The 112,630-nt window shown below is 63.9% G+C and carries 114 protein-coding genes (2 of these 114 cut by a window edge); 74 read left to right on the plus strand and 40 right to left on the minus strand.

Annotated elements, in window-relative coordinates; translation table 11 throughout:
• Both SKP52_RS24515 and SKP52_RS07100 read right to left on the minus strand, forming a co-directional pair.
• Positions 1-231 carry the 5' end (the start) of a DUF4328 domain-containing protein gene (locus SKP52_RS24515; protein WP_052207937.1) on the minus strand. 426 nt of this gene lie to the left of the window's left edge, so 231 of the gene's 657 nt are visible here — the first part of the coding sequence; it begins with the start codon at positions 229-231; its stop codon lies off the left edge, out of view.
• Between the two features lie 67 nt (positions 232-298).
• Positions 299-1,201, minus strand: coding sequence for an SDR family oxidoreductase (locus tag SKP52_RS07100; RefSeq protein WP_039573299.1), 903 nt, complete (start codon positions 1,199-1,201; stop codon positions 299-301).
• Positions 1,202-1,403: 202 nt separating this feature from the next.
• Here SKP52_RS07100 and SKP52_RS07105 point away from each other — a divergent pair, with 202 nt between their 5' ends.
• On the plus strand, positions 1,404-2,768 hold the full coding sequence (locus tag SKP52_RS07105; protein ID WP_039573302.1) for an OprO/OprP family phosphate-selective porin: 1,365 nt from the start codon (positions 1,404-1,406) through the stop codon (positions 2,766-2,768).
• A 226-nt stretch (positions 2,769-2,994) separates the two neighbouring features.
• On the opposite strand, the gene phoB is transcribed toward SKP52_RS07105, so the two are convergent.
• The 8 genes from phoB to SKP52_RS25200 form a co-directional block, all read right to left on the minus strand.
• Positions 2,995-3,693 (minus strand): phosphate regulon transcriptional regulator PhoB, encoded by a 699-nt coding sequence (gene phoB / locus SKP52_RS07110; RefSeq protein ID WP_039573305.1) that lies wholly within the window; start codon positions 3,691-3,693, stop codon positions 2,995-2,997.
• Positions 3,693-4,412 carry a phosphate signaling complex protein PhoU gene (gene phoU / locus SKP52_RS07115; RefSeq protein WP_039573309.1) on the minus strand — a complete coding sequence of 240 codons (720 nt, stop codon included), beginning with the start codon at positions 4,410-4,412 and terminating at the stop codon, positions 3,693-3,695. Before phoU ends, phoB begins: the two co-directional genes overlap by 1 nt.
• Positions 4,413-4,440: 28 nt before the next feature.
• Positions 4,441-5,223, minus strand: a complete 783-nt coding sequence (gene pstB, locus SKP52_RS07120; protein ID WP_039573312.1) for a phosphate ABC transporter ATP-binding protein PstB — start codon at positions 5,221-5,223, stop codon at positions 4,441-4,443.
• Positions 5,224-5,225: 2 nt separating this feature from the next.
• A complete protein-coding gene (pstA, locus tag SKP52_RS07125; RefSeq protein WP_039573316.1) occupies positions 5,226-6,482 on the minus strand; it encodes a phosphate ABC transporter permease PstA in 1,257 nt (418 codons plus the stop codon).
• A complete protein-coding gene (gene pstC / locus SKP52_RS07130) occupies positions 6,475-7,791 on the minus strand; it encodes a phosphate ABC transporter permease subunit PstC (RefSeq protein WP_407695103.1) in 1,317 nt (438 codons plus the stop codon). Before pstC ends, pstA begins: the two co-directional genes overlap by 8 nt.
• Positions 7,792-8,013: 222 nt before the next feature.
• Complete coding sequence (locus SKP52_RS07135) at positions 8,014-9,063, minus strand: substrate-binding domain-containing protein (RefSeq protein WP_039573323.1); 1,050 nt, start codon at positions 9,061-9,063, stop codon at positions 8,014-8,016.
• Positions 9,064-9,187: 124 nt separating this feature from the next.
• Positions 9,188-9,856, minus strand: a complete 669-nt coding sequence (locus SKP52_RS25195; protein ID WP_081997243.1) for an RloB family protein — start codon at positions 9,854-9,856, stop codon at positions 9,188-9,190.
• Positions 9,853-11,148, minus strand: coding sequence for an AAA family ATPase (locus SKP52_RS25200; protein ID WP_160292371.1), 1,296 nt, complete (start codon positions 11,146-11,148; stop codon positions 9,853-9,855). Before SKP52_RS25200 ends, SKP52_RS25195 begins: the two co-directional genes overlap by 4 nt.
• Before the next feature lie 75 nt (positions 11,149-11,223).
• Between SKP52_RS25200 and SKP52_RS07140 the strand changes: the two genes are divergently transcribed.
• The gene (locus tag SKP52_RS07140) at positions 11,224-11,532 is read left to right on the plus strand and encodes a putative quinol monooxygenase (RefSeq protein WP_039573327.1); all 309 of its coding nucleotides are present in this window, start codon (positions 11,224-11,226) and stop codon (positions 11,530-11,532) included.
• A 131-nt stretch (positions 11,533-11,663) separates the two neighbouring features.
• Here SKP52_RS07140 and uvrA read toward each other — a convergent pair whose 3' ends face one another.
• On the minus strand, positions 11,664-14,558 hold the full coding sequence (gene uvrA, locus SKP52_RS07145; protein WP_039573330.1) for an excinuclease ABC subunit UvrA: 2,895 nt from the start codon (positions 14,556-14,558) through the stop codon (positions 11,664-11,666).
• A gap of 241 nt (positions 14,559-14,799) precedes the next feature.
• On the opposite strand from uvrA, the gene SKP52_RS07150 reads away from it, so the two are divergent.
• Positions 14,800-16,869 carry a M13 family metallopeptidase gene (locus SKP52_RS07150; RefSeq protein ID WP_039573333.1) on the plus strand — a complete coding sequence of 690 codons (2,070 nt, stop codon included), beginning with the start codon at positions 14,800-14,802 and terminating at the stop codon, positions 16,867-16,869.
• Positions 16,870-16,885: 16 nt separating this feature from the next.
• On the opposite strand, the gene SKP52_RS07155 is transcribed toward SKP52_RS07150, so the two are convergent.
• On the minus strand, positions 16,886-18,361 hold the full coding sequence (locus tag SKP52_RS07155; RefSeq protein WP_267128042.1) for a BCCT family transporter: 1,476 nt from the start codon (positions 18,359-18,361) through the stop codon (positions 16,886-16,888).
• Between the two features lie 190 nt (positions 18,362-18,551).
• On the opposite strand from SKP52_RS07155, the gene SKP52_RS07160 reads away from it, so the two are divergent.
• Complete coding sequence (locus SKP52_RS07160; protein ID WP_039573337.1) at positions 18,552-18,950, plus strand: hypothetical protein; 399 nt, start codon at positions 18,552-18,554, stop codon at positions 18,948-18,950.
• Positions 18,951-18,954: 4 nt separating this feature from the next.
• Here the strand turns inward: SKP52_RS07160 and SKP52_RS07165 are convergent, their stop codons facing one another.
• Entirely contained in the window at positions 18,955-19,440 is a 486-nt protein-coding gene (locus SKP52_RS07165; RefSeq protein WP_148309047.1) for a hypothetical protein, read from the minus strand.
• A 243-nt stretch (positions 19,441-19,683) separates the two neighbouring features.
• Here SKP52_RS07165 and SKP52_RS07170 point away from each other — a divergent pair, with 243 nt between their 5' ends.
• Positions 19,684-20,034, plus strand: coding sequence for a UrcA family protein (locus SKP52_RS07170; RefSeq protein WP_039573342.1), 351 nt, complete (start codon positions 19,684-19,686; stop codon positions 20,032-20,034).
• A gap of 68 nt (positions 20,035-20,102) precedes the next feature.
• On the opposite strand, the gene SKP52_RS07175 is transcribed toward SKP52_RS07170, so the two are convergent.
• The 5 genes from SKP52_RS07175 to SKP52_RS07195 form a co-directional block, all read right to left on the minus strand.
• The gene (locus tag SKP52_RS07175) at positions 20,103-20,834 is read right to left on the minus strand and encodes a LytR/AlgR family response regulator transcription factor (protein WP_039573344.1); all 732 of its coding nucleotides are present in this window, start codon (positions 20,832-20,834) and stop codon (positions 20,103-20,105) included.
• A 3-nt stretch (positions 20,835-20,837) separates the two neighbouring features.
• Entirely contained in the window at positions 20,838-22,010 is a 1,173-nt protein-coding gene (locus SKP52_RS07180; RefSeq protein ID WP_039580178.1) for a sensor histidine kinase, read from the minus strand.
• A 95-nt stretch (positions 22,011-22,105) separates the two neighbouring features.
• Positions 22,106-23,566 carry an MATE family efflux transporter gene (locus tag SKP52_RS07185; RefSeq protein WP_228383854.1) on the minus strand — a complete coding sequence of 487 codons (1,461 nt, stop codon included), beginning with the start codon at positions 23,564-23,566 and terminating at the stop codon, positions 22,106-22,108.
• Positions 23,563-26,316, minus strand: coding sequence for a valine--tRNA ligase (locus SKP52_RS07190; RefSeq protein WP_039573348.1), 2,754 nt, complete (start codon positions 26,314-26,316; stop codon positions 23,563-23,565). Before SKP52_RS07190 ends, SKP52_RS07185 begins: the two co-directional genes overlap by 4 nt.
• Before the next feature lie 158 nt (positions 26,317-26,474).
• The gene (locus SKP52_RS07195) at positions 26,475-28,544 is read right to left on the minus strand and encodes a S9 family peptidase (protein WP_039573351.1); all 2,070 of its coding nucleotides are present in this window, start codon (positions 28,542-28,544) and stop codon (positions 26,475-26,477) included.
• A gap of 139 nt (positions 28,545-28,683) precedes the next feature.
• On the opposite strand from SKP52_RS07195, the gene SKP52_RS07200 reads away from it, so the two are divergent.
• The gene (locus SKP52_RS07200) at positions 28,684-29,385 is read left to right on the plus strand and encodes an HPP family protein (protein WP_039573353.1); all 702 of its coding nucleotides are present in this window, start codon (positions 28,684-28,686) and stop codon (positions 29,383-29,385) included.
• Here the strand turns inward: SKP52_RS07200 and SKP52_RS07205 are convergent.
• Both SKP52_RS07205 and ypfJ read right to left on the minus strand, forming a co-directional pair.
• Positions 29,382-30,665, minus strand: a complete 1,284-nt coding sequence (locus tag SKP52_RS07205) for a metal-dependent hydrolase family protein (RefSeq protein ID WP_039573355.1) — start codon at positions 30,663-30,665, stop codon at positions 29,382-29,384. The genes SKP52_RS07200 and SKP52_RS07205 overlap by 4 nt on opposite strands.
• A complete protein-coding gene (gene ypfJ / locus SKP52_RS07210; RefSeq protein ID WP_039573356.1) occupies positions 30,638-31,543 on the minus strand; it encodes a KPN_02809 family neutral zinc metallopeptidase in 906 nt (301 codons plus the stop codon). Before ypfJ ends, SKP52_RS07205 begins: the two co-directional genes overlap by 28 nt.
• A gap of 152 nt (positions 31,544-31,695) precedes the next feature.
• On the opposite strand from ypfJ, the gene SKP52_RS07215 reads away from it, so the two are divergent.
• The 5 genes from SKP52_RS07215 (at position 31,696) to SKP52_RS24520 (ending at position 36,678) form a co-directional block, all read left to right on the plus strand.
• The gene (locus SKP52_RS07215; protein ID WP_039573358.1) at positions 31,696-32,853 is read left to right on the plus strand and encodes a patatin-like phospholipase family protein; all 1,158 of its coding nucleotides are present in this window, start codon (positions 31,696-31,698) and stop codon (positions 32,851-32,853) included.
• Positions 32,854-32,881: 28 nt separating this feature from the next.
• Positions 32,882-33,667, plus strand: a complete 786-nt coding sequence (locus tag SKP52_RS07220) for a 3-hydroxybutyrate dehydrogenase (RefSeq protein WP_039573360.1) — start codon at positions 32,882-32,884, stop codon at positions 33,665-33,667.
• A gap of 75 nt (positions 33,668-33,742) precedes the next feature.
• Positions 33,743-34,387, plus strand: a complete 645-nt coding sequence (locus tag SKP52_RS07225; RefSeq protein WP_039573362.1) for a DUF4893 domain-containing protein — start codon at positions 33,743-33,745, stop codon at positions 34,385-34,387.
• A gap of 36 nt (positions 34,388-34,423) precedes the next feature.
• The gene (locus tag SKP52_RS07230) at positions 34,424-35,737 is read left to right on the plus strand and encodes an amidohydrolase (RefSeq protein ID WP_039573364.1); all 1,314 of its coding nucleotides are present in this window, start codon (positions 34,424-34,426) and stop codon (positions 35,735-35,737) included.
• Positions 35,738-35,853: 116 nt separating this feature from the next.
• A complete protein-coding gene (locus SKP52_RS24520; RefSeq protein WP_228383855.1) occupies positions 35,854-36,678 on the plus strand; it encodes a helix-turn-helix domain-containing protein in 825 nt (274 codons plus the stop codon).
• A 72-nt stretch (positions 36,679-36,750) separates the two neighbouring features.
• Here SKP52_RS24520 and SKP52_RS07240 read toward each other — a convergent pair whose 3' ends face one another.
• Entirely contained in the window at positions 36,751-37,041 is a 291-nt protein-coding gene (locus tag SKP52_RS07240; protein WP_039573367.1) for an enoyl-CoA hydratase-related protein, read from the minus strand.
• Between the two features lie 245 nt (positions 37,042-37,286).
• Between SKP52_RS07240 and SKP52_RS07245 the strand changes: the two genes are divergently transcribed.
• Together SKP52_RS07245 and SKP52_RS07250 are read left to right on the plus strand one after the other, a co-directional pair.
• A complete protein-coding gene (locus SKP52_RS07245; RefSeq protein WP_039573369.1) occupies positions 37,287-37,481 on the plus strand; it encodes a DUF465 domain-containing protein in 195 nt (64 codons plus the stop codon).
• A gap of 68 nt (positions 37,482-37,549) precedes the next feature.
• Positions 37,550-38,536, plus strand: a complete 987-nt coding sequence (locus SKP52_RS07250; RefSeq protein ID WP_039573373.1) for a TerC family protein — start codon at positions 37,550-37,552, stop codon at positions 38,534-38,536.
• A 148-nt stretch (positions 38,537-38,684) separates the two neighbouring features.
• On the opposite strand, the gene SKP52_RS07255 is transcribed toward SKP52_RS07250, so the two are convergent.
• The gene (locus SKP52_RS07255) at positions 38,685-40,277 is read right to left on the minus strand and encodes an isocitrate lyase (protein ID WP_039580186.1); all 1,593 of its coding nucleotides are present in this window, start codon (positions 40,275-40,277) and stop codon (positions 38,685-38,687) included.
• 137 nt (positions 40,278-40,414) lie between these two features.
• On the opposite strand from SKP52_RS07255, the gene SKP52_RS07260 reads away from it, so the two are divergent.
• The 3 genes from SKP52_RS07260 to SKP52_RS07270 all read left to right on the plus strand — a co-directional run bounded on the left by SKP52_RS07260 (position 40,415) and on the right by SKP52_RS07270 (position 44,404).
• Positions 40,415-41,803, plus strand: a complete 1,389-nt coding sequence (locus tag SKP52_RS07260; RefSeq protein ID WP_039573376.1) for a helix-turn-helix domain-containing protein — start codon at positions 40,415-40,417, stop codon at positions 41,801-41,803.
• 95 nt (positions 41,804-41,898) lie between these two features.
• Positions 41,899-43,242, plus strand: a complete 1,344-nt coding sequence (locus SKP52_RS07265; protein ID WP_148309049.1) for an HD-GYP domain-containing protein — start codon at positions 41,899-41,901, stop codon at positions 43,240-43,242.
• 97 nt (positions 43,243-43,339) lie between these two features.
• Positions 43,340-44,404: a L,D-transpeptidase family protein gene (locus tag SKP52_RS07270; protein ID WP_039573379.1), complete on the plus strand. Its 1,065-nt coding sequence runs from the start codon at positions 43,340-43,342 to the stop codon at positions 44,402-44,404.
• Here SKP52_RS07270 and SKP52_RS07275 read toward each other — a convergent pair.
• Entirely contained in the window at positions 44,401-46,224 is a 1,824-nt protein-coding gene (locus SKP52_RS07275) for a DUF885 domain-containing protein (RefSeq protein WP_039573382.1), read from the minus strand. The genes SKP52_RS07270 and SKP52_RS07275 overlap by 4 nt on opposite strands.
• A gap of 187 nt (positions 46,225-46,411) precedes the next feature.
• Between SKP52_RS07275 and SKP52_RS07280 the strand changes: the two genes are divergently transcribed.
• The 4 genes from SKP52_RS07280 to SKP52_RS07295 are packed head-to-tail and all read left to right on the plus strand — an operon-like array spanning position 46,412 to position 53,141.
• Positions 46,412-47,800, plus strand: coding sequence for a TIGR03013 family XrtA/PEP-CTERM system glycosyltransferase (locus SKP52_RS07280; RefSeq protein ID WP_039573385.1), 1,389 nt, complete (start codon positions 46,412-46,414; stop codon positions 47,798-47,800).
• A gap of 2 nt (positions 47,801-47,802) precedes the next feature.
• The gene (gene prsK / locus SKP52_RS07285; RefSeq protein ID WP_039573387.1) at positions 47,803-49,917 is read left to right on the plus strand and encodes an XrtA/PEP-CTERM system histidine kinase PrsK; all 2,115 of its coding nucleotides are present in this window, start codon (positions 47,803-47,805) and stop codon (positions 49,915-49,917) included.
• Positions 49,917-51,293: a PEP-CTERM-box response regulator transcription factor gene (gene prsR, locus SKP52_RS07290; RefSeq protein WP_039573390.1), complete on the plus strand. Its 1,377-nt coding sequence runs from the start codon at positions 49,917-49,919 to the stop codon at positions 51,291-51,293. Before prsK ends, prsR begins: the two co-directional genes overlap by 1 nt.
• Complete coding sequence (locus tag SKP52_RS07295) at positions 51,294-53,141, plus strand: tetratricopeptide repeat protein (protein ID WP_039573392.1); 1,848 nt, start codon at positions 51,294-51,296, stop codon at positions 53,139-53,141.
• A gap of 170 nt (positions 53,142-53,311) precedes the next feature.
• Here the strand turns inward: SKP52_RS07295 and SKP52_RS07300 are convergent, their stop codons facing one another.
• Both SKP52_RS07300 and SKP52_RS07305 read right to left on the minus strand, forming a co-directional pair.
• Positions 53,312-53,659: a GntR family transcriptional regulator gene (locus SKP52_RS07300; RefSeq protein WP_039573396.1), complete on the minus strand. Its 348-nt coding sequence runs from the start codon at positions 53,657-53,659 to the stop codon at positions 53,312-53,314.
• Between the two features lie 71 nt (positions 53,660-53,730).
• Positions 53,731-54,312, minus strand: a complete 582-nt coding sequence (locus tag SKP52_RS07305) for a nitroreductase family protein (RefSeq protein ID WP_039573399.1) — start codon at positions 54,310-54,312, stop codon at positions 53,731-53,733.
• Positions 54,313-54,495: 183 nt separating this feature from the next.
• Between SKP52_RS07305 and SKP52_RS07310 the strand changes: the two genes are divergently transcribed.
• From SKP52_RS07310 to SKP52_RS07330, 5 genes are all read left to right on the plus strand, one after another.
• Complete coding sequence (locus tag SKP52_RS07310; protein ID WP_039573402.1) at positions 54,496-56,079, plus strand: peptide MFS transporter; 1,584 nt, start codon at positions 54,496-54,498, stop codon at positions 56,077-56,079.
• A 3-nt stretch (positions 56,080-56,082) separates the two neighbouring features.
• On the plus strand, positions 56,083-57,486 hold the full coding sequence (locus tag SKP52_RS07315) for an amidohydrolase (RefSeq protein ID WP_039573405.1): 1,404 nt from the start codon (positions 56,083-56,085) through the stop codon (positions 57,484-57,486).
• Positions 57,483-58,784: an amidohydrolase family protein gene (locus SKP52_RS07320; RefSeq protein ID WP_187337288.1), complete on the plus strand. Its 1,302-nt coding sequence runs from the start codon at positions 57,483-57,485 to the stop codon at positions 58,782-58,784. The genes SKP52_RS07315 and SKP52_RS07320 overlap by 4 nt, the downstream gene beginning before the upstream one ends.
• 126 nt (positions 58,785-58,910) lie before the next feature.
• Complete coding sequence (locus tag SKP52_RS07325) at positions 58,911-59,603, plus strand: NnrU family protein (protein ID WP_321164074.1); 693 nt, start codon at positions 58,911-58,913, stop codon at positions 59,601-59,603.
• Between the two features lie 4 nt (positions 59,604-59,607).
• Positions 59,608-60,144 (plus strand): DUF1003 domain-containing protein, encoded by a 537-nt coding sequence (locus SKP52_RS07330; RefSeq protein ID WP_039573411.1) that lies wholly within the window; start codon positions 59,608-59,610, stop codon positions 60,142-60,144.
• Positions 60,145-60,359: 215 nt separating this feature from the next.
• Here the strand turns inward: SKP52_RS07330 and SKP52_RS07335 are convergent, their stop codons facing one another.
• Together SKP52_RS07335 and SKP52_RS07340 are read right to left on the minus strand one after the other, a co-directional pair.
• Positions 60,360-61,355 (minus strand): aldo/keto reductase, encoded by a 996-nt coding sequence (locus tag SKP52_RS07335; RefSeq protein ID WP_039573414.1) that lies wholly within the window; start codon positions 61,353-61,355, stop codon positions 60,360-60,362.
• Complete coding sequence (locus SKP52_RS07340; RefSeq protein ID WP_039573416.1) at positions 61,352-62,599, minus strand: dicarboxylate/amino acid:cation symporter; 1,248 nt, start codon at positions 62,597-62,599, stop codon at positions 61,352-61,354. The genes SKP52_RS07335 and SKP52_RS07340 overlap by 4 nt, the downstream gene beginning before the upstream one ends.
• A 173-nt stretch (positions 62,600-62,772) precedes the next feature.
• Here SKP52_RS07340 and glmM point away from each other — a divergent pair, with 173 nt between their 5' ends.
• The 8 genes from glmM to SKP52_RS07380 all read left to right on the plus strand — a co-directional run bounded on the left by glmM (position 62,773) and on the right by SKP52_RS07380 (position 69,985).
• Positions 62,773-64,110, plus strand: coding sequence for a phosphoglucosamine mutase (gene glmM, locus SKP52_RS07345; protein ID WP_039573418.1), 1,338 nt, complete (start codon positions 62,773-62,775; stop codon positions 64,108-64,110).
• Between the two features lie 34 nt (positions 64,111-64,144).
• On the plus strand, positions 64,145-64,369 hold the full coding sequence (locus SKP52_RS07350) for a DUF1272 domain-containing protein (protein WP_039573423.1): 225 nt from the start codon (positions 64,145-64,147) through the stop codon (positions 64,367-64,369).
• Positions 64,366-65,523, plus strand: a complete 1,158-nt coding sequence (gene thiD / locus SKP52_RS07355) for a bifunctional hydroxymethylpyrimidine kinase/phosphomethylpyrimidine kinase (protein ID WP_039573426.1) — start codon at positions 64,366-64,368, stop codon at positions 65,521-65,523. Before SKP52_RS07350 ends, thiD begins: the two co-directional genes overlap by 4 nt.
• Complete coding sequence (locus tag SKP52_RS07360; RefSeq protein ID WP_039573428.1) at positions 65,520-66,074, plus strand: ribonuclease HII; 555 nt, start codon at positions 65,520-65,522, stop codon at positions 66,072-66,074. The genes thiD and SKP52_RS07360 overlap by 4 nt, the downstream gene beginning before the upstream one ends.
• Positions 66,075-66,102: 28 nt before the next feature.
• On the plus strand, positions 66,103-66,999 hold the full coding sequence (locus tag SKP52_RS07365) for an oxidoreductase (RefSeq protein WP_039573431.1): 897 nt from the start codon (positions 66,103-66,105) through the stop codon (positions 66,997-66,999).
• 257 nt (positions 67,000-67,256) lie between these two features.
• Positions 67,257-68,396 (plus strand): site-specific DNA-methyltransferase, encoded by a 1,140-nt coding sequence (locus tag SKP52_RS07370; protein ID WP_039573434.1) that lies wholly within the window; start codon positions 67,257-67,259, stop codon positions 68,394-68,396.
• Positions 68,396-69,526 carry a dihydropteroate synthase gene (gene folP / locus SKP52_RS07375; protein WP_039573436.1) on the plus strand — a complete coding sequence of 377 codons (1,131 nt, stop codon included), beginning with the start codon at positions 68,396-68,398 and terminating at the stop codon, positions 69,524-69,526. Before SKP52_RS07370 ends, folP begins: the two co-directional genes overlap by 1 nt.
• Before the next feature lie 75 nt (positions 69,527-69,601).
• The gene (locus SKP52_RS07380; protein ID WP_039573438.1) at positions 69,602-69,985 is read left to right on the plus strand and encodes a host attachment family protein; all 384 of its coding nucleotides are present in this window, start codon (positions 69,602-69,604) and stop codon (positions 69,983-69,985) included.
• A gap of 28 nt (positions 69,986-70,013) precedes the next feature.
• On the opposite strand, the gene SKP52_RS07385 is transcribed toward SKP52_RS07380, so the two are convergent.
• Entirely contained in the window at positions 70,014-71,447 is a 1,434-nt protein-coding gene (locus SKP52_RS07385; RefSeq protein WP_039573440.1) for a sigma-54-dependent transcriptional regulator, read from the minus strand.
• 247 nt (positions 71,448-71,694) lie between these two features.
• Here SKP52_RS07385 and SKP52_RS07390 point away from each other — a divergent pair, with 247 nt between their 5' ends.
• The 8 genes from SKP52_RS07390 (at position 71,695) to SKP52_RS07425 (ending at position 77,416) form a co-directional block, all read left to right on the plus strand.
• The gene (locus tag SKP52_RS07390; protein WP_039573443.1) at positions 71,695-71,817 is read left to right on the plus strand and encodes an aa3-type cytochrome c oxidase subunit IV; all 123 of its coding nucleotides are present in this window, start codon (positions 71,695-71,697) and stop codon (positions 71,815-71,817) included.
• Positions 71,818-71,827: 10 nt separating this feature from the next.
• Positions 71,828-72,949, plus strand: coding sequence for an NAD(P) transhydrogenase subunit alpha (locus SKP52_RS07395; RefSeq protein WP_039573446.1), 1,122 nt, complete (start codon positions 71,828-71,830; stop codon positions 72,947-72,949).
• Between the two features lie 3 nt (positions 72,950-72,952).
• On the plus strand, positions 72,953-73,318 hold the full coding sequence (locus tag SKP52_RS07400) for a PH domain-containing protein (protein WP_039573449.1): 366 nt from the start codon (positions 72,953-72,955) through the stop codon (positions 73,316-73,318).
• A 107-nt stretch (positions 73,319-73,425) separates the two neighbouring features.
• Positions 73,426-74,031: a fasciclin domain-containing protein gene (locus SKP52_RS07405; protein WP_039573451.1), complete on the plus strand. Its 606-nt coding sequence runs from the start codon at positions 73,426-73,428 to the stop codon at positions 74,029-74,031.
• A 37-nt stretch (positions 74,032-74,068) separates the two neighbouring features.
• Complete coding sequence (locus tag SKP52_RS07410) at positions 74,069-74,668, plus strand: fasciclin domain-containing protein (RefSeq protein WP_039573453.1); 600 nt, start codon at positions 74,069-74,071, stop codon at positions 74,666-74,668.
• Between the two features lie 159 nt (positions 74,669-74,827).
• Positions 74,828-75,109 carry a proton-translocating transhydrogenase family protein gene (locus tag SKP52_RS07415; RefSeq protein ID WP_039573456.1) on the plus strand — a complete coding sequence of 94 codons (282 nt, stop codon included), beginning with the start codon at positions 74,828-74,830 and terminating at the stop codon, positions 75,107-75,109.
• Position 75,110: 1 nt separating this feature from the next.
• Positions 75,111-76,592: an NAD(P)(+) transhydrogenase (Re/Si-specific) subunit beta gene (locus SKP52_RS07420; protein ID WP_052207943.1), complete on the plus strand. Its 1,482-nt coding sequence runs from the start codon at positions 75,111-75,113 to the stop codon at positions 76,590-76,592.
• Positions 76,593-76,720: 128 nt separating this feature from the next.
• Positions 76,721-77,416 (plus strand): aspartate/glutamate racemase family protein, encoded by a 696-nt coding sequence (locus tag SKP52_RS07425; protein ID WP_039573459.1) that lies wholly within the window; start codon positions 76,721-76,723, stop codon positions 77,414-77,416.
• A 142-nt stretch (positions 77,417-77,558) separates the two neighbouring features.
• Here SKP52_RS07425 and SKP52_RS07430 read toward each other — a convergent pair whose 3' ends face one another.
• Positions 77,559-77,972, minus strand: coding sequence for a DUF2147 domain-containing protein (locus SKP52_RS07430; protein ID WP_039573462.1), 414 nt, complete (start codon positions 77,970-77,972; stop codon positions 77,559-77,561).
• 96 nt (positions 77,973-78,068) lie between these two features.
• Between SKP52_RS07430 and SKP52_RS07435 the strand changes: the two genes are divergently transcribed.
• From SKP52_RS07435 to SKP52_RS07470, 8 genes are all read left to right on the plus strand, one after another.
• Positions 78,069-79,283 (plus strand): parallel beta-helix domain-containing protein, encoded by a 1,215-nt coding sequence (locus tag SKP52_RS07435; RefSeq protein ID WP_039573464.1) that lies wholly within the window; start codon positions 78,069-78,071, stop codon positions 79,281-79,283.
• Positions 79,280-80,308 carry an SO2930 family diheme c-type cytochrome gene (locus SKP52_RS07440; protein ID WP_039573467.1) on the plus strand — a complete coding sequence of 343 codons (1,029 nt, stop codon included), beginning with the start codon at positions 79,280-79,282 and terminating at the stop codon, positions 80,306-80,308. Before SKP52_RS07435 ends, SKP52_RS07440 begins: the two co-directional genes overlap by 4 nt.
• A gap of 8 nt (positions 80,309-80,316) precedes the next feature.
• Positions 80,317-80,961 (plus strand): maleylacetoacetate isomerase, encoded by a 645-nt coding sequence (gene maiA, locus SKP52_RS07445; RefSeq protein WP_039573470.1) that lies wholly within the window; start codon positions 80,317-80,319, stop codon positions 80,959-80,961.
• A complete protein-coding gene (locus SKP52_RS07450) occupies positions 80,958-83,048 on the plus strand; it encodes a TonB-dependent receptor (protein WP_039573472.1) in 2,091 nt (696 codons plus the stop codon). Before maiA ends, SKP52_RS07450 begins: the two co-directional genes overlap by 4 nt.
• 82 nt (positions 83,049-83,130) lie before the next feature.
• The gene (locus SKP52_RS07455; protein WP_039573474.1) at positions 83,131-83,577 is read left to right on the plus strand and encodes a MarR family winged helix-turn-helix transcriptional regulator; all 447 of its coding nucleotides are present in this window, start codon (positions 83,131-83,133) and stop codon (positions 83,575-83,577) included.
• Positions 83,570-83,851: an HPr-rel-A system PqqD family peptide chaperone gene (locus tag SKP52_RS07460; protein WP_039573478.1), complete on the plus strand. Its 282-nt coding sequence runs from the start codon at positions 83,570-83,572 to the stop codon at positions 83,849-83,851. Before SKP52_RS07455 ends, SKP52_RS07460 begins: the two co-directional genes overlap by 8 nt.
• The gene (locus SKP52_RS07465) at positions 83,848-84,714 is read left to right on the plus strand and encodes an HprK-related kinase A (RefSeq protein WP_039573482.1); all 867 of its coding nucleotides are present in this window, start codon (positions 83,848-83,850) and stop codon (positions 84,712-84,714) included. The genes SKP52_RS07460 and SKP52_RS07465 overlap by 4 nt, the downstream gene beginning before the upstream one ends.
• The gene (locus SKP52_RS07470; protein WP_081997249.1) at positions 84,711-85,724 is read left to right on the plus strand and encodes a nucleotidyltransferase domain-containing protein; all 1,014 of its coding nucleotides are present in this window, start codon (positions 84,711-84,713) and stop codon (positions 85,722-85,724) included. Before SKP52_RS07465 ends, SKP52_RS07470 begins: the two co-directional genes overlap by 4 nt.
• On the opposite strand, the gene SKP52_RS07475 is transcribed toward SKP52_RS07470, so the two are convergent.
• Complete coding sequence (locus SKP52_RS07475) at positions 85,721-86,383, minus strand: HAD-IA family hydrolase (protein ID WP_039573485.1); 663 nt, start codon at positions 86,381-86,383, stop codon at positions 85,721-85,723. The genes SKP52_RS07470 and SKP52_RS07475 overlap by 4 nt on opposite strands.
• 59 nt (positions 86,384-86,442) lie before the next feature.
• Between SKP52_RS07475 and glmU the strand changes: the two genes are divergently transcribed.
• The 8 genes from glmU to SKP52_RS07515 are packed head-to-tail and all read left to right on the plus strand — an operon-like array spanning position 86,443 to position 92,659.
• Positions 86,443-87,789, plus strand: a complete 1,347-nt coding sequence (gene glmU, locus SKP52_RS07480; RefSeq protein WP_228383856.1) for a bifunctional UDP-N-acetylglucosamine diphosphorylase/glucosamine-1-phosphate N-acetyltransferase GlmU — start codon at positions 86,443-86,445, stop codon at positions 87,787-87,789.
• 5 nt (positions 87,790-87,794) lie between these two features.
• Positions 87,795-88,334: a GNAT family N-acetyltransferase gene (locus SKP52_RS07485; RefSeq protein WP_039573490.1), complete on the plus strand. Its 540-nt coding sequence runs from the start codon at positions 87,795-87,797 to the stop codon at positions 88,332-88,334.
• Positions 88,331-88,645 carry a hypothetical protein gene (locus tag SKP52_RS07490; RefSeq protein ID WP_039580206.1) on the plus strand — a complete coding sequence of 105 codons (315 nt, stop codon included), beginning with the start codon at positions 88,331-88,333 and terminating at the stop codon, positions 88,643-88,645. The genes SKP52_RS07485 and SKP52_RS07490 overlap by 4 nt, the downstream gene beginning before the upstream one ends.
• A 31-nt stretch (positions 88,646-88,676) precedes the next feature.
• Positions 88,677-89,051: a ribbon-helix-helix domain-containing protein gene (locus SKP52_RS07495; RefSeq protein ID WP_039573492.1), complete on the plus strand. Its 375-nt coding sequence runs from the start codon at positions 88,677-88,679 to the stop codon at positions 89,049-89,051.
• Positions 89,048-89,428 carry a PIN domain-containing protein gene (locus tag SKP52_RS07500; protein WP_039573494.1) on the plus strand — a complete coding sequence of 127 codons (381 nt, stop codon included), beginning with the start codon at positions 89,048-89,050 and terminating at the stop codon, positions 89,426-89,428. Before SKP52_RS07495 ends, SKP52_RS07500 begins: the two co-directional genes overlap by 4 nt.
• Positions 89,429-89,446: 18 nt before the next feature.
• Positions 89,447-91,270, plus strand: a complete 1,824-nt coding sequence (glmS, locus tag SKP52_RS07505) for a glutamine--fructose-6-phosphate transaminase (isomerizing) (protein WP_039573497.1) — start codon at positions 89,447-89,449, stop codon at positions 91,268-91,270.
• A gap of 22 nt (positions 91,271-91,292) precedes the next feature.
• Positions 91,293-92,249, plus strand: coding sequence for a cobaltochelatase CobT-related protein (locus tag SKP52_RS24525; protein ID WP_052207947.1), 957 nt, complete (start codon positions 91,293-91,295; stop codon positions 92,247-92,249).
• The gene (locus SKP52_RS07515) at positions 92,246-92,659 is read left to right on the plus strand and encodes a GFA family protein (protein ID WP_039573500.1); all 414 of its coding nucleotides are present in this window, start codon (positions 92,246-92,248) and stop codon (positions 92,657-92,659) included. The genes SKP52_RS24525 and SKP52_RS07515 overlap by 4 nt, the downstream gene beginning before the upstream one ends.
• 19 nt (positions 92,660-92,678) lie before the next feature.
• On the opposite strand, the gene SKP52_RS07520 is transcribed toward SKP52_RS07515, so the two are convergent.
• A complete protein-coding gene (locus SKP52_RS07520; RefSeq protein ID WP_039573504.1) occupies positions 92,679-92,867 on the minus strand; it encodes a hypothetical protein in 189 nt (62 codons plus the stop codon).
• Positions 92,868-92,926: 59 nt separating this feature from the next.
• Here SKP52_RS07520 and SKP52_RS07525 point away from each other — a divergent pair, with 59 nt between their 5' ends.
• Positions 92,927-93,598 carry an HAD family hydrolase gene (locus tag SKP52_RS07525; RefSeq protein ID WP_039573507.1) on the plus strand — a complete coding sequence of 224 codons (672 nt, stop codon included), beginning with the start codon at positions 92,927-92,929 and terminating at the stop codon, positions 93,596-93,598.
• Between the two features lie 282 nt (positions 93,599-93,880).
• The gene (locus SKP52_RS07530) at positions 93,881-94,753 is read left to right on the plus strand and encodes a dienelactone hydrolase family protein (RefSeq protein WP_039573509.1); all 873 of its coding nucleotides are present in this window, start codon (positions 93,881-93,883) and stop codon (positions 94,751-94,753) included.
• Between the two features lie 15 nt (positions 94,754-94,768).
• Here SKP52_RS07530 and SKP52_RS07535 read toward each other — a convergent pair whose 3' ends face one another.
• Positions 94,769-95,236, minus strand: coding sequence for a DUF411 domain-containing protein (locus tag SKP52_RS07535; protein WP_039573511.1), 468 nt, complete (start codon positions 95,234-95,236; stop codon positions 94,769-94,771).
• A gap of 47 nt (positions 95,237-95,283) precedes the next feature.
• On the opposite strand from SKP52_RS07535, the gene SKP52_RS07540 reads away from it, so the two are divergent.
• Complete coding sequence (locus tag SKP52_RS07540; protein ID WP_039573514.1) at positions 95,284-95,853, plus strand: hypothetical protein; 570 nt, start codon at positions 95,284-95,286, stop codon at positions 95,851-95,853.
• Here the strand turns inward: SKP52_RS07540 and SKP52_RS07545 are convergent.
• Together SKP52_RS07545 and SKP52_RS07550 are read right to left on the minus strand one after the other, a co-directional pair.
• The gene (locus SKP52_RS07545; RefSeq protein WP_267128043.1) at positions 95,838-96,803 is read right to left on the minus strand and encodes an aldo/keto reductase; all 966 of its coding nucleotides are present in this window, start codon (positions 96,801-96,803) and stop codon (positions 95,838-95,840) included. The two genes, SKP52_RS07540 and SKP52_RS07545, sit on opposite strands and share 16 nt — an antisense overlap.
• Before the next feature lie 114 nt (positions 96,804-96,917).
• On the minus strand, positions 96,918-97,520 hold the full coding sequence (locus SKP52_RS07550) for a LysE family translocator (protein ID WP_228383857.1): 603 nt from the start codon (positions 97,518-97,520) through the stop codon (positions 96,918-96,920).
• A gap of 62 nt (positions 97,521-97,582) precedes the next feature.
• Between SKP52_RS07550 and SKP52_RS07555 the strand changes: the two genes are divergently transcribed.
• The 8 genes from SKP52_RS07555 to queE all read left to right on the plus strand — a co-directional run bounded on the left by SKP52_RS07555 (position 97,583) and on the right by queE (position 104,299).
• A complete protein-coding gene (locus tag SKP52_RS07555) occupies positions 97,583-98,035 on the plus strand; it encodes an Lrp/AsnC family transcriptional regulator (protein ID WP_037553927.1) in 453 nt (150 codons plus the stop codon).
• A gap of 67 nt (positions 98,036-98,102) precedes the next feature.
• Positions 98,103-99,089 (plus strand): LLM class flavin-dependent oxidoreductase, encoded by a 987-nt coding sequence (locus SKP52_RS07560; protein WP_039573520.1) that lies wholly within the window; start codon positions 98,103-98,105, stop codon positions 99,087-99,089.
• 113 nt (positions 99,090-99,202) lie between these two features.
• Positions 99,203-100,390, plus strand: a complete 1,188-nt coding sequence (locus SKP52_RS07565) for an aspartate aminotransferase family protein (protein WP_039573523.1) — start codon at positions 99,203-99,205, stop codon at positions 100,388-100,390.
• 50 nt (positions 100,391-100,440) lie between these two features.
• On the plus strand, positions 100,441-101,313 hold the full coding sequence (gene argF, locus SKP52_RS07570) for an ornithine carbamoyltransferase (RefSeq protein ID WP_052208890.1): 873 nt from the start codon (positions 100,441-100,443) through the stop codon (positions 101,311-101,313).
• Between the two features lie 10 nt (positions 101,314-101,323).
• On the plus strand, positions 101,324-102,247 hold the full coding sequence (gene hslO, locus SKP52_RS07575; RefSeq protein WP_228383858.1) for an Hsp33 family molecular chaperone HslO: 924 nt from the start codon (positions 101,324-101,326) through the stop codon (positions 102,245-102,247).
• Positions 102,248-102,411: 164 nt separating this feature from the next.
• Positions 102,412-102,789 carry a hypothetical protein gene (locus SKP52_RS07580; RefSeq protein WP_052207948.1) on the plus strand — a complete coding sequence of 126 codons (378 nt, stop codon included), beginning with the start codon at positions 102,412-102,414 and terminating at the stop codon, positions 102,787-102,789.
• A 175-nt stretch (positions 102,790-102,964) separates the two neighbouring features.
• Entirely contained in the window at positions 102,965-103,648 is a 684-nt protein-coding gene (gene queC, locus SKP52_RS07585; protein WP_039573530.1) for a 7-cyano-7-deazaguanine synthase QueC, read from the plus strand.
• A gap of 18 nt (positions 103,649-103,666) precedes the next feature.
• A complete protein-coding gene (queE, locus tag SKP52_RS07590; protein ID WP_039573533.1) occupies positions 103,667-104,299 on the plus strand; it encodes a 7-carboxy-7-deazaguanine synthase in 633 nt (210 codons plus the stop codon).
• Positions 104,300-104,303: 4 nt separating this feature from the next.
• Here queE and SKP52_RS07595 read toward each other — a convergent pair whose 3' ends face one another.
• Both SKP52_RS07595 and lipB read right to left on the minus strand, forming a co-directional pair.
• The gene (locus SKP52_RS07595) at positions 104,304-104,648 is read right to left on the minus strand and encodes a hypothetical protein (protein WP_039573536.1); all 345 of its coding nucleotides are present in this window, start codon (positions 104,646-104,648) and stop codon (positions 104,304-104,306) included.
• Positions 104,649-104,657: 9 nt separating this feature from the next.
• Entirely contained in the window at positions 104,658-105,311 is a 654-nt protein-coding gene (lipB, locus tag SKP52_RS07600; protein WP_039573539.1) for a lipoyl(octanoyl) transferase LipB, read from the minus strand.
• A 132-nt stretch (positions 105,312-105,443) separates the two neighbouring features.
• Between lipB and SKP52_RS07605 the strand changes: the two genes are divergently transcribed.
• Both SKP52_RS07605 and SKP52_RS07610 read left to right on the plus strand, forming a co-directional pair.
• Positions 105,444-106,190 carry a glycerophosphoryl diester phosphodiesterase membrane domain-containing protein gene (locus tag SKP52_RS07605; RefSeq protein WP_039573541.1) on the plus strand — a complete coding sequence of 249 codons (747 nt, stop codon included), beginning with the start codon at positions 105,444-105,446 and terminating at the stop codon, positions 106,188-106,190.
• Between the two features lie 110 nt (positions 106,191-106,300).
• Positions 106,301-107,182: a hypothetical protein gene (locus SKP52_RS07610; protein ID WP_039573543.1), complete on the plus strand. Its 882-nt coding sequence runs from the start codon at positions 106,301-106,303 to the stop codon at positions 107,180-107,182.
• Between the two features lie 59 nt (positions 107,183-107,241).
• On the opposite strand, the gene hemF is transcribed toward SKP52_RS07610, so the two are convergent.
• Together hemF and SKP52_RS07620 are read right to left on the minus strand one after the other, a co-directional pair.
• On the minus strand, positions 107,242-108,102 hold the full coding sequence (hemF, locus tag SKP52_RS07615) for an oxygen-dependent coproporphyrinogen oxidase (protein ID WP_039573546.1): 861 nt from the start codon (positions 108,100-108,102) through the stop codon (positions 107,242-107,244).
• Positions 108,099-108,557: a tRNA (cytidine(34)-2'-O)-methyltransferase gene (locus SKP52_RS07620; protein ID WP_039580218.1), complete on the minus strand. Its 459-nt coding sequence runs from the start codon at positions 108,555-108,557 to the stop codon at positions 108,099-108,101. The genes hemF and SKP52_RS07620 overlap by 4 nt, the downstream gene beginning before the upstream one ends.
• Positions 108,558-108,780: 223 nt before the next feature.
• Between SKP52_RS07620 and petA the strand changes: the two genes are divergently transcribed.
• The 4 genes from petA to SKP52_RS07640 are packed head-to-tail and all read left to right on the plus strand — an operon-like array spanning position 108,781 to position 112,060.
• On the plus strand, positions 108,781-109,338 hold the full coding sequence (petA, locus tag SKP52_RS07625) for a ubiquinol-cytochrome c reductase iron-sulfur subunit (protein WP_039573548.1): 558 nt from the start codon (positions 108,781-108,783) through the stop codon (positions 109,336-109,338).
• Positions 109,339-109,351: 13 nt separating this feature from the next.
• Positions 109,352-110,638, plus strand: a complete 1,287-nt coding sequence (locus SKP52_RS07630; protein ID WP_039573551.1) for a cytochrome b — start codon at positions 109,352-109,354, stop codon at positions 110,636-110,638.
• A gap of 31 nt (positions 110,639-110,669) precedes the next feature.
• Positions 110,670-111,482: a cytochrome c1 gene (locus SKP52_RS07635; RefSeq protein ID WP_039573554.1), complete on the plus strand. Its 813-nt coding sequence runs from the start codon at positions 110,670-110,672 to the stop codon at positions 111,480-111,482.
• A 23-nt stretch (positions 111,483-111,505) separates the two neighbouring features.
• Positions 111,506-112,060: an adenine phosphoribosyltransferase gene (locus SKP52_RS07640; protein ID WP_039573557.1), complete on the plus strand. Its 555-nt coding sequence runs from the start codon at positions 111,506-111,508 to the stop codon at positions 112,058-112,060.
• On the opposite strand, the gene SKP52_RS07645 is transcribed toward SKP52_RS07640, so the two are convergent.
• Positions 112,057-112,434, minus strand: a complete 378-nt coding sequence (locus SKP52_RS07645) for a RidA family protein (protein ID WP_039573559.1) — start codon at positions 112,432-112,434, stop codon at positions 112,057-112,059. The two genes, SKP52_RS07640 and SKP52_RS07645, sit on opposite strands and share 4 nt — an antisense overlap.
• Before the next feature lie 103 nt (positions 112,435-112,537).
• Positions 112,538-112,630, minus strand: partial view of a DUF1134 domain-containing protein gene (locus SKP52_RS07650; RefSeq protein ID WP_039580221.1) — the end only. The gene runs 672 nt beyond the window's last position; only the last 93 of its 765 coding nucleotides appear in the window; its start codon lies off the right edge, out of view; its stop codon occupies positions 112,538-112,540.

Raw genomic sequence — 112,630 nt, forward strand, 5'->3', positions numbered from 1 at the left:
CACGGTGGTGACGAGTTCGACCAAAAGGTCGGCCGCCGTCACACCGAGGTAAAGCGCGTTGAACCCTTCGATCGGTGCGTTGTCGGCTAGCGACACCAGCCCGTTCAGTTCGGCGACCTCGCCGACGAGGACCAGCGCGACCAGAATGAAACCCGCGACGAGCAGGGCTTTGACGAGCCTGCCGCGCCGTTGGAGGAGGGCGATGCCTTCGCCCAGGTTCATGTCGGTCATAAGCAGCACCCCCGCGACCGGCGTTGCCCGCCCCGGGCCTCGCCGATACGCGGAACATCTACCCGCCTCACCCCAGCGCCATCAACGCCTTCATGACGTTCATCGACTGTTCGCTGCCCGACTGCGGGACGATCTCGCCATTGCGGTCGATGATCTTCTCCCATGCCGCGGCGACGCCTTCGGGGGTGCGTTCGCCCTCGGGCAGCGCGACGCCGGGGGTCATGGTGACATAGGCGGCGTGGAACGCGCCCGCGCCCGCGCCGATAATCATGTTGGTCGGCGCATCCTCGCTGACGAGGTAGAGCGCCGCGGGGACGACATTCTCGGGCGTGAACTTTTCGAACAGTTCGGCGGGGAAGATATCCTCGGTCATGCGCGTGCCGGCGACCGGCGCGATCGTGTTGCAGCGAATATTATATTTCGCGCCTTCGAGGTGGAGCGTCTTGGTCAGCCCGGCAAGGCCGAGTTTCGCCGCGCCATAATTGGCTTGGCCGAAATTGCCGTAGAGGCCGGTCGACGAGGCGGTCATCAGGATGCGGCCATAGGCCTGTTCGCGCATCAGGTCCCAGCACGCCTTGGTGACATTGGCGCTGCCGCTGACATGCACCTTCAGCACCAGGTCGAAATCGGCGGGCTCCATCTTGGCGAAGCTCTTGTCGCGCAGGATGCCGGCGTTGTTGATCAGGACGTGGACGCCGCCCCATTCTTCCTTCGCCTTGGCGACCATTTCGACCATCTGCTCATATTCAGTGACGCTGCCCCCGTTCGACATCGCGGTGCCGCCCGCAGCGCGGATTTCCTCGACAACCTGCAGCGCGGCGTCCGAATGGCCGGTGCCGTCGCGCGATCCGCCGAGGTCGTTGACGACGACTTTCGCGCCGCGCCGCGCGAGTTCGAGCGCGTAGGCGCGGCCAAGGCCGCCGCCGGCGCCCGTAACAATAGCAACACGGCCGTCAAATTTGATCGTCATGATGGTCTCCCGGAAGGGGCCGCCCTTGCAGAAAGGTAGCCCGAAAAAACTGGACCGTCCTTAGCCGTTCATGCCCCGCTGGCAAGAGGGAGCGAAAACGCCGACTGCAACGGAAGTGTCATCTTAAAGACGTGCAACTGTCACATATCGGTCATAACAGCGCCCACAGATTGTCACTTTTTCGCAACGGAGCAGATCCCTCATGCGTCACGCCCTGACCGCCGCCCTGCTGGCGACGTCGATGTTCAGCCTGCCGACCGCCGTCCACGCGCAGGCGATGACGGCCGAGGAGGCGGCACAACTGCGCGCCGAACTCGCGGCGCTTAAGTCGCAGGTGCAGACGCTCGAAACCCGGCTCGACGCCGCGACCGCGCAGCCGGCGCCCGCTCCCGCGCCGGTATCGACGCCGGCACCGCCGTCGGTTACTGCCAAGCCGGCGACCGAGATTAGCTGGAAGGGCGCGCCCGAGGTCAAGACCGCCGACGGCTGGAGCTTCAAGCCGCGCGGGCGTATGCAGGTCGACCTGGCGGGCGTCGACACCCCCGCCGGGGTCACCGGGGCGCGCGGCGGCCTGAAGACCGAATTCCGCCGCGTCTACCTTGGCGTTGACGGCAAGATTCCGGGCGGTTTCGCCTATCGCGTCGAGGCCGACATCGCGAATAATTCGGTCGAGCTGACCGACGTCTATCTCACTTACGGCACCGGGCCGCTGTCGGTCACCGCCGGGCAGATCAAACCCTTCTGGTCGCTCGACGAAATGACGAGCGACCTGTTTACCAGCTTCATGGAGCGCGCCGCCTTTGCACAGGCATTCGGCTTTGAACGCCGCCTCGGCCTGTCGGCGCAGTATAAGGGCAAGGATATACTGCTCCAGGGCGGCGTGTTCGGCGACAATGTCAACGACTTGCTCGACGACAGCAACAATGCACTCAGCATCGACGGGCGCGTGGTATGGATGCCCAAGCTGGGCGATACCCAGCTGCACCTCGCGGCGTCGGGGCATTATCGCGATCCCAACGATCCCGCCGCAACTGGCCGTTACCGTGCTCGGCCATTCGCCCACACGACCGACGTGCGGCTGGTCGATACCGGCCTGCTCGGTGTGTCGAGCGAACGCGGCCTTGGCCTCGAAGGCGCGGTGATCGCGGGGCCGTTCCACGCGGCGGGCGAAGGTTTCTGGCAGACCGTCAAGCGCACGGGTTCGGCCGATCCGACCTTTTTCGGCGGCTATGCCGAGGTCGGCATGGTGCTGACCCCCGGCGACGCGCGCGGATATAAGGATGGTGCGTTCGATCGGCTGAAGCCGTCGAAGCCGATCACCGCTGGCGGGATCGGCGCGATCGAACTCAACGCGCGCTACGATCATCTCGACCTCAACGACGGCGGAATTATCGGCGGACAGCAAAGGGGGGCGCTGATCGGGCTCGTCTGGGCGCCGATCGACTATATCCGCATCACCGCCAATTACGGCAGGCTGTGGATCGATGACGCGCGCATCGCGACCGCGACGGGCGACCGCAGCTATTCGGCGGACACCTTCGGGCTGCGCACGCAGGTCGATTTCTGATTATCGGAACGTCGGCTTTGGCGTGGTGAGCTGACGTTCACCCTCTCCCGTCGGGAGAGGGATATGCAGGCTTGGTTGCGCAGCAACCTAGCCGAAGTTGGGTGAGGGGATCACCCGTCAACTGCGCAGACGAACCTCAGACACCCTCACCCAACCCTCTCCCAAAGGGAGGGCTTTATGGCCGCTTCCGGTCGTTAGCGGCCGGTCACGCCCGTGCGATGAGGCTTCAGACGCTCTTCCCCGAATCCAGCGCATAACCCGCCGACCGCACCGTCCGGATGATATCCGTCGTGCCGGGCAGGTTGATCGCCTTGCGCAGGCGGCGGATATGGACGTCGACGGTGCGCAGTTCGATGTCGCTGTCCTGGCCCCAGACGCTGTCGAGCAATTGCCCGCGCGAAAAGACGCGGCCCGGATGCTCCATGAAATGGCGCAGCAGGCGAAATTCGGTCGGCCCCATCGCGACGATCTGGCTGTTGCGCACGACCTTGTGCGCGACCGAATCCAGCTCGATGTCGGCATAGGTCAGCATCTCGCCGGCCAGCGCTGGGCGCAGGCGGCGCAGCACCGCCGACACGCGCGCAACCAGTTCGCGCGGGCTGAACGGCTTGGTGACATAATCGTCGGCGCCGGTCTCAAGCCCGCGGATGCGATCCTCTTCCTCGCCGCGCGCGGTTAGCATGATGATCGGGACGTTCGCCGATTTTGGGTTGCGGCGCAGGCGCCGGCAAACCTCGATGCCCGGCAGGCTTTCGATCATCCAGTCGAGCAGGACGATGTCGGGGACGCGTTCCTCGACGAGGACGAGCGCCTGCTCGCCGTCGGGGGTCTGACGGACCGAAAAACCTTCGCGTGCGAAATGCCAGACGATGAGCTCGGCGATTGCCTCATCATCCTCGATCAGTAGCAGGTCGGGCTGCGGCATCAGCCTTGCTCCTGTTCCGCGGCGCCATCTTCGGGCTGTTCGCCGCGCTCGCGTTCCTCCATTCGTTCGCCGGTGACGACATAATAGACCATCTCGGCGATGTTGGTCGCATGGTCGCCCATGCGCTCGAGGTTCTTGGCGACAAACAGCAGATGCGCGCTTTCCGAAATATATTTCGGATTTTCCATCATGAAGGTGACGAGCGTGCGAAAGATGCTGTTGTAGAAATCGTCGACATTCTTGTCGCGGACCGTCACGCGCACCGCGAGTTCGGCGTCGCGCGCCGCAAAGCTGTCGAGCGCGTCGTGGATCAACTCGGCGACGATGCTCGACATCGACATCAAAAGCGGGATCGCCTCGATCGACCGCGTCTGGTCCATCAGCGCGACGCGCTTGGCGATATTCTTCGCATAATCGCCGATGCGCTCGACAACCGACACGATCTTGAGCGCCGCGATCATTTCGCGGAGATCGTCGGCCATCGGGGCACGGAGCGCGATCGTCTGGACCGCGAGCTGTTCGACTTCGCTTTCGAGCGCGTCGATCTTCTTGTCGTCGCGCACCACCTGTGCAGCGAGGTCGAGGTCGCCATTGTTGAGCGCGGTCATCGCCTGAAGCAGCGCCTGTTCGGCGCGGCCGCCCATGTCGCTGATCAATCCGCGGAGGCGGTTGAGGTCTTCGTCGAAAGCCTTGACGGTGTGATCGTTGACTACTGCCATCTACTTCGTCCTTTTGCGGTCGCTGGGCTTATCCGTAGCGGCCGGTGATATAATCCTTGGTCCGTTCCTGCTTCGGGTTGGTGAAGATGTCGGTCGTCTTCCCATATTCGACTAACGTCCCGAGGTGGAAAAAGGCGGTGCGCTGCGACACGCGGGCCGCCTGCTGCATATTGTGCGTGACGATGACGATGGCATATTTGCCGCGCAGCTCGTGGATCAGCTCCTCGATCTTCGCGGTCGCGATCGGGTCGAGCGCCGAACAGGGCTCGTCCATCAATATGACTTCGGGATCGACCGCGATCGCGCGCGCGATGCACAGGCGCTGCTGCTGCCCGCCCGACAAGGCAGTGCCGCTTTCGAGCAGGCGATCCTTGACTTCGTCCCACAGGCCGGCACGCACCAGCGCGCGTTCGACGATGACATCGAGGTCGGCCTTGTTCGGCGCGAGCCCGTGGATGCGCGGACCATAGCCGACATTGTCATAGATCGACTTGGGGAAGGGGTTCGGTTTCTGGAACACCATGCCGACGCGGGCGCGCAGCTGCACGACGTCCATCGATGGCGCATAGATATCCTCGCCGTCGAGCTCGATCTGTCCCGTAACGCGCGCGCTGGCGACGGTGTCGTTCATGCGATTGAGCGAGCGCAGAAAGGTCGACTTGCCGCAGCCCGACGGGCCGATGAAAGCGGTGACCAGGTCGGTGCCGACGTCGATCGACACGTCGTTGATCGCCTGTTTGTCGCCATAGAAGACGTTGACGCCGTGCGCCTTCATCTTCGGGTCGATAATGGTCAGGTCTTCTTGGGTCATGTTCACCAGCGTTTTTCGAATTTGTTGCGAAGATAGATCGCAAAGGCGTTCATCGACAGCAGCACGATAAGCAGCACGATGATCGCGGCGGAGGTTTTCTCGACAAAGCCCCGGTCGACTTCGTCCGACCAGAGGAAGATCTGCATCGGCAGCACGGTCGCCGGCGAACAGATACCGCCCGGAACGTCACCGATGAAGGCACGCATGCCGATCAAGAGCAAAGGCGCGGTCTCCCCCAGCGCGCGCGCCATGCCGATGATGGTGCCGGTCAAAATGCCCGGCAGCGCGAGCGGCAGGACATGGTGGAACACCACCTGCACGGGACTTGCGCCAACACCCAGCGCAGCGTCGCGGATCGAGGGCGGCACCGACTTGATCGCGTTGCGGCTGGCGATGACGATCACCGGCATCGTCATCAGCGCCAGCGTCAGGCCGCCGACGAGTGCGCTCGCCTGGCAGATGCCGAACCAGTTGATGAACACCGCGAGCGCGAGCAGGCCAAAGATGATCGAGGGAACCGCGGCAAGATTGTTGATCGACACTTCGATGAGGTCGGTCCAGCGGTTCTTCGGCGCATATTCCTCAAGATAGAGCGCCGCGAGCACGCCCGTGGGAAAGGCGATGAGGAAGGCGATGAAGATCGTCAGCACCGACCCCTTGAGCGCGCCCCAGATGCCCGCGACCGCGGGATCGGTGGCGTCGGCGTTCTTGAAAAAGGGCCAGTGGATGCCGGTCCCCAGCTTGCCGTCACGCTCCAGCGCATCGACCCGCGCCCCGAGTTCGCCGCGCGCGCCGTCTTTCGCCATGATGTCGACCGCCGATGACGCCGGCAGTTCGAACACCGTCTTGCCGTTCAGGAGTTCGGGGTCGGCCTTGATCTCGCTGCGCACTTCCTTCCACGCATTCTCCGAAATCAGCTCGGCCCCGCCGTCGCCCAGCGCTTCGTCGGCGGCAAAGGCGACGATGTCGGCCAGCCCTGCGTTCGCGATCACCTGATCGGCGTCGGCATCGCCCAGCCGCGACGTATCGACCGTCAGCGGCGTGCTCTTGAAATCGATCGGCACCGCGACATGCGTATAGGTAAAGCCGCGCGCGCCGTTGCCGACCATCACGAACAGCAGGAAGGCGAGGAAAGCGCCCGAGAGTAGCACCGCGCCCAGCCCGAACAGCTTGAAGCGGCGTTCGGCGGCGTAGCGGCCCGCGATGCGCTTTTGCATCACGGTGCCTTTCCAGTCGGTGGGGGCGGTTTCCCTATTCATAAGCTTCGCGATACTTTTTGACGATGCGCAGGGCGGCGATGTTGAGCAGCAGCGTGACGATGAACAGCACGAGCCCGAGCGCGAAGGCGGCGAGCGTCTTGGCGCTGTCGAACTCCTGATCGCCGGTGAGCAATTTGACGATCTGCGCGGTCACCGTGGTGACGCTGGCAAAGGGGTTGGCAGTCATGTTGGCGGAGAGGCCCGCCGCCATCACGACGATCATCGTCTCGCCAATCGCGCGGCTGACCGCGAGCAATATGCCGCCCATCACGCCGGGCAGCGCGGCGGGGATCAGCACCTGGCGGATCGTTTCGTTCGGGGTGGCGCCGAGGGCGAGCGATCCGTCGCGCATCGCCTGCGGCACCGCGTTGATGCTGTCGTCGGCCATCGACGACACGAACGGGATGATCATCACCCCCATCACGATGCCCGCGGCAAGCGCGCTTTCGGTCGAGGCGTTCGGAATGCCCAGCATCACCGCGAAATTGCGCAGGGCAGGGGCGACGGTCAGCGCGGCGAAATAGCCGTAGACCACGGTCGGCACCCCCGCGAGGATCTCGAGGATCGGCTTGACCCAGCGGCGCACCGCGGGCGCGGCATATTGGGTGAGGTACACCGCGGTCATCATCCCGATCGGGATCGCGACGATCATCGCGATGATCGCGCCGATCAGCACCGTGCCCCAGAACAAAGGAATGCCGCCGAACGTGTCGGGCTGCGGCGCCCCGCTTTGCGGCGCCCATGTCGTCCCGAACAGCAATTCGGCGGGCGAGACGAGGCGGAAAAAGCGGATCGATTCAAAGAGCAGTGAGAGCACGATGCCGAATGTCGTGAGGATCGCGACCAGGGACGCGAGCAGCAGGAACAGCATCACGATCCGCTCGACCCGCGTTCGCGCCCGGAAATCGGGTTTGATCCGCGTGAAGGCATAAAGCCCGCCCGCGAGCGCCAGCGCGAGCATCGCGGCGATGCCGATCCACGCATATTTGTGGCTCGCGTCGGCATAGGGCTGCACCAGCGGCGCCGCGGCGGGCAGCCGCACCCTGTCCTGCTTGCCTTCGGCAACGCTGCGCGCGTCGGACAGGATCGCCCCGCGCTCGAACCCGAAAGAGGGGAGCGACTGCGCCGCTTCGCTCGTCAGCACCTGGTTGGTGATCAGCGCCGGCGAAACCGACGACCAGACGGCGAGGAACAGCGCCGCGGGGGCAAATAGCCACAGCGCGACATACCAGCCATGATATTGCGGGCGCGAATGGAGCTTTGTACCCGCGCGCCCCGCGAGCAGGTTCGACCGTTGCCGACCGGCAATCCAGCCGATCAGGGCTAACCCTGCGATCAAAAGCAAAAGGGCGGCGGCGTTGAAGGTCACGTCTCAGCGATTCCCCATTTTCCGTTTGCATCGAGCGAGTCGAGATGCGCCTGGCGCAGGGCTCGCGTGTCTCGACTTCGCTCGACACGAACGGAGGGTAGGCGGTCCAAAAAGACGGTGGCCGGACGGGCGAGCCCGCCCCGGCCACCAGCGGGAGGAAACTTAGTTGAGCTCAGCGCCGTTCAGCACGGTCATGCCGGTGCCCGCGGCGGTCGCCTTGTCGGCGATCGCCTTCGGCGACACGATCAGCCCCTTGGCGTTCAGATAACCGCCTTCGCCCGCGCCCTTCAGGAACTCGGCGACATATTCGGCGAGGCCGGGGACGACGCCGACATGCGCCTTCTTCACATAGATGAACAGCGGGCGCGAACCGGGATAGCTGCCGTCGGCGATCGCGGCATAGGTCGGCGCGACGCCCTGGATCGGCACCGCCTTGATCTTGTCCTTGTTGGCGTCGAGATAGCTGAAGCCAAAGATGCCAAGGCTGGTCGGGTTCTTGTCGAGCTTCGAGATGATGAGGTTATCATTCTCGCCCTGCTCGACATAGAAAGGCGCGCCGCGCAGCGCGGTGCAGGTCGCCTCATGCTTGTCCTTGTCGCTGGCCTTCAGCGCCTTCATCTCGGGATTGGCGTCGCAGCCGGTGCCGAGGATCAGTTCCTTGAACGCATCATAGGTGCCGCTGGTCGACGGCGGGCCGAATACCGAGATGGCGACCGCGGGGAGGGCGGGGTTCACATCCTTCCACGTCTTTGCGGTGTTCGGCTTGCCATAAGGATTGGCGGCGAGCGCCTTATAGACATCTTCCTCGGTCAGCTTGAAGCCGGGACCGCGCTGCGCTTCGCCGAGCGCGATGCCGTCGATACCGATCTGGATTTCGACGATATCCTTGACGCCGTTCGCGGCGCAGGTGTCGAATTCCTTCTTCTTGATGCGGCGCGAGGCGTTCGCGATGTCGGCGGTGTCGCCGCCGACGCCGGCGCAGAAGCGTTCGAAGCCGCCGCCGGTGCCCGTGCTGTCGATCTTCGGCGTCTTGTTGCCCGTCGCTTCGGCGAACTTCTCGCCGACCGCGGTGGCAAAGGGATAGACGGTCGACGAACCGACCGCGCTGATATAATCGCGCGCCCCGCCGCCCGAAGACGCCTGATCCTGGCACGCGGAAAGCGCGAGCGCGCACGTCGCGGCGCCAGCAATAAGAGCGAATTTCTGGAACATGGAAAAATCCTGTGGTGGGGGTCGTTACCGATCCAAGCCACCACCCCCGCGGCGACTCGCTGAGGGCCATTTGGGGGAGTACTGTGACGTGTTTGTGACAGGGAGTGTCATATAAGTGTCACTATCAAGCTGCGTCAGCATTATTTCGGGCTGCCATCCGTTCGAGCTCTTGTATCAGTAAATGCAACGAGGTCGATGGATTGGGCTCGCTTGTAGTTTCTGCATCTCGGAGAGCTTTGATAGCATTCGTTCGCGCTTGGGCGCTTCGGGGTTCCAGAGATAATCCGATATCAGGGAGATTTTTCCGATACTCTGGCCAAAGCGAAACCAATTTATCGACTGCGCACCCCCCGCGTGATTTTTGACCGGATTCCGTAAAAGGAGTTCGGGTGTACTGGAAATGAAGAATGAACCAGTACTCTATGCACGGATCGGAAACGTGAACAATAAAATCACGATTCTTATAAAGATTGTTTATAGACTTTCCAGAAGAAATTGCCCCCTGGAAATTATCTGTCAAATGTCGGTCTCGATCAATAACGCAAAAGCACTTATCTATTGACGGATCTTTCTTAAATCTTGCTTCGGCATACTTTACAACCGATTTTGGATCGCTTCCGCATTCCGCTCCGCATATATCGATGCCCACGTTTGCGAGGCGAAGTTTCCTTCTGTAATGAGCAAAGTATGCAGGCTCTGTGCTTTCTCCTTCGCAAACTATCAGCAAAAATTGCCGCGGCTCTCTGCTCGCTTTTCGCCGCTGAATGCTGCGAGTGTCCCGTGAACGTTTCATTCAGAATCAACAAACTTTAGCAGGTAGGAATCGATCGTGGGAATTCCGCCGTACCGTCCTCTTAGGTAGCCTCGCTCCAAGGCCTCAGTTCGCCGAGGTGCGTAGTCAGAGAGCGGCACAAGCTGTGCGCCGCAGCCGTCGTTTTCGATAAACCAAACTTGATCCCGTCGAACGAGTTCGTCCCTCAATATGCTAACATCATGCGAAGTACAAATCAGCTGGGCTCTTTTGGGATTGGTACGTTTAGAGTTAAACATCTTTATCAAAAAATGAACGACCACGGGATGAAGGCTCGTGTTGATTTCATCGATCAGGAGGCAGTAGCCGTTTTCTAGCGTGTCATGAAGCGGCCCAGAAAGATTGTACAGTGCTCTAGTTCCGGTAGACTCTTCCTTTATCGGAAGCATGGCCGTCGTTCCGTCGGATTTTCTTTTTACAAATTTTACCACTTTTCTTTTATCTTGAAATGGACTGGCGCCGGATGATCGCATCTCTTTTAAGAATTCTTTTGAAAAAGCCTTGTTAAGAAAGTTTATGTCAACATCTTCTTCTTCAAAGTGCAAGTCTTCTATATTAATATCCATGGCTTGAAGAAAGCTAACGACTTTTTTTCTAAATTTTTTATCTTCAAAGCAACGTTTTGTTGTGTAGGTGTCGCCGCTAGAGTCGATGCGCGTGGTTCGTAGATAGCTAGCAAGCCAGTTGTAGGGCTCTTTCAGGCTTTCTGAATTTAGCTGGATAGCAGTTGACAGAAAAAGCGCGTTTTCACGGGTGCTTTGCTGCCAAATATTCTTTGGTCCAGAAATTGCTTCTCCAAACTCGTATTCATATGATTTAGATTTTTTTACCCAATCTCTAGAAAATACTTTCCTAAATCTTGTTGATTTATCTGCTATATCTAAGCTTTCATATGTGATTCGTTTTTTATCGAATGAAAGCTTATACTCATATATATTTTTCTGAACGGAAAATAATATCCTGTATTGGGTGGGCTCGTTTTTGAGTTTGTCAATTAGTTCATTCGGATCGTGCTCTAGTTCTTCATCGGCTTGGCTATCCTTTGCAGAGCTTCTAACGAATCGAGATATGAACGAAAACGCATCAATCAACGATGATTTACCGCTGCCGTTCTTGCCCAAGATCAGGGCGGATGTGAGGGCTCTCGTTTTTGCTAAATTTCCTACTTCCCGAACGGCATCGTCATTCGCCTCTTTGAGGTTTGATGCGATCAGGGAAAGCGTGCTTGCCTCAGCAAACGCACGTTCATTTTGGATTTCAATTTCAAGTAACACGGGTTTCCTCGCTCTTTTTGCACCTTTCCTGCAAAAAATCCTTTAAAGCAAGCTTAATCCAAGTCGGAGGCATATATGATCCTCATCACCGGCCACGTCATCCTCACCCCCGAGCATCGCGAGCGCATGATCGCGCTCGGCGCCGGACATAGCGCGCGGTCGCGCGGCGAGGCGGGGTGTCTGGGGCATCGCTGCCATCTCGATGTCGAGCAGCCCGACCACCTCGTCTTTGTCGAGGAGTGGGCGGATATCGCCGCGGTGCGGACCCATTTCGCGGTGCCCGCCTCCGCCGCCTTCGTCGCCGAAATGCGCGTCCTCTCGCCGCAGCCGCCGGTGATCCGCATCTATGCCGCCGAGGACATCACCGCGAAGCTGATGGGGTAGCGCGATACTCCCCTCCCGCTTGCGGGAGGGGTTGGGGGTGGGCCAACACCGTGTCAGGTGCCCACCCCGCTGCGACTAGCGAGCAAGCTCGCAAGTCTCGCTGCCCCTCCCGCAGGCGGGAGGGGCCTGCGTTACTTCCCCAGCAACGGCGCCAGATACTGCCCGGTGAAGCTGCGCTTCTCCTTCACCACCTGCTCGGGCGTTCCCGCCGCGACGATCTCGCCGCCCTTGACCCCGCCTTCGGGGCCGAGGTCGAGTATATAGTCGGCGGTCTTGATGACATCCAGATTATGCTCGATCACCACGACGCTGTTGCCCTGATCGACCAGCGCCTGCAGCACTTCGAGCAATTTGCGCACATCCTCGAAATGGAGGCCGGTGGTCGGCTCGTCGAGGATGTAGAGCGTCTGCCCGGTCGAACGGCGCGACAATTCCTTGGCGAGCTTGACGCGCTGCGCCTCGCCGCCCGACAGTGTCGTCGCCTGCTGCCCGACCTTGATATAGCCGAGCCCCACGCGGACCAGCATCGCCATCTTCTCGCGGATCGACGGCACCGCCTTGAAGAATTCGGCCGCATCCTCGACCGTCATGTCGAGCACGTCGGCGATGCTGTGGCCCTTGAACTTAACCTCCAGCGTTTCGCGGTTGTAGCGTTTGCCGTGGCACGTCTCGCACGTCACATAGACGTCGGGCAGGAAGTGCATCTCGATCTTGATGAGCCCGTCGCCGGTGCACGTCTCGCAGCGCCCGCCCTTGACGTTGAAGCTGAACCGCCCGGGCTTGTACCCGCGCGCCTGGCTTTCGGGCAGCCCCGCGAACCAGTCGCGGATGATCGTGAAGGCGCCCGTATAAGTCGCGGGGTTCGAGCGCGGGGTGCGGCCGATCGGCGACTGGTCGATGTCGATCACCTTGTCGCAATGCTCCAACCCTTTCAGGCTGTCGTGCGGCCCCGCGATCATCCGCGCGCCGTTGAGCACGCGCGCCGCGCTGGCGTAAAGCGTGTCGATGATCAGGCTCGACTTGCCGCTGCCCGACAGGCCGGTGACGCAGGTGAAGGTCCCGAGCGGGATCTTGGCGGTGACATTTTGAAGATTGTTCGCGCGCGCGCCCTTGAGCACGAGGTCGAAGCCATTGCCCTTGCGGCGGTGCTTGGGCACCTCGATCTTCTTCGCGCCGGTCAGATACGCCGCGGTCAGGCTGTTCTTGTTCGCGAGCACCTGTTCGAGCGTGCCCTCGGCGACGATCTCGCCGCCGTGGAGCCCCGCGCCGGGGCCCATGTCGACGACATAGTCGGCGTGGCGGATCGCATCCTCGTCATGCTCGACGACGATGACGGTGTTGCCGAGGTCGCGGAGGCGCTTGAGCGTCGCGAGCAGCCGGTCGTTGTCGCGCTGGTGCAGGCCGATGCTCGGTTCGTCGAGGACGTAGAGCACGCCCGAGAGGCCGCTGCCGATCTGCGAGGCGAGGCGGATGCGCTGGCTCTCGCCGCCGCTGAGCGTGCCGCTCGTGCGGTTGAGGTTGAGATAATCGAGCCCGACATTGTTTAGGAACCCGAGGCGCTCATTGATTTCCTTGAGGATCGCCTTGGCGATCTGCCGCTGCGTGTCGTTGAGCTTCTCTTCGAGCGTGCTGAACCAGCCGAGCGCATCGGCGACCGAGCGCTGGGCCGACATGCTGATATCCTCGCCCGCGATTTTCACCGCGAGCGGTTCGGGGCGCAGGCGCGCGCCGTGGCACGTCTCGCACGGATGCGGTGCCTGATATTTGCTCAATTCCTCGCGCATCCACGCGCTTTCGGTCTGGAGCAGGCGGCGGTTGAGATTGCCGATCACGCCCTCGAACGCCTTGTGCGTCGTGTAGCTGCGCTTGCCGTCCTTGAAGGTCAGTTCGACGGGCTTGCCGCCGCTGCCGTAAAGGATGATCAACTGCACCTCACCCGGCAGGTCCTGCCACGGCGTCGTGAGATCGAAGCCATAGGCTTTGCCCAGGCTTTCGAGCACCTGCATATAATAAGGCGAGGGCGGGTTCGATTTCGCCCACGGCACGACCGCGCCCTTCTTGAGGCTCAGCGCATGGTTGGGGACGACGAGATCGGGGTCGAACTCCTGCCGCTCACCGAGCCCGTCGCATGCGGGGCACGCGCCCTGCGGCGCGTTGAAGCTGAACAGGCGCGGTTCGATCTCGGCGATCGTGAAGCCCGAGACGGGGCAGGCGAATTTCTCGGAGAAGATCAGCCGGTTCGCGGGGATGCCCGCGCCCTTCATCGCGCCGCCGGTGTCCTCTTCCTCGCGGCCCGGCACCGGGCCATCGGCGAGGTCGACATAGGCGAGCCCCTCCGCGAGTTTCAGCGCGGTTTCGAAACTGTCGGCGAGCCGCGTGCCGAGACCTTCGCGCACCGCGATGCGGTCGACGACAACCTCGATGTCATGCTTGTATTTCTTGTCTAGCGCGGGCGCCTCGCCGATCTCGTAGAATTCGCCGTCGATGCGGACGCGCGTGAAGCCGTCCTTCTGCCACTGCGCGAGTTCCTTCTTATACTCGCCCTTGCGCCCGCGCACGACGGGAGCGAGCAGATAGGCGCGCGTCCCCTCGGGCAGCGCCATCACACGGTCGACCATGTCGGTGACCGTCTGCGCGCTGATCGGCTCGCCGGTCGTCGGCGAATAGGGGATGCCGACGCGCGCCCACAGCAGGCGCATATAGTCGTAGATCTCGGTCACCGTCGCGACGGTGGATCGGGGATTCCGGCTCGTCGTCTTCTGCTCGATGCTGATCGCTGGCGACAGGCCATCGATATGCTCGACATCGGGCTTCTGCATCATCTCGAGGAACTGGCGCGCGTATGCGGAGAGGCTCTCAACATAGCGCCGCTGCCCCTCAGCATAGATGGTGTCGAAGGCGAGCGACGATTTGCCGCTGCCCGACAGGCCGGTGATGACGATCAGCGCATCGCGCGGCAGATCGACGTCGACGCCCTTAAGATTATGCTCGCGCGCGCCGCGCACTTTAATGTGGGTGAGACTCATGGGAGAGGTATGTTCCAGATTTGTTCTAGGGGCGCAAGTGCGGTTTTGCGCGGTTGGGCTCTAGATAGGGTGGCCGGAGCCGCGCCGCAATGCGGGACATAAGAGGGGAGCTTTCCACCAACATCCCAAAGGCTTCGACCAAGCGTCGTATCGTTCGCTTGACCGCTTGGCGTCACGGGCGGACAGTCATGGCCATGGTCGTCGTCCCTTTGGGTCGGCGCAGGGACCAAGGAGACGGGGAATGAAGACAGGATTTTTGGGCGCGGCCTCGCTGGCCATCGCAGCCGCACTGGCGGCGCCGACGCTGGCGCGGGATGTATCGCCATTGGCTTCGCTGATGGCCGACGAAGCAGCGGGTGGGACCGAAAGCGGATCGCTGACAGCGCTGACCTTCGGCAAATGGGGCGTCGATCTCGACGCGCGCGATCCGTCGGTGAAGCCGGGCGACGATTTCGACAAATATGCCAATGGCGGCTGGTTCGCGCGAACCGAGATTCCGTCGGATCAGGCCTCTGCAGGGGTCGATTACGACGTCTATAATTTGACCCAGCGTCAGCTCCGCGCGGTTGTCGCCGGAGCGCCCGCGGCGAGCCAGGTTGGCGGGCTCTATCAAAGCTTCATGGACGAGGCGCGCGTGGAGGCGCTCGCCGCCAAGCCGCTGATGGCCGATATCACGGCGGTCGCTGCGATCAAGGACAAGAGCGACATGGCGCGCTTCATGGGAGGCACGCAGGGGACGTTCGGCTCCACGATTGTCAGCGGCGGGCCCTACGCCGACACCGCCGATCCGACCGTCAACGTGCTGTGGCTGGGACAGGCGGGGATCGGGCTGCCCGAACGCGATTATTATCTGAGCGACAGCTTCAAGGCGCAGCGCGACGCGTATCGTGCCTATATCGCGCGGACGATGAAGATGGTGGGCAATGCCGACCCCGAAAAGGCGGCCGATGCGATCATGGCGTTCGAGACCGAGATCGCGAAGGTCAGCTGGGCCATCGCCGATCGCCGTGATATCGGCAAGATCAACAATCCGATGTCGGCGGACGAATTGGCGGCCTATGCGCCCGGGCTCGACTGGAACGCCTGGTTTGCGGGTTCGGGCATCGCGCCGCAAAAGCGTATCATCGTCAATGAAAAGACGGCAGTGCGGGATATCGCCGCACTCTATGCCAAGACGCCACTCGACACGGTCAAGCTGTGGCAGCAATTCCATGTCGCCGACAATGCCGCGCCCTATTTGTCGAAGGCGTTTGTCGACAGCAGATTCGAATATACCAAGGCGCTGAGCGGGGTCGGCGAACTGCGTCCGCGATGGAAGCGCGGTCTGACGCTCGTGGACGGCAGCCTCGGCGAACTCGTCGGCGAAACCTATTCGAAGCAATATTTCCCGGCGAGCGCGAAGGCGAAGATGGAGGTGCTCGTCACCAACCTGAAGCTCGCGATGGGCGACCGCATCCGGAACAACAGCTGGATGGCGCCGGCGACGAAGGACGCCGCGCTGGCGAAGCTCGCCAAGATGGACGTGATGGTCGGCTATCCCGACAAATGGCGCGACTATTCGGGGCTCAAGATCGATCCCGCGGACCTTTACGGCAATGTGAAGCGCAGCGCGGCGTTCGAATATGCCTATGCGCTGTCGGATCTGAACAAGCCCGTCGACCGCAAGAAATGGTCGATGAACCCGCAGGAAGTGAACGCTTACAACGGCGGGCTCGAGAACAAGATCGTGTTTCCGGCGGGCATATTGCAGGCTCCTTACTTTAGCGAGAGCGTCGACGATGCGGTCAATTATGGCGCGATCGGCGCGGTGATCGGCCACGAAATCACGCACGGCTTCGACGATCAGGGGCGCAAGATCGATGCCGACGGTGCGGTGCGCGACTGGTGGACGCCCGAGGATGCGGCACGCTTCGACGCGCAGGCCAAGGCGTTCGGGGCGCAATATGCAACCTATGAGGCCGCGCCGGGATCGTTCATCAACCCCGACCTGACGATGGGCGAGAATATCGCCGATCTGGCGGGGCTAGAGGTGGCTTATGACGCCTATCGCCGCTCGCTCGGCGGCAAGCCCGCGCCGGTGATCGACGGGCTGACCGGTGACCAGCGCTTCTTCCTTGCCTTTGCGCAAGCGTGGCGGACGAAGCAGCGCGAGGATGCGATCAAGCAGCAGGTGGCGAGTGACCCGCACAGCCCGGCGCGCTGGCGCATTATCGGGCCTGTGCGCAATGTCGATGCGTGGTACAAGGCGTTCAGCGTCGCCGCAGGCGCCAAATATTATCTGAAGCCCGAAGACCGCACACGGATCTGGTAGTCCTGAGACCCCTTTCTCAGGATTGGGCAGGGGCGGCCTTGTGTCGTCCCCGTACCGCCATCACGGTGAGCGACAGGGCTGCGCCGAGAATGACGAACAGCGCCGGAAAGCCACCGAGCACCGACATCATGCGGATGCCGTCGATGCCCGACGACGCGACGAGGATCGTCGCGACGAGGCCGATCGTCCCTCCCCACACGATCTTTACCGACAAAGGCGCTTCGGGCGTTTCGGGAGAGATTCCGTGCGTGGACAGCGAACTCATCGCAGACACGTTGCTGTCTGCGGCCGTGACATAGGACAGAAAGATCGCCGCGATCAGCAGCACGAGCACCGGCGTTCCGCCACCCAGCTTGCTGAAGAGGCTGTAAAGCAGCGGGTCGGGACCGACGCTGGTCAGAATGGCGTAAAGACTTCCGCCTGAATTCTGGTCGATGATGATCGTGGTTCCCGCGATCACGATCATCCAGGCCGCGCCGAACAACGAGGGCAGCAGCAGATTGAACAGGATGAAGGACCGCACGCTGTATCCTACCGCGAGCCGACCGAGGAACAGTGCGGTCACCGGCGCCCAGGCGAACCAGTTGGCCCAGTTGAAGATCGTCCATTGCCGATGCCAATCGCCGTCGACGTCGAGGCCAAGGCTGCGGGGAAGGAATGTCGCGCTATAATTGCCCATAGCTTTGAAACCGAGCGAGGGGAGCGCGTGCCAAGGACCCATCGCGAAGACGAACAGCAGCACGCCGAAGAACAGCCAGACGTTGAGCAGCGATAGCCGCGTGATGCCGCGTTGCAAGCCGAGCGCGGCGGAAATGACAAAGGTCGCGACGATTACCGCCGCAATCGCCCAGCGTAGTGCCGGGCCGCCGGAAAAGCCGCCCAAGCCTTCTAACCCACCCGCCAATGCAAGAACTCCGGCGCCGAGCGAGGCCGCCATGCCGGCGACGAGCGCAAACAGGCACACGATGTCGATGATCGTACCGATCCGTCCATGCGCGCGCGTGCCGATCAACGGCACGAACAGCGACGACAGGCTGAACGGTTCGCGGCGGTTGTAATAGACGAGCGCAAATGCCAGCCCCGCGACGGTGTAGATGGCATAGGGGGTCAGCGTCCAATGCAGGAACATCGTCGACATCGCGAAGGTCGCCGCCGCATCGCTGCCCGGTTCCAGCCCGAGCATTGCGGGCGGGTCGTTGAGGTGGAATAAGGGCTCGGCGGCGCCCCAGAAGAGGATGCCGGTGGCGATGGTGGTGCAGAGCGTGACTGCGAACCAGCGCCAGCGGGTCAGTATCGGCTTCGCGTCCGGCCCGCCGATGATCCGCCCGCCGAGCGGCGAAACCGCGATGCCTGCCAGAAGCGCCAGAAAGCCGATTCCCGCCCAGGCGAAGAGCGGCGAGAAATTGCGCAATATCCAATCGTTGATCGCGGTTTCGGCTGCGACCACCGCCGCGCCCTGCCACAGGCTGAGGATGACGGCGGCGAGAAGCACTGCGAGCGGCGTGAAAAAAACCGGGCGATTGATGGGGTGCTTGGGTGATGCTGGCAAATGATCGGCCGATCGGACATGAAGAGGATACCCATGATGGCGGTTGCCTTCGAACAGGTCAATTCGAGGCTGGGAACGTGCTACCGGGCAAAGCGTTGGACCGGCAGCGCAATCGATTGAAGGAGAAGTTCCGATGACCAGGATGATTATGACGGCCACCACCGCGCTTGCGCTTCTCGTCTCGGGTCAGGCGGCAGCCTTCCAGACGCCTGCCGATGCGACGACGGCGGCGCAACCCGCCAAGGATGGCACCACCCCCGAAGAACGATCGAACACGGCGCGACTCAACGCCGAACAGGCGTCGCGCGCCAAGGCGGACAACACGACCTATGCGCAGGAAGTGTCTGCCGCACAGCAGCAGGTCGCGCATGATCAGACCGTGTTCACCGAGGAAACGGCGGCCTATGAGGCAGAAAAGGCGCGCGTCGCCGCGATGTCGGCCGAAGAACGGATGACGTGGGAGGCCGATGCCGCCGCGTGCAAGGCCGGCGACACCACCCGCTGCGCCGCGCCGACAAAGCCGCCGCGCTAAGGCGTCAGTATTCGGCGGGGGTGGGGAGCATCACGTCAAGGGCCGGGGATTCGTCGGCCGTCCCAACCGCGCGCAGGTCTTCGCTCGTCGCCGCCGCGTGCGGCTCGGGGTCGGGAAAGCGTCCGCCGTAGCGATAATCGTCGCCGGGATCTGCGAGGATGGGTGGATCGATGTCCACCGCTCCCAGCTCGCGGAATTCGTCGCTCATCCTGATGTCGCGGTCTGCCCGAAGCCGCAGTGCGACGCCGTAGCTATCCGCGCACCCCGGGCAGGGAAGGATTCCGCCGTCGCGCTGTGCAACCAGCGCGTCGGGGTTGGCGCTAAGGTTCGAATAGGACGTCCGTCCACCGGTTTCGCCGCCGAGCCGCGTCCCGGCGGCCATCTCGCCCAGCATGGCCCCGGCGGTCACGCCGGCCAGCGCCAGCACCGACCAGCGGAACAGCCGCACCCCTTTGTGCCGACTCGCAGCGAAAGATAATTTCTTCCCCATCGGCCAATTTGGCCATGACCAATTGCCAGATGCAAGTCCGGTGTCATGATGTTGCCCGCCGGTCGGCCATTGGTCGACGGATCGACGCCTTTCGTCTGTCAATCGAGCCGCTGTCCGCCCCGATCGATCCAAAGGCGATTCTGATGACGTCCAGGGGATATTACTCCCTTGCGGGATATCGGAAGACGGTCTCCCCGGTCCGCCAGCCGGTATTCCGCATCCTTTTGAAGAGAGGACTCCCCCATGGCGAAATTTTCTTTCCTGTTGGCCGCGCCGGTTGCGCTGGCTGGCTTTTCGGTTCCGGCCGCAGCCGAAGACGAGGGTGACCGGCACACGGTCGTTGTGCGATACGACGACCTGAACCTATCCAGCGTCCAGGGCCGCGAGCGGTTAAGCACCCGCGTCAAATATGCCGTGCAGAAAGTGTGCGGCAGCCGGCCCACGCACCGGCAGGGGCTTCGCGAACGCGGCCTCGCCAATCGCTGCGAGGACACGGCGATGGCCGACGCCGATGTGAAACTCGCCGGCCTGTTCAACGGCGAAAGTGCGCGCCTCGCCGACCGCGGCAGAATCGCCGTCGTCGCGGCTCCCTGACCAACCCCGCCGTATGTTGATCCCGAAAGGCGGTCATGCCCCCGGCGGGCATGGCCGCTTTTTTCGGCTCAGGCGTGCATGATCGCCTTGACATCGTGGAGATAGGTGCGGCCGATGCGGTGTACGCCGCCTTCACCCAGGTCGACGCTCCATGCGCCGTCGCCATGGTGCTTCAGTCCGACAATGCCTTCGCGGCGGATCATCTTCGACCGATGGATACGCATGAACTGGTCGGGGTTCATGCGGGCTTCCAATGATTTGATCGTCTGGTGAATCAGCCAGCTGCGGCCACCGACATGCAGGCGCATATAATCGCGCTCGGCCTCGATCAGGTCGACCTGGCCCGCGTCGATGCGCAGCATCTCTCCGCGGTTCTGGACCCAGAATTCGTTGATCCATTTGCTCTTCTGCGCCGGCGCGCGCTCGGTTGCACGCCATTCGCGAACGCGCGAGAGGGTGCGGGCGAGGCGTTCGGGTGAGACGGGCTTGAGCAGATAATCGACCGCGGCGACATCGAAGGCCGCGACCGCATAGCGATCGAAGGCCGTGACGAACACGACCGCTGGCGGATTATCCAACCCCTCGATCGCCGCCGCGACCTCCAGCCCGTTCAGGTCGGGCATCGCGATGTCGCAGAGCACGAGGTCGGGTGCGAGCGCATCGACCATGCGCAGCGCCGAGGCGCCGTCGCTGGCCGTACCGACGAGCGAGACGCCGTCCTGCTGGCCGGTCAGGATCTGCAACCGTTCGATGGCGAGCGGTTCGTCGTCGACGATCAGCGTACGCAATGTTTGAATCATGGGTCAGCAGGCCTCCCGTGCCAGCGGCAGCCAAAGCGATACAACAAAGCCGCCGTTATCCGAAGGGCCCCATTCGCAGCCGGCGGTGGGGCCATAGCGCGTCAGCAGGCGTTCGCGGACATTGCCGAGCCCAAGGCCGGTGCCTGACGCAGGGGCGGGCGCCTTTGGGTCGATATCATTCTCGATCCGCAGCACTAGCAGCCCATATTCGGCGCTGGCAGTCAGGCGGACTGCAATCTTCCCCTTGCTCGGCGCGACGCCATATTTGATCGCATTTTCGATGATCGGTTGCAGGATCAGCACGGGGACGCAGGCATTCTCCAGCTCCTTTGGCATCGACACCTCGACCTGCAGCCGGTCGGGGAAACGCGTCTGCTCGATGTCGAGATAGAGGCGCTGGAGAGCGATCTCCTCGTCGAGGCTGACGAGCTGCTCCGGATCGACCGCGAGGCTCGATCGCAGGAAGGACGACAGATTCATGATCATCGTCTCGGCCTCGCTCTTCGATCCCTTGAGAACGAGGGTCGACAGCGAATTGAGCGTGTTGAACAGGAAGTGCGGGTTGACCTGATAATGCAGCGCGCGGAGCTGGGCGGTCTGCGCTTCGATCCGAAAGTGATTGGCGCGGCGTTCGACCGCGCGCATCTCGTTGGCATAGCCGAAGGCGACATAGAGCGCGGCCCACACGGCGAAAAAGAAATACCAGCGGATCGAGCTGTCGAGGATCAGCATCATTTCCCATGCGCCGGGATATTTGCCCTGCATCTCCTCGATCAGCTTGGCGCCGTCCGCCACGGGAAACCAGTAATAGAAGACGAGAAGATTGACCGTCGCATAGATGATGACGAGCGGTACGGCCGCTCCCATTGCCGCGGCGAGGCGGGCGCCGAAACTTTGCGGCTGGGCGCGTTGGAGCAGCTGGTAAAGGACGAAGGTGCACAAAATGCCCGCGATCACCACGACGGCGCGGCGCCCGGATGACGTCCATTGCTCGGGCGCGCCGGTCAGCATCGCAAGGACCGTGGTGATCAGGAAATAGATCACCCACATGGCGATGATCGAGCCGATCGCGACGCGCGGATTGACCCGCGCGTCCGAGGCGCGCCAATCGGGGTCCGTCGCCAGCATTTTCGCGCGCTGGTCACGCAGCGCGTCCTTGCGGTTTGTCATGTTCATTGACGATGCTTTAGCGGCAAATAGCAGTCGATGGCTAGCGGGCGCCGGGCCGCCAGTCGAAGCTGCGCGCGTCTTGGTCGAAAGCGGGAAGCCCGTCAGCTCGCCGGTTGCGGCAATGCGCGGCGCCAATTGCCGCGCTTATATATGGCCCAAGCCATCGCCAGCGAGGCGAGCGACGAGAGCGGAAAGCTCCACCATAGGATATCGCTGCCCACCGACGGGTAACCGAAATAATAGATTCCGATGCGGATCGGGAACATCGACAGGAACAGGATGACGAGCGGCGGGACGACCGAGCCGTTGGCGCGCAGCGTGCTGATCAGCACGATCGTCGTGCCGAACGGCAGGAAGGTCCAGGTCGCGATCAGCTGAATATTGCGCGCGACGTCGATCGCCGGGCTTTCGCTCCCGAGGAAAAGCGCGAGCGCGGCGCGGTCGAACGCGAGGAGGAGGGCGATGAGCACGCCGGTCATCGCGAGGTTGATTGCGATGCCGCTGTTCGTCACCGACGATACACGGTCCCAGCGCCCGGCACCGATATTCTGCGCCGCCATCGAGCTGACCGCAGCGCCGACCGCGAGTGCGGGCATCTGGATGTAATTCCATAGCTGGAGCGTGGCGCCATAGGCGGCGGCGGTGACGATCCCCTCGCGGTTGACGAGCCCGACCATGACGAGCCCAGCGCCCGAGATGACGAGCATCTGCGCGCCCATCGGCAGGCCGCGGCCGATGATGAAGCGGAGCTCGCTCCATTTGGGGTAGAGATAGGTAAGCTCGCGGCCGCGGAGGCGCAGGACGTGATTCTTCGCGTAGAACCAGCCGATCATGCCCGCGAGGCTAATCGTCCCCGCGACGGCGGTTGCCAGCGCGCTGCCCGCGATTCCCAGGCGGGGAAAGGGGCCGAGGCCGAGGATCAGCACGGGGTTGAAGACGATATCGAGCACGACCGCGAGGATCATGAAGCGGAGCGGCGTCACGGCATCACCGGCGCCGCGCGAAGCCATCATCAGCGTGACCGAGAGCATACTGGCAGGAACCGCGAGGAAGGTGACGCGAAGATAATCATGCGCGAGCGCGAAGGCTTCGGCCGGGGTCTTGAGCCAGCGCAAAATCTGGTCCGACGCGAACCAGCCGAGGATCGCGATCACGACCGAGAAGATCAGCGCAAGGCCGATCACGCCGCCGGTCGCGCGGCGTGCGGCGTCGATATCGCCGCGGCCCATCGACTGACCGATCAGCACCGTCGCCGCCATGCCGAAGCCGAAAAAGGCGCCGAACATCAGGAACATGATGATGTTCGCATTGGCGGTCGCGGCGAGCGCGCCTTCGCCGAGGAACTGCCCGACCCAGATCGAGTTCACCGAGCCTGAGAGCGTCTGGAGGATGTTCGACGCGAGCGTCGGCAGCGCGAAGATAATCAGCGTTTTGGTGATCGGCCCCGTCGTCAGGTCCATCCGCCCGCCGCCGCGTGCGGTCTGGCGCGGCGGGACCGGGCTCGCGGCCGGGTCCGCCGCCGCCGCGACCGGCGTCGGCGTGACGGGAACCTCTTCGTTCACCCCAGCCGCGCCAATGCGGCGGTCAGGCGGTCGGCTTCGGCTTCCTTCGCGGCATGGTCGGCGCGTGCCTTTTCGACGGCTTCGGGCTTGGCGCGCTCGACGAACGACGGGTTATTCAGGCGGCCCGCAAGGCCGTCGCGTTCCTTCGCCGCAGCGGCGAGTGCCTTAGTCAGACGATCGCGTTCGGCGGCGATGTCGATCACGCCCTCAAGCGGCACGGTGATCGTCTCGCCCTCGACCACGAGCTGCGCCGAGGCACCCGCGGGGGCGGGGTCGAAGCTGATCTCTTCGAGACGTGCGAGGCGGTCGAGCTGCGCGGCGAGCTTTTCGGTGCGGTCCTTGAGCGACGCCGGGAAATGCGCGGTCAGACGCGCACCCGGTGGCAACCCGAGTTCGGCTTTGGCGGTGCGCAGTTCGCTGACGAGCTTGATCAGCCAGTCGATGTCGGCGCTCGCATCGGCGTCGCGTGCGGCGTTCGGCGCGGGCCATTTTGCGGCGATCAGCGGATAGTCCGCACGATCGCCGAGCCCCGTCCACAGCTCTTCGGTGATGAAGGGCATGAAGGGGTGCAGCATGACGAGGATCTGGTCGAGCACCCAGCCGGCAACGGCCTTCGTCTCGTCGTCGATCGCGCCCTTGATCAGTTCGAGATACCAGTCGCAGAAGCGGTCCCATGCGAAGCTGTAGATCGCGTTTGCCGCCTCGTCGAAGCGATAGTCGGCGAGCGACTTCTCCATCGCGGCGACGGTCGCGGCGACCTCGCCGATGATCCAGCGGTTGACGGGCAGCGTCGCAGCGGGCGCTTCGATGCTGGTCGACGCCGTAATGCCATTGGCTTCGCAGAAACGCGCGGCGTTCCAAAGCTTGGTCGCGAAGTTGCGATAACCGGCGAGGCGCGCGTCATCCATCTTGATGTCGCGGCCCTGGCTTTCCATCGCCGACATGAAGAATCGCAGCGCGTCGGCGCCATATTGGTCGATCAGCCCGAGCGGGTCGACGACATTGCCCTTGGACTTCGACATCTTCGCGCCGTCGGGCGCGCGGACGAGGCCGTGGAGGTAGAGCGTCTTCCAAGGGACATCGCCCATGAACTCCATCCCCTGCATCGCCATGCGCGCATCCCAGAAAAACAGGATGTCGAAGCCGGAGATGAGCACGTCGTTCGGATAATGGCGCTTCAGGAGGTCGCTATTCTCGGGCCAGCCGAGCGTCGCAAAGGGCCAGAGGGCGGAGGAGAACCATGTGTCGAGGACGTCCTCGTCGCGCGTGAGCGCGACGCCGACGCCGGCTTCGGCTTGCGCTTCCTCTTCTGTCTCGGCGACAAAGATGCTGCCGTCCTCGGCATACCACGCCGGAATTCGGTGGCCCCACCACAGCTGGCGCGAGACGCACCAGGGCTGGATATTCTCCATCCAGTTGAAGAAGGTCTTTTCCCACGTCTTGGGGACGATGTTGATACGGCCGTCGCGCACCGCCTGCATCGGCGGCTGCGCCAGCGTCTTGGCGTCGACATACCATTGGTCGGTCAGCATCGGTTCGATCACCACGCCGCCGCGGTCGCCGAACGGCTGCATGATCATTTTGTCCTCGACCTTGACCATCAGCCCTTCGGCGTCGATGTCGGCGACGACGCGCGCCCGCGCCTCATAACGATCGAGCCCGCGATATTCTTCGGGAACGAGGTTGAGCGCGTCGATTTCGGCCGGGGTCGCGGTCGCGCCCTTGGCGATTTCGACGGCGCGTGCGGCGGCTTCGGCATAGGCTGGCCCATCGGCGCGCATCGCGGCAACTTCGTCCATCAGGCGGTACATCGGAATGCCGTTGCGCTGCGCGACGCCATAGTCGTTTTCGTCATGCGCGCCGGTGATCTTGACCGCGCCCGAGCCGAAATGGGGGTCGGGATATTCGTCGGTGATGATCGGGATCAGGCGGCGATGTTCCTTCGGCCCGACGGGGATTTCGCAATATTTGCCCACGATAGGCCGATAGCGTTCGTCATCGGGGTGCACCGCGACGGCGCCATCGCCGAGCATCGTTTCGGGGCGCGTCGTGGCGATCGAAATATAGTCGCGCGCTTCCTCCAGCACGACATTGCCGTCGGCGTCGCGCTCGACATAGGTATAGGTTTCGCCGCCCGCGAGCGGATATTTGAAATGCCACATATGGCCCGGCATTTCGTGCGATTCGACTTCGAGGTCCGAGATCGCGGTTTTGAGCGCGGGGTCCCAGTTCACGAGCCTTTTGTCGCGGTAGATCAGGCCCTTTTTGTGGAGGTCGACGAACACCTTGACGACGGCGCGGGTGAAATGCGGGTCCATCGTGAATTGTTCGCGGCTCCAGTCCATCGAGCAGCCGAGGCGGCGGAGCTGACGGGTAATCTGGCCGCCGCTGGTCGCCTTCCATTCCCACACCTTGTCGACAAACTCGTCGCGCGTGAAATCGGTGCGCTTTTGCTGACGCTCATTGAGCTGGCGCTCGACCACCATCTGCGTTGCGATGCCGGCATGGTCCATGCCGACGACCCACAGCGCATCCTTGCCGCGCAGCCGTTCATAACGGACGAGCACGTCCTGCAACGTATTGTCGAGCGCGTGGCCGATGTGCAGCGCGCCGGTGACGTTCGGCGGCGGGTTTACGATCGTAAAGGGTGTCGCGTCGGGACGCGACGGGCGAAACAGCCCGCGGCTTTCCCATTCATGGGCCCATTTCGCCTCGATAGCGGCGGGATCGAACGTTTTTTCCATCGGCATAGCCGGCGCGCTTTGCCAGCCATGGTGCGATGCGGCAAGGGGGTGATCGCTTAAACCGTCCCGTCCCCCTCGTCATGCCGGACTTGATCCGGCATCCATTCCGCGGCCGCAGATGGACCCTGGATCAAGTCCGGGGTGACGAAACAGGGAATGCCCGCCTATTTCTTCAGATAGCTGCCCATCCAGTTGAACACCGTCTGATGCCACTGGACGCTGTTCGCGCCCTTCAGCACCCAGTGATTTTCGTCGGGGAAGACGAGCAGTTGCGACGGCACGCCGCGGCGCTGGAGCGCGGTGAAGGCGGCGAGGCCCTGCGTATAGGGAATGCGGAAATCCTTTTCGCTGGTGATCACCAGCATCGGGGTCTTCCACTTGGTCACATGGTTCACCGGGTTCCATTTTTCATATTCCTCGGGAACCTGGAAATAGGGGCCGCCATGCTCCCATTCGTCGAACCATAGTTCCTCGGTCTCATAGGCCATCGCGCGCGCGTCGAACACGCCGTCGTGCTGGACGAGGCATTTGAATCCGTCGGTCCACTGGCCGGCGATCCAGTTCATCATATAGCCGCCGTACGAGGCGCCGAGCGCGCAGGCGTTGGCAATGTCGAGCTGCGCATCCTGCTTGCCCGCGGCGGCAAGGCCGAGGCGCAGGTCTTCGAGCGGCTTTCCGCCCCAATCCTTGTTGATGCTGTCGGTGAAGGCCTGACCATAGCCGGTCGAGCCGTGGAAATCGACGCTGACGACGCCGTAACCCTGCTCGGCGAACAGGCGCGGGTTCCATCGTGTCGACCAGGCGTTGCCGAAGCTGCCCTGCGGGCCGCCATGGACGATGAAGGCGACGGGCAGTTTCTGGACCGGGCTGACGGGTTTGAGGATGATGCCCCACACCTTGTCGCCGTTCGCACCGGCGAATTGCATCTTGTCGAGCTTTACCGGATCGAATGTGGCGAGCGCCGCAGCGTTGACGTTGGTGAGCTGGCCAACCTTGCCCTTGGCATCGCGGACGAAGAGGTCGGTCGGTGCGAGCGCGCTGTTGCGCGAATAGAGGAGGGCGCCGCCGGGCAGCGGGGTGACGTCGCCGATATTGCCGTCGAACGCTTCGTTCGAGGCCTTCAGCTTCTCGACCTTGCCGCTCGCTGCGTCGACGCGGAAGACGGGGTGTTCGAGAGTGTCCTGCGCGGTGACGAAGAGCGATTTTCCGTCGGGCGCCCACGCGATCGAGGCGACCGAGCGATCCCATGCGTCGGTGAGCTTCTTCGTCTCGCCGTTTTCGAGGTTGCGCAGCATCAGCACCTGCCGGTCGGCTTCATAGCCCGGCCGCGCCATCGCGGCATAGGCGAGCCATTTGCCGTCGGGCGAGGGGGTGGGCAGGGTGTCGGTGGCTTGGTTGTTTTGCGTCAGGTTGGTCGGCATCATCCGGCTGTCGACCAGCCAGCTGTATATATCGAGGTTGGTCGAGGTCGGCTCGCTCCGGTCGGCCTTGCGCAGCGTGAAGAAAACGGTGCGGCTGTCGGCGCCCCACGCCAATTCCTCGCCGCCGCCGAACGGCTTTGACGGGCTATCGCCGGTCAGGCCTGCATCGACCGGCCGTGCAGCGCTCGCCTTGCCGCCTTCCAGGTTGAAGACGAAGGGGCGGCTGTAGGTGCCGGGGGTTTCCCACTGGTCCCAATGCCGCACGAAGCCGGCGCCATCCTTGTAGAGGCGGCCGCTGCCGGGGCCGACGAGCGCGCCCTTGTCCTTGGCGTCGCAGCCGAAGTTGGTGCACTCCTTCGGAATGTCGCCCCAAGCGAGCAGCTTCTTGCCGTCGGGCGAAATCTTGAAACCCGCGACGTCGGCCGGGGTGTCGGTGACCTGTGTTGCGGCAGCGCCCGCGCTCAGATCGATGCGCCACAGCTGATCCTTGCCCGACGCATTCGAGAGAAAATAGAGGTTGCCGTCGGGCGCAAAGGCGGGCGATGTCTCATTCTTGCCCGCGGTGTCGGCGATCTGCACGGGCTTCGCTTCTTTCGCATTCCGGTCGACGAGCCACAGCCCGGTCGAGCGCTTGTAGGTGCCGGCCTCGGTGTCGGTCTGCTGGAACACGACCCACCGCCCGTCGGGCGATGCCGTCGGCGCGGCGACGCGCTTCAGCGTCGCCAGATCGACCTCGGTCATCGGACGGGCGAAGGCGGGAGAGGAAAGGGCGGCGGCGAGCGCGATCGCGCTGCAAAGGATATGGTTTCGCATGAAAGCGGTTTAGCGATGCGGCGCGCGCGTTCAAGCATGAAGGCGCGCCAAATCGCGCTTCGCTCATCGCAATTAAATTTCGCTGGCAGGCCGGTGCGAAAGGCCCCATCGGCCCGAGCGAGGAACGAGAAGGAACCCGATGGTCCGCGCGATACTGAACACAGGCCGCATCTTCGTACCGCTGCTGGCGGGCGCGAGCCTGCGCGACCGCGTGATTGCCAGTATCGGGGCCTTGATCGGGATCGGCTTCGTCGGGCTGACTTGCGTTGCGCTGTTCCCCTCGACGATGCCGTGGATCGTCGCGCCGATGGGTGCGTCTGCGGTGCTGCTGTTCGCCGTGCCCGCGAGCCCGCTAGCGCAGCCCTGGTCGATCGCGGGCGGTAATGTGATCTCGGCGATCGTCGGCTCGATCGTTGCGTGGATATTTGCCGATCCGGCGATTGCCGCCGCGGTCGCGGTTTCGCTCGCGATCCTGGCGATGTCGCTATTGCGCTGCTTGCATCCGCCCGGCGGCGCGGCGGCGCTCAGCGCGGTGCTCGGGGGCTATGCGCTTTTCTCGGCGTATGTGACCGATTTCCTGCTGGTCGTGTTCGTCAATTCGCTGCTGATGGTGGCGATCGGCTGGGTGTTCCATCGCTTTTCGGGCCACAGCTATCCGCACCGCGCCAAACCCATTGAAGGCAAGCCCTTGCCGCCTGCATCCGCGTTCGGACTGCTGATGGGCGATATCGACCAGGCTCTCGACGATCTGGGCGAAACCTTCGACATCAGCCGCGAGGATCTCGCGCTGCTGCTCGAGCGGGCCGAACTGCATGCTGCCGAGCGGAGCGGCAAGGCTTAGCGAACGAGCGCGCCGCCCTTCATCACATGGTCGATCTTTTCAAGCACGCTGATGTCGGCAAGCGGATCGGCCTTCACCGCGACGAAATCGGCATAGCGGCCGGGCACGATGGCACCGACGTCTGAGCGTCCCATTTCCTCGGACGCGCGGCCGGTAGCCGACTGGATCGCCTGCATCGGCGTCATTCCATATTTGACCATGTTGCGGAATTGGCGAGCGTTGAGCCCGTGCGGATAGACGCCCGCGTCGGTCGCATAGCCGATATTGACGCCAAGCTCGACGGCGCGCGTGAACGCGGCGCGCTGCGTGTCGGTCGTCTCGCGATTCTTGCGCAGATATTCTTCGGGCCAGCCTTCCTTGGTGCCGATGTCGTCGATGTAGGTGCCGTTGTAGATGTCCATCGCGAGCCAGGTGCCGTTTTTCTTTGCGAGTTGCAGCGCCGCCTCGTCAGCCAGGCTGGCATGTTCGATGCTGTCGACCTCGGCGTTGATCGCATTCCTGATTCCCTCGGCGCCGTGCGCGTGCGCGGTGACCCTTTTGCCACGGGCATGGGCGACCTTGACCACCGCGCGCAGATAATCCTCGCTGAGTTCGACCGCACCGGGTTCGGTGCCGATTGCGAGTACCGCGCCGGTCGCGATCGTCTTGATGAAATCGGCGCCATGATCGAGAAGATAGGTCGTCTTCGCCGCCGCTTCCTCGGGCGTCTCCGCGACGCCGAGCCGCATGTCGGGCGGCAGTTGCTCGTTCGGGACGACCCCGTTGAGTTCGCCGCCCCCCTTCGGGATTGTGATATAGGCGCCGGCGACCCACATGCGCGGGCCGGGCACATCGCCGCGATCGATCGCGTTGCGCAGCGCCACGTCGGTGAGCCCGCGATAGGTGCCGACGTCGCGTACGCTGGTAAAGCCCGCATCGAGCGTCACCCGCGCATTGCGTGCACCGACGAGCGCCGTTTCGGACGGCGATGCCTTCATCGGCGCGGCGAGGTCGGCGCTCTGGCCTAGGTCGGCGAGGTGGGTATGGAGATCGATCAGGCCCGGCAGCACGGTAAAGGCCGACCAGTCGACGACTGTGGCGCCATCGGGCGCCTTGCCGCACGGCCCGACGGCCTTGATGCGCTCAGCCTCGATCGTGATGCACTGGCCAGTGCGGACCTTGTTCGACACCCCGTCGATCAGCCGCCCGGCCTCGATATAGACGGGTTCAGCCGATGCGGGCGCCGCGGTAAGGGCCACGGCGAGCGCTGCCGTCAGATATTCGTACCGAAAGCGTCGCATTGGCGTGGGTCCCCCGATTGCAGGCCGCGGCGCAGCCAGGTCATGCGTTGTTCGCTCGTGCCGTGCGTGAAGCTTTCGGGCACCGGGCGCTGCCCCGCCGAACGCATCAGCGTGTCGTCGCCGATCGCATTGGCGGCGCGCATCGCCTCTTCCATGTCGCCAGGCTCCATCACCGACTGGCCGTCGTTCGTCTTCGCGCGCGCGGCCCAAACGCCGGCGTAGCAATCGGCCTGCAACTCCATGCGGACTTGCAACGCATTGCCCTCGGCCTGCGAGGCGCGCTGCTGCGCTTGGCGGACCTGCTCCGAAATGCCGCTGACGGTCTGGATATGGTGACCGACTTCATGTGCAACGACATAGGCCTGCGCGGCATCGCCCGCGGCGCCAAACCGCTGCGCGAGTTCGCCGAAAAAGGCGGTGTCGAGATAGATGCCCTGATCGGCTGGGCAGTAGAACGGCCCCATCGCAGCCTGCGCCGCGCCGCAGCCCGACTGGTTGCGATCGGTGAAGAAGCGCAGTTTCGGCTCCTGGTAGCCCCTGATCTGGCTTCCCCAGAATTTGTTCGTCGAGCTGAAGACGTTGCAAGCGAAGCGTTCGCCCTCGGTATCGCACGCTTGTGTATTGGCGCCGCGGCTATCGGCCATCGGATCGGCCGTGCCGCTGCCGCCGCTGAACATGTTCGCGCCGGGGCCGAGCAGGAAAAAGGCGGCCGCGCCGATCAACAGAATCGTCCCGCAACCCATCTTTCGCCCGAGCAGCATCGGCAGGAACCCGATGAGCAGCCCGCCGAGGCCGCCGCCTCCACCGCCACTGAAACCGCCGCCGCTTCGGCCCAGATCGCGAATGTCGTCGCCGGGATCATAATCGTCGAGGCGCATCGGTTTCTCCACGGGTAAAATGGTCGTTATCGCTCGATAGTTACAGCAGCGCCGAGCAATTGGAAGGGGCTTCGCGCCGAATGAAGTCATTGCAATGACCCGTGTTGCGGTGCACAAATCGGTCCCGTTCCAATCGAGGATCCCCCGAGTCCATGCCACGCCGAGCCCCCCGCGCCGCGCTTCCGCTGCCTGACCTCGTCGTGCTTGTCCTGCAAGGCGGCGGCGCGCTCGGGGCGTTTCAGGCGGGAGTGTATGAGGCGCTGATCGAACTCGGCATCGAACTGGATTGGGTCGCAGGGATATCGATCGGCGCGGTCAATGCCGCGATCATCGCCGGGAACGAGCGTGATCAGGCGGTGGGCAAGATGCGCGAGTTCTGGGAAGGCGTGTCGTCGGCGCTACCCTCGCTGCCGGTGGCCGACAACGACTGGGCGCGTGAGTGGACGCATATGGCCGCAGCGGGGCAGGTGGCGGCGTTCGGGGTCCCCGGTTTTTTCATTCCGCGTTTTCTGCCGCCGGCCTTTGCTGCAAGGCAGACGCCCGAAGCGGTCAGCCTTTACGATACCGCACCGTTGGTCGAGACGCTGAACCGGCTGGTCGATTGGGATCGTGTGAACAACGGAAAGGTTCGCCTGTCGGTCGGCGCGGTCGCGGTCGAAACCGGAAATTTCCGCTATTTCGACACGCAATGCGACACGATCGACGCGCGGCACATCTTGGCTTCCGGTGCGTTGCCGCCGGGCCTTCCGCCGGTCGAGATCGACGGCAATTGGTATTGGGACGGCGGGCTCGTGTCGAACACGCCGCTCGAGCATGTCGTCGCGGCCGCGAACAAGGACATGCTGGTGTTCCAGGTCGACCTGTTCCCGGCGCGCGGCGAGCGGCCGCACGATCTGGAGGAAGCCTGGTCGCGCGAAAAGGACATCCGTTATTCGAGCCGCACGCGGCGCATCTCGGACGGGCTGGTGCGGCGGCGCAAAGAGCATCGGCTGATCGACCGGATGCTGCAGAGGCTGCCAGAGGAATTTGCCGAGTTGCCCGAGGTGAAGGCGGTGCGGCGGATGGTCGACTGCAAGGCGCTCAACGTGGTCCAACTGATCCACGAGCCGCCGGCGTGGCAGACCGGCGCGCGCGATTTCGAATTTTCGCGCTCGACGATGGAGGTCAACTGGGCGCTCGGCCGCGATGCGGTCGAGGCGGCGATGAAGGATGGTCACCTGCTCGCCGATAGCATCGCCGAGGGGCGGTCGGACAGTTTTGCGGTGCAATCGAATGCATTGCGACCAAAGGCCGAACCCGACGTTTCCTGAAACTCTCCCCCACCGAAAGGACTTATTGATGCGCCTCACAGGAAAGACCGCCCTCGTCACCGGATCGACCTCGGGCATCGGGCTCGGCATCGCGAAGGCTTTTGCGGCCGACGGCGCGAACATCATCATCAACGGCTTTGGCGATGCCGACGCGATCGAGGCCGAGCGCAAGGGGCTCGAAGCGACCAGCGGCGGGAAGGCCGCCTATGATGGTGCCGACCTGACCAAACCCGAACAGATCGAGGAGATGTTCAAGCGCGCCGAAAAGGATCTCGGCGGGGTCGATATCCTTGTGAACAATGCGGGGATGCAGTTCGTTTCGCCGGTCGAGGATTTCCCGGTCGAGAAATGGGACATGATCATCGCGCTCAACCTGACCGCCGCCTTTCACACGATCCGCCACGCCGTGCCGGTGATGCGCAAAAAGAAATGGGGGCGCATCATCGCGACGGCTTCGGCGCACTCGCTTGTCGCCTCGCCGTTCAAATCGGCCTATGTCACCGCGAAGCATGGTCTCGCCGGCCTGACGAAGACCGTCGCGCTCGAAGTTGCAGAGGCCGGGATTACGGTGAATTGCATCAACCCCGGATATGTCTGGACACCGCTCGTCGAAAACCAGATCCCCGACACGATGAAGGCGCGGAACATGACGCGCGAACAGGTGATCAACGACGTGCTGCTTGCCGGGCAGCCGACCAAACAGTTCGTGACGGTGGAGCAGGTCGCGGCGATCGCCTCCTTCCTGACGCGCGACGAAGCGGCGAACATCACGGGGGCGAACATCAGCGTCGATGGCGGCTGGACGGCTGCCTGATCCGCTGCGCTCTTGAGCATTCTCCTTTGCCCTCTTAAGGTTAACCATCGAGGGGTCGGGGAGAAACGGAGAATCATGGGTCGCACCATTTGGGTTTTGGCGGTGGCGCTCGGCGTCACCCTTGGCGCGTGCAAGTCGGTGGTGCCGCCGGTGCCTCCGTCGGCCGCCGATGCGCCGCCGGAGACGGGCACTTGGCGCGCAACGGCGACAAGTCAGGATCAGGAACGCATCCGCGGCTGGTACAAGAGCTGGCAGGCGGCACTGGCCGACGCGCGGGCGAAAGGCTTTGGTGCCGACATCGACCGCGAGGGCATCTTGTTGCAACCCACGGCGGCGCTGCCCAATCCGCATTTGCCGGCGGGTGACTACCGGTGCCGGACGATCAAGCTTGGCACGCAGGGACGGAGCGGACTTTCCTACATCGCCTATGGCTGGTTCCGCTGCCGCGTCGCGCCCGAACAGGGACTGTCGAGCCTGACCAAGAGCACGGGGTCGCAGCGTCCCGTCGGGCTGATCTTTCCCGACAATCTGAAACGGCAGATTTTTCTCGGCACACTCGAGCTTGGCGACGAGAAAATGGCGGTCAATTACGGCAGCGACCGAATGCGCGACATGGCGGGGCTGGTCGAACGGATCGGCGACAATCGCTGGCGGCTCGTGCTGCCGGCGCCGGCTTATGAATCTTTGCTCGACGTGATCGAACTGGTCCCGGCGGGCTGACAAGGCAACAGGGGAATGAGTATGAGAATTTTGTGGATGAGCGCCCCCCTTTTGGCTTTTGGGGCGCTGGCTTTTGCTGCTCCTGCCGCGGCGCAAACGCTCGGCGGCGAGGTCGAAAAGCAGATGCCCTCGCTCATGGCGATCTACAAGGATTTGCACGCCAATCCCGAACTCAGTTTCATGGAAGTGCGCTCGGCGGGCATTCTTGCTGCCGAGGCCAGCAAGCTGGGCTTCAAGGTGACCGAAAAGGTCGGCGGCACCGGCGTCGTCGCGGTGATGGAGAACGGCCCTGGTCCGGTGGTGATGGTGCGCGCCGACATGGACGGCCTGCCAGTGACCGAGCAGACGGGGCTCCCCGGTGCGTCGAAGATACGCGTGACCACGAAGGAGGGCGTCGAAACCGGCGTGATGCACGCGTGCGGCCACGACACGCATATGACCGCGTGGATCGGCGTCGCGCGGCTGATGGCGGCGAACAAGGCGAAATGGTCGGGCACGCTGGTGATGATCGGCCAGCCCGCCGAGGAGCGCGGCGCGGGCGCGCGGATGATGCTCGCCGACGGGCTCTACACCCGCTTTCCCAAGCCGCAATATGCGCTGGCCTTTCACGACGCGGCGCAGTTTCCCGCGGGCAAGATCGGTTACACGCCGGGCTATGCGCTCGCCAATGTGGACAGCGTTGACATAACGGTGAAGGGCGTCGGTGGTCACGGTGCCTATCCGCAGACGACGAAGGATCCAATCGTGCTCGCGAGCCGCATCGTCGGCGCGCTCCAGACGCTCGTGTCGCGCGAGATTAGCCCGCTCGACAGCGCCGTTGTGACCGTCGGCAGCTTCCACGCCGGGGCGAAGCACAATATCATTTCGGATGAAGCCAAGCTCCAGCTGACCGTTCGCAGCTATAGCGACGAGGTCCGCAATCACCTGCTCGACGGTATCGCGCGCATTGCGAAAGGCGAAGCGATCGCCGCGGGCATGCCCGAAGACAAGATGCCCGTCGTGAGCGTCAACAAGGACGAATATACGCCGTCGACCTTCAACACCCCCGAATTCACCGAAGAAATGGCGGCCTATTTGAAGACGAGTTTCGGCGATGACCGCGTCGTGCAGATGCCGCCGGTGATGGGCGGCGAGGATTTCGGCCGCTTCGGGCGCGAGGACAAGAACATCAAGAGCCTGATCGTCTGGGTCGGCGGGGTGCCGCAGGCCGAATATGATGCGGCAAAGAAGGAAGGGCGCACCTTGCCCAGCCTGCATTCGCCGTTCTGGGCGCCCGATGCGCCGGCAGTCATCTCGACCGCGACCGAGGCGCTGACCGCCATGACGATGAAGCTGATGGCGAAGAAGTAGTTGGAGACGCGGAATCCTGCGGGGACGACCAACCCCGCAGTCATTACCGCAGCGCGCTGCCATTTCCCAAATAAATTGGGATGGACCTGTTCGTGAGGCTGTGGTGAGCAAGAGACATGTCGTCCAATGATCCTGCTCTCGGCTTGTCCACATGCCTCACCGACCGGGAAATGGAAATTTTGCGTCTGTTGGTCGCCGGACATACCGTAAAGACCATTGCAGCGCGCCTGGGCCGTTCGGAAACCTCGATTAATGAACGGTTGCGCTCCGCCCGCCGCAAGACGGGCGTGGGCAGCAGCCGCGAATTGGCGCGCCTTCTGGACCTCCAAAAAATTTGTGACGAAAATATCGATCTTTCGGGACCGCGCCCCGACGGGAAGGACTTGGCGCACACCGCAACCATCCGAGGTCGCGGTTCGAAAGGAATGATCATCATGTTCATTGCAATACCCATGGCCGCCGCTGGACTCATGTTCGCAGCCGCTCCTTCGGCGGACCAGGCCGGAACCCCGAACGCCGGTTACAGCGCCGCATCCAGGCAGTTGCCGCTGGTCGGAAGCTGGTCGCTCGACGCATCGCTCATGCCGGAAAAGGAACGCCCTCAACGCGTCACGATGACGTTCCAACCATCGCAGGACGGAAAATGGACAACGCGCGTGGAAATCGTCGCGCCGGACGGTTCCAGCAAGCATTCGGAATCGACCGCCGCTCTTGACGGCGTCCCCGTACCGATCACCGGCAATATGGATTTTATCGACAGTGTTGCTCTGCGCCAGCCGGCGCCAGACACATTGGTGATGACGCTGGGAAAGGCAGGCGCGCGGGTTTCGACGCGCGTCTATACCGTCGCCAAGGATCTGAAATCCATGACCGAAACGATCGTCTGGTCCGCCGACAATCGCCAGAAACTGGAAACGACGCATTTCAATCGAATTGATTGATCGCGAGTCGGTTTCCACATCCAACGTCGCGCGGCACCAACATAGCAATCGAGCCCTGACGCCCTGCGCGTTTTACGAAGGTTGCGGATTTCGCGCGCCGACGAATACCTCCCACTTCGGCCCCCGGCTTGCCCCGGGGGTCGCCTTGTTCATTTCGCCTCCGACGGCGTTGAGGTCGAAGCCGGCGCAGAAATGCCCGCCGCTGCCGGTCAGGATTGCGACGCGTGCATTTTCGTCGGCGGCGAAGGCTGCAAAGGCGTTCCGCAGGGCGATAGCGGTATCGGGATCGACGGCGTTACGGCGGTGAGGGCGGTCGATGGTGACGATGGTCACGGGGCCATCGCTTTCGATTAGCACGCTCATTTGAAGCCTCCTCTCTTTCGTTCATCTCAGCGTGCCGGGACGCCGGGGGACTTGCAAGCGGCGGGGCGGCACCCTAAATAAAAGAAATGCGGGCCGGGCCCCTCTGGCGTCGGCGGGATATCTCCCGCCACGTGATGTCGGACCGCATCGGGTGACCCCGATGCTCTGGCCCTATCTCCCCCCTGTTTCCGGGGTCCCGGCATCGGCGTCACCTGCTTGATTTCTCAATCAGGAGGCCCTTTTCAATGACTCTCAATCCCAATCTCTACCGTCTGACGGTCCTGCATAGTCAACTCGACGATGCCGAACGCCGCGAGGTGCGCCGGCACGGCGCCGATCCGTTCCGCCTGCTGCGCCTGAAAACGCTCAAACTTGCGGTTAAAGAGCGGCTTGCGGCTCTGACCATGCGGCCACTACTGCGCCCTGCGCTCGCGCGCTAATCCATTATAACTGACGACCGAGCACGCTGCCGAAAGGTGGCGCGTTCGGCATATCCAGGGAAATTACTATGGAATTTCTGTTTGCCGACTGGCTGGGTACCCCCGCCTGGTTCTGGCTGTCGTTCCTCGCGCTCGTGGTCGCGCTCACCGCCTTCGACCTTGGCATCCTCAACAAGGAAAACAAGGAGATGGGGATCGGCGAGAGTCTGAAGCTCTCGGCGCTCTACATCGGCATTGCGATGGCGTTCGGCGCGTGGGTGTGGGCCGCGAAGGGCGGTGAGGCGGGCCTGCAATATTATACCGGCTTCTTCATCGAGAAGGCGCTGTCGATCGACAATATCTTTGTCATCTCGCTGATCTTCACGACCTTCGCGATCCCGCCGCGCTACCAGTATCGCGCGCTCCTTTGGGGCATTGTCGCGGTGATCGTGCTGCGCGGCATCATGATCGCGGGCGGCGCGGCGCTGGTCACCGAATATGGCTGGCTGCTCTATATCTTTGCGGCGTTCCTCGTTTTCACCGGCGTGAAGATGCTGTTCGCGAGCGAAAAGCCGATGGACGTCGCCGGCAACCCGGTCGTCAAATGGCTGTCGCGTCGGATGCCGATCACCGACCAACTGCACGGCGAGAAATTCTTCGTTCGTGTGCCCGATACGAAGACCGGCAAGATCGTGCTCGCCGCGACGCCGCTCTTCCTGGCGCTCGTCGTGATCAACCTTGCCGACCTGGTCTTCGCCGTCGATAGCGTGCCGGCGATCTTTGCGATCACCACCGACACCTTCATTGTCTACACCTCGAACATCATGGCGATCCTTGGCCTCCGCGCGCTCTATTTCGCGCTGTCGGCGATGGTGCATCGCTTCCATTATCTGAAATATGCGCTGGCGCTGGTGCTCATCTTCATCGGATCGAAGATCTTCGTCGCCGACTTTGTGCTGGGCGGAGCGAAGTTCCCGCCGCTGGTCAGCCTTGGCGTGACCGTCGCATTGATCGCGGGCGGCATCATCTGGTCGCTGGTCAAGACGCGCGAGGAAGAAAAGGCGCTGCAGCAATAAAAATGTCCGCCGGAAACCCGGAGGTTTCCGACGGACAGGCTTTCCTCCCCAGGAAAGCTCGGGAGGCGCGGGGCGAGTTGTGCAAGGCGCCCCGCGCCAAGAGGGAAGGCGCGGGGGGTGCAACGGGCCCCCGCGCCAAGCTCGTATGTCAGGCCGCGAACTGGTTCATCGTGTTGTCCTTGCCCGCAGCCTTCAGCGCCGCTTCGCCGGCGAAATATTCTTTGTGGTCGTCGCCGATGTCGCTGCCCGACATATTCTGGTGCTTCACGCAGGCGATGCCCTGACGGATCTCGGCGCGCTGGACGCCCTTGACGTAACCGAGCATCGCTTCGTCGCCGAAATATTCCTTGGCGAGATTGTCGGTCGAAAGCGCTGCGGTGTGATAGGTCGGCAGCGTGATGAGGTGGTGGAAAATGCCCGCCCGCTTCGCCGAATCGCGCTGGAAGGTCCGGATGCGGTTGTCGGCTTCGTCGCCAAGCGGGGTGCCGTCATAATCGACGCTCATCAGCTTGGCGCGGTCATAGGCGCTGACGTCCTTGCCGTCCTTTTCCCACGCGTCGAACACCTGCTGGCGGAAGTTGAGCGTCCAGTTGAAGCTCGGCGAATTGTTGTACGCGAGCTTCGCGTTGGGGACGACTTCGCGGATGCGGTCGACCATGCCGGCGATCTGTTCGATGTGCGGCTTTTCGGTTTCGATCCAGAGCAGGTCGGCGCCGTTCTGCAAGGACGCGATGCAGTCCATGACGCAGCGATCCTCGCCGGTTCCCGAACGGAACTGATAAAGGTTCGAGGGCAGACGCTTCGGGCGCATCAGCTTGCCGTCGCGGTTGATCAGGACGTCGCCGGGGTTGCCCGCGCCGTCAACCTCTTCGCAATCGAGGAAGCTGTTATACTGGTCGCCAAGGTCGCCGGGTTCCTTCGTGAAGGCGATCTGCTTGGTGAGGCCCGCGCCGAGGCTGTCGGTGCGCGTCACGATGATGCCGTCCTCGACGCCGAGTTCCATGAAGGCGTAGCGGCAGGCGCGGATCTTCGCGATGAAATCCTCGTGCGGCACGGTGACCTTGCCGTCCTGGTGGCCGCACTGCTTTTCGTCCGAGACCTGATTTTCGATCTGGAGTGCGCATGCGCCGGCCTCGATCATCTTCTTGGCGAGCAGATAGGTCGCCTCGGCGTTGCCGAAACCGGCATCGATGTCGGCGATGATCGGCACGACATGCGTTTCATGATTGTCGATGCTCGCCTGAATCTGCTTGGCCTTGAGTTCGTCGCCCTCGGCGCGCGCGGCGTCGAGCTCCCGGAACAGGCCGCCGAGCTCGCGGGCGTCGGCCTGGCGGAGGAAAGTGTAAATTTCCTCGATCAGCGCCGGGACGCTGGTTTTCTCGTGCATCGACTGGTCGGGCAGCGGACCGAATTCACTGCGCAGCGCGGCGATCATCCAGCCAGAGAGGTAGATGTAGCGGCCCTTGACGGTGCCGAAATGCTTTTTGATCGAGATCATCTTCTGCTGCGCAATGAACCCGTGCCAGCAGCCGAGCGACTGGGTGTAGTTCGCGGGATCGGCGTCATAGGCGGCCATGTCGGCGCGCATGATCCGCGCGGTGTAGCGGGCGACGTCGAGGCCCGTCCTGAACTTGTTCTGGGCGCGCATGCGGGCGATGCTTTCGCCGCTGATGCCGTCCCATGTGCCGTCATAATCGCGGATGAGGCGGCCTGCCTGTGCCATGTCTTCCTGATAACCCATCGTCTTGTCCTCATTCGAAGCTGATGGGTGGAAGTTGGCGAAAGTGGCGAGGAAAGTGAAAAGCTTTGTCAATAATATTTGTGAAATATGGCTGGTCGGTGTAAATTGGCGTGTAAAGTAGTAAAGAAAGTTACATAATGGCAGAGCGGCGGGTGTTTGCGGGGCCGGCGGTGCGCAAGGTGCGGCGCGAGGCGGGGATGACGCAGGCCGCCATGGCCGAGGCGCTCGATATTTCGCCAAGCTACCTCAATCTGATCGAGCATGGGCAGCGGCCATTGTCGGCAACCGTGATCGTCAAACTGGCCGAACGCTTCGAGTTCGATGCGGCAAAGCTGGGCGCGGAGGATGTGCCCGGCGGGCTCGCCGGGTTGCGGCGGCGGCTGGGCGATCCGCGCTTTGCCGATCTGGGGATCGGGGCGCAGGAGGTCGAAGAGTGGTTGCAGACCGCGCCCGCGACTGCGGCGGCCTTTGCGCGGCTGTTCGATGCGGCGCCCGAGGGGCGCACCGATGTGGCCGATGAAGCGCCCGAAGTTGCCGCGGTGCGGCGCGCGATCGAGAAATGGCGCAATCATTTCGCCGATCTCGACGCCAAAGCCGAGGAACTCGCTGACGAGCTGCGGCTGGCGGGCGGCGACCTTTACGGCACGATTTCCGAGCGTTTGCGCACGCGGCACCAGCTGGGCATTCGCATCTTGCCGAGCGACGTGATGCCCGACCGGCTGCGCTGGCTCGACTGGCATGCGCGGCAATTGATGCTGAATGAACTGCTGCGCCCCGCATCGCGCACCTTTCAGGCCGCGGCGACGCTGGCGCAGATCGAGGCGAAGGCCGAGATCGACGCGCTGGTGGCGGGCGCCGAATTTGCCGAGACGGCGGCGGCGCGCCTGTTCGAACGCCATCTGATCCACTATTTTGCCGCAGCGTTGATGATGCCGTACAGCCGTTTCCTGCGCGCGTGCGATGCCACGGGGTACGACCTGTTGCTGCTCCAGCGGCGTTTCGGCGCGGGATATGAGCAAGTCGCGCACCGGCTGACGACGCTCCAGCGCGTCGGCGCGCGCGGGCTCCCGTTCTTCATGCTGCGCATCGACCGGGCGGGGCAGGGCAGCAAACGTTATGCGGGGGCGAGCCAGTCGCCGCTGGTCGACGGCGATGCGCGTTGTCCTTTGTGGGGCATGCACGAAGCCTTTGCGCGCCCGGGCGAAGTGATTGCCGATCTGGTCGAGTTGGAGGATGGGTCGCGCTGGTTCACGCAAAGCCGCAGCGTTGCGGCGCCCGGCGCGACGGGCAGCGGCACGCCGGCGCGCTTTGCCGTGTGCGTCGGGGTCGATGCCAAGGTGGCGGCGCCGCTGATCGCGGCTCGCGGGCTCGACCTGATGCGATCGCCCGCGACGCCGATCGGCCTTGGCTGTCGCCGCTGCACGCGCACCGGCTGCGTCCAGCGATCGATGCCGCCGCTCGGCCGCCCGCTGCGCTTCCGCGAGGGCGAGCGCGGGGTGAGCGCGTTCGATTTTGCGGGCGACTGAGGTTAACCGGCGGTTACCCGGCGGCTTAATATGACACATAGCGTGCCGTATTGGGAAAGGTGCGTGTCTATCAGGCGGCCGCAACGGGACCAAAAATGCTTGTTCGAATTGAGCCAGAGGACGTCGAAATCGGCATGTTCGTCCACGCCTTTGTTGGGTCGTGGTTCGATCACCCGTTCTGGCGGAGCAATTTCCGCATCGAAACATCCGCGCAGCTCGAACGCATCCGCAATTCGGGCATCGACGGTCTGATGATCGACGCGGGCCGCGGCGTTGCTCCACCCGAAGACGAACAAACGGGCGAGCGCGAAGAAAATCCGCGCTTACCTTCATCGCGATCATCGGCGAGGCCGCGTGCGAATATCTTGACGATCGGACCCAGGCCGGCCTTTATGGCACCCGATCCCGAGGATCGAGCGAACCCGCGGCCGCGCCGTGGCTATCCGGGCGAGTGCCGCCGCGCGAAACGGACGATCGACCGGACGCGCGCGGCGGTCACCGACATGTTCGATGGCGCGCGGCTGGGCCGCGCGGTCGAGGTCAAGCGCATGGTCAAGCTGGCGAGCGCGATAGGCGCGTCGATCGAGCGCGATGCCAAGGCGCTGATCAACCTCGTCCGGCTGAAGGAAAAGGACGAATATACCTATCTCCACTCGGTCGCGGTCTGTGCGTTGATGATCAATTTCGCTCGCCATCTGGAACTCGACCCGCAACAGGTCGAGGATATGGGCGTCGCCGGCCTGTTGCACGATGTCGGCAAGGTCGCCGTTTCGGACGAGATATTGAACAAGCCGAGCGCGCTGTCGAAGGGCGAGATGCGTTCGGTGCAGACGCATCCGGTTGCCGGCCATCGCCTGCTCGCAAGTTCGCCCGGGGCCCCCGAACTCGCGCTCGAACTCTGCCTACGACACCATGAAAAGGTCGACGGCACGGGCTATCCGGGCCGCCTGAAGGGCGATGAGCTGTCGCTGGCGGCCCGGATGGGCGCCATCTGCGATGTCTATGACGCGGTGACGTCGAACCGGCCGTACAAGAAGGCGTGGACGCCGTGCGAGGCCCTGACCGCGATGCAGAAATGGAAGGGGCATTTCGACCCCGCGCTGCTCGACCGCTTCGCCGACAGTCTGGGTATCTACGCGGTCGGGACATTGGTGCGGTTGTCGACGGGCGAACTGGGTATCGTCGTCGGAAGCGCGGGCGAAGCGGACGAAGATGTCGTCGTGCGCGCCTTTTTCGACTGCGAAATGCTGAACGAAATCGAACCGGTCGATCGTGCGGTGTCGCCGTCGGCCGAGCATCCGCGCATTATCGGCCGCGACAGTCCACGTTTCTGGCGCTTTCACGACTGGGATGTGCTGCTGTTCCGGATATTGGCGGGCGACGCCGAAGCTGCCGGCGACCCCGATCAGCCGATCGGACCGCGCAGCGCCGCGCGGTGAGCGTGCCCGACTGACTTGCACGCGGCGGACCGCAGGCCGCGCGCATCCTTTCGGGGGGCGGATCGTTGATCCTGCCTCTAGCCAAAAGGACCAGCGCTTGAAAATTTCCCCGTTTTTGCCGTGCCTTCTTCTGATCGCCGGTTGCAATGCCGCCCCCGACGATAGCCCTGACAAACCAAAACAGGCGGCCGCGGCCGATGGCGCCGCGATGGATTTCAAAGATGCCCCTCCGACTGAAGTTTCCTTCAGCGAACCACCCGCGCTTCGCGCACAAGTTCTGCTCGATCATCTCGGCTTTTCGCCCGGGGTGATCGATGGAAAGGAAGGGCAGTCATATACGGCGGCGCTCCGCGGTTTCCAGAAAGCGCATGAACTGGAGGAAAGCGGCAAACTCGACGCGGCGACCCGGCAGGCGCTGCAACAATGGGAAAAGGTCCCTGCGACCCGGCTGGTGATCATTCCCGCCGCCTTTGCCGCCGGGCCGTTCGTCCCGGCCTTTCCGAAGGATGCGACCGATCAGGCGAAATTGCCCACGCTCGGCTATCGCAATCTGACCGAAGCGCTCGCCGAACGCTTTCATACGACGCCCGAAATGCTCGTCGCGCTCAACAGCCCCTCGACGCTGGTGGGCGCGGGACGGCCCTTCCGCGTCCCCAACATCCCCGACATCGACCGCGCGACACTTGGCGAGGATGCGCGCGGCTGGAACGGCACACTCGAACGCCTGGGGGTCGCGCCGAAACAGGTTACGGCGGCAAAGCTGGTGGTCGACAAATCTGAGGGCGTGCTGAAGGTTTATGACGAGGCGGACAAGCTGGTCGCGCAATTCCCCGCGACGATGGGCAGCAGCCACGACCCGCTGCCGATCGGCAAATGGAAAATCCAGGGCGTTAGCCGCAATCCCGACTTTCACTATAATCCCAAGCTGTTCTGGGACGTCAGCGACAGCAAGGAAGCGGTGCTGCTGCAACCCGGGCCGAACAGTCCGGTCGGCGTCGTGTGGCTGGACCTCAACAAGCCGCATTATGGCATTCACGGAACGAGCGAACCGCATACGATCGGGCGAGCCGAGAGCCATGGCTGCGTCCGGCTGACCAATTGGGACGCTGCGCGTCTGGCGCAAATGGTCAAGCCCGGAACGCCCGCGATTTTGCGGAACTAGACCCTTTGCGCGGCCGTCCAGCGGTCGATCACCGATTCGAGCACCGAGATCGGCATCGCGCCGGCCGAAAGCGCGGTGTCGTGGAAACCGCGCAGGTCGAACTTGTCGCCGAGCGCGGCCTTGGCCTTTTCGCGGATACGGACCCAACTCGTCTGGCCGACCATGTAGCTCGTCGCCTGACCGGGCCACACGCAATAGCGCTCAATCTCGGTGACGTTCGAGCCCTCGGGCGTGCCGAGCGTTTCGTTGTAATAGGTAATCGCCTTCTCGCGGCTCCAGCGGAAATGGTGCAGCCCGGTATCGACGACGAGGCGTGCGGCGCGGAACATATAGCTTTGCAGATAACCGAGCTGGCCCCACGGGTCGTTTTCATAGACGCCCATCTCGTCGGCGAGCTGCTCAGCATAGAGGCCCCAGCCCTCGGTATAAACCGAATAGGCGGGCAGGCGGCGAAGGCGCGGGATACCCTCGGCTTCCTGCGCGAGCGCGATCTGGTGGTGATGGCCGGGGGTCGCCTCGTGATAGGTCAGCGTCGGGAGCGTCCATGCCGGGTTTTCGGCGGTATCGCGCAGGTTGATGTAATAGGCACCGGGGCGCGAGCCATCGAGCGCGGGAATCTGGTAATAGCCGCCGGGGGCGCCCGCCTCAATCTCGGGCGGTACGCGGCGGATGTCGCATTTGGCCTTGGGCAGGCGGCCGAAAGCTTCGGGCAGGCGGCGCTGCATTTCCTGGATCTGCTCATTGAGCTTGGCGATCAGGTCGGCCTTGCCCTTGTCGGTGTTGGGGTAGAGGAAGCGCGGGTCCTTGCCGAGCGCGCGCATGCGTTCGGCGACGGTGCCTTTGGACATGCCCTGCGCGTTGAAGATCGAGTCCGCGCGCGCGGTGAGCGCGGCCATGCGGTCGAGGCCGAGCTTGTGCACCTCCTCGGCCGACATACCCGTCGTTGTCGCGAAACGCAGCGCATAGGCATAATATTCGTCGCCCTTGGGCAGCCGCCACACGCCGGCATCATGCGTCGAACGCGGGCGCACGGCGGTGAGTTCGGCGGCCTGCCGCCGCATCGCGGGATAGATTTTGCCTTCGACGATGGCGGCGCAGCGTCTCGCCCAGTCGCCGGGGATATCGGCGGTCTTGGTCTTGAGGTTGGTGGTCAGGATATTCGCGTCGGGCGCGGGCGCCCAGATCTTGTCGAACAGCGCGAGCGTGCGGTCGATGACGAAATCGGGCGGGATGATGCCCGCAGCGTGATCCGCCTTGATCCGCCCCGTTTCATTGTCGAGCTGCACCGCGAAATCGGCGCAGCGCGCGAGGTACGCCTCGGCATCGGCGGCGTTCGCGATGCTGTGCTGGTTGACGAGGAAATCGGGGATCGAACGGTAGGTCCCGCTGAGCTGGGTCACCGGATGCGGTTCAGGCCAGCTGTGAAGTCCGTAGCTGAAGGTGTCATAAGCCTTGACATAACCCTCCCACGGCCCGCGGAAGGTTTCATAGTTGACGAGGTCCATGCCTGACAGTTTCTTCGGGTCGATCGTCTTCAGTTCTTTAAGTCCGGTGCGATAGAGGTCGTGGCCCTTCTTGATGCCGGCAGGCGAACGGTCGGCGAGTTTTGCCTTGGCGGCGGCGCGATCACCCTTGTCGAGCCCGAGCGAGGTCGCGAACTCGGGGTCCTGATCGACGAGCATGTCGTAGATGCGCTCGTAAATTGCGGTCAGTCGCGCCCCTTCGCTATCGGGAGTCGCGGCGAACGCCGCGCGGGGGCGGACGCCGGCGAGCATAGAGGAGGCCGCGGCGGCGGCAAGCAAGGTACGACGGTCGAACATATCGCGATCTCCGGAAAAAATGTCGGGCATGGACAGCGCCCACGCCTCATAGGTGTACTGTTATAGCAAGTCACCATGGGCGCAAGTGTTTGATGCGGCGAGTCGCTTGTCATAGGCGATCGAGCGAGTGTAAAATTAACCGACAGTTGACGCCTCGGCTGTAAAGTCGCTCGGGCGAAAGGGTTCCATGTTTCGGCTGTTCAAACATTATGTTCCGCACGCGGTCGTCTGGCTGGCGCTGATCGAGTTTTTCGCGCTGCTCGGCTCGGCCGAGGGGGCGTGGCACCTCTATGCGCATCAGGCGGGGTTCGATGCCGGGTCGCTCAGTGACCGCTGGCTGCCCCTTTTGACCTTCGGCCTTTCGAACTCGCTCGCGATGATGGCGACCGGCATGTACGGGAACGAGGGGCTGCGCTCGATGCGTTTTGCCACCGCACGCCTGCTCGCCGCGATCTCGCTGGGCGTGATCTTCCTCTCGGTGCTTGGCTTTCTGTTGCCGACCGCGACGCTTTGGCGCGCGAACAGCCTGTACGCGATGCTCTTGGCCATTGCGGCGCTGTTCGTGATCCGTCTGGTGCTAACCCAATCGTCGGGAACCGAGGCGTTTCGGCGCCGCATATTGGTGCTCGGCGCCGGGCCGCGCGCCGCGCGATTGGCCGCGTTGGCCGAAGCGCCCGGAAGCGGACTTGAAATGGTCGGCTTCATCGCGATGAGCGCGGCCGAAAAGACCGTTGACGGAGCGATCCCGCGCGACGGGATCGCCAGTCTGTCGGATCATGTCGTCGACCTGCGCGCGGGTGAAGTCGTGCTCGCACTGGAGGAACGACGCAACGCATTGCCGCTGAACGACCTGCTGCGGGTCAAGACGACGGGCGTTCATGTTAACGACATCGCGAGCTTCATCGAGCGCGAGACGGGTCGCGTCGATCTGGCGACCACCAACCCCAGCGGGCTGATCTTTTCCGACGGCTTTTCGGCCGGGCAGCGCATTTCGAAAGTCGGCAAACGCCTGTTCGACATCCTCGCCAGCCTGATTGTGCTCGTGATCGGGCTGCCGCTGGTCGTCATCGCGGGAATCGCGGTGATCCTCGACAGCCGCGGTCCGGTCTTTTACCGCCAGCCGCGCGTCGGCCTGTTCGGCGAACCATATGACATCTTCAAGATCCGGTCGATGCGCACCGATGCCGAGGCGGCGGGCAAGGCGGTGTGGGCGGCCGAGAACGACCCGCGCGTCACCCGCGTCGGCCGCGTGATCCGCAAGCTGCGCATCGACGAGCTGCCGCAGACCTGGTGTGTGCTGAAAGGCGACATGAGCTTTGTCGGGCCGCGCCCCGAACGGCCGAGCTTCGTCGAGGAACTCGAAAAGAAGCTGCCTTATTATGCCGAACGCCACATGGTGAAACCCGGCCTGACCGGCTGGGCGCAGATCAATTACCCCTATGGCGCGTCGGTCGAGGATGCCCGCGTGAAGCTCGAATATGATCTTTATTACGCCAAGAATTACTCGCCCTTCCTCGACCTGTTGATCCTGCTTCAGACGGTACGTGTCGTGTTGTGGCCGGAGGGAGCGCGCTAGCGGTGAGCGCGCTGACCGGCCTGTCTCCTATCCTGTCGGGCCTTGCGCTGGCGGGCTTTACCGGCGTCACCTTGTGGTTGCTGATGCGGCCGCGGGCGCGGATGGCGGCGTTGATGCCGGCGCCGCGCTTGCTCGCCGCGACGGCCGCGGCCACTGCCTTATGGTGCGCCGGCCTCACCATCTATGGCCCCGGATCGTCGCAATCGCTGGTCGTACAGACGGTGCGCGACCTCGCCATGCTCCTCTGGTTGGGGGCAACATTCTGGTCGCCGCGTGCGCCGATGTCGCCGCCGCTGCGGCTGATCGTGCGGATGCTCGCAACGATCTGCGTGTTGACGCTGCTGCTTGGCGCGGCGGCGCATTTGCGCGCGGGCGCGGCGGCCGAGGCGTGGATGACGCCGACGCTGGGCTTCGCCGCGGCGGTCGTCGCGATCGGCGGATTGCTGATGATCGATGGCGGGGTTCGCCATGCGAGCGCGGGGCAGCGCATGCCGGTGATGGCGGTCGCGGGCGGTTTTGCGATGCTGTGGGCCTATGAGCTCAACGTCCAGTTGATCGGTGCGCTGACCGGCGAAAAGGCATCGACGCTGATCGCGCTGCTTCCGGCGATCGTTCTGCTCACGCTACCGGTTTATGTCGTCGCAGCGATGGACGTCGGGCGCGAGAAAATGCGCCTGTCGCGCACCGCCGCGACGCGCACGCTGATCCTGCTGGGCGCCGCCGCCTATCTGATCGTCATCGCGCTCACCGGCGCCGTCGCGCGCGTCGTCGGCGGCGATTATGCCGAGCTGGCGCAGGCAATTTCGCTGCTGGTCGCGCTCGGCGCGGGGGGGCTCATGCTCGCTTCTGCGCGGTCGCGCGCGTGGCTGTCGGTGATGATTTCCAAGCATTTCTTTGAGCATCGTTATGATTATCGTGCCGAGTGGATGCGCTTTACCGCGACGCTGGGGCAGGGTGACAAAGGCGATGGGGGCGAGGATGATCGCAACCTGCACCGCCGCGTCGCCAAGGCGCTCGCCGAACTCACCGGAAGCCCCGGCGCATTGCTGATGCTGCCCGCCGCATCGGGCGGTTTTCGCATCACCGAGCATTGGCATTGGCCGGACGGCGCGAGCGACGATGCCATCTTGTCGCTGCGATCGGCCTTCATGCTCCAGGAGACGCAGCATATTGTCGACCTCGATGCCGAGCGCCGGGGACATCCCGGCGAGGATATGGCGATCCCTGAATGGTTGATCGCCGATATGCGCGCCTGGGTCGTCGTGCCGGTGCTGCATTTCCAGCGGATGATCGCGATCGTCATATTGCACCGCCCCGCGGTGTCGCGCGCCCTCGACTGGGAAGACCTCGACGTTCTGCGCATCGCGGGGCAGCAGGCGGCGAGCTATCTGGCCGAATCGCAGAGCCAGCAGGCCCTGTCCGAAGCGCGGCGCTTCGACGAATTCAACCGCCGCTTTGCCTTCATCATGCACGACATCAAGAATCTGGCGAGCCAGATCGGGCTGCTCGCGCGCAACGCCGAACGCCACGCCGACAAGGCGGATTTTCGCGCCGACATGGTCGAGACGCTGAAGATTTCGGCCGGGCGGCTTTCCGACCTGCTCGTCCGCCTCTCGCCGCGCGAGCGTGGTCCCGCGGCGGAGGCGGGGCGGATTTTGGTCGAGCCGGTGCTGAACGAGATCGCGGCCGAGATGCGGCCGCGCCGCGCGTTGTTCGTCGGCTGCCAGGCGGGATTGTCGGCATGGGGCGATGCGGGTGCGATCCGGCAGATCGTCCAGCATCTTGTCAGCAACGCGATCGACTCCTCTGCGCCCGAGACGCCGGTGCAAGTCGTCGCGGTCGCCGAGCAGGGACGCGTACGGATCGACGTGATCGATCAGGGGGGCGGCATGACGCGCGATTTCATTCGCGACGAGCTGTTCAAACCCTTCGTATCGACAAAGGAATCGGGCTTCGGGCTGGGGGCATATGAGGCGCTGCAGATCGCGCAGGCCCTGGGCGGAGCGATCGAAGTGGCGAGCGAACCGGGCAAGGGGAGCAGCTTTACCCTGTGGCTGCCGCTCGGCGATGCGCGCAGTGACAGCGGGGGCGCCCGCGTGGTGAAAGTAGGACAATAATGACCGAGGGCGGGGCCAATTTGCGCAAATTGCTGGTGGTCGAGGACGACCCCGGGCTGCAGACGCAGCTCAAATGGGCGTATGAGGATTATCAGGTCTTCGTCGCGGGCGACCATGATGCCGCGATCGAATTGCTGCGCGCCGAGGAACCCGATGTGGTGACGCTCGACCTGGGCCTGCCGCCCGATCCCGACGGCACGCGCGAAGGGTTCCGGACGCTGAAGGCGATCATCGAGGCCAAGCCCGATACCAAGGTCATCGTCGTGTCGGGGCATGGCGAACGCGCGAGCGCGCTGGCGGCGATCGCGAGCGGGGCGTGGGATTTCTACCAGAAGCCGATCGACATCGACGAACTGGGGCTGATCGTGGCCCGCGCTTTCCATGTGCGCGAACTCGAGGTCGAGAATGCGCGGCTCGCAAGCCAGGGTTCGAACGACAATCGCGTGCTCGGCGGGATGATCACCGGGGCGCCCGAGATGCAGAAGGTCGCGCGGACGATCGAACGCGTCGCGAATCTCGATGTCAGCGTGATGCTGCTCGGCGCGAGCGGCACCGGCAAGGAATTGCTCGCGCGCGGGCTGCACGAGGCGAGCGGGCGGCGCGACGGAGCGTTTGTCGCGATCAACTGCGCGGCGATCCCCGAAAATCTGCTCGAAAGCGAGCTGTTCGGGCACGAAAAGGGCGCGTTTACCGGCGCGGTGAAGACGACCGAGGGCAAGATCGAACTGGCACATGGCGGGACGCTGTTTCTCGACGAGGTCGGCGATATTCCGCTGCCGTTGCAGGTCAAGCTGCTGCGATTCCTGCAGGAGCGGACGATCGAGCGGATCGGCGGGCGTAAGGCGATCGCGGTCGACACGCGCATCGTCTGCGCGACGCACCGCGACCTCGATACGATGATTGCCGAGCAAAGTTTCCGCGACGATCTGTATTACCGGCTCGCCGAGATGGTGGTGAAGATCCCGTCGCTGTCCGAACGGCCGGGCGACGCGGTGCTCCTCGCGCGGCACTTCCTCCACCAATATGCGCCTCAGATGAACCCCGGGGTGCGCGGCTTCGCGCCCGACGCGCTGCAGGCGATCGACGAGGGCCGCTGGCCGGGCAATGTCCGCGAGCTTGAAAACCGCATCAAACGCGCCGTTATCATGGCCGACGGCAAGCTGGTGATGCGCGAGGACCTCGATATGACGGGCGGCGAGGAAGAGGGCGAGGAGGCGTGGCTGAACCTGCGCAGCGCGCGCGAGGCCGCCGACCGCGTCGCGATCCGCCGCGCGATGACGCAGAGCGAGGGCAATATTTCGGCGGCGGCCAAGCTGCTCGGGATCAGCCGGCCGACGCTGTACGACCTGCTCAAGCAATATCGGATGCACGCCTGAATGGATTTGGGGCGCGTCTGGGCGCGTTCGCTGCTACTGGCGGCGTTACTGCTGGGAGCGTGCGGCGACGGGGCGTCGTCCGCACCGCGGCAGAAGCTCGAGGAACGCCGGGCCGCGCTCCAGAATGCTATCGCTGATAACCCGAAAGTAATCGCCGAACGCGTCGAACTGGCGCGCGTGGCGACCAGGCTGGGCGATGGCGTCGGGGCCGAGGCGGCGGTGAAGGGCGCGCTGAGGGCCGGAGCGAACGACGCCGCGCTGCGCCCGTTGCTCGCGCGCGCCTATGCGATGCAGGGCGAGGGGAGCCGGGCGCTCCAGACGCTCGACGATGGCCCGATTATCCCCGAAATGATCGGCGAAGCGGCGTGGGTCGCTGGCGACGTCCATCTGAGCAATGGCGATCTGGGCGCGGCGCGCGAAGCTTATGACCGCGCGGTGCACGAACTGCCGCGCAATTCGGCGCTGTGGGTCGACGTCGCGCGCTTTCGCGACGCCAATGCCGACACGCTTGGCGCGCGCGATGCCGTCGATTATGCGATCGAACTCGACAAGGCGAACAGCGCGGCGCTGGCGTTCAAGGCGAACCTGGTGCGGACCGAGGAGGGACTTAATGCCTCGCTCGCCTGGTATGAAGAGGCGCTTGCCGCCGATCCCGACAATGAAGATGCGCTGATCGAACAGGCGGCGACGCTCGGCGATCTCGGGCGCTATCAAGACATGCTCACCTCGCTACGTCACGCCGCGACGATCGTCCCGCGCGACCCGCGACTCTTTTACCTGCAGGCGGTGCTCGCCGCGCGCGCCGACAATTATGCGCTCGCGCGCAGCCTGCTCCAGCGCACGCGCGGCGCGCTCGACGAACAGCCGTCGTTCATGCTGCTGAGCGCGGTGGTTGAGCTTGAGCTTGGCGGCGAGGCGGTCGCGGCGAGCTGGGCCGACCGGCTGCTGGTCGAGCAGCCCGAAAACTTCACTGCGCGCCGCATCCTCGCGGCGGCCGAATGGGCCGATGGCGACCCGGACGCCGCGCTCGACGCGCTGCTGCCGCTGGTCCAGCGTCCCGACGCCGATAGCTGGTCGCTGCTTCTCGCGGCCCGATCGGCGGCGGAACTCGGCCGGCGGATCGAATCGGCGGACTATCTGGGGCGCGCGGCGGCGCTGGCGCCCGGCGAAGCGGTGCCCTTTGTTGCCGACAATGACTATGGCCTGCTGACGATGGCGGCCGATGCCGAGCCGCTCAATCCGGCTTATGCGATTCCCGCGATCGCGGCCAACCTGTCGAGTGGCAATGGTGTACGGGCGATCGAACGTGCGACGCGACTGCGCGATGCGAATCGCGGCGTCGCCGACGCGCATATCCTGCTGGGCGATGCGGCGCTGGCTGTCGGGCGGACCGATCTGGCGGTGCAGGCCTATCGCACTGCGCGCGACCTCGATGCGGGCGAACGCACGACGCTGCGGCTCGCCAACGCGCTGTTCCGCGCCGGCGATGCCGCGGGGTCGGGCGCCGCGATCCTCGCGTTGCAGCGCAGCCAGCCTTCGAGCATCGCCGCCGACCGATTGTCGGGGCATCTGGCGATGGACATCGAGCATTGGGATCAGGCGATCGCGCATTTCGAGCGCGTGCGCCAGCGAATCGGCAGTCGCGACGCCGTGATTATGCGCGAATTGGCACAGGCGTGGGCGGCGAAGGGCGACGACGATCGCGCGCTGCCGCTGATCGACCGCGCTTACCGGCTACAGCCGCTCAATACCGGAATCATGCTGTTTTACGCCGACTTGCTTGAGCGCCGGGGGCGCAAACAAGCCGCGGCGGATTTGCGCGACAAGGCGGCGCAGATCGGGCGCTAGGGCAGATGGAAATGGCAGGCTTCGACCGGGAACGGACCTCTCAATCATCGTCACCCCGGACTTGATCCGGGGTCCATGACTTCAGCGCCGCCGTGGATCCCGGATCAAGTCCGGGATGACAAAGGAAAGGGCGCGGATAGCAGCTCACCACCCCAAAGCGGAAAGAGCGATCAAGCCTCGGTCAAATCCAGCAACGTACGCGCGTCAAGGCCGATGCGGCGCATCTGCTGTGCGACCGGCGGCCAGACATTGGCGAGGAAGTCGGCGCGCATCAGGTCGCGGAGGCGCTCGGTTGCGCCGGCGGCAACAAACATGCCGACCCCGCGCTTGACCGTAACCAGCCCTTCGTCCTGAAACGTCTGATAGGCTTTCGCTACCGTTAGCGGGTTGGCGCCTTCCTCGGCGGCGAGCGACCGGACCGACGGCAACATGTCGCCGTCGCTAAACTGGCCGTCGAGGATGGCGTTGGCGATGACATCGCGCAGACGTTGGTACACGGGTTTGGACTGATCGAGCATGCCGCCTTAATGCCATAAGACAGCAGCACAGTCAAATTCGGATTATTACAAAGTCGTACCGCTTGGTATAACTAAATGTCCCAAGCGCGCACCACATCGTCATATTCGGGGCGGGGCCGCTCATCGAGATCGCGCGCCGGAGTGCCGATAAAGAAATAGCCGACGATCGTGTCGCCTTCACCCGCGCTGAATGCGGCCGCGACCTCGGCGCTATAGGCGGCCCAGCCGGTCAGCCAGCTGCCGACGAAGCCATGGGCATGCGCGGCGTGGAGCAGGTTCATGCCGATGGCGCCCGCCGACATCTGTTGTTCCCAGACAGGAATCTTGGCGCCGGGGACGGGGGTCGAGAGGAGAACGAGCAGGTTCGGCGCCTGATGCGCGAATTGGTCGAGCGCCGACAGGTCCATGCCCGCAGCGCCGGGATTTTCGGCAACCCACGCGCGTTTCAGCAGCGTCGCGAACGCCGCGCGCTGGTCGTGGGCGATGGTGACGATCCGCCACGGGGCCAGCTTCCCATGATCGGGGGTGCGGAGCGCAAGCGCGATGATATCGCGCAGCGTAGCGGCATCGGGGCCGGGGGCGATCATGTCGCGCGCCTTGCCCGATCGGCGCGTGGCGAGGTGGGCGAGGAGCGAGGATCTGTCGTTGAACATGGTGCGCCATGTGGCGGTTCGTGTCCGTTCGCGCAAGTGTTGCGAACCATTCGCAACAGATTTTGGTCCGTCCGAAGCGGTTTCAAGCGCAATTAGATTCTTCCCATACGCAATTTTCACGCTAGGGTTAAGGCCATCCGCCCCGTTTCGAGGGCCAACAACCATATTCAGGGAAGGGTCGCCATGACCAAAGCCTATGCCCAGCACGGGGACGCCGCCGGGACGTTTCTCGGCCACCCGAAGGGCCTTTTTGTCCTGTTTTTTGCCGAAATGTGGGAGCGCTTTTCCTATTACGGCATGCGCGCGCTGCTGATTTTCTACCTGACCAAGCACTGGCTGTTTTCGGATGGGGAATCGGGCGTCATCTATGGTGCCTATACCGCGCTCGTCTACATCACGCCGGTGCTCGGCGGCTATCTGGCCGATCGCTGGCTGGGGCAGCGAAAGGCGGTCACGTACGGCGCCATATTGCTGACATTCGGCCATTTCATCATGGGGTTCGAGGGCGACGGCGGACAGGATCCGGCCAGCCTCAGCATCTTCTGGCTGGCGCTCGCCTTCATCATCGTCGGCTCGGGCTTCCTGAAAGCCAATATCTCGGTGATCGTCGGCCAGCTTTATCCGCGCACAGACGTGCGCCGCGATGGCGCCTACACGATCTTCTATATGGGGATTAACCTCGGCGCTTTCCTCGGTTCGCTGCTCTGCGGCTATCTCGGCGAGACCTATGGCTGGTCCTATGGTTTCGGCGCTGCGGGCTTTGGCATGCTGCTCGGCCTGATCGTCTTCATCTGGGGCAAGCCGCTGCTGCTCGGCCGCGGCGAACCCGAGGATCCGGCGAAACTGGCGCAGCCCGTGATGGGCATCAAGTTCGAATGGCTGCTTTATATCATCGGCCTCCTCGCTGTCGGCGTTTGCTGGTGGATGGTTCAGAATCAGGCGCTGGTCGGCACGTTCCTGGGCGTAGCGGGGGCCGCGCTGGTCGCCTATGTGGTGTTCACCGCCGTCGTGAAGCTGCCATCGCAGGACCGCGACCGTATCTTCGCCGCGCTGTTCCTGATCCTCGGCTCGATCCTCTTCTGGGCCCTGTTCGAACAGGCGGGTTCGTCGCTCAACCTCTTCGCCGATCGCTATGTCGATCGCGCGGGCGTTCCGGCTTCGGTGTTCCAGTCGCTCAACGCCGGCTATATCGTTCTGTTCGCGCCGCTGTTCGCGGTCCTGTGGACCTGGCTCGGCCGCCGTGGGTGGGAACCTTCGGCGCCCGCCAAGTTCGGCCTAGCGATGCTCCAGCTCGGTCTCGGCTTCTTCGTGCTCAAATGGGGCGCCGAGGCTGCGGGCATGGAGAATGCTACGCCCGTCCTGTTCATCTTCCTGATCTACCTGCTCCACACGACCGGCGAGCTTTGCCTGTCGCCGGTGGGCCTCAGCGCGATGAACCGCCTTGCGCCCGCGCATATGGCTTCGCTTATCATGGGCACCTGGTTCTTCGCATCGGCGACCGGCAATTTCGCCGCAGGCCTGATCGCGGCGGCGACGGGGTCGGAAAAGGCGAGCGGCGAAGGTGCGGGCAAGGCGCTCGTCCTGGATGTCTATGGCACGATCGGCCTGTGGGCGATCGGTTTCGGGATCCTCGTGATCGTCGTATCGCCGCTGATCAAGAAGCTGATGCATCTCGACACGTTGCGCGATTCTGAAGATCTTGCGGGCCAGAATGAGCTGGCCGAGCCGCAGGCGGCAGGCATTCATCCCGAACCCAAGGGGGCGTAACATATGATCCGGGGCGTGAAGGGCAGCCTGCTGGCTGCGGTATCGCTGGCGCTCGTCGGTTGCGCGGCGAATGGCAAGGAAACGGCTTCGGCGGGCGACAAGCCCGCCGAAAAGCCTGTCAAGTTCAACAAGGATCCCTATCCGTCGACGTACAAGGGATATCCGACCCGCCTGACGGTGGTGAAGGGTGTCACGATCTTCGACGGCGAGGGCGGCCGGATCGACAATGGTTCGATCGTGATGACGAGCGGCAAGGTCGATCGCATCGGCGGTCCCGACATGGAATTGCCAACCGATGCCGATGTCATCGACGGCACGGGCAAGTATCTGACCCCCGGCGTCATCGATATCCACAGCCACCTTGGCGATTATCCGTCGCCGAGCGTCGATGCGCATTCGGACGGCAATGAAGCGACGTCGCCGACGACCCCAGAAGTCTGGTCCGAACATAGCGTCTGGCCGCAGGATCCGGGGTTCAGCCGGGCGCTCGCGAACGGCGGCGTGACGAGCTTGCAGATACTGCCCGGCAGCGCGAACCTGATGGGCGGGCGCTCGATCACGCTCAAGAATGTGCCGTCGCGCACGGTGCAGGGGATGAAATTCCCCGGCGCGCCCTATGGCCTGAAAATGGCGTGCGGCGAGAATCCGAAGCGCGTTTACGGCGGCAAGGGGCGGATGCCGTCGACCCGCATGGGCAATTTCGCGGTGAACCGCGCGACGTGGCAGAAGGCCGCGGCGTACAAGAAGAAGATGGACGATGGAAAGGCCGTCGACCGCGACCTCGCGATGGAGACGCTTGCGGGCGTATTGTCGGGCGAAATCCTCGTCCACAATCATTGCTACCGCGCCGACGAAATGGCGCTGGTGATCGATATGTCGAAGGAATTCGGCTACAAGGTGTCAACCTTCCACCACGCGGTCGAAAGCTACAAGATCGCCGACCTGCTCGCCAAGGAAGGCATTTGTTCGGCGATGTGGGCCGACTGGTGGGGCTTCAAGATGGAAGCCTATGACTCGGTCAACGAGAATATCCCGCTCGTCTATAAGGCCGGCGCGTGCACGATCGTCCATTCGGACGATGCGAACCAGATTCAGCGTTTGAACCAGGAAGCCGCGAAAGCCCGCGCTGCTGGGCGCCGTATCGGGATCGACGTCAGCGACGAACAGGCGTGGACCTGGCTGTCGTATAATCCCGCCAAGGCACTAGGTATCGCCGACAAGACGGGCAGCCTGAAGCCGGGCAAGATGGCCGACGTCGTGCTGTGGAACGGCAATCCGTTCAGCGCCTATACCCGGCCCGAAAAAGTGTGGATCGACGGCGCTTTGATGTTCGACGCGAACGATCCGAAGCGGCGTCCGGTGAGCGATTTCGAGCTGGGCCAGCCGGGCGAAGGAGACGTGAAATGATCCGCGCGCTTCTCCTTTCCGCTGCGGCGATCGTCGCGGCTCCGGCCGCGGCGCAGGACATCGCCATTACCAACGCGAAGCTCGTCATCGGCGACGGCAGCGCGCCTATCGAGGGCGGCACCGTCGTCGTGCGCGGCGGCAAGGTTGTTGCGGCGGGGGCCGGTGTAGCTGTGCCTGCGGGCGTCGAGCGCGTCGATGCGCAGGGGCGTTATGTGACGCCGGGCATCGTCGCGGCGTTCAGCCGCGTGGGGCTGACCGAAGTCGATGCCGTCACCGGCACCAACGACCGTTCGGCGCCGCGCACGCGCTTTTCGGCGGGGCTCGACATCGCGCCCGCGCTGAATCCGATGGGCTCGCCCGTCGCGGTCAACCGCGCCTCGGGCGTGACGCGCGCGATCGTCGCGCCGAGTGGCAGCAGCAATTTGTTTGCAGGCCAAGGCGCGGTGGTCGACCTCGCCGACGATATGGACATGGTGACCAAGCCGCGCGCGCTGCAATATGTCGCGTTCGGCGAGGATGGTTCGGCAAAGGCCGGTGGCAGCCGTGCCGCGCTGTTCCTGCTGTTCCGCGAACAATTGCTGGCGGCGCGCAGCTATGCCCGAAACCCGGCGACGCTTGCCGAATGGGGCAATGATGCGATGATCCAGCGCGCCGATGCCGATGCGCTGGTGCGCGTGATCGACGGCTCGACGCCGTTGTTCGTCCGGGTGGATCGCGCGGTGGACATCGTCAATGTCATCAAGCTGAAGGGCGAGTTTCCCGCACTGAAGCTGGTGCTCGTCGGGGCGACCGAAGGCTGGCTCGTCGCGCGCGACATCGCGGCGGCGAAGGTGCCCGTGCTCGTCTCGCCGCTCACCGACCTGCCGTCGAGTTTTGAACAGCTTGGCGCGACGCAGTCGAATGCGGGCAGGCTCAAGGCCGCGGGCGTCGATGTGTCGGTCGGCGTGTTCGACGACGATGACGCGCACAAGATGGGATATGCGACGCAATATGCGGGCAATCTCGTCGGGCTTGCGCGCGTCCCAGGCGCGAGCGGGATGACGTGGGATCAGGCGTTCGCGTCGATCAGCAGCGTCCCCGCGCGCGCGGTCGGCATGGAGGGTAGCATCGGCTCGCTGCGTCCGGGCCGCGCCGGCGACGTCGTGATCTGGGATAATGATCCGCTCGAACTCGGCAGTCGCCCGACGATGCTGTGGATCGACGGCAAGGCGCAATCGCTCACGACGCGGCAGGATCGCCTGCGCGACCGCTATCTGACACCGCAGGAAGGGGCGCTGCCCAAGGCTTATGATCGGTAGGAACGGGCGGGCGCGGTGGCGCCTTCCTGTCAACCCCCTATGTTGACACTGTTACCTTGGTGACGGATGGTGTCGGCCTGATGCCGCGAGTCGCCTGCGGCAGGGGAGGGGTCGGCCATGCAGCCCATGTCGCTTTTGATTGTCACCGGCGTTTTGTTCGTCGGCTCGCACCTCGCTTTATCGCATCCGCTCCGCGACGGGCTCGCGGGGCGGATGGGTGAGCGGGGGTTCCAGATCACCTACTCGGTCGTTGCGATCGCGACGTTCATCATGCTCGTGCAGGCATGGCGCGGGATGCCGCCCGAGCCGCCCTTATGGGTGGTCGACGATCCGCTGTGGACGCTCGCCTCGCTGATCGTGCTGTTCGCGAGCATCTTGTTCATGGGGTCGCTAATCGGCAATCCGGCGCTGCCCGCGCCGGGAGCGGCGAAGGCGGCAGAGGCCGCGCCGCGCGGGGTTTTCGCGATCACGCGGCACCCGATGATGTGGGGCTTTACGCTCTGGGCTCTTGCCCATGCGCTAGTGATGCCGACGCCGGGGCAGATCGTCCTGTCGGCGATCATCATCTTTCTCGCGCTCGTCGGTTCGGCGGGGCAGGACGCGAAGAAGGCGCGGCTGATGGGCGATGCGTGGCTCCAGTGGGCGGCGCGAACGAGCTTTGTGCCCTATGCGCGGCAGATCGGCGGCGCGGCGCCGTGGGCCGATACGATCCCGCGCCCGCATGCGTTGCTGGGCGGGACCGTGCTTTGGCTCATTGCCACTTGGGCGCATGGCGCACTGGGTTATATGGTCGCGGGAATCTGGCGCTGGATGGGTTGATATAATGCACGACAAGACGACGACCGCCGACCTTTCGCTCCGCCTGCTCGGGCGACCGCTCGACGAACTCGACGATGATGAGCGGCGGGTGCTCGACGCGATCGCCGAGCGCCGACTGATCAGCCGCGACGCCGCCGATATCGACGATGAGGGGGCGAGTTTCGGGGCGCGGCTCTCCGACCGGGTTGCCAGAGTCGGCGGGTCTTGGGGATTCATCATCCTGTTCACCGTCGTGCTGGTCGGCTGGATGCTGCTCAATTCGGCGGTATTGGAGCGCTGGGGGATGGCGTTCGATCCCTATCCGTTCATCTTCCTCAATCTGATGCTGTCGACGCTGGCAGCGGTGCAGGCGCCGATCATCATGATGAGCCAGAACCGCGCGTCGGCAAAGGACCGCATCGCGGCGGGGCTCGATTATGAGATCAACCTGCGCGCGGAACTGGAGATCATGCGGTTGCACGAGAAGCTCGACCAGATGCGGTTTCATGAGCTGTCGGAGAAGGTCGACGCGCTGTGCGAGCGGTTGGAGGTGAAGGATTAGATTGAGGGTCGGGGATCGATGTCTGTTTTGGGGTGGGAAGCGGACGCTAAATCCTCCCTGTCGCGAAGCGATGGGGAGGGGGACCGCGCCCATCGGGCGTGGTGGAGGGGCAGCGACGTTGCGCCATAGCCCCTCCGTCAGCGCTACGCGCTGCCACCTCCCCATGCCTGCGGCACAGGGAGGATCTTATGTCCGCAATTGGTCGCTAGCCGCCGTTAAAGCCGCACCATCCGCATCCCCATTTCACCATAACGCGGGCCGCTCGTGCCGCCCTTCGGCGCCGCGGCGTCGATCGCGGCGAGGTCGTCGGCGGTCAGCGTGACGTCCGCCGCCCCCACGCTATCCTCCATCGTCGCACGGCGCTTGGTGCCGGGAATCGGGACAATGTCGCCGCCTTGCGCGAGCAGCCAGGCGAGCGCGACCTGAGCCTTTGATACGCCATGCTTGTCTGCAACGGCGCCGATTGCATCGACGATCGCCAGATTGGCGGGCAGATTTTCGTCCGAATAGCGCGGATCGTTGCGGCGCCAGTCGTTTTGGGGAAGCTCGTCGCGGCTGCGTACCGCGCCCGCGAGAAAGCCGCGGCCGAGCGGCGAATAGGGGACGAAGCCGATGCCGTTTTCGCGGCAGACGCCGAGAATCTCGTCCTCGATGTCGCGCTCCCAGATGGAATATTCGCTCTGCAATGCGGTGATCGGCGCGGCCTTGGCGGCGCGGCGGATCGTTTCCGGGCCGGCTTCGGACAGCGCGATGTGGCGGACCTTGCCCTCCTTGACGAGCTCCATCATCCCGCCGACGACCTCTTCGATCGGGATCGAGGGATCGACGCGGTGCTGGTAGAACAGGTCGATCGTGTCGATGCCGAGCCGCTGGAGCGAGCCTTCGCATGCGGCGCGGGCGTTAGAGGGCGAACCGTCGACGCCGACGATCTGGTTGCCGTCGAACTTGAAGCCGAACTTTGTCGCGATGATCAGGCCGTCGCGCTTGCCCTTGATCGCGGCGCCGAGCAATTCTTCGTTCGAGAACGGGCCATAGATTTGCGCGGTGTCGAAAAAGGTGACGCCGAGGTCGATCGCGCGGTGGATCGTGCGCGTCGATTCGTCCAAATCGGCCGCCTCGCCATAAAGGATATTGCCGCCCTTGATCATCGGCATGCAGCCGATGCCGATCGCCGAAACTTCGAGGCCGTGGCCGAGCTTGCGATATTTCATGGGGTTTCTCCTGCTGGTTCGTTCTCGACGCCGTCGGCAGCATATTTGGTCGCGGCGACGTCACCAATAACATTGCCGAGTGTACGGAAAATGTCAGGAAAAGTCTCGACCGCGACGAGCAGGCCGAGCGGTGCGACCGGCACGCCCATCGACACGGCGATCGGCGCGATAGACGTCACGAAACTGATCGAGCCGGGCAGGCTGACCGACGAGAGCGCCGCGGCCATCGCGACCGCGAGGCCGACCGCCATTTCCCACGGCGACAGTTCGATCCCGAACAGCCATGCGACATAGACGACGACCGCGAGGTTCATCGCCGGGCTGGTGAAGCGGAAGAGGGCAACCGCGAGCGGCAGCACGACGTCGGCCTTTTTGGGATCGACGCCGAGCTCTTCGGACGATTTCAGCATCGCGGGCAGGCTGGCGAGCGAGCTTTGCGTGCTGATCGCAACCGCCAATGTCGGCACCATCGCGCGGACGAAGCGCGGCACCGAAATGCCGACGACAAGCCACGCGAGAAGCAGGCCGAGCAAGAGGCAGCTGATCCCGACCGACGACAGAATCAGCACATAATGGATGAGCCCGCCGAACGCCGCTACGCCGGCCTTGACCGCGAGCGCATAGCCCAGCGCGAAAACGCCGATCGGAGCGAGCGCGAGAACCCAGCCGATGACGATCAGCATCGCGTCACCCAGCGCCTTGAACAGCCCCGACAGCGTCGCGCGCTGCACCGGTTCCAATTTGGTGATCGCGAAGGCGAAGATGGTCGTGAAGACGATCAACGGCAGGATCGCGGTGTCGGCCGCCGCCGCAATCGGATTGGTCGGGACCAGCGAGAGCAGAAAGTCGCCAAATGTCGGCGACGGCCCCGCTTCTGCCGTGCCGCCGAGGCCGTGGCGCAATGCTTCGGCCGCACCCGCGGAAAGCGGGAAGAGGCGCAGCAGAAGCGGTGTCATCAGCAGCGACATCAGACCCGAAAGCGTGATCGCGCCGAGGAAGATCATCACGGCGCGGAAAGCGAGCTTGCCCGCGCGCGCGGCGTCGGCGGTTGCAGTAATGCCGGTGATCAGCAGCGCGACCACGAGCGGGACGATCGTCATCTTCAAGGCGTTGAGCCAAAGCAGCCCGATCGGTTCGATATAGGGAAGCGAGGCGGTGCCGGCGGCGGGCGACACCAGCTCGACGCCGATACCCAGAAGCATGCCGGCGACCAGCGCCGAAAGGATGAACCAAGCGGATTTCAAGACGGATTCTCCCGGCGATTTTTCTGGCCAGCTTGCCAAGCAAAAGAGGGTGACTTAGAGCACCTCCCGGAAGAAACGGGAACCGGTTTTTGGGCCGGTCAATGCTCCGTCGGGGCCATCCCGCGGGACGCCGGGGCAGGCTTGCCGGGCGATGGTTAGATAGCAGAGGGAACATGCGCAAGTTTTTCGGAACCGACGGGATTCGCGGTCTGACCAACAAGGCCCCGATGACCGCGGAAGTCGCGATGCGCGTCGGCATGGCGGCGGGCGCACACTTCCTGCGCGGTGATCACAAACATCGCGTCGTGATTGGCAAGGATACGCGATTGTCGGGCTATATGCTCGAAAACGCGCTGGTCGCGGGTTTCACCAGCGTCGGCATGGACGTGGTGCAGGTCGGGCCGATGCCGACCCCGGCGATCGCGATGCTCACACGGTCGATGCGCGCCGATCTGGGCGTCATGCTGTCGGCGAGTCACAACCCCTATTACGACAATGGCATTAAACTGTTCGGTCCCGACGGGTACAAGCTGTCCGACGAGGATGAGGCGCAGATCGAGCATCTGCTGACCGTTGAGCCTGTGCTCGCCGATCCGGCGCATATCGGACGCGCGAAACGCATCGACGACGCGCGCGGCCGCTATATCCATGCGGTGAAGCAGAGCTTGCCCGAATCGGTCCGCCTCGACGGGCTGCGCATCGTGCTCGATTGCGCCAATGGCGCGGCGTATAACAGCGCGCCGACGGTGTTCTGGGAACTCGGCGCCGACGTTGTCGCGATCGGGGTCGAACCCAATGGCACCAATATCAACGACAAATGCGGATCGACCGCGCCCGCGCTGCTTCAGGAAACCGTGGTCGCGAGCGGCGCCGACATTGGCGTCGCGCTCGATGGCGACGCCGACCGGCTGATCGTCGTCGACGAAAAGGGCAAGCTGGTCGACGGCGACCAGATCATGGGGCTGATCGGCGCGAGCTGGGCGCGGCAGGGGCGGCTGAAAGGCGGCGGGGTCGTCGCGACGGTGATGTCGAACCTCGGCCTCGAACGTTTTCTCGAAGGTGAAGGGCTGCGGCTCGAGCGCACCAAGGTCGGCGACCGTTATGTGCTCGAGCGGATGAAGGAAGGCGGCTTCAACGTCGGCGGCGAACAGTCGGGGCATATGATCCTGTCAGACCATGCGACGACCGGCGACGGCACGCTTGCGGCGTTGCAGGTGCTTGCCGAGCTCGTGGCGGCTGAAAAGCCGGCGAGCGAATTGCTGCACCAGTTCGACCCGGTGCCGCAGCTTTTGAAGAATGTCCGCTTTGCCGGCGGCAAGCCACTGGAGAATAAGGACGTCATCGCGGCAATTGCCGAGGGCGAGGCTGCGCTCAACGGCCGCGGGCGCTTGGTGATCCGCCCGTCGGGAACCGAGCCGCTGATCCGAGTGATGGCAGAAGGCGACGATGCCGGCGAAGTCGAGCGCGTGGTCGATATGATTTGCGACGCAGTACGAACTGCGACAGCTTAATCATTGATTTTTGTAGAACCGAAAGAGACTTACCATGCTTGAGATGCGACCTGATTGCGAAAAATGCGGCAAGGATTTGCCCGCCAATGTCCATGGCGCCTTCATCTGCTCGTTCGAATGCACTTTCTGCGCGAATTGCGCCGACAAGCTCGACGAAATTTGCCCCAATTGCGGTGGCGACTTGCTCGACCGCCCGCTGCGCGAAGGTGCGGCGCTGGCGAAATTTCCCGCTTCGACGGAGCGAAAGCATAAGGGGTGACCACCGCACGCGTGCTCATCATCGCCGGATCTGACAGCGGCGGCGGCGCGGGGATTCAGGCCGATATCAAGGCGGTCACGATGCTCGGCGGCCACGCGATGACCGCGATCACCGCGATCACGGCGCAGAATACGCTGGGGGTGCAGGGCGTCCATCCGGTCCCGACCGCTATGGTGCTTGCGCAGATCGACAGCGTTGCGTCGGATATCGGCGTCGACGCGATCAAGATCGGGATGATCGGCAGCGCCGAAACGGCAGCCGCAGTGGCGGAGCGATTGTCGCAGTCTGACTTGGCGCAAGCGGCGCTGGTGTTCGATCCGGTGATGGTCGCAACCAGCGGCTCGGTTCTCGCCGACGCGGCGACGATCGACGCGTTTCGCGCGTTGCTCGACCGCGCGATGGTGGCGACGCCGAATCTGCCAGAGCTGGAAGCGCTCGGCGGCGAGGAGGCGGTGCTCGCGCACGGCTGCTCGCTACTCATCAAGGGCGGCCATGCCGAGGGCGAGACGGTGATCGACCGCTTGCTCGAAACGGGTGAGGGCGAGGTCGCGCGTTGGGAGGCGCCGCGGATCGACACGAAGCACAGCCATGGCACGGGCTGCACGCTGGCGAGCGCGATCGCGACGGGGCTGGCGCAGGGTATGCCGCTCGAACCCGCGATTGCACGCGCGCGCGATTTCGTGCGGCTTTCGCTGCACGATGCACCGGGGCTGGGGCAGGGCTATGGCCCGATGGGACAGCAATATGTGCGCAACGACGGGCTGTTCACCGGCCCGGCGCTCAACCAGATAACGCTGCCCGCGACGGACTATGCGGTGTCGGTCGCCTTCTACAAGCAGATGGGGCTCAAGCAGATCGTCGATAGTCCCGGCGCCGGAGCAATTGGGGGTTATGCGCGGTTCGAGGCCGCCAATGGGGTGACGCTGTCTATTCATGTCGGCGATGGCGCGGCGGGCGGCGCGACCGCCTATCTGGAAAGCGGCGCGCTCGATGCGTGGGTCGCCTATCTCGCGCGGCGCGGGGTGCGGTTCGAGCAGATGCCGAAGGATGAGGAATGGGGCTGGCGTGAGGCGCGCTTGGCCGATCCCGCCGGCAATCGGCTGTGCCTGTATCAGGCGGCCGAATATCGGCGCTATCCGCCGTGGCGCATATGATCGTCGGCGTCGACGAGGCCGGGCGCGGGCCGCTCGCGGGGCCGGTGGTGGCTGCAGCGGTGCTGCTCTGCGAGGGCGGGATCGACGGGCTCGACGATTCCAAAAGGCTGACCGCGAAACGCCGCGCCGAACTGGAGGCGCAGATCAAGACGCGTTGCCGCTGGGGCGTCGGCGAGGCGAGTGTCGAGGAGATCGACCGCATCAACATCCTGCAGGCGACCTTCCTCGCGATGACGCGCGCGGTCGAGGCGCTGGGGATCGAGCCCGCCGAGATACTCGTCGACGGCAACCGGCTGCCGCGCTGGCGCTATACCGCGACCGCGATCATCGGCGGCGACGCGCTGCATCCCTGCATTTCGGCGGCAAGTATCATCGCGAAGGAGCATCGCGACCGCTTCATGGTGGCGATGGCCCGCGATTTTCCCGGCTTTGGCTGGGAAACCAACATGGGTTATGGTACCGCGCAGCATCTCGCGGCGCTGCGCCAGCATGGCCCGACGCCGCTCCATCGGACCAGTTTTGCCCCGGTCGCACAAATGCAGCTGGTCTGAAGCCCACGAGCCAAAAGGGGAGACGGCGATGAGCAGGGGATTCACGGCCGACGATGTGTCGGCCCAGACCGGCCGCACCGTCCTTGTCACCGGTGCCAATGCCGGGATCGGCTTCGAAGCCACCAAAATCCTGGCAGCGCGCGGCGCGCATGTCATCCTCGCGTGCCGCGATTCCGACCGGGCCGAGGCGGCGATGAACCGCATCCGCGTGGATGTGGCCAATGCCGAATTGTCGTTCCAGCCGCTCGATCTTGCCGATCTCGATCAGGTCCGCGATGCGGCGAAAGTGGTGCTCGCGGGGCCACGGATCGACGTGCTCATCAACAATGCCGGGGTGATGATTCCGCCCAAAACGCTTACCAAACAGGGCTTCGAACTGCAATTCGGGGTCAATCATCTCGGCACCTTTGCCTTGACCGGGCTGCTTCATCCACATGTGGACGACCGCATCGTCATCACCGGCAGCATCGCGCACAAAAATGGGGCGATAGATTACAGCGACCTTGGCGCGCGGCGCAGTTATCATAATTGGACGCGCTACCAGATGAGCAAGCTCGCGAACCTGCTCCATATGTTCGAACTCGACCGGCGGCTGAGCGCCGCGGGGCGCGCGACGCAGGCGATCGGATGCCATCCGGGGGTCGCGCTGACCGAACTCACGCGGCATTTGCCCATGCCGCTCCGCGCGATGACGCCGCTCGCCGGGCCTTTCTTCAACAGCGCGGCGCAGGGAGCGTGGCCGACGCTGCAGGCGGCGACGGGCGCGCATGTGCAGGGCGGCGATTATCTGGGGCCGCAGGGGCTCGGCGAAGTGTCGGGGCGTTCGGGCCCGGCGCGCGCGACGCGCACCGCGCGCGATCCGAAGCTGGCGCGCGAGCTGTGGATGCGTTCGATTGAGCTGACGGGCGTTGATCCGGGGATTTAGTCCTCCCTGTCGCGAAGCGATTGGGAGGGGGACCATCCGCAGGACCAAATTGAATTATTTTTCGCGAGTGAGTCCTCATCGCCACACCACCAGTGGTTGAGTCCGCGAGTCGCGCGCGACTCCATATGGTGTGTCAGACTCGTTTCGTTCTCATCGCGTTAACCAGTTAGAGAGGCGGAATCCCTAGACTCCTGAGCTTGACGGCGGACTCCGCTGGACTCATCAGGGCCTTCTTTCGAGCAAGAATGGGGTGAAGCATGGGTGTGATGGAACGGGTGAAGACCCCGGTTGCGAAGCAGCGCGCAGCGAAAGCGGCGCCCGTTGACCTGCCGCTCGACAGCATCCTGCAGGGCGATTGCATCGAGATGATGCGGTCGCTGCCCGCCGCGAGCATCGACATGATCTTCGCCGATCCGCCCTATAATCTTCAGCTTGGCGGCGACCTCCATCGCCCCGACGGCAGCCAGGTCGATGCGGTCGATGACGAATGGGACAAGTTCGACAGCCTCGCGACCTATGATCGCTTCACCCATGCGTGGCTGAAGGAAGCGAAGCGCATCCTGAAACCCGGCGGCAATATCTGGGTGATCGGCAGCTATCACAATATCTTCCGCGTCGGCACCGCGCTTCAGGACCAGGGCTATTGGATCCTCAACGATATCGTGTGGCGCAAGGCGAACCCGATGCCCAATTTCAAGGGCACACGCTTCACCAATGCCCATGAGACGTTGATCTGGGCGTCGATGGGCGAAAAGGCGCGCTACACCTTTAATTACCGCGCAATGAAGACGTTGAACGACGAACTTCAGATGCGGTCTGACTGGCTGATCCCGATTTGCGGCGGTCAGGAGCGGCTCAAGAAGGGCGGCAGCAAGGTTCATCCGACGCAGAAGCCCGAGGCGCTGCTCTATCGCATCCTGCTCGCCTGTTCGAACCCCGGCGACGTGATCCTCGATCCCTTCTTCGGCACCGGCACCACCGGCGCGGTCGCGAAGCGGCTTGGCCGACACTATATCGGCATCGAGCGCGAGGATGATTATATCGCCGCGGCGAAGGAGCGCATCGAAATGGCGCTGCCGCTCGACGAAAGCGCTGTGAAGACAATGATGGCGCCGAAGGCCGCGACGCGCGTTGCATTCGGCACGCTGGTCGAGGGCGGGCTGATCGCGCCGGGAACGGTGCTCACCGACACGAAGCGTCGCTGGAAAGCAAAAGTCCGCGTCGACGGCTCGCTCGATTGTGAAGGGCAGGCCGCGGGGTCGATCCACAAGATGGGTGCGGCGGTACAGGGCGCGCCGAGTTGCAACGGCTGGACCTTCTGGCATGTCGAGACGAAGGACGGGCTGCGCGAAATCGACGCGGTCCGGCAGGATTGGTTGCTGGCGAACGAGGCGTAATGTTCCAGCCGCTGACCAAGCCCGATCTCGGCACCGCGTCGGCGGGTGCGCAAATCTATTGCCGCCCGACCTGCTTCGTCGATCGGCCGCACGAGCTCGACGACGATTGTTTGCGGGTCGCCGACTCTATGGTGTGGTTCGCGGCGTGGCACATCAGCCTGCGCGATGGCTTGACGGTCAAATCGGCAATCGTTCCGGTTCCCGAATGGGACGGCTGGATCGCCGCGATGACCGACCGGATGGCACAGGCCGCGGTGGCGCAACGCGCCGGCGTCGCTCGCCCGCGCGGCAATCTTCAGCTCGGCGAGCGGACGATCCGGCTGAACGAGCCGCAACTGATGGGCATATTGAACGTAACCCCCGATAGTTTTTCGGACGGCGGCAAAAATGTCGACAGCGAAGCGGCGGCCGAAGCAGGCTTCGCGATGGGATCGGCGGGCGCGGCAATCATCGACGTCGGCGGCGAATCGACGCGCCCCGGCGCACCGCTCGTCTGGGAAGGCGATGAGATCAAGCGCATCGAGGGCGTGGTGTCGGCGCTTGCGCGCGGCGGCGTCGCGGTGTCGATCGACACGCGCAAGGCCGCGGTGATGGAGGCGGCGCTGGCCGCCGGCGCGCGGATCGTCAACGATATCTCCGCGCTGCGTTACGACGACCGCGCGATGGAGGTGGTCGTGCACGCGGGCTGCCCGGTCGTGCTGATGCACGCGCCGTCGGCCAGGAGCGACCCGCACGAGGGCGGGACGTACGCGCATGTGCTGTTCGACGTGTACGACATGCTCGCGGAGCGGGTTGCGGCGTGCATTGCCGCCGGGATCGACCGCACGAAGATCATCGTCGATCCGGGTCTCGGTTTCGGCAAGGGGGTTGGCGACAATCTGACGCTGGTGGGCGGGCTTGCGCTGTTTCAAACATTGGGCTGTCCGGTCCTGTTCGGTGCGAGCCGCAAGCGGATGATCGGCGCGCTCGACAATGAGGCGGCGGCCGACCAGCGGCTCGGCGGGACGATCGCGCTGCATTATCAGGCGGCGACGCAGGGTGCACAGCTGCTGCGCGTCCACGACATTGCCGAGAACCGGCAGGCGCTGCGCGTCTGGCGTGGGCTGCGCGATGCGGCGCTGACCGTCTGAAGCAACCCTCACCCACCTCCCGCGTATCTTCCCGGACCGATGGCGCCGCAACGGCGCCAATCCCAGGAGATATTCATGCAACTTCCCACCGGCTCATATGTCGTCGTCGCCGACGGCACCCAGTTTCAGCTGTTTCACAACAGCGGCACCGAACAGGACCCGAGTTTGAAAGCCGTCGACCTGTCGACGAGCGATGAATCGGCGCATAATGCCGGGCAGGGCGACACCCCGCGCCAGAATGAGGAAGCGGGCCATGCCGCATCGGTCGCAGAGGCGCTCAACGCGGCGGTGTTATCGAACAAGATCAAGCAATTGGTGGTCGTCGCTGATCCGAGCACGCTTGGCGAAATGCGCAAACTCTATCACAAGGCGCTCGAAGCCGCGCTGGTGGGCGAGATTGCCAAGACGCTGACCGGTCAGTCGACCGACGATATTCTGAAGTCGATTGCCAACGCCTGACCGATAACGCCTGACCGATCTTGGTCGGTCAGGCGGCCGTATCGATCCCCAGATCACTCAATTTACGATACAGCGTCGAGCGCCCGATGCCGAGGCGGCGGGCGACTTCGCTCATCCGGCCCCGATAATGGCCGATCGCGAGGCGGATGACGTCGGCTTCGATTTCCTCGAGCGGGCGAAGGTTGCCGTCGGGCAGGTAGAGCGTGACGCCGATCGCTTCACCGTTGATCGCAATCTCGCCTTCGCCGTTCGGGCTGCCGCCGCCGAGCGTCGCCTCGATCGCGCGGAAATCGGCGCTGGTGAGCACGTCGGTGGTGCTGTTTACCGCGGCGCGGAACAAAACGTCCTGCAACTGGCGGACATTGCCCGGCCAGGCATAGGCAGCAAGCAGCCGCAGCGCGTCGTCGGTGACGCCGATCGGGCCCATCCCCGGCAGGCCGCCGATGCGTGCGAGCAGGTGGCGCGCGAGCGGGCCGACGTCGCCGCGGCGCTCCGAAAGCGAGGGCAGGGTGAATTGCGCGCTCGACAGCGCGTAGAACAGGTCTTCGCGGAAGTGACCGGCCTCGATCAGCTTGTCGAGCGGGCTCGTGCTCGTCGCGATGATGCGCACGTCGACGCTCTGGCGGATCGATCCGCCGATCATCTGCACTTCGCCGCTGTTCAGGAATTCGACGAGCTTCGCCTGCGTTTCGAGCGGGATGCATTCGACATGGTCGATGATGATGCTGCCGCCGTCGGCCTGGACGAGGCGGCCGACCTGGCGGTCGAAGGCGCCCGCAAAGGCGCCGCGTTCGTGGCCGAACAGGCCCGAGCCGATGAGGCCCGGCGACACCGCCGAACAATCGACCATGACGAGTTGGCCGCGCGCGCGGGGCGATGCGCTGTGGATCGCGCGGGCAAAGACTTCCTTGCCCGTTCCCGGCTTGCCGTTGATCATCACCGGCACGCGCGCGCGCGCCGCCTTGGCGGCGATCGCGAGCGCGCTGCGGAAGTTGGGGCTCGACCCGATGATTTCCTCGAACGCGAGCGGTGCGCGCAGCTTTTCGGTCAGCGGGCGAAGCTCGCCCTGCGGGCCGCTGGTCGACACGACGCGGTCGAGCGCTTCGAGCAGGCGGTCTGGGGCAATGGGTTTCTGGACGAAGTCGCTCGCGCCGGCGCGCATCGCGCCGACCGCGACCTCGACCCCGTTGCGCATCGTGATGACGACGAGCGGCAGCGCGGGGCGCCATCGGCGCAGTTCGCCGACGAATTCGGAGATATCCATGCCCGGTGCGCCCTGGTCCACGAGCACGGCGTCGAGCGCCATGCCTTCCTGGGTGCCGAGCTTGGCGAGTGCGGTATCGGTGTCGGCCGCAATCACGCTGCGCCAGCCGCCACGCGACACCAGCGCCGCCAGAAAGCGCTGCTGGGCAGGCTCGCTGTCGACAATCATCACCATTCGCGTGTCGCGCGTGTTCGTCATCGTTTCGAATCTGCCCCCTGAACCGACATTATTTTGGGTTTGTTCTGCTGAGGGCTGCATATCTATCCGATAGGGGTAAAAGGGCGATTAAGGGCATTCGTCTTTTCCCGCAGCGAAGTCTAGGGTCCCTGTCCACAAACCCGCACTTGAGCATCGCGGGGCGCGTGGCTAAGACCGGCGCGATAACCGATTCTAGGCGCCGCGCTGTGCGTTCGCGCACAGATATGGCCGTTCAAGGGGAAAAACGATGGCACAGCAGGAAATGAAGGCAGCCGAAGAAACCTACGCGGGTTTCATCAGCCTGTTCAAGATCGGCTCGATCATCACCGCGGTCGTCACCATCGGTGTCGTCCTGCTCATCGCGTCCTGACCGGACCGGCATGCGCATCGCCGTCCTGAAGGAGCTCGCCGAAGGCGAGACCCGCGTAGCCGCCACACCCGAAACCGTGAAGAAATTCATTGGTTTGGGCGCTGATGTTGCCGTCGAATCGGGGGCGGGCGAGCAGGCTTCGATCGCCGACGCAGACTATAGCGCCGCAGGCGCCAGCGTTGGCAGCCGCGCCGACGCGCTGCAGGGCGCGAACATCATCCTCGCGATTCAGGGCCCCGATCCCAAGGGGCTTTCGGGCTTTGCGGACGGCGCCTGGCTCGCCGCCGGGCTCAACCCGTTCGGCGAACGCGCGCGCGTCGACGAATATGCGAAGTTGGGGCTCGAAGCGCTGGCGATGGAATTCATGCCGCGCATCACGCGCGCGCAGTCGATGGATATCCTGTCGAGCCAGGCGAATCTCGCGGGCTATAAAGCGGTGCTGATCGCGGCGAACGCCTATGGCCGCGCCTTTCCGATGATGATGACCGCCGCGGGCACCGTCAGCGCCGCGAAGGCGTTCGTGATGGGCGTCGGCGTCGCCGGGCTTCAGGCGATCGCGACCGCACGCCGCCTCGGCGCACAGGTCAGCGCGACCGACGTGCGTGCTGCGACCAAGGAACAGATCATGTCGCTCGGCGCCAAGCCGATCTTCGTCGAAACCGTTGCGGGGATCGAGGGCGAGGGCGCGGGCGGCTATGCGACCGAAATGTCCGACGAATATAAAGCGGCGCAGGCCGAACTCGTGTCGTCGCACATCGCCAAGCAGGACATCGTCATCACCACCGCGCTGATTCCGGGGCGCCCCGCGCCGCGGCTGATCTCGGACGCGCAGCTTGCGACAATGCGCAGCGGCAGCGTGATCGTCGACATGGCGGCCGAAAGCGGCGGCAATGTCGAAGGGTCGGTATCAGGCGAGGCGAAGCGCATCCACGGCGTCACCGTGATCGGCGCGAAGAATATCGCCGCGCTGATGCCCGCCGACACCAGCGCGCTGTTCAGCCGCAACCTGTTCAACTTCCTCTCCGCCTTCTGGGATAAGGACGCCGGCAAACCCGTGCTCGACGAGGAAATCGGCAATGCGGTGCGCCTGACGCAGGGCGGCAAGGTCGTCAACGAGCGGTTGCTGGGCTAAATCATGGGCCTGTTCAGCGCCGGGGATATCGACATTGCCGGCGCACAGGCCGAATTCCAGGCGTGGTTGATCGAGGGTGAGCAGGTACTCGCGGCGTTCCGGACGATCCGCGACACGGTGCTGCTGACGAACCTTCGTTTCATCTTTGTCGATGTTCAGGGGCTGACGGGATCGAAGAAGGATTTCCAGAGCATCCCTTGGCGTTCGGTCACGCGTTTCTCATTTGAAACGGCGGGCACCTTCGACCTCGATGCCGATATGAAAGTTTGGGTGTCGGGCGCCGCGACGCCGCTCGAGGTCAAGATTTCGCGCAAGAGCGATCCGCAGAAAATCCAGCAACTTATGGCGCAACTGATCGTCGTCCGCTGACACAATCGTTGAAAATGGCCGTTTTCGGCCTTTTCATGAAACTTCCCTTGGTTACTATGCGTTCAGGGTCTTCCAACCCTGACTCTCAACCAATTGGAGAATGATTGATGTCGTCTGCGAAGCTTTTCGCCACTCCCCTCCTTGTGCTTGCCACCCTGTCGCCCGTTTACGCGCAGGAAACCGCTGCCCCGGCCGAAGCGACCGAAGTCGCCGCCGATGCGGCTGCTCCGGCTGAAGCCGCGGCACCGGCCGCCCCCGCGCAGCCGACCGGCATCGCGCTCGAAATCGCCGCCAAGCCCGACCACAAGACGCTGGCCAATGCGCTGACCGCTGCGGGCGTTTCGGACAAGCTGGCCGGCCAGCCCTTTACCCTTTTCGCGCCGACCGACCAGGCCTTTGCCGCGGTTCCGCAGCAGATGACCGACTGGCTGATGAACCCCGGCAACACCGAATCGCTCGCGAAAGTGCTGACCTATCACGTCGTCCCCGGCCGCGTGACGTCCGAGGATCTGTTCGCGAAGATCAAGGCTGGCGGCGGCAAGGCGACGCTCGCCACCGTCGAGGGCGAAACGCTGACCTTCACCGAGGTGCAGGGCAACATCAAGGTCGACGGCACGCAGGGCAGCAGCGGTTTCATTACCCAGCCCGACGTCGAACAGTCGAACGGTAACATTCACGTCATCAACGGCGTGTTGATGCCGACCCTCGGCTGATACGAGGCCGCTGCGTCCGTTTTTGAAGGATATAGATATGAGAACACATCTGATTTTGACGGCTGCAGCGGCCGCGCTCGCGCTGTCGGGTTGTGGCAGCAAGACCGACACGCCGGCCGAGACAACGACTGTCGCCGGTAGCGATACGGCGCCCGCGCCCGCTGCCGCTCCGTCGCAGATGCTGGCGAGCAGCACCATCGCCGCAAACCTGTCGGCCGCGCCCGACCATAAGTCGCTGGCCGCCGCTGTGACGCAGGCGGGCCTGTCCGAAACGCTGTCGGGCGTCGGACCCTTCACCGTCTTCGCGCCGACCGATGCAGCCTTTGCGCAGGTGCCGCCGGTGACGCGCGACGGCTGGATGCGCCCCGCACAGAAGGAAGTGCTCGCGAGCGTGCTCAAATATCATGTCGTGCCTGGCAAGCTGACCGCGGCCGATCTCGCCGCGAAGATCACCGAAGGCGGCGGCACGGCACTTCTTAAGACCGTCGACGGACGGGAGCTGACCGCGACAAAGAATGGCGATACGATCCTGCTGACCAGCGGCAGCGGCAACAAGGCGGCGGTGACCGCGGCCGACCTCGGCCAGTCGAACGGCGTCGTCCATGTGGTCGACGCGGTACTTCTGCCCCAAATGTAATGTCCCGGCGCTCTGGCGCAGCGATATTTTGTGTCACAAAGGGCTCGCATTTCTCGCCTGAGGGAATGCGGGCCCTTCTTTTTGGCCGCTTTGGAGTCGACACGCCAGCATCGCCACGGCAAGAGGTGCGCGAAACGGAATCAGCAGGGGAGCGAGCCCGTGGATTTTATCGCGATTTTTTCGATTTTCGTCCTGGCGTGCTTCGTCGGCTATTTCGTCGTCTGGTCGGTGACCCCGGCGCTGCACACACCGCTGATGAGCGTCACCAACGCCATTTCGTCGGTGATCATCGTCGGTGCGCTGATCGCCAGCGCCGCCGCGGGATCTGCCTCGTCGAAATGGCTCGGGCTTGCCGCGGTCGTGATGGCGAGCATTAACATCTTCGGCGGCTTTGCCGTCACCGCGCGTATGCTCGCGATGTATAAGAAGAAGGAGCGCTGAGATGGAATTTCAGTCGATCCTTTCCGCCGCGACCGGCGGGCACGGCGCCGTAAATCCCTGGGCCGCCGTCGCCTATCTGGTGGCGGGCGTCCTGTTCATCCTTGCCCTGCGCGGACTGTCGAGCCCGGCGACGGCGCAAAGCGGGAATCGTTTCGGCATGGCGGGCATGACGATAGCGGTCGTCACCACGCTGCTCACCCATGCCCCGGCCACCGCCGGCGGCCTTCTCGATACGATCGGCTTGGTCGAAATCCTCGTCGCGATCGGGATCGGCGCCGTCATCGGCATCGTGATGGCGCGACGGATCGCGATGACGGCGATGCCGCAGCTTGTCGCGGCTTTCCACAGCCTTGTCGGTCTCGCCGCTGTCGCGGTTGCGGCCGCTGCCTATCTCAACCCCGTCGCGTTCGGCATCGCCGATGCTGCGGGTCAGATTCACGTCGTCAGCCGCGTCGAAATGGGGCTTGGCATCGCGATCGGCGCGATCACCTTCTCGGGGTCGGTCATCGCCTTCCTAAAGCTCAACGGCAATATGTCGGGTTCGCCGATCATGCTGCCGGGGCGGCATGTCATCAATCTCGGCACGCTCGCCGCGATCGTCGCGCTGACGGCTTATTTCACGCAGGACCAGTCGCCGTGGGTGTTCTGGACGATCACGGGGCTCAGCTTCGCGATCGGTTTCCTGCTGATCATCCCGATCGGCGGCGCCGACATGCCGGTCGTGGTGTCGATGCTCAACAGCTATTCGGGATGGGCCGCGGCGGCGATGGGTTTCACGCTCGGCAACACCGCGATGATCATCACCGGCGCGCTCGTCGGCTCGTCGGGTGCGATCCTGTCGTACATCATGTGCCGCGCGATGAACCGCAGCTTCATCAGCGTCATCGCGGGGGGCTTTGGCGCCGATGCGGGGCCGAGCGATGGCGGGTCGAAGGAACAGCGCCCGTGGAAGCCGGGCAGCGCCGAGGACGCGGCCTTCCTGATGAGCCAGGCCGACACGGTGATCATCGTTCCCGGCTATGGCATGGCGGTTGCGCAGGCGCAGCATGCGCTGCGTGAAATGGCCGACCAACTGAAGAAGGAAGGCGTGACGGTCAAATATGCGATCCATCCGGTCGCGGGCCGCATGCCCGGTCACATGAACGTGCTGCTCGCCGAAGCGAACGTACCCTATGACGAGGTGTTCGAGCTGGAGGACATCAACGGCGAATTCGCGCAGGCCGACGTCGCCTTCGTCATCGGCGCGAACGACGTGACCAACCCCGCGGCGAAGACGGACAAGAGTTCGCCAATTTACGGCATGCCGATCCTCGACGTCGCCAATGCCAAGACCGTGCTGTTCGTGAAGCGCTCGATGGGCGGGGTCGGCTATGCCGGCGTCGACAACGACGTCTTCTATATGGACCAGACGATGATGCTGCTCGGCGACGCCAAGAAGATGGCCGACGACATCGTCAAAGCGCTCAGCGGCAGCGGGCATTAAATCCGACGGTCCGATCAAAACTCCGTTCGTGCTGAGCTTGTCGAAGCACCGTTTTTTCCTCTACCGGGTAGAAGAACGGCCCTTCGACAAGCTCAGGGCGAACGGATTATTGTTATTCTGGAGATGAAATGCGCAAAATCGGCCTGATCGGGGGAATGAGCTGGGCATCGACCGAGCTTTATTACCGGCATCTCAACAAGGGCGTGCAGAAGCGCCTTGGCACCGCCTGTTCGGCGCCGATCGTGATGGAGAGCCTCAACTATTGCGATCTGTCGCGCATCACGACGCCCGAAGGCTGGGCGCACGCGAAAGAGGTGCTGATCGCCTCGGCGCAGCGGCTAGAGGCGGCCGGCGCGACCGCGCTGATGATCGCCGCCAATTCGATGCACAAGGTTGCCGAGGATGTTGCCGCGGCGATCTCGATCCCGATCCTGCATATCGTCGACGAAACCGGCGAGAAGATGAAGGCCGACGGGATCAAGGCGGCCGCGGTGATCGGCACGCGCAACGTGACGACCGAGGCATGGTTCCGCCAGCGGCTGGTGCGTCATGGGCTGACGCTCGCGCCCTATGACACCACGCGGACCGACGAGATCGACCGGATCATTTATGAGGAGCTGATGCTGGGCAAGGTGAACGAAAGTTCGCGCCGTACGATGAAGACCTTCATCACCGACATCGCAAAGCAGGATATCCAGGCCATCGTCCTCGCGTGCACTGAACTGGTGATGCTCGTCGACACCGACGCCAATGTCTTGCCGATCTACGACACGACGCGCATCCATGTTGCGGCGGGGGTCGACTGGATTTTGGGCGAGGGGTGAAAAAAATCCTCCCTGTCGCGAAGCGATGGCGAGGGGACCGCCCGAAGGGCGTGGTGGAGGGGCGGCAACGTCACGCTGTAGCCCCTCCGTCAGCGCTACGCGCTGCCACCTCCCCATGCCTGCGGCAGAGGGAGGATCAGGTTTATGACATCTTCGTCCAGGTTACCGTACGGCAAAATACCGAGACGCAGCCTTTCATCGTCATCTTGCCGCCGTTCACGCGCAGATGGGCCTTGTAATAGCGGCCGTCCTCGGGGCTATAGCCTTCGCCTTTCCAGCCGTCGCCGTGCGGGACGAGATCCCAATAGATCTGCAGCCCGGTGACCTTGCGGCCGCGCTTTCCCTTGTCGGGGTTGCGCTCGTCGAGCTGGCCGCCGACGGGCTGCTTGATCAGCAGGCGCTCGACGCGCCCGCACATCTTGTTGCCGCATGCGGCCATCACGACGATACCTTTGCCATCGTCGGTTTTCCAGCGTCCGGCAATCGGCGCGGGCGCCGCCGCCATCGACGGCACGGCTATCAAGGCGACAAGCGCCAAAGCAAATCTGTGAATCAAAGCGACCTCTCCCCGGTTAGCTACACATATGTCAGCAACACGCTTGGCATCCGTCAAGTCTTGCACCATGCTCCCCGAAAATAAGGGGAGAGACATATGCGATTCCATGCCCTGCGCCACGCGGCGACGCTCTGCATCGTGGCGGGATTTGCCGCCAGTCCGGCGGCGGCGAAAGTGATCAGCGTCGGTGCAACAACGTCCGACGCCAATGAAAAGCTGCAAGAGGCGCTGATTCTCGCCGAGCCCGGCGACACGGTTCAACTGGGCGCGGGCGTGTGGAAGCTGACCGATGGGCTTTCGCTCGACGTTGCCAATGTCACCGTGCGCGGAGCCGGGGCGGGCGAGGGCGGCTCGATCCTCGACTTTGCTGGCCAGCAGGGCGCGGGCGAAGGGCTGCTCGTCACCTCGGACGACGTATTCCTGACGGGGTTCGCGGTACTCAACACCAAAGGCGACGGCATCAAGTCGAAGGGCGCCGACCGCATCGTCTATCACAAGCTGCGCGTCGAATGGACCGCGGGGCCAAAGGAAACCAACGGCGCGTACGGCATCTATCCGGTCGAGAGCAGCGATGTGCTGATCGACAGCGTTTTCGTCCGCGGCGCGTCGGATGCGGGCATTTACGTGGGCCAGTCGAAGAATATCGTCGTCCGCGATTCGATCGCGACCGAAAATGTCGCGGGGATCGAGATCGAGAACAGCTATGACGCCGACGTCCACGACAATATCGCGACGAAGAACACCGGCGGCATATTGGTGTTCGACCTGCCGAGCCTGCCGATGCAGGGCGGGCACAATGTCCGCGTCTTCGAAAATATCGTGAACGACAACAGCACGCCGAATTTCGCGCCCAAGGGCAATATCGTCGCGAGCGTGCCGACGGGCACCGGCGTGCTGGTGATGGCGAACCGCAATGTCGAGATTTTCGACAATGTGTTCGACAACAACGGCACAGCTAACGTGATGATCGTCGGCTACCGCTATGAGCATAAGGACCCGAAATATCAGCCGCTGCCGAGGCAAATCGTCGTGCGCGGCAACCAGCATGGCAAGGCGGGCTATGCGCCCAAATTCGCGGGCGGCGACATGATCGCGGCGGCGATGGGCGGCAGCATCCCCCCGGTGCTGTGGGACGGCGCGGGCGATGCCGTCGTGCTCGATCCGGTCGGTGTCCTGTCGCTGAACCTGCCCGATGTGAAAACGCCGCAGAGCGAGGCCAAGCCGGCACCCGCCGACCTGTCGAAGGGCGCGCTGCCCGCGGCGCTGCCGACGATCAAGCTGCCCGAAAGCATGGAGGCAAAGGTCCGGTGAAACGCGTCTTTGCTGCGGTCGCCGCGGCGCTGCTTAGTGCCAGCGGTGGAGCGGCGCTTCCGTCGCAAACCGTCGATCAGGCGTTGATCGATGGTGACAGCATGCCGCCGAAGCTGTCGGCGTTCGGCTTGTTTCGCGGCAACGATCCGAAAACGCCCGCGGCGGGCATCGGCTATACGCTGCGCGCGCCTTTGTTCAGCGATTATACCGACAAGCATCGCTTCATCTCGATCCCGGCGGGCCAGAAGGCGTTGGTCGCGGCCGACGGAACAATTGCGTTTCCGGTCGGCACGGTGCTCGTCAAAAGCTTCGGGTGGAACGACGTCAATGGCGGCCGCCCGGTCGAGACGCGCCTGCTGATCCGCCGCGCGTCGGGCTGGACCGCGCTGCCCTATATCTGGGACGCCGATGGCAAGGATGCGACGCTCTCGCTCGGCGGACGCCGCGTGCCGGTGAGTTTCAAGAGCCCCGATGGCGAGGCGCACAGCATTCGCTATGCGGTGCCGAACAAGAATCAGTGCAAGGAATGTCATAGCCTCGGCGGCGAGATCGTCCCGATCGGTCCGAAGGCGCGGAACTTCATTCTCGATCCGGCAGCGTCCGACAAGTTGCGCAGCCTCTATTTCGAAAACCCCGCTATGCTCAAACCGACGATGCCGCAGTGGGACGATCCGAAGGCGGGCAGCGTCGCGACCCGCGCGCGCGCCTATCTCGACGTCAATTGCGCGCATTGCCACAATCCGGCGGGCAGCGCGTCGAACAGCGGGCTTTTCCTGCGCTGGACGGACGATCCAACGGGTGTGAACTATGGCATCGGCAAGCGCCCGACCGCGGCGGGACGCGGCAGCGGGGGCATGGATTTCGCGATCGCGCCGGGTGATCCCGACCATAGTTTCCTGATCTATCGGCTCGAAAGCACCGATCCCGGAATCGCGATGCCCGAGGTCGGGCGATCGACGGTGCACCGGGAAGGCGCCGCGCTGCTGCGGCAATGGATTGCGGAGATGCCGAAAGCATCGCATTAGACGGCGCCATGACACATCCGACGCCCCAGCTTGTCCTCCATGACTATTTCCGCTCCTCGGCCAGCTTTCGCGTCCGCATCGCGCTCAACCTCAAAGGGCTCGATTATGAGCGCGTCGAGGTGAGCCTGATCGCGGGCGAGCAGCGCAGCGACGCCTATCTGGAACAGAATGCGCAGGGTTTCGTCCCGATGCTCGTTGTCGACGGCGAGCCGATCATCCAGAGCATGGCGATCATCGACTGGCTCGACCGCGCCTTTCCCGAGCCGCGGCTGATACCCGAAGAGGCGATGCCGCGCGCGGTCGCGCTCGCGCAGGCGCAGGTGATCGCGAGCGACATCCACCCGCTCAACAATCTGCGCGTGCTCAAATATCTGAAACGCGACCTCGGGCTCAACGAGCAGACCAAGGAGCGCTGGATTGCGACATGGATCGCGCAAGGGTTCGAGGCGCTCGAAGCGATGGCGGGTGACGGGCGTTATCTGGGCGGCGAGACGCCGGGGATCGCCGATTGCTGCCTTGTCCCGCAAATCTATAATGCGCGGCGTTTCGAGGTGCCGCTGGCCGATTATCCCCGGCTGGTCGCGATCGATGCGGCGTGCATGGAGCATGAGGCTTTCCAACGGGCGCAGCCCGACGCGGTCAAGCCAGCGTGATCCGGCTTCTGGCGGGGGTTGCCGCGCTGGCGTTGCCGGCGGCGGCAATGGCGCAGGGCGGCGCCGTCGACGAAGCGACTGCAGTTGCCATCGACCAGGCGGCCGCCGAAGAAGCGGGCGGCTGCTGCAGCTTCTGGGTTCCGCGCATTCCGACCGAAATCATCGTCGTGAGGGCGAGCGGTGCGCTCCAACCGGCCGACAGCGATACGGTCCAGGCCTCCAGCCTGATCGCCTATCCCGAACAGGGTCTGGGAGCGCGCATCGAGAACCGTCTGCGCGACGAGGCGGGCCTCGTTCAATTCCGCCGTTCCGACGGGCGTTCGGCGCATCCGACCAGCCAGGGCGTCACGCTGCGCGGGCTCGGCGGCAATGCGTCGGCGCGCGCGCTGGTGACGCTCGACGGTGTACCGCAGGCTGATCCATTCGGGGGTTGGGTCGCGTGGAGCGCCTATGATGCGATCAACCTCGGCGGCGTCATCGTTACGCGCGGCGGCGGCAGCGGGGTCGATGGCCCAGGCGCGCTCGCGGGTACGGTCGGCCTCTATTCGGAAATGACCGACGGCGCCGAGGCAAGCCTCGCTTATGGCAGCCGCGACAGCTGGGATGCCTCGGCGTCGATGGGCGGCGAAATCGGTAACGGGCAGATCGCGCTCGACGGGCGCTACAGCCGCGGCGACGGCTTCGTGCCGGTCGCGAAGGGACAGCGTGGTTCGGTCGACCGCGCGGCGCCTTACGAGCAGGGCGGGCTTGGCCTGCGTCTTCGTTTCGACGCGGGCGACGACAGCCGGATCGAGGCCGCGCTGCGCGGCTTTTCGGACCGGCGCGACCGCGGGACCGATTTTACCTCAAGTCAGTTCGACGGGATCGACGCCAGCCTGCGCTTCGTCCACGATCCCGCCGGTGAGACGCAATGGCTCGCGCTCGGCTACGTCCAGCTTCGCGATTTCGAAAGCGGTTTCGCGAGTGTCGCGGCCGGCCGGAACAGCGTGGCGCCGGCGCTCTTCCAACGCGTTCCCGCCACCGGTCTCGGCGCGCGCTTCGAGTTGCGTCCGGCGATCGGCGGGGCCAATCCGCTGCGGGTCGGCGCCGACTGGCGCCGCACAACCGGGCGGACCGAGGAAGATTTCTTCTTTACCGCCGGCGTGCCGGGCCGCCACCGTATCGCGGGGGGAAGCAGCGATACGCTCGGCGCTTTCGCCGAATGGACCTCCGGCGACGCCGATGACGGCTTCCTCTGGACGCTGAGCGGCCGCGTCGATCGCTGGTGGTTGGGCCAGGGCTATCGGCTCGAACGCAATATCGCCGGCCCCGTCATCACCGACTTGCGCTTCGCGGCGCGGCAGGGGTGGGAAGGAAGCGGCCGGGCGGGCGTGCGCTGGACGTCCGATGCGCTGTCGCTCCGCGCGGCCGGCTATCGCGGCTGGCGCCTGCCGACGCTCAACGAACTCTACCGCCCGTTCCGCGTCGGGGCCGAGGTGACGACCGCGAACGAAATGCTGAAACCCGAACGATTGTGGGGCGGCGAGGTTGGGGTCGATTGGGACAATGGTGACACGAAGCTGTCGGCTACGCTCTTCGCCAATCATCTGACGAACGCGATCGCCAACGTCACACTCGCGCCGAACCTCAACCAGCGGCAGAATCTCGACGCGATCGACAGCAAAGGTGTCGAGGTGAGTGCCGAGCAGCGGATCGGCCCCGCGACGCTACGCGCGACCTATGCCTTCACCGACGCGAAGGTCGATGCTTCGGGCGGCGCAGCGACGCTTGACGGTCGCCGTCCGGCGCAGATTGCCAAGCATGGCGGCAGCGTGTCGCTGCGCAGCAACGCGCGGGGCCCGTTCGGCGGCTTTGCGACGCTGCGCTATGTCGGCAGTCAGAATGAGGACGACCTCGGCCTGCTCGAACTGGGCGATGCGCTCACGCTCGACGCAGGGTTGTCGTGGAAACTGGCCAAGGCGATCAGTATCGAGGCGCGGGGTGAGAATCTGTTCGACGAACTCGTGCCCGCCGCGATCTCGTCGACGGGGATCGTCGAGCGCGCGACCCCGCGGACCTTGTGGGTCGGCGCGCGCGTTTCTTTCTGATTCTCCCGCCGATAGACCTTCACAGACCGGAAAGAGGCTATAGGATAGCCGCGACCGGGACAATGTTGGGGGTTACGAAGGCATGGCCGCGAAGAAGCTGAATCTCGACAATTTCCTGCCGTATCGTCTGTCCATCGCATCGAATGCCCTGTCGAGCCGCATCGCCGCCGAATATGAAAACCGCTTCGGGCTGAAGATTCCCGAATGGCGGTTGATGGCGGTGCTGGGCGAGGGACAGCCCAAGACGCAGCGCGAGTTGGTCGAAGCGACGCGGATGGACAAGGTCACGGTCAATCGCGCCGCAAAAGCGCTCGCCGACCGCCACCTGATCGCGCGTCAGGCGCATGAGGCCGACGGGCGTTCGCATCATCTCGAACTCACCGAAACCGGGCGCTCGCTCTATGACGCGATCGTCCCCGCGGCGCTGGCGAGCGAAGCGCAGCTCGAATCGAATATCAGCGCCGACGAACGCGCGGCGCTGATGCGGATCCTCGCGAAATTGACTGCCGCCGCCGCTGACTATGACTGATCGCGCCTATCGTGCCGCGCCGCCGGGCGCGCTGCGTATCGAGCCGCTTGGCGAATTGACCGCGATCTTCGACCGACGCTCGATGCAGACGCATCTTGTCGTCGCGCCGATGCCCGAGATTCTGGACGCCATGGGCGCCGACGCATGCGGGGCTGCGACGCTCGCCGCGCGGCTCGCAGCGATCTTTGATTTCGATGGCGACAATGAGGTGCAGTCCATTCTTGCCGAAAGGTTGGGCGAGCTTGCCGCGATGGGGCTGGTGGAGCGCGCGTGAAGCACAATATTCGCATTGCCGTCGGGCCGGTGCAGTTCCGGATCGGCAGCGATTGGGCCGAACCGATCGATGCACTCGGGCGCCTCTACGCCGGCTATCCGCAGGACGATGCCCGTCCGGCCGAGGCGACGGTGCGCCTGTTCGCGGCGCGACCGTGGCGGCGCTGGCTGCGGCCGTCGGTGCATATCGGCGGCGACTTCATCGTTCCCGACGCATTGCCGCTGCCGCTGTCGATGGGGCTGCTCGCCGCCGAGATGGCGATGAATTTGCAGGTCGCGCTCGGCTGGCGGCGGCACATGCTGCTCCATGCGAGTGCCGTCGCGCGCGATGGTCGCGCGGTGATCCTGTCGGGCGAATCTGGGTCGGGCAAATCGACCCTCGCCGCGCTGCTTGGTGAAGGCGACTGGCGGCTGATGGGCGACGAATTCACGCTGATCGATCCCGAGGGCGGCGATGCTTTTGCCTTTCCGCGCGCGGTCAGCCTAAAGAACGAAGCGATCGCCGAGGTCGCGGCACAGGTCGATCCGTCGCGGCTCGGCCCGCTGCTCGCGGGCACACCGAAAGGCGATATCCGCCATCTGATCCCGCGGTCCGATGCCATCGCCGCGATGCACGAACCCGCGCGCCCGGCGCTGCTGCTCTTCCCGCGCTTTGGCGGCAAGGCCGCGATCGAAGCGATGGGCGAGGGCGAGGCGTTTGTTCGGCTGACCGAGGCATCGACCAACTATGTCGCGCTGGGCGAGGCGGGTTACGCCGCGCTGACCCGGCTCGTTCGCGAAACGCCGGCGTTCGGCATTTCCTATCCCGACAGCGCGACGGGTCTTGCGCTCGTCGAGCAGCTTTGGGCGGAGACCGCCGGGTGAGCGCGGTGCGGACCTTTGTTGACCTGCTCGCCGGACGCCGCGATCCGGCTGCATTGGCCCCGCTCGACTGGGACGGCGTGATCGGCGTCGCGCGCAGCGAGGCGATGCTCGCGACGCTTGCGCACCGGCTTGCCGAAGCCGACCTGCCGCCGACCGTCGCCGCGTTGTTCGCCGATCAGCGAGCCGCCGCCGCGGTCGCACGGCGCCAAGCCTTATGGGAAGCCGAGATGGCGCGCCGTGCGCTCGCGCCCGCGGGGATCGAATTCGTGCTGCTGAAGGGTGCGGCCTATGCCGCCGCCGACATGGCCTGTTCCGCGGGGCGGCAGATTGGCGATCTCGACATATTGGTGCTCGCGCACGACATTCGCCGCGCCGAAAATCTGCTGCTCAAGGCGGGGTGGGAATGGGTGAAGTCCGATCCCTATGACGACGCCTATTACCGCGAGCATATGCACGAACTGCCGCCGCTGATCCACAAGACCCGCGACCGGATGATCGACGTGCACCACACGATCCTGCCGCGCACCCATCGGGTCACGCCGGATGCGCTGGCACTGATGAGCGACGCGGTGACGAGCGGCAGCGGCTATGCGGTGCTGAACCCCGCCGACATGGCGTGCCATTGCGCGGCGCATATGCTCGCCGACGGCGACTTGCAGGGCGGGCTGCGCAATCTGTGGGATTTTCACACGATGACGCGCGACTTTGCCGAGGCCGGTCCGGGCTTCTGGGACCAGCTAGGCGTGCGGGCGGCGTTGCACGGGCTGCAGAGTGCGGTGCACCGCGCGGCGCGGCTGTCGCGCGATCTTTATGGTGCGGCGTTGCCGAGCGGGTGGGACCGGCACGATCCGACCGACGCGTGGTTCCGCCGCCGTCTGTTCGCGCGCGACGATTGGGGTCGCGTGACCGACCCGCTGCTCGAACAGGCTTTCTATATCCGCTCGCACTGGCTGCGCATGCCGCCCGCGATGCTCGCGAAGCATCTCTGGACGAAGTGGCGCAAGCGCTAGATCGTTCGCAGCAGCGGGATCAGCTCGTCGAAATGATCGATCACGTGGTCGGCGCCGAGCTCCTCGGCGGGCCGGTCGAGGAAGCCGAAGCTGACCGCGACGCTGGGCACGCCAGCATTCTTCGCCGCCATCACGTCATAGATGCTGTCGCCGACAAACACGACGCGCCCGCCGCCGCATTGCTGGGTCATCGCGTGGATCGGTTCGGGCGACGGCTTGCGGACGCCGAGCGTGTCGCCGCCGATGATCGTCGCCATGCGGTCGGCCAGGTCGAATTCGCCGAGCAGGACGCGCGCCAGATGCTCGGCCTTGTTGGTGACGACCGCCGTGCGCACGCCCAGTGCGTCGAGCCGGTCGAGCGCCGCGACCACCCCGGGAAAGGGGCGGCTGTGGACCGCGATATGCGCTTCGTAAAAGTGCAGCAGTTCCGGATAGAGCCGCTCGACCGCGCCATCGGGTACGCCGCCGGATGCGCGCAGGCCTTCCTCGAGCATGTGCTTCGCGCCGCGGCCGATCATCGGCCGTACCGCGTCGGTGCTCAGCGGAGCGCGGTCCAACAGCCCCAGTGCATGATTGACCGCAGCGGCAAGGTCGCCAAGCGTATCGAGAAGCGTGCCGTCGAGGTCGAAGCCGACGATCGCAAAAGGAAATCCGTTCATCGGGTGCGCATGGCGCGATGCTCTGGAAACCGCAATGATTTGCTGGCATGGCAGCGCGCATGAGCAATCCGATCGCCGCTATCGTTCTTGCTGCGGGCAAGGGCACGCGCATGAAGTCCGACCTGCACAAGGTGCTGCATCCGATCGCGGGGCGGCCGATGCTGCTGCACCTGATGGCGAGCGTCGACGAACTCAGCCCCGCGAAGAAGGTCGTGATCGTCGGCGACAAGGCCGAGCAGCTCGAAGCCGCGCTGGCGGGCAGCGCCGATCTGGCGGTGCAGGCTCCGCAGCTCGGCACCGGCCATGCGGTGCAGCAGGCCGAAGGCGCGCTCGCGGGTTTCGACGGCGATGTGCTGATCCTCTATGGTGATGTGCCCTTCGTCCCCGCCGCGACGATGCAGGCGATGATCGACCGGCTGAACGCGCCCGACGCCCCCGCGGTCGTCGTGCTCGCGTTCGAGCCCGCCGATGCGCAGCAATATGGCCGCGTGATCACCGAGGGCGATTATGTCACCAAGATGGTCGAGCATAAGGACGCGACCGAGGCCGAGCGTGCGGTGCGCCTCTGCAACTCGGGGCTGATGGCCGCGAAGTCGGCGGACCTCTTCGCGCTGCTTTCGCGCGTTACCGACGATAATGCGGCGAAGGAATATTATCTCGTCGATATCGTCAATATCGCGAACGCCGATGGGCGCCACTGCGCGGTCGTCGTCACCGATCCCTATGACGTCGCGGGCATCAACAGCCGCGGCGAACTCGCAGCGATGGAGGGTGAGTGGCAGGCGCGGCGGCGTGTACAGGCAATGGCCGACGGCGCCAGCCTGATCGCCCCCGACACCGTCTGGTTCGCCTGGGATACCCAGCTTGGCCGCGATGTGCTGATCGAACCCAATGTCTTCTTCGGCCCCGGCGCGACCATCGCCGACAATGTGAAAATCCGCGCCAATTGCCATATCGAAGGCGCCATCGTCGGCACTGGTTGCGAAGTCGGTCCGTTCGCGCGGCTGCGCCCCGGCACGGTCCTTGGCGAGAAAGCGAAGATCGGCAATTTCGTCGAAACCAAGAAAGCAGTGCTCGGCAACGGCGCGAAGGCGAACCACCTGACCTATTTGGGCGATGTGACGGTCGGCGCGAACGCGAATATCGGCGCGGGCACGATCACCTGTAACTATGATGGCTATTTCAAATATAGAACCGAGATTGGCGAGCGCGCTTTCATCGGATCGAACAGCGCGCTCGTCGCGCCGGTCCGGATCGGTGCCGATGCGATCGTCGCCGCGGGCAGCGCGGTCACGCGCGACGTCGCCGACGGCGAACTCCGCCTTGTCCGCGGCGAGCAATTGATCAAGCCCGGCTGGGCCGATCGCTTCCACGACGCGATGCGCAAGAAAAAGGCGGGCAAGTAACCATCATGCCCGCGCCGACGCTGACGACCGCGCGCCTTGTGCTGCGCCAGCTGCGTGTGGATGATGCCGCTGCGCTGTTTCCAGTGTTGTCGGATCCTGAAGTGATGGTCTGGTGGTCGAGCGGGCCGCACGCATCGCCCGCCGAGACCGAGGCCTATGTCAAAGGCAATGCGAGCGAAGGGCAGGGCTATCTTTGCTGGGCGATTACCGCCGGCGACGATGTTGCGCTCGGCTGGGTGATCCTGATCGACGGCAAGCCCGATGTGAAAGAAATCGGCTATATCCTGCGCCGCGACCGCTGGGGCAGCAGCATCGCGCGCGAAGCGGTGGCACGGGTGATCGATCATGGTTTCGGCGCACTGAAACTGCGCCGCATCTTTGCCGACACCGACCCCGAAAACCCGGGCTCGATCGGATTGCTCGAACGGCTGGGGTTCCAGCGCGAGGGCCGGCTGCGCAGTGAGTGGGAAACGCATATCGGCGTGCGCGATTCGCTGATCTATGGCCTGCTGCGCGACGAATGGATGATGGAGAAGACCAAGTGAGTGATCGCTATACCGACAAGCCCTTCCTGCGCTTTGTCGACGCCTGGGTGCTGAAGGCGATCGGCCATCTCGACACGGCGACCGAGACCTATTGCAAGGCGATGGTGCCGCAGCTCGAACAGAGTTTCGGTGTGACCGGAAGCTGGGAACAGATCGTCGAGCAGCAGATGAAGTTCGGGCCCGAATTAAAGACGCAAATCCTGAAAATCTGGACCGACGGCAAGGCGCGCTTTGCCGCGGGCAATGGCGAGGCGCCCGATCCGGTGCAGTTCGCGATGATCTTCGTCGACCGCAATTTCGGGCGCGCTTGACATGATATCATGATATGATATCAGTATATCAATGACCCGCATTCTTGCCGATCTTCCGGATGACGAGATCAAGCGTCTCGACCGCATTGCTTTTGAGCAGGGCAAAAGCCGGGCAGCTGTGCTGCGCGATGCCGTGGCGTCGTATCAGGCGCAACCGGGGTCGAGCGATGGCGATTGGATCGAACGCGGCTTCGGCTTGTGGTCACGCCACGGTATTTCCGTCGATCCGCGCGACTATGATCGAAAGCGTCGCGCCGAATGGACGCGGCCTTGGGATGATGACTATGAAGAAGCGCGCGCGGAATCGCCGGACATGTTCGATGCCGAGGACGATCGGCAGCGGCAAATCTATCTGGACATGATCGCCGGCAAATATCCCGAACCCAAAAGTCCGCATCCCAAGTGAGCGGTTATACGTTCGACGCAAATATCGTCATCGACGCACTCGCCGGTTATCCGCCGGCAAGGGCGGAAATTGAGCGCGCGACCCGCAATGGCGTCCGGCCCTGGATCAGCCGCATGGTGTGGATCGAGGTGATGTCCAAGGGCGACGAGCGCATGGTCAGCGACGTCATGGCCTTTCTGGCGCATTTCGGCCTTGATGAAATCGATGATGAAATCTCTGCACGGGCGGCGGCGCTGCGCCGCGACCGTCCGCGCTTGAAGTCGCCAGACGCCATCATTCTCGCCACCGCCCAAACCCGTGGGCGCGTTCTTATCACCCGAAATACAAGGGATTTCCCGGCGAATATGCCGGGCATCCGTGTTCCCTATACACTCTAAGACGAAAGCCAGATCCTCATGTGCGGAATTATCGGAATCATCGGCCGAGCCCAGGTGGCGGACCGGCTCGTCGACGGGCTCAAGCGCATGGAATATCGCGGCTATGATTCGGCGGGCGTGTGCACGGTCGAAGGCGGCCAGTTGATCCGCCGCCGCGCCGAGGGCAAGCTCGGTAACCTCGTCAAGGAACTTGGCAGCAATCCCGCGCGCGGCACCGTCGGCATTGCGCACACGCGCTGGGCGACGCACGGCGCCCCGACAACGAGCAATGCGCACCCGCATGCGACGGGCGAGGTTGCGCTCGTCCACAACGGGATCATCGAGAATTTCAAGCCGCTGCGCGAGGCGCTGCAGGCGCGCGGCCGCAAGTTCGAGAGCGAAACCGATACCGAAGTCGTCGCGCATCTCGTCTCCGAGCAGGTCGAGGCGGGCCTGTCGCCGCAGGATGCGGTGAAGGCGGTTCTCCCGCAGCTCCGCGGCGCCTTCGCACTCGCGATCGCTTTCCGCCAGCACCCCGACCTCTTGATCGGCGCGCGCCTCGGCTCGCCGCTCGTCGTCGGCTATGGCGAGGGCGAAACCTATCTCGGCTCGGACGCGCTCGCGCTGGCGCCGCTGACGCAGCAAATCGCCTATCTCGACGAAGGCGATTGGGTCGTCATCACCAAAGACGGTGCACAAATCTACGACGCCGAGAACAATCCGGTCACGCGCGAGATTACGACATCAGGCGTCACCGCCGCGGCGGTCGAGAAGGGCAATTATCGCCACTTCATGCAGAAGGAGATTTTCGAGCAGCCGACCGTGGTCGCGCAGACGCTCTCCTCCTACATTCGCCCGCTCGAACAGACGGTCGCGCTGCCGCAGATGGATTTCGACCTGTCGACGGTCGAGCGCATTACGATCGTCGCATGCGGCACCAGCTTTTATGCCGGCATGGTCGCCAAATATTGGTTCGAACAATTTGCGCGCGTTCCGGTCGATATCGATGTCGCGTCCGAATTCCGCTATCGCGACCCGGTGCTGCAACCGGGCGGGCTCGCGCTCTTCATCTCGCAGTCGGGCGAGACCGCCGACACGCTCGCCGCGCTCCGCCATTGCAAGGCGAACGGGCAGACAATCGCAGTCGTCGTCAACGTGCCGACGAGCAGCATGGCGCGCGAGGCCGACCTGCTGCTTCCGACCCACGCCGGCCCCGAAATCGGCGTCGCGTCGACCAAGGCCTTCACCTGCCAGCTCGCGGTACTCGCCGCGCTCGCCGCGCATCTTGCGCTCAAGAAGGGCAAGCTCAGCGCCGACGAAGAGCATGAGATCGTCAAGCATCTGATCGAAGCCCCCGCCGCGCTCAATGCCGCGCTCGCGCACGACGAGGAAATATCGAAGATGGCGCACCTCGTCGCCCCGGCGCGCGACGTGCTCTACCTCGGCCGCGGCCCCGACTATCCGCTCGCGATGGAGGGCGCGCTCAAGCTCAAGGAAATCTCCTACATCCACGCTGAGGGTTACGCTTCGGGCGAGATGAAGCATGGCCCGATCGCGCTGATCGACGAGGCGGTCCCGGTGATCGTCCTCGCGCCCAGCGGCCCGCTGTTCGAAAAGACCGTCAGCAATATGCAGGAAGTCATGGCACGCGGTGGCAAGGTCGTGCTGATCTCAGACACCGAGGGCCTCGCCGAGGCCGGCGAAGGCTGCATGGCGACGATCGAAATGCCCAAGGTCCACCCGCTGATCGCGCCGCTCGTCTATGCGGTGCCGGTGCAACTGCTGGCGTACCATGTGGCGGTGGCGAAGGGAACCGATGTCGATCAGCCGCGCAATCTGGCGAAGTCGGTGACGGTGGAGTGAGCCGCACTGCCGGGAAGAAAGTATGACGCCCGAAATCGGCGCGCCCCTGATCGTCCTTCTGGTGCTGGCGGTGGCGCTCACCATCTGGCGTCGGAGGCGGGTAGCGAAACCCGTCGAAGACGGGCCGGAAGGCGAGCCCTACCAGGTATTTACTCGCGAGTTCGACAGAGTTCTTGCTGTAGAGGATCTTCCAGCGGCGCTGCGCTCACTCAGCCCCGACCTCGATAAGGGATATCTGCAGGAGAGCGATTTCGATTGGAGTGCCCAAATCGGACGTTCCGCCGATCTTTATCGGGAGGTTGGCGATATGGCGGTGCTCGATCCGTCCGAAATCGATGAGCTTCAGGGTACAGCCATTCTCCTGCTAGTTGATCAATCTGGGTCGATGCGTGGCGAGCGTATGGCATGGGTCACTGCGGGTGTTCGCCGATTGACGGAAGATCTCGGCCGGCGCGGCGCCAGTGTTGCAATCGCCGGCTATACGACCGCCGGTTGGCATGGCGGCTTCGCAAGGAGACAGTGGATGAACGCAGGGAAGCCAGAACGGCCTGGCCGGCTGTGCGCTCTGCTGCACATCCTCTATCAACCCTTTGATGGATCGGGTTTCGCGGAAACCGGTTGGCGAGACATGCTCAATCCCGACATATTGCGCGAAAATGTCGATGGGGAGTCGCTGCGGTGGGGCGCCGAATATCTGCGGACACGATCCGAGCCGCGACGTGTCCTTTTTGTCGTGAGCGACGGGGCCCCAGTTGATGATTCCACGCTAATGGCCAACGGGCCTTCCTATATGCACCGGCACTTTTTGACCGAACGCGATGCGTTGCTCGCGGCGAAGGATTTGGAGTTGGCGGCTGTCGGTGCCGATCATCGCGTCGACGAATTTTACCCTGTGTCTCGCCCAGCACAAAATGCGGGCGAATTGGTTACGGCTGGACTGGAACTGGTAATCGGCAAAAGACTGACAGGATTGATATGAACTGGAACACCACTTGCCACTGCGGCGCCGTCTCGGTCCGCCTCGCCAAGGCGCCCGAGGAGATCGCCGAGTGCAATTGCTCGCTCTGCTTCTCGCACGGTATCCTCTGGAGCTATATGTCGCCGCGTGACGTGGTGATCGAGGGTGCGACGCGGACCTATAATCGCGCCGATCGTGAAAATCCCAATTCGGACCTGCATTTTTGCGCGACCTGCGGCTGCACGACGCATTGGTCGGCGACCGCAGGCTTGATCGAGCGGATGGGCGGCGAGGTCGATATGATGGGCGTCAATATGCGCCTGTTCGATCCGGCGCAACTCAGCGGGCTGAAGCTGAGCTTTCCCGATGGGCGCGGTTGGTCGGGCGAGGGGCCGTGGGGATATGCGCGTGAGCATGAGGTCATGCGCTGACGCCCGCGTGGCGAGCATGTCACTCCGTCGCATTGGCCTGCGCGAGGATCGACGCGGCGATGTCCTCGATCTTGCCGGCGACAAGCAGCGGTGCGCCGCCGACCATGCCGACCTGCGTCTGGCCGTTTTCATAGTCGCGGAGCCAGGCGACATTTTCGGCGACGACCAGGTAATTGCCGCCGCGCGACTTGAGTTCGATGAATTTCATGCCGATGTCTCCTGTTCATCGAGGCTCTAGGCAGCAAATATGAAGATTGTAGGATTCGCATGAGCTTCGCTGCCATCATTTTCGATTTCGACGGCGTCGTCGCCGACAGCGAGGTGCGCGCGAACCAGTCGCTCGCCGAGAGCCTGACCGCGGTGGGCATGCCCGCGACCTATGACGAGTGCCTGCGCGACTATTATGGCCATAACTGGCAGGAGACCGAGCGCCGCATCGTCGCACGCTATGGCCGCGCGCTGCCGTCCGATTTCCGCGAGACGCACCGCGAACGGGCGCGGGCGCGCTATATGGAGGGGTTCGATGCGGTGCCCGGCGTTGTCGGCTTCCTCGATACGCTTGGTCCGATGCCGCGCGCGATCGCCTCGTCGAGCCGCGCCGAATATATCGGCTGGGCGCTCGGGCTGTTCGGGCTGGGCCATCATTTCGGTGCACATGTCTATAGCGCCGACGGTTGGGACCGCGGCAAGCCGTTTCCCGATATCTACCTCGCCGCGGCGAAAGGGCTGGCGGTCGATTCGGCGCAATGTCTTGCGATCGAGGATTCACCGACGGGGGCGCAGGCGGCGGTTGCGGCGGGGATGACCGTGATCGGCTTTTGCGGTGCAGGGCATATCGTCGACCGGGCTGGCCATGCCGCGATGCTCCGCGACGTCGGCGTGCATCATGTGGCGCTGACTTTCGATGAGGTGGCGCAGCTGACGCTCAACGCCAAATGATCCTCCCTGCCGCGAAGCGGTGGGGAGGGGGACCGCGCCCAAAGGGCGTGGTGGAGGGGCCGCGGCGGTGGCGTCATCGCCCCTCCGTCAGCGCTTCGCGCTGCCACCTCCCCATGGCTGCGCCACAAGGAGGATATGAGCGGCAAAAACCGCTGTCCTATAAAGCCGGGCTGGATTAGCTTCGCCATCTGTTCGATCCCGATGACGGGATGAAACATGCAATCGCGAGTGAAGTTGCGCAGTTTTCCGTGACTTTCCGAAATCATCCCCAAGGAGAGAGACATGTGCACCGAAAACACCGAAGCCGACCTTGACCGCGCCGGAATGTCCGTCGGGCGGCGCAGCTTTACCGCGCTCGCGGGGGTGGGAGCATTGGCCGCGGCGCTGCCCGCGCGCGCGCTGACGGGCAAGCCTGTGAAGGGCCGTGACGTCACGATCAAGACCGACGACGGAACCTGCGACGCCTATTTCGTCGCGCCCGCCGAGGGCAAGCATCCCGGCGTGCTGGTGTGGCCCGACATTCGCGGGCTTCGCCCTGCGTTCCGCCAGATGGCCGATCGGCTGGCGGGCGAAGGCTATGCGGTGCTCTGCGTCAACCCCTTCTACCGCTGGCAGAAATCGCCGGTGGTCGATGCCGCGAACGACTGGAGCGACCCGGCGGTGCGCGAGAAACTGTTCGGGTACCTGAAGCAGTTGACGCGCCCGATTGTCGAGACCGACGCGAAGGCGCATCTCGCCTTCCTCGACGCGCAGCCGGAGGTCGATATGGGGCGCAAGATCGGCACCGCAGGTTACTGCATGGGCGGGCCGATGGTCATCTATACCGCCGCATTGAAGCCCGACCGCGTCGGGGCAGCGGCAAGCTTCCACGGCGGCGGGGTCGGAACCGACAAGCCTGACAGTCCGCACTTGCTGATCCCGAAGACCAACGCGGGCTATCTGTTTGCGATCGCCGACAATGACGACAAGGAAGCGCCGAACGAAAAGGTCTTGCTGAAGGCGGTGTTGGAGCCGCGCAAACAATGGCACGAGGTCGAGGTGTACGAAGGCGCGATGCACGGCTGGTGCCCGCCTGATGGCCGCGCCTATAATGAAGCGGCGGCGGAAAAGGCGTGGGCGCGCCAGCTCGAATTGTTCAAGGCCGAATTGGCCTGACGTGCGACCCTGAGGTCAGTGCGCGTGCGCGCCGCCGCTCGCGGCATAGCTTGCATAGACGCGCTGGCCGCCGGGGCCGAAGGTCATGACCTTATAGGCTTCGCGGTGGTCGCCATGCTCCATGCCGGGCGAACCCGTCGGCATACCCGCGACGGCAAGACCCTTTACGCCCTTCGGCTTCTCGCTGAGCAGGCGGGCGATTTCATTCTCGGGCACATGGCCCTCGATCACATAACCGCCGACGAGAACGGTGTGACAACTGCGCAGCGCCTGCGGCACGCCCTGCTTGTCCTTCACTGCAGCCATGTCGGGCGAATTGACGACGACCGCCTTCGCGCCGAACGACGCCTTCACCTGCTCGAGCCATTTGAGGCAGCAGCCGCAGCCCGCGTCGCGGAACATCGTGGGGTTCGCGGCATGCGCGGTCCCGATAACGGCGGAGAAGGCGGCGAGGGCGAAAAACGCGCGGCGGGCAGAAGTCATCGCAAATCCTTTTGGTGGAACCGCTCCGGAACCTATAGGCAGCCCCCATGAAAGTCCATTTCATCCGATCGGGCGAGCGCCGCTATGGCATGCGGATCGAGCGCGCCGACGCGCCGGTGCTGGTCATGGACCCGGCGCCGGGCTTCGATCCCGACCTGCCGCACGACATGGTGCATTTTGTCGTCGAGGCGGCGCTGGGCCTCAAGACCGGCGTGTTCGGTCAGATCGCGGCGGGCGGCGATGCGGGATCCTTTCATGTCGAAGCGGGCGGAGCCTTGTCGGCCAAGGAACGCCAGCGCGCTGCGCGCAAACAGGTCGCGAAGGGCGCGAAGCTGATCAAGAGTCAGGGCCGCGAAGGCGAATTGTCCGAACTCGCAGCCTTCCTGTTCGACATCGCATGGCGAAGCAGCAAGCGCCCCGAAAGCGCGGCGCAGCGTGCGGCGCTCGGCGAGGCCGAGCGGACGCGGGTCTCGCTAAGCGCCGACGAACGTGCGCGGATCGACGCAGCACGGCCACTGGTTTTCGCCGATTTCGAGCGGCTGTCGAAAGCGTGGCGCGCGCTGCCCGTCGGTGACGCGTTGACCTTCGAGTGGCCGTCCACTCAGCCCATCGGGTAGAGGATGTCCTTGCTGACCTTGTGCAATGCTTTCATCACATCGTCGGTCAGCGTCAGCTCCATCGCGTCGAGGATCGGATCGACCTGGTCATAGGCGCTGACCCCGACAATCGTCGACGCAACGAAGTCATGTTGCTTCGACCAGGCGGTCGCCATCGTCACCGGATGCAGCCCGGCCTCGGCGGCAATCGCGAGATAGCGTTCGGTCGCGGCAAGGCTCCGGTCGTTGACGAAGCGGCGCCCCATAGCGGCTTGCCGGCCTTCCATCTTCAGGTAACGCGAGAAGCGCGCGCCCTCGGGGGTCGCCCCGCCCTGATATTTACCCGACAGCACCCCACCGGCGAGCGGCGAATAGGGGATCAGGCTGACGCCTTCCTGCCGGCAAACCTGCGCCAGTTCGTCCTCGAAGCGGCGGTTGTTGAGGCTGAAATTATTCTGGATCGTATGATAGCGCGCGCCGCCGAGCTTTTCCGACGCCGCGATCGACTTCATCAGCCCCCAGCTTGTTTCGTTCGAACAGCCGAGGACGCGGACCTTGCCCACGCGGACCAACTCGTCCAGCGCATCCATCATCTCGTCATAGGGCGCGTCATGGTCGGGCCAGTGCGTCTGGTAAAGATCGATATAATCTGTCTGGAGTCGCGTCAGGCTGTCGTCGACGGCCTGCATGATATTCTTGCGGTCGAGCGCGGTCATGCCGTTTCGGCACGGCGACTTGAACCAGACGTGGCTCGGCCCCGATACCTTGGTCGCGAGAATGATCGCATCGCGCGGCTTGGTCTTCATCCAGCGCCCGACGATCTCCTCGGTGCGGCCGACCCATTTGATGTCGGGCGGCACCGGATATCCCTCGGCGGTGTCGTAGAAATTGATCCCCGCCTCGAAACAGCGGTCGAGGATGCGGAACGCCTCGGCTTCGTCGGTCTGACTGCCGAAGGTCATGGTCCCCATGCAGATATCGGACACATGGATGGCGCTTCGTCCAAGTCGGCGGCTTTGCATGGCTCTGTTCTCCGGTCAGAAGAGGGGAGCGCCGTCTTTAGGTTGCGACATGCAACCTTGCAATCAGATCAGCAGCGCAAGCGATCCGACCAGCAGCGCCGCCATCGTCCAGTTGAACGCGCGCAGCCGCGCCGGGCTGGACAACCAGCCGCGCAGCACCTGGCCCATCACTGCCCACAGGCTGGTCGAGGGCAGGTTGATGATCCCGAAAACCACTGCAACGAGCAACACCGCGCCGAAATTGCGGTCGGGCGCGTAGAGCGCGATCGCGGTTAGCGCCATCGACCAGGCCTTGGGATTGACCCACTGGAACAGCACAGCCTGAAAAAAGGTCATCGGCTTGCTGCGTGCGCCGGTTTTGGTATCGGGCGCCGCGGCGTTGGCGATCTTCCACGCCAGCCAGAGCAGATAGACGACGCTCACCACCTTGAGCACGGTGCCCAGGACCGGGAACAGGTCGAACAGGCCCATCAGCCCGACACCGACGAGGATGATCATCAGCGTGAAGCCGAAGCCGACGCCGAGCGCGTGCGGGACGGTACGGCGGAGGCCGAAATTGGCGCCCGACGCCATCAGCATCATATTGTTCGGTCCCGGCGTGATTGACGAGACAAGCGCGAAGGCGGAGAGCGCGGCGAGGGTGGTCTGTTCCATGGCGCGCAACATAATGCGTTTCGATGCCGCGCGGATTGCAAAGATGGCCCGATATCAAGTATAAGTTGCAATCCATGATCAAGATCGATGCCATTGGCCGCAAGATATTGCATGAATTGTCCCGCGACGGGCGAATCTCCAACCTCGAACTCGCCGATCGCGTCGGGCTTTCCCCCTCGGCCTGCCTGCGCCGCGTCCAGGAACTCGAACGCAGCGGGGTAATCAAGGGTTATCGCGCGGTGATCGACCCCGCGAAGCTCGGGCTGACCTTCCTCGCCTATGTAACCGTCGGGCTGTCGTCGCATACAAAGAAATCGCAGGCCGGCTTCGAGGCCGCGATGGCCGAAGCGCCCGAGGTGCGCGAATGCCACAATATTACCGGCACGATCGAATATCTGCTGCGCGTCGAGACCGAGGATCTCGCCTCGTACAAGCATTTCCATACCGAGGTGCTCGGCGTGCTGCCGCAGGTGCATTCGATCACCACCTATGTGCTGATGGACTCGCCAAAAGACGAGCGGGCATAGTTTTTCTTCGCGCTACCAGCGAAGCCCTGCGCTTGAACCGCTGCCCCCGCGACCGCATATCGGTTTCATGACGAAACTCTCTTTCCTCGACCTCGTGCCCGTGACCGAAACCGGAACGATCGCCCAGTCGCTAGCCAATGCCGCCGACCTCGCCTGCCACGCCGAAGAACTCGGCTATGCGCGTTATTGGGTGGCCGAGCACCACGGCATGGCCGGAATTGCGAGCGCCGCGACCTCGGTCGTGCTCGCGCATCTTGGCCACGCTACCAAGACCATTCGCATCGGGTCGGCGGGCATCATGCTGCCCAATCATGCCCCGATGGTAATCGCCGAGCAGTTTGGAACGCTTGAGGCCCTGTTCCCCGGCCGCATCGACCTTGGCCTCGGCCGCGCGCCGGGATCTGACCAGCGCGTCGCTCGCGCACTGCGCCGCACCCTCGCCAGCGACGAGCGCCAGTTTCCGCAGGATGTGCTCGAGCTTCAAGCCTTTCTGGCCGGGGACGAACAGCTAGGTATCACCGCAGTGCCAGGGGCGGGCACGCATATTCCGCTTTGGATATTGGGATCGAGTACCTTTGGTGCCCAGCTCGCTGCGATGCTCGGGCTCCCCTATGCGTTCGCCAGCCATTTCGCGCCCGACGCGCTCGACGAGGCGCTCGATATCTATCGCCGCCAGTTCAAACCTTCGGCGCAGCTCGCCGAACCTTATGTGGCGGCGGCGTTCAACAGCTTCGCCGCGGATACGCGCGAAGAAGCCGAGTTACTCGCCTCGTCGCAGCAACAGGCGTTCGTCGCGCTCCGCACCGGCAATCCGGGCAAAATGCAGCCGCCGCTCGAGGGCTATAAGAACAGCCTGCCGCCGAATGCGCGCGCGATCCTCGACCATGTATTGCAATGTTCGGCGGTCGGCACGGCTGACGATATTGCGGCCGGGCTGAAGGCCTTCGTCGCGCGCACCGGGGTTGATGAGGTGATCATTGCGTCGTCGATGTACGATCATGATGCGCGTAAGCACTCGCTCGCATTGACGATGGAAGCGGGAAGGGCGCTCTAGTCGCCTGTCACCCCCATGTTGACGCGGCTCCGGCCGCGGCAGTATAGGAGCGGTCCGACCAAGGGCGGCCCGTAGGGGGTCGCCTTTTTACTTTTGCCTGAAAGGTGCCTGCCATGACGATCACGCCGCTGATGCCCGTATACCCCCGGTGTGCTGTGCGTCCGGTTCGCGGCGAGGGCGCCTATTTGATCGGCGAGCGAGGCGAGCGTTATCTCGACTTCGCGAGCGGCATCGCGGTCAACCTGCTCGGTCACGGCCACCCGCATCTGACGAAGGCGATCCAGGACCAAGCCGCGACGCTGATGCATGTGTCGAACCTCTATGGCAGTCCGCAGGGCGAGGCCTATGCGGCGCGCTTGGTCGAGAATACTTTTGCCGACACGGTTTTCCTGACCAACTCGGGCGCCGAAGCGGTCGAATGTGCGATCAAGACCGCGCGTGCCTATCATTCGAGTGCGGGCAATGCTGAAAAGCATACGCTGATCACGTTCAACAACGCCTTTCACGGCCGCACGCTCGGCACGATCTCGGCGACCAATCAGGAAAAGCTGCGCAAGGGTTTCGATCCGCTGCTGCCCGGCTTCGCCTATGCGCCGTTCGACGACATCAACGCTGCGCTCGATCTGGTCGACGACAATACGGCGGGTTTCCTCGTCGAGCCGATCCAGGGCGAGGGCGGCATCCGTCCGGCGTCGCAGCCCTTCCTCCAAGCACTGCGCGATATCTGCGACAAGCGCGACCTGATGCTCGTGTTCGACGAAGTCCAGTGTGGCGTGGCGCGCACCGGCCACCTTTATGCCTATGAACATTATGGCGTGACGCCCGACATCATGGCGAGCGCCAAGGGTATCGGCGGCGGCTTCCCGATGGGCGCTTGCCTCGCGACCGAAAAGGCCGCACGCGGCATGGTCATCGGCACGCATGGTTCGACCTATGGCGGTAACCCGCTCGCTTGCGCGGCCGGACAGGCGGTGCTCGACGTCGTGCTCGAGGAGGGCTTCCTCGATCAGGTCAAGGCGACCGGCGAGCGCCTGCGTGGCGCACTCGAACAGCTTATCCCGAACCACGACCAGCTGTTCGACAGCGTTCGCGGCGTCGGCCTGATGCTCGGCCTCAAGCTCAGCTCGGACAGTCGCGCGTTCGTGGCGCATCTGCGGGACAATCACGGTCTGCTGACCGTTGCCGCGGGCGAGAATGTCGTTCGCGTGCTGCCGCCGCTCAACATCGACGATAGCCATATCGCCGAATTCATCGAAAAACTTTCAGCGGGCGCGGCGAGCTACACGCCGCCCGAAGCCTAGTGCCGAATTTCCTGAACCTGTCCGACGCGGGTGGGGACGCGGTCGCCGCGATGCTCGCCGATGCAATCGACCGCAAGGCGGCGCGTGCGGGATGGCCCAAGGGCAAGGTCGACGCCGATGCGCCGCTCGCGGGTCATGTGCTCGCGATGGTGTTCGAGAAGAATTCGACGCGCACGCGCGCCTCATTCGACATCGCGATCCGCCAGCTAGGCGGCACGCCGATGATCATGGACGCGGGCGTGACCCAGCTCGGCCGCGGCGAGACGATTGCCGACACCGCGCGCGTGCTGTCGCGTTATGCCGACGCGATCATGATCCGCACCGACGACCATGCGAAGGTCGAGGAACTCGCGGAATATGCCAGCGTGCCCGTGATCAACGGGCTGACCGATCTGTCGCATCCGTGCCAGATCGTCGCCGACCTGCTTACGGTCGTCGAGAGCGGCAAGGCACTGCCGGGGCTGGAACTCGCGTGGCTTGGCGACGGCAATAATGTCCTCGGCTCGCTGATCGAGGCGGCCGGCCTGTTCGGCTTTCACGTCCGCGCGGGTGTGCCGCAGGGGTATGAACCCGACACGAGCTTCGTCGAAGCCGCGCGCGCCAAGGGCGTCCGCATCGACATCATGCGCGATGCGCGCGAGGCTGTGGCAGGCGCCGATCTGGTCGTCACCGATACCTGGGTGTCGATGGGACAGGATCATGCCCACAACAAGATCGCGGCGATGGCGCCCTATCAGGTCGACGAACGACTGATGACGGGCGCCAAGAGCGACGCGATTTTCCTCCATTGCCTGCCCGCGCACCGCGGCGACGAGGTGGTCGATGCCGTGATCGACGGCCCGCAGTCGCGCGTGTGGGACGAGGCCGAAAACCGCGTCCATGCCCAAAAGTCGATCCTGCTCTGGGCATTCGGAAAATTGTGAGTTCGATATCGTGAGTGACATCATCGAAACCTGGTTCGACCAGCCCTTGCTGTTCACCATCGCTGAGCGACATGTGCGCGGGCGGCTGGTGCGGCTTGGCCCGACGCTCCAGACGATCATGGGGGCCCATAATTATCCGCCGGTCGCCGAAAAGCTGCTGGCGGAGGCGCTGGTGCTCACCGTGCTGCTTGGCTCGACCTTGAAGGATGAGAGCGGCCAGATGACGCTGCAGGCGCAGACCGGCGGCGGCCCGATCGAGCTGCTCGTCTGCGACTATCGCGGCGGCGAGTTGCGCGGCTACCTGAAATTCGACGCCGAGCGGCTGGCCGAGGTCGGGTCCGACCCGACCTTGTTCGCGCTGTTCGGGGAAGGCTTCCTTGCAATCACCTTCGACCAGGCGGCGACGGCGGAGCGTTACCAGGGCATCGTCCCGCTCGAAGGCGCGTCGATCGGAGAGGCGGCCGAACATTATTTCGAGCAGTCCGAACAGATTTCGAGCCTGATCAAGATTGCTGCGCGCCACGATCCCGAGGCGGGCTGTCTTGCCGGCGGATTGTTGCTCCAGCATCTTCCCGAAGGCGAAATCGGCCGTGATCGCCTGCACGTCCGTCACGACAATCCCGAATGGGACCATGCGCGAACGATCGCGGCGACGCTGAAGGACGAGGAACTCACCGATCCCGCGACTTCGCTTGAAACGCTGGCATGGCGGCTGTTCCACGAGGATGAGGTTCGCGTGGAGCCGGGCGTTTCGGTGTCGCGCGGCTGCCGGTGCAGCACCGCCTATTTCGCTGGCGTGCTCGCGCAATTTCCTGAAACCGAACGTGCCGACATGGCTGATGAGAATGGCAGGATCGTCGTCGACTGCGCCTTTTGCTCACGCTTCTTTCCGATCCCGCTGGATGAAATTGCGACCCATAATCGCGCGGAATGAAGGCCGATTCCGTCCGCGACCGGCGATGAAGCGGGTCAATCGAGCGCCAAGCGGTTGAAAACGCAGTTTCGGATTGCTAGCTAAGGAGCAACGGGGTCGCAATTCGCTCGCTTGCGGGCGGCCAATGGATAGGTGGAATGGCGATCTTCTCTCCCACATTGCGAATGTCCCTGATTGCGCTCGGCTGCGCCGCTGCGACGACGGTGCCGGCGCAGGCGCCCTCGCTGGCGATGCTCGACCGGCTCGAAAAGGGCAGCTGGCAGCTGCGCGAACGCGGCAAGGATGCCGTGTTACAGACGATTTGCGTCGGCGACGCGCGCCGGATGATCCAGATCCAGCATCCGCGCGCGACCTGCTCGCGCTATGTCATCGAGGACACGCCGAATTCGGTGACGGTTCACTATACCTGCCCCGGCGCCGGGCACGGTCGCACGACGATTCGCAGCGAGACGAACCGACTGGTCCAGATCGACACGCAGGGCATCGCCGAGGGCAAGCCGTTTTCGCAGGCGATCGAGGCGCGCCGTACCGGCGGCTGCTGAGCGAACGATTTGTTAACCATGCGGCGTTAGACGGGTGCAGGGCTTCTTCATGTTTGCCCTTTCTCCCTAATGGCTGTCATGCCGAACTGGGTCGTGCGGCAATTGCCTCGCGGCCCATTTCTTTTGGTGCGGCGCAGCCCTTGCACCGCTTGCGGTGCGGGACTATTTGGCGCCGATGCAGGATCTAGCCGGAAAAACCCTGATCGTCCTTTTGTCGGGCGGCCTCGACTCGATGGTGTGCGCGGGCCTCGCGCGCGAAGCGGGCGCGCGCATCGTCGCGCTGACGATCGATTATAACCAGCGTCACCGCGTCGAACTGGAATCGGCGGCGCGGATCGCCGCCACTGTCGGCGCGGCGGAGCATATTGTGCTGCCGCTCGATCTGCGCCGCTTCGGCGGTTCGGCGCTCACCGCCGATATCGACGTGCCGAAGGACGGCGTCGGGAGCGATGTTCCCGTGACGTACGTGCCGGCGCGCAACCTCATCTTCCTGTCGTTCACCCTCGGCCTCGCCGAAGCGCGGCAGGCGCAGGACATCGTGATCGGCGTCAATGCGCTCGACTATTCGGGCTATCCCGACTGCCGCCCCGAATTCATTCAGGGGTTCGAAGATCTGGCGCGGCTCGCGACGCGCGATGGCGACCAGGGTGTCGAGTTCCGCATCCACGCGCCGCTCCAGCATATGCCCAAGGCCGATATCGCCACCGAAGCGGCGCGGCTGGGCATGGATGCGGGGATGAGCTGGTCCTGCTATGATCCGACGCCCGAGGGACTGCATTGCGGGGGGTGCGACAGCTGCCGTTTGCGCAGCAAGGGTTTCGCCGATGCGGGGCTCACCGACCCGACACGCTACGCCTGAACCGATGCCCCCCCGTAAATGACATACGCCGTCAAAGAGATTTTCCTGACGCTGCAGGGCGAAGGGGCGCAGGCGGGCCGCCGGGCGGTCTTCTGCCGCTTTGCCGGCTGCAACTTGTGGACGGGGCGCGAGAAGGATCGCGCCAAGGCGGTCTGCCAATTCTGCGACACCGATTTTGTCGGGACCGACGGGACCATGGGCGGAAAGTATAAGATCGCCGCGGCGCTCGCCGACGTCATCGCGGAAAGCTGGGGGGCGGGCAGCGACGATCGCTATGTCGTGCTCACCGGCGGCGAACCGATGCTGCAGGTCGATGATGCGCTGATCGACGCGCTCCACGAACGGGGTTTCACGATCGCGATCGAAAGCAACGGCACCTTTCCGATCCCGCGCAGCATCGACTGGATCTGCGTCAGCCCGAAGGCGGGCAGCGAACTGGTGCAATTGAGCGGCGATGAATTGAAGCTCGTCTGGCCGCAACCGGGCAGCGATGTCGCGCGGCTTGCGGGGCTCGATTTCGCGCATCTGCTCGTCCAGCCGCTCGACGATCCACATGCCGCCGCCAATGTCCAGGCGTGCATCGATCTGGTGATGGATGATCCGCGCTGGCGCCTGTCGCTGCAGACGCACAAGAATCTGGGATTGCGTTAAGGGCCTATTCGCCCTTTTTCGCGGCGGAATCGGCAGTGATCGACCGTTTCGCGACCGGCATATCAACCGCTTCGGGATTGTCGTCGGCTTCGCTTTCGGGGGCAGCCTCGTCGGTGCTGTCCGCCTGGTCGGTCTTCGCCGCATCCTTCTTGGTGCCGTCGTCGGGGACGCTGTTGTCGACCGCCGTGCCGTCGCTGACCGCATCGTCGAGGATGATCATCGAATCGCTGACCGATCCTGGCTGGACCTCAACCGCGTCGAGCTTGGTCGTCGATTTGCCGGCGGTATCGCCGCCGCCACAGGCAGCAAGGGCGAGCAGGGAGAGCGATGCGAGAAGGGTGCGGGTCATGCGGCGTTCCTAATCGCTTGGCGAAAGCTTGTCGAGAAAGGCCGGAAGCATCTGAACAAGTGCCGCATCGACATCGGCGAAGGATGCCGTTTTGCCGAGCGCTGCGAGGCTCGTGACCGGAAACTCGGCGATCCCGCACGGCACGATGCCGCCGAAATGCGCGAGGTCAGGGGCGACGTTCAGCGAAAAGCCGTGCATCGTCACCCAGCGCTTCACGCGCACGCCGATGGCGCCGATCTTGGCTTCGCGGCCGCCCAAGTCGTCGGTCCAGATACCGATGCGTCCTTCGGCCCGGCGCGCCTCGACGCCGAGCAGCGCGAGGGCATCGATCACCCAGCCTTCGAGCGCAGAGACATAAGCGCGCACGTCGCGTCCGCGCTGCGTCAGGTCGAGCTGGACATAGCCGACGCGCTGGCCGGGGCCATGATAAGTATAGCGCCCGCCGCGTCCGGCATCGTAAACCGGGAACTGGGGGTTGAGCAGTTCGGCGGGATCGGCGCTGGTCCCGGCGGTATAGAGCGGCGGATGCTCGATCAGCCAGATCCGTTCGTCCGCGTCGCCGGCGTGGATAGCGGCCGCGCGCGCATCCATGTCGGCCGATGCCTTGTCATAATCGGTCAGGCCGGGGCTGATGACCCATTCGGGCGGGGCAGGAAAGCTCATTGTGCCGGCTATCTGGCGCGCCGCGTCGTCATGCGCAAGCCCCTCTGCGCTGTGTGCCGACAGGGCTGGACAGGAGCACGGAAGATCGTCACTTTCGGCGCAATTGGGAAATCGAAAAATGACGGGGTATCAATGGTAAAATTCGACATGGGCGCCGCGTGGGACGACACGCTGCAACTTTTGAAATCGCACACGGCGCTGGTCGGCACGATCGCCGGCGTATTTCTGTTCTTGCCCGCGCTCGCGGTCGCCTGGTTCGGGCCGGTGCCGGTCGAGCCCGCGGCGGGCGCCGATATCAATCAGGTCATGGCCACATTTCAGGAAAGTTTCCGCCAGATGATCCCGGGGCAGCTGGCGATCGCGCTGTGCGCGCTGATCGGTACAGCCGGCATTCTGCGGCTCTGGCTGTCGCGAACCGGCGTTAGCGTCGGCGAGGCGCTGACGTTCGCGCTCATGGTTTTCCCCACGATGATAGCAATCCAGATTTTGTGCGGGTTCGCAATCGGTCTTGGCTTCCTGCTGCTGATCGTCCCCGGCATCTATCTTGTCGGGCGTCTCGCGCTTGTCGCCCCCGCCGTCGCCGACCGCGGCATCTACAATCCTTTTGAGGCGATCCGGACGAGCTGGGATCTGACCCGCAATAATGGTTGGGCGATCTTCTTTTTCCTTTTCCTCGTCGCATTGGTGATCGTGATCGCGGCGTTGATCGTCGGAGGCGTCGTTTCGGTCATCGCCGGCAGCGAGCCGGGGTTCGGGCGGATGCTCGGCGGTTTCATCGAGGCTGCGTTCAGCACGGTCGGCAGCCTGGCATCGATCGCAGTTTCGGCCGCCGCCTATCGCCAGCTCGCGCTTCGGACCTCGTCCGACGTGTTCCAGTGACGCGGGTCGCCGCCAACAATAACGATGTGTCGCAAACGGGATGAAGCCGTCCGGCTTTGCCCGCCTTGGATGGAGCGTAAGAATCTGGTTTAAAAACAGGGGGAAGTGACATGGCAAAAATGAGTATCGGGGCGGCCTTTTCGGAAACCTTTGCGTTTATGAAGGCCAATTGGATGCAGATGCTGATATGGGTAGGCGGGGCCTTGGTCGTCGTTGGCGTGCTCGGTTTTCTGCTTCTCGGATCGACCTTCTCGGCCATGGCGATGGCGCCGAACGACCCGTCGCTCGTTATGGGTGCGTTCGGCAAGATATTCCTGTTCGCGCTGGTCGCGGCGGTGATCTTTTACGGGGTTTCGATGCTCATCTGGCGCGGCGGCATGCACCCCGGAGAAGCGCCGAATTTCGCCTGGGCGTTTCAGGCTGGACCGGCGTTGGCCTTTGGCATGTTCGTGGTGATGATCGCCGCCTATATCGTCATCTTTATCATCATGTTCATCCTGACGCTGATTTTCGGCGCGGCGCTCGGTGGGATGGGTGGATTTTCCCCGGAAGCGCTGACATCGGGCGGCGCCAGTGCCATTGGCGGTGGCGCGATTCTCCTGATGGTCATACTCTATATCGCGATGGTCGTTTTCCTGCTGTGGGTGCAGGGTCGCTTCATGGTCGCCGGCCCCGTCATGGCCAACCAACTGACGCGCAATCCGGTCACCGGCCTCGGTGAATCGTGGCGGCTGACGGGGCCGTCGCAGTGGACGATTGTTGGCTTCTACCTGCTCTTCGTGATCGGCATATTCATCTATGCGCTTATCGCAGGCATGATTTTTGGCGGCGTTCTGGGCGCAATTCTCGGCGGTTCGGCGGTTGGCGCGATCCTGACGATGATCGTGATGGCGGCGCTCGTCTACTTGCCGATCATCATGATTTCCTTCTCGATGCCGGTCGGCGTCTATCGCGCCATCGCGCCACGCGCGTCGGGTGACGTTTTCGCCTGATCGCTTTTGAGGCAAGGCAACAGAGAGCGCTCCCGGAAACGGGGGCGCCTTTTGCTATGTCAGCTCCATTTCGCCAGCGGCGGCAGGCTCATTAGGATCGCATCGATATTGCCGCCGGTCTTGAGCCCGAACAAGGTGCCGCGGTCATAGACGAGGTTGAATTCGGCGTAACGCCCGCGCCAGATCAGCTGCGCCTCGCGCTCCGCCTCGGTGAAGGGCAGGCCCATCCGGCGGCGCACGATCTGCGGGAAGATATCGAGGAAGGCTTCGCCGACCGCCTGTGTCAGCTGGAAATTGCGGTCGAACTCGGCATCGTCCCCGCATTCGAGATGATCGTAGAAGATGCCGCCGACGCCGCGATGGACGCCGCGGTGTGGGATATAGAAATAATCCTCGGCCCATTTGGCATAGCGTCCGTAAACATCGGGGCCAAAGGGCGCGCAGGCGGCGCGCAGCCGCGCATGAAAGGCGTCGGTGTCCTCGGCATATTCGATCGGCGGATTGAGATCGGCGCCGCCGCCGAACCAGCGCTTCGTCGTCGCGAGGAATCGCGTGTTCATATGCACCGCGGGGACATGCGGGTTCGCCATATGCGCGACGAGGCTGATTCCGGTGGCGAAGAAGCTGGGGTCGTCGCCGGCGCCGTGGATCGACCCGGCGAAATCGGGCGCGAACTCGCCCGCGACGGTGGAGACGTTGACGCCGACCTTTTCAAAGACTTGGCCCGTCATCACGCCGCGTACGCCGCCGCCACCTTCGCCCGGCTCCAGCCCCTCGGCCTCGCGGTCCCACGGCGTATAGGCAAAGCGCGCGTCGCTGCCCGCTTCGGCTTCGATCTTCTCGAATTCGGCGCAGATGCGATCGCGGAGCGATTCAAACCAGCTGCGCGCTGTCTGTTGCTGCGGGTCGAGCGAGATCATGCCGGAAAGCCTTTCGTTTGCCTGAGCGCTTCGGCGAGCGCGATGCCAGCCGCGACCGCGACATTCAAGGAGCGAAAGCCCGGCTGCATCGGAATCGCGACCCGCGCCGCTGCGGCATCGTGGACATAGGGCGGCACACCCGAGGATTCGGCGCCGAGCAGCAGCACGTCGTCCGCCTCGAACACGAAGCCGGGCAGGGGTGTCGCGCCCGTGGTCGTCAACAGTACAAGCCGCCGACCCGCGTCCGCGCTCCATTGGCGAAAGCCGTCCCAGTCGGGATGACGGCGCACATTGGCCCGGACGGCATAGTCCATTCCCGCGCGTTTGAGCGCGCCGTCGGAGAAGGGAAAGCCGCATGGCTCGATGATATGCGCGGGCACACCAAAGCAGGCGGCGGTGCGCAACGTCGTGCCGACATTGCCCGCGATATCCGGCTGAAACAGGGCGATTTCCATGTATCGCCCATAGCCTCCGTCGCCGAAGGAATCGAGAGGCATTGGCTCAGCGTCTTGGTACAGCAAGGGAAGCGGAAATTGCCTGTTGGCAAGCCCGGACAGTGCGGCTATCAGGCCCGCAATTCCCGGAGGGGCCGCCGGGTTGTGCGCTTTCGTGCGCGTGCAACAGGGGCGGCCATAACTTCGAGAACTTTTGTTAGTTCACCCATGCAAGGGCAGTCGAATGGCCAGTGAATCTGAACTCAACGCCGGTATCGAGGATGGCGTACGCCGCCGGGATTTCATCAATATTGCGGCGGTGAGTTTCGCTGGTGTCGGCGCGGTCGCCGTGGTTCTGCCGCTGCTCAACCAGATGAACCCGTCGGCCGACGTCCTCGCGCTGTCGACGACCGAAATCGACATTTCGGCGATCCAGCCGGGTCAGGCGATCAAGACCAGCTGGCGCAAGCAGCCGGTGTTCGTGCGCAACCTCGTTGCCAAGGAAATCGCCGAAGCCAAGGCGGTGCCGCTCGGCGACCTGCGCGATCCCGAAACGATCGACCAGCGCACTAAGCCCGGCAAGGAAAACTGGCTGATCACGCTGGGCGTCTGCACGCACCTCGGTTGTGTGCCGCTTGGCGCCGCTGAGGGCGAGAATAAGGGCGATTTCGGGGGTTATTTCTGCCCGTGCCACGGTTCGCATTACGACACTGCGGCGCGTATCCGTAAGGGCCCGGCACCCAAGAATCTGGTCGTGCCGCCCTATGATTTCACCAGCGACACCGTCGTGACGATCGGCTGAGGAGCGAGATAAGATGAGCTTTCCCTGGGCCAAACCCTATGAACCGACGCATCCGCTGATGAAGTGGATGGACGAGAAGTTGCCGATTCCGCGCCTCGTCTATAACGCCACGGGTCCCGGCTATCCGGTTCCGCGCAACCTCAACTATTTCTGGAACTTCGGCGTCCTCGCCGGTGCCGCGCTGGTCATCCAGATCGTCACCGGTATCGTTCTGGCGATGCACTATGCCGCGAACGCCAGCGTCGCGTTCAACTCGGTCGAGCATATCATGCGCGACGTGAACGCCGGCTGGTTCATCCGCTACGCGCATATGAACGGCGCGAGCATGTTCTTCATCGTCGTCTATCTGCACATTTTTCGTGGCCTTTATTACGGTTCGTACAAGGCGCCGCGCGAAATGGTGTGGCTGCTCGGCGTCGTGATCTTCCTCCTGATGATGGCGACCGCCTTCATGGGCTACGTACTCCCGTGGGGCCAGATGAGCTTCTGGGGCGCGCAGGTGATCACTGGCTTCTTCTCGGCGATACCGCTTGTGGGCGAGCCGGTGCGCGAATGGCTGCTCGGCGGGTTCGTCCCCGACAACGCCACGCTCAACCGCTTCTTCTCGCTGCATTATCTGCTGCCGTTCGTGATCGCGGGCGTCATCATTCTGCACATCTGGGCGCTGCACATCCCGGGTTCGTCGAACCCGACGGGCATCGAAGTGAAGGACGAACAGGACACCGTCCCGTTCCACCCCTATTACACCGCGAAGGACGGTTTCGGCGTCGGCATCTTCCTGCTGATCTTCGTCGCGCTGACCTTCTTCAGCCCGAACGCACTGGGTCACGCCGACAATTACATTCCGGCGAACTCGCTTTCGACCCCGGCGCATATCGTTCCTGAATGGTATTTCCTGCCCTTCTACGCGATCCTGAAGGCCTTCACCTTCAACTTCCTGTGGATCGACGCGAAGCTTTGGGGCGTCATCGCGATGTTCGGCTCGATCGCGCTGCTGTTCTTCCTGCCCTGGCTCGACAGCTCGCCGATCAAATCGTCGAACTATCGTCCGCTGTACCGCATCTTCTTCTGGATCCTCGTCGTCGACGTGCTCCTGCTCGGCTGGTGCGGCATGCAGCCGGCGGAACAGCCGTGGGTGATCCTCAGCCAGCTGGGTGCGATCTATTATTTCGCTCACTTCCTGGTGATCCTGCCGATCGTGTCGCGGATCGAACGCCCGCTGCCGATGCCGAATTCGATCACCGAAGCGGTCCTCGCCAAACACGCCACCGACGCGACGTCGGCTTCGGCAACGGCCTGAGCGCCGGACTTTAATAGGAGCTGATACAGCCATGGTTCGCCCGCTCGGATTTCTCGTCGGCCTCGGTTTCATTACCGCGCTGGTGCTCGCGATTCTCACGACGCCGCTCAGCAATGAAGAGAATGTCGCTCACTCGTTCCACAAGCACCCCCGGCATCTGAAACTGGCCAGCGATGGCATCGTGCTGCCGCATTGGGACAAGGCCCAGCTGCAGCGCGGGATGCAGGTATACAAGGAAGTCTGCTCGGCCTGCCACGGCCTGCATCTCGTCGCCTTCCGCGACATTGCGGACCTTGGCTACAGCGAAGGCCAGATCAAGACCTTCGCCAAGGGTTTCCAGGTGCCGTCGATCAATCCCGACACGGGTGAGCCGGCGACACGCGACGGCCTGCCGTCGGATTATTTCCCCTCGCCTTATGCGAACGAAACGGCTGCCCGCGCCGCGAACAACAACGCGCTGCCGCCGGATCTCTCGCTGATCACCAAGGCGCGCGAAGGCGGCAAGGATTATATCTATTCGCTGCTGACCGGCTTCCAGAACCCGCCAAAGAACCTGCCCAAGGAACTTCAGCCAGGCACGGGGCTGCACTACAACCCCTATTTCGCGAACCTCAACCTCGCGATGGCCCCGCCGCTGGCGCCCAATCAGGTGACCTATGCCGACGGCACCAAGGCGACCGTCGACCAGATGGCGAAAGACGTCACGGCATTTCTCGTCTGGACCGCTGAGCCGAAGCTGATCAAGCGCATCCAGGTGGGTTATGCAGTCTTCTTCTTCCTGCTGATCTTCACGGTGCTGACCTATCTGTCGTACCGGAACATCTGGGCCGACAAGAAGCATTGAGTGCACAGGGGAGGGCGGCCAACATGATCGCCCTCCCGCCTCAGCCGGACCTCGACCTCGCGTCGCTCGTCCGCACCATCCCGGACTTTCCCAAGCCGGGTATCCAGTTCCGCGATATCACCACGCTAATCGGTGACGCTGTCGGCTTTGCCGAAAGCGTTCGCCGACTTAGCGCGCTCGCCGCCGTGCAGCGGCCGGACTTCATCGTCGCGGTCGAGGCGCGCGGCTTCCTGTTCGGCGCCGCGATGGCAACCGCGATGGGGCTGGGTGTCGTTCCGGTACGCAAGGCGGGAAAGCTGCCCGGCGTCACCATCGGCGTCGACTATGAACTCGAATATGGCGTCGACCGGCTGGAGCTGCACGAAGGGGCGGTTCTGCCGGGGCACCGTGTCGTGCTCGTCGACGATCTGCTCGCGACCGGCGGCACGATCCTCGCAACCGCCGCGCTGATGCAGAGTGTCGGAGCCGAGGTGGCAGCGGCGCTGTTCGTGATCGACCTGCCTGATTTGGGCGGATCAAAACGGCTGGAGGTCGCAGGTCTGGCCTGCGAAACGCTGATCGCCTTCGACGGCGACTAGGCGGCGCTTGGCGTAGCCAGAGCAATGGCCTCAATCTCGACCCGGAAGCCGAAGTGAAGCGGTCCGGTGGGCACTACGCTCCTCGATGGCCGCGTTGCCCCGAAGAATTCGCCATAGACGGCGTCCAGCTCGTCCCAGTCGGATATGTCGCTGAGATAGACGGTCGTCTTGATCACTTGCGTCAGGTCCGCGCCTGCGTCCGTCAGGACGGACTTCAGATTCTGCAGCGTCTGCCTGACCTGTTCCTTGAAAGGCCCATTGGCCAATGAGGTGTCGCGGCCCGGCTTTAGCGGGAGTTGCCCGGACACGAAAATGAGGCCGCCGCCGATCGTGAAGGGCGAATAATGCGGGCCGGCAGCGGGTTTCGAAGTCATGTGGGCGATCTTCCTCTTAGACGAGCTGGCACGATATCACCCGCAAAAAGAAAAAGCCCGCGCCGAAGCGCGGGCTATCGCCCCGGTGAAAACGGGTTGTTCGTTAAAAGGGAACCCAATTCTGCTTCTTGCGGAACTTCATATAGCCGGCGTTCACGCCAAGCCGTGCGCCGACGCCGACGCGGATCGGGATCAG

The sequence above is a fragment of the Sphingopyxis fribergensis genome, from assembly GCF_000803645.1.
Taxonomy (GTDB): domain Bacteria; phylum Pseudomonadota; class Alphaproteobacteria; order Sphingomonadales; family Sphingomonadaceae; genus Sphingopyxis; species Sphingopyxis fribergensis.

Coding starts and splice junctions, on each gene's coding strand:
- SKP52_RS07180 (WP_039580178.1), bottom strand. CDS start 22,010: ATGAACATGACAAACCGCAAGGACGCGCTGCGTGACCAGCGCGCGAAA.
- SKP52_RS07385 (WP_039573440.1), bottom strand. CDS start 71,447: ATGACGAACACGCGCGACACGCGAATGGTGATGATTGTCGACAGCGAG.
- phoU (WP_039573309.1), bottom strand. CDS start 4,412: ATGGCAGTAGTCAACGATCACACCGTCAAGGCTTTCGACGAAGACCTC.
- prsR (WP_039573390.1), top strand. CDS start 49,917: ATGACCGAGGGCGGGGCCAATTTGCGCAAATTGCTGGTGGTCGAGGAC.
- SKP52_RS07380 (WP_039573438.1), top strand. CDS start 69,602: ATGCAACTTCCCACCGGCTCATATGTCGTCGTCGCCGACGGCACCCAG.
- SKP52_RS07250 (WP_039573373.1), top strand. CDS start 37,550: ATGGAATTTCTGTTTGCCGACTGGCTGGGTACCCCCGCCTGGTTCTGG.
- phoB (WP_039573305.1), bottom strand. CDS start 3,693: ATGCCGCAGCCCGACCTGCTACTGATCGAGGATGATGAGGCAATCGCC.
- SKP52_RS07645 (WP_039573559.1), bottom strand. CDS start 112,434: ATGACTTCGAAACCCGCTGCCGGCCCGCATTATTCGCCCTTCACGATC.
- SKP52_RS07610 (WP_039573543.1), top strand. CDS start 106,301: ATGGCAAAAATGAGTATCGGGGCGGCCTTTTCGGAAACCTTTGCGTTT.
- maiA (WP_039573470.1), top strand. CDS start 80,317: ATGACACATCCGACGCCCCAGCTTGTCCTCCATGACTATTTCCGCTCC.
- SKP52_RS07620 (WP_039580218.1), bottom strand. CDS start 108,557: ATGGAAATCGCCCTGTTTCAGCCGGATATCGCGGGCAATGTCGGCACG.
- SKP52_RS07305 (WP_039573399.1), bottom strand. CDS start 54,312: ATGTTCAACGACAGATCCTCGCTCCTCGCCCACCTCGCCACGCGCCGA.
- pstA (WP_039573316.1), bottom strand. CDS start 6,482: ATGAATAGGGAAACCGCCCCCACCGACTGGAAAGGCACCGTGATGCAA.
- SKP52_RS07455 (WP_039573474.1), top strand. CDS start 83,131: ATGGCCGCGAAGAAGCTGAATCTCGACAATTTCCTGCCGTATCGTCTG.
- SKP52_RS07245 (WP_039573369.1), top strand. CDS start 37,287: ATGACTCTCAATCCCAATCTCTACCGTCTGACGGTCCTGCATAGTCAA.
- SKP52_RS07170 (WP_039573342.1), top strand. CDS start 19,684: ATGGCGAAATTTTCTTTCCTGTTGGCCGCGCCGGTTGCGCTGGCTGGC.
- SKP52_RS07370 (WP_039573434.1), top strand. CDS start 67,257: ATGGGTGTGATGGAACGGGTGAAGACCCCGGTTGCGAAGCAGCGCGCA.
- SKP52_RS07425 (WP_039573459.1), top strand. CDS start 76,721: ATGCGCAAAATCGGCCTGATCGGGGGAATGAGCTGGGCATCGACCGAG.
- folP (WP_039573436.1), top strand. CDS start 68,396: ATGTTCCAGCCGCTGACCAAGCCCGATCTCGGCACCGCGTCGGCGGGT.
- SKP52_RS07595 (WP_039573536.1), bottom strand. CDS start 104,648: ATGACCCGCACCCTTCTCGCATCGCTCTCCCTGCTCGCCCTTGCTGCC.
- SKP52_RS07140 (WP_039573327.1), top strand. CDS start 11,224: ATGATCCTCATCACCGGCCACGTCATCCTCACCCCCGAGCATCGCGAG.
- SKP52_RS07580 (WP_052207948.1), top strand. CDS start 102,412: ATGTCCCTGATTGCGCTCGGCTGCGCCGCTGCGACGACGGTGCCGGCG.
- queC (WP_039573530.1), top strand. CDS start 102,965: ATGCAGGATCTAGCCGGAAAAACCCTGATCGTCCTTTTGTCGGGCGGC.
- SKP52_RS07175 (WP_039573344.1), bottom strand. CDS start 20,834: ATGATTCAAACATTGCGTACGCTGATCGTCGACGACGAACCGCTCGCC.
- SKP52_RS07460 (WP_039573478.1), top strand. CDS start 83,570: ATGACTGATCGCGCCTATCGTGCCGCGCCGCCGGGCGCGCTGCGTATC.
- SKP52_RS07330 (WP_039573411.1), top strand. CDS start 59,608: ATGCACGACAAGACGACGACCGCCGACCTTTCGCTCCGCCTGCTCGGG.
- glmM (WP_039573418.1), top strand. CDS start 62,773: ATGCGCAAGTTTTTCGGAACCGACGGGATTCGCGGTCTGACCAACAAG.
- SKP52_RS07200 (WP_039573353.1), top strand. CDS start 28,684: ATGGTCCGCGCGATACTGAACACAGGCCGCATCTTCGTACCGCTGCTG.
- SKP52_RS07360 (WP_039573428.1), top strand. CDS start 65,520: ATGATCGTCGGCGTCGACGAGGCCGGGCGCGGGCCGCTCGCGGGGCCG.
- SKP52_RS07275 (WP_039573382.1), bottom strand. CDS start 46,224: ATGTTCGACCGTCGTACCTTGCTTGCCGCCGCCGCGGCCTCCTCTATG.
- SKP52_RS07310 (WP_039573402.1), top strand. CDS start 54,496: ATGACCAAAGCCTATGCCCAGCACGGGGACGCCGCCGGGACGTTTCTC.
- SKP52_RS07265 (WP_148309049.1), top strand. CDS start 41,899: ATGCTTGTTCGAATTGAGCCAGAGGACGTCGAAATCGGCATGTTCGTC.
- SKP52_RS07535 (WP_039573511.1), bottom strand. CDS start 95,236: ATGACTTCTGCCCGCCGCGCGTTTTTCGCCCTCGCCGCCTTCTCCGCC.
- SKP52_RS07405 (WP_039573451.1), top strand. CDS start 73,426: ATGTCGTCTGCGAAGCTTTTCGCCACTCCCCTCCTTGTGCTTGCCACC.
- SKP52_RS07220 (WP_039573360.1), top strand. CDS start 32,882: ATGCGCCTCACAGGAAAGACCGCCCTCGTCACCGGATCGACCTCGGGC.
- glmS (WP_039573497.1), top strand. CDS start 89,447: ATGTGCGGAATTATCGGAATCATCGGCCGAGCCCAGGTGGCGGACCGG.
- SKP52_RS07320 (WP_187337288.1), top strand. CDS start 57,483: ATGATCCGCGCGCTTCTCCTTTCCGCTGCGGCGATCGTCGCGGCTCCG.
- SKP52_RS25195 (WP_081997243.1), bottom strand. CDS start 9,856: ATGAAACGTTCACGGGACACTCGCAGCATTCAGCGGCGAAAAGCGAGC.
- SKP52_RS07365 (WP_039573431.1), top strand. CDS start 66,103: ATGAGCAGGGGATTCACGGCCGACGATGTGTCGGCCCAGACCGGCCGC.
- SKP52_RS07150 (WP_039573333.1), top strand. CDS start 14,800: ATGAAGACAGGATTTTTGGGCGCGGCCTCGCTGGCCATCGCAGCCGCA.
- SKP52_RS07605 (WP_039573541.1), top strand. CDS start 105,444: ATGGTAAAATTCGACATGGGCGCCGCGTGGGACGACACGCTGCAACTT.
- SKP52_RS07300 (WP_039573396.1), bottom strand. CDS start 53,659: ATGCTCGATCAGTCCAAACCCGTGTACCAACGTCTGCGCGATGTCATC.
- SKP52_RS07225 (WP_039573362.1), top strand. CDS start 33,743: ATGGGTCGCACCATTTGGGTTTTGGCGGTGGCGCTCGGCGTCACCCTT.
- SKP52_RS07640 (WP_039573557.1), top strand. CDS start 111,506: ATGATCGCCCTCCCGCCTCAGCCGGACCTCGACCTCGCGTCGCTCGTC.
- SKP52_RS07420 (WP_052207943.1), top strand. CDS start 75,111: ATGGAATTTCAGTCGATCCTTTCCGCCGCGACCGGCGGGCACGGCGCC.
- SKP52_RS07325 (WP_321164074.1), top strand. CDS start 58,911: ATGTCGCTTTTGATTGTCACCGGCGTTTTGTTCGTCGGCTCGCACCTC.
- SKP52_RS07540 (WP_039573514.1), top strand. CDS start 95,284: ATGAAAGTCCATTTCATCCGATCGGGCGAGCGCCGCTATGGCATGCGG.
- SKP52_RS07390 (WP_039573443.1), top strand. CDS start 71,695: ATGGCACAGCAGGAAATGAAGGCAGCCGAAGAAACCTACGCGGGTTTC.
- SKP52_RS07515 (WP_039573500.1), top strand. CDS start 92,246: ATGAACTGGAACACCACTTGCCACTGCGGCGCCGTCTCGGTCCGCCTC.
- SKP52_RS07135 (WP_039573323.1), bottom strand. CDS start 9,063: ATGTTCCAGAAATTCGCTCTTATTGCTGGCGCCGCGACGTGCGCGCTC.
- SKP52_RS07105 (WP_039573302.1), top strand. CDS start 1,404: ATGCGTCACGCCCTGACCGCCGCCCTGCTGGCGACGTCGATGTTCAGC.
- SKP52_RS24520 (WP_228383855.1), top strand. CDS start 35,854: ATGTCGTCCAATGATCCTGCTCTCGGCTTGTCCACATGCCTCACCGAC.
- SKP52_RS24525 (WP_052207947.1), top strand. CDS start 91,293: ATGACGCCCGAAATCGGCGCGCCCCTGATCGTCCTTCTGGTGCTGGCG.
- SKP52_RS07160 (WP_039573337.1), top strand. CDS start 18,552: ATGACCAGGATGATTATGACGGCCACCACCGCGCTTGCGCTTCTCGTC.
- hemF (WP_039573546.1), bottom strand. CDS start 108,102: ATGATCTCGCTCGACCCGCAGCAACAGACAGCGCGCAGCTGGTTTGAA.
- SKP52_RS07550 (WP_228383857.1), bottom strand. CDS start 97,520: ATGTTGCGCGCCATGGAACAGACCACCCTCGCCGCGCTCTCCGCCTTC.
- SKP52_RS07630 (WP_039573551.1), top strand. CDS start 109,352: ATGAGCTTTCCCTGGGCCAAACCCTATGAACCGACGCATCCGCTGATG.
- SKP52_RS07395 (WP_039573446.1), top strand. CDS start 71,828: ATGCGCATCGCCGTCCTGAAGGAGCTCGCCGAAGGCGAGACCCGCGTA.
- SKP52_RS07295 (WP_039573392.1), top strand. CDS start 51,294: ATGGATTTGGGGCGCGTCTGGGCGCGTTCGCTGCTACTGGCGGCGTTA.
- SKP52_RS07255 (WP_039580186.1), bottom strand. CDS start 40,277: ATGGGTTATCAGGAAGACATGGCACAGGCAGGCCGCCTCATCCGCGAT.
- SKP52_RS07280 (WP_039573385.1), top strand. CDS start 46,412: ATGTTTCGGCTGTTCAAACATTATGTTCCGCACGCGGTCGTCTGGCTG.
- SKP52_RS07475 (WP_039573485.1), bottom strand. CDS start 86,383: ATGAACGGATTTCCTTTTGCGATCGTCGGCTTCGACCTCGACGGCACG.
- petA (WP_039573548.1), top strand. CDS start 108,781: ATGGCCAGTGAATCTGAACTCAACGCCGGTATCGAGGATGGCGTACGC.
- SKP52_RS07400 (WP_039573449.1), top strand. CDS start 72,953: ATGGGCCTGTTCAGCGCCGGGGATATCGACATTGCCGGCGCACAGGCC.
- SKP52_RS07495 (WP_039573492.1), top strand. CDS start 88,677: ATGACCCGCATTCTTGCCGATCTTCCGGATGACGAGATCAAGCGTCTC.
- pstB (WP_039573312.1), bottom strand. CDS start 5,223: ATGACCCAAGAAGACCTGACCATTATCGACCCGAAGATGAAGGCGCAC.
- SKP52_RS07205 (WP_039573355.1), bottom strand. CDS start 30,665: ATGCGACGCTTTCGGTACGAATATCTGACGGCAGCGCTCGCCGTGGCC.
- SKP52_RS07335 (WP_039573414.1), bottom strand. CDS start 61,355: ATGAAATATCGCAAGCTCGGCCACGGCCTCGAAGTTTCGGCGATCGGC.
- SKP52_RS07410 (WP_039573453.1), top strand. CDS start 74,069: ATGAGAACACATCTGATTTTGACGGCTGCAGCGGCCGCGCTCGCGCTG.
- SKP52_RS07525 (WP_039573507.1), top strand. CDS start 92,927: ATGAGCTTCGCTGCCATCATTTTCGATTTCGACGGCGTCGTCGCCGAC.
- SKP52_RS07555 (WP_037553927.1), top strand. CDS start 97,583: ATGATCAAGATCGATGCCATTGGCCGCAAGATATTGCATGAATTGTCC.
- argF (WP_052208890.1), top strand. CDS start 100,441: ATGCTCGCCGATGCAATCGACCGCAAGGCGGCGCGTGCGGGATGGCCC.
- uvrA (WP_039573330.1), bottom strand. CDS start 14,558: ATGAGTCTCACCCACATTAAAGTGCGCGGCGCGCGCGAGCATAATCTT.
- SKP52_RS07195 (WP_039573351.1), bottom strand. CDS start 28,544: ATGCGAAACCATATCCTTTGCAGCGCGATCGCGCTCGCCGCCGCCCTT.
- glmU (WP_228383856.1), top strand. CDS start 86,443: ATGAGCAATCCGATCGCCGCTATCGTTCTTGCTGCGGGCAAGGGCACG.
- SKP52_RS07240 (WP_039573367.1), bottom strand. CDS start 37,041: ATGAGCGTGCTAATCGAAAGCGATGGCCCCGTGACCATCGTCACCATC.
- SKP52_RS07230 (WP_039573364.1), top strand. CDS start 34,424: ATGAGCGCCCCCCTTTTGGCTTTTGGGGCGCTGGCTTTTGCTGCTCCT.
- SKP52_RS07350 (WP_039573423.1), top strand. CDS start 64,145: ATGCTTGAGATGCGACCTGATTGCGAAAAATGCGGCAAGGATTTGCCC.
- queE (WP_039573533.1), top strand. CDS start 103,667: ATGACATACGCCGTCAAAGAGATTTTCCTGACGCTGCAGGGCGAAGGG.
- SKP52_RS07165 (WP_148309047.1), bottom strand. CDS start 19,440: ATGGGGAAGAAATTATCTTTCGCTGCGAGTCGGCACAAAGGGGTGCGG.
- SKP52_RS07545 (WP_267128043.1), bottom strand. CDS start 96,803: ATGGGGACCATGACCTTCGGCAGTCAGACCGACGAAGCCGAGGCGTTC.
- SKP52_RS07315 (WP_039573405.1), top strand. CDS start 56,083: ATGATCCGGGGCGTGAAGGGCAGCCTGCTGGCTGCGGTATCGCTGGCG.
- SKP52_RS07485 (WP_039573490.1), top strand. CDS start 87,795: ATGCCCGCGCCGACGCTGACGACCGCGCGCCTTGTGCTGCGCCAGCTG.
- SKP52_RS07190 (WP_039573348.1), bottom strand. CDS start 26,316: ATGCCGATGGAAAAAACGTTCGATCCCGCCGCTATCGAGGCGAAATGG.
- SKP52_RS07635 (WP_039573554.1), top strand. CDS start 110,670: ATGGTTCGCCCGCTCGGATTTCTCGTCGGCCTCGGTTTCATTACCGCG.
- SKP52_RS07435 (WP_039573464.1), top strand. CDS start 78,069: ATGCGATTCCATGCCCTGCGCCACGCGGCGACGCTCTGCATCGTGGCG.
- ypfJ (WP_039573356.1), bottom strand. CDS start 31,543: ATGCGCCTCGACGATTATGATCCCGGCGACGACATTCGCGATCTGGGC.
- SKP52_RS07530 (WP_039573509.1), top strand. CDS start 93,881: ATGTGCACCGAAAACACCGAAGCCGACCTTGACCGCGCCGGAATGTCC.
- lipB (WP_039573539.1), bottom strand. CDS start 105,311: ATGAGCTTTCCTGCCCCGCCCGAATGGGTCATCAGCCCCGGCCTGACC.
- SKP52_RS07215 (WP_039573358.1), top strand. CDS start 31,696: ATGCCACGCCGAGCCCCCCGCGCCGCGCTTCCGCTGCCTGACCTCGTC.
- SKP52_RS07100 (WP_039573299.1), bottom strand. CDS start 1,201: ATGACGATCAAATTTGACGGCCGTGTTGCTATTGTTACGGGCGCCGGC.
- SKP52_RS07565 (WP_039573523.1), top strand. CDS start 99,203: ATGACGATCACGCCGCTGATGCCCGTATACCCCCGGTGTGCTGTGCGT.
- SKP52_RS07520 (WP_039573504.1), bottom strand. CDS start 92,867: ATGAAATTCATCGAACTCAAGTCGCGCGGCGGCAATTACCTGGTCGTC.
- SKP52_RS07260 (WP_039573376.1), top strand. CDS start 40,415: ATGGCAGAGCGGCGGGTGTTTGCGGGGCCGGCGGTGCGCAAGGTGCGG.
- SKP52_RS07560 (WP_039573520.1), top strand. CDS start 98,103: ATGACGAAACTCTCTTTCCTCGACCTCGTGCCCGTGACCGAAACCGGA.